Genomic DNA, 115343 nt, shown 5'->3' with positions numbered 1-115343 from the left:
GGCGCGGCCTAATTCGTTAAACGAACAGGCAACGGTGTTTAAAAAGGTCTCCGAGGCCACTGCACTGCCCGCCGACACTCAACTCATCGGTTATTGAAGGCATTCGGCAACAGGCTTGTGAAGGAAAAAGGCAGAAGGCAGAAGGCAGAATTCAAGAATTTTCTTTGTTTGGAGTTCAAACAAAAAAGTTCCTCTTCCTTCTTCCTGACCTCCGTTACATCCCGTACACTGCTTCGTTGCCGAACTTCCTTCTTCGTTCGATCGACCCTGCTACAATCCATTTAATCTCCCTTTAATTTTTGCAGTAGACCTCATGAGTGAAACCGTCCTAGAAGTTCGCAACCTGCGGGTTGAATTTCAATCTGCGGACGCAGGCAATGCGTCCGCAACAGTCAAAGCTGTTGACGGCATTTCCTTTGAGGTGAAGCGAGGGCGAACTCTGGGAATTGTGGGAGAATCGGGGTCAGGAAAATCGGTAACATCCCTGGCTGTAATGGGTTTGCTGTCGAGTTCGTCAACAAAAATTCAGGGCGAAATTTGGTTTTCTCCGACAACAGACGGCGCTAGCAATGGGCCGGTTAATCTGCTGGAAATGCCCGAGCGGGAAAAACAAACCTACCGGGGCAGCCAGATTGCAACGATTTTTCAAGAACCGATGAGTTCGCTGAATCCTGTTTATACGATCGGATTTCAACTCACAGAAGCCATTTGTCTGCACCAAAAGGTGTCTCAGACAGCAGCGCGGCGCAAAGCTGCTTCGCTGCTGCAAGAGGTGAAGCTGCTACCGGGCGACGAAGAACTCCGGCAAACCTGTTTGGCCCGGCGGCAAGAAGCTGTTCGGGAGGACGATCGCGATTTGATGCAGCTCATCAACGGCCAAAAACAAGCTATGCTCGATCGCTATCCCCACGAACTCTCCGGCGGTCAAATCCAGCGCGTGATGATTGCAATGGCCATTTCCTGCAATCCAATTTTATTAATTGCTGACGAACCAACAACCGCCTTAGACGTAACCGTGCAGGCAACAATCTTAGCTTTGCTGCGGGAGTTGCGGGACTCTAGAGGCATGGCAATGATTTTTATTACCCACGATTTGGGTGTCATTGCGGAAATTGGCGATACCGTGGCGGTGATGTACCGAGGCAAAATTGTTGAGTGTGGTGCGATCGAACAAATTTTCAGCAATCCCCAACATCCTTACACAAAAGGTCTGCTAGCTTGCCGCCCAACTCTCGATCGGCAAATGCGCCGCTTGCCGACGGTTTCCGATTTTATGGATGTCACCACAAATGCCAGCGGCGAATTGGTAATTGTCGAGAAAAATATCGATTTAGACGGCGACAGCAGCGGCGGACTTTCCGCTTTTGTCGCCGGAAAACCGCCCCGGCTGCCGAATATTTCCCAGCCTTTGCTAGCTGTTAATAACTTGCGAGTAGGTTTTCCCATGCAGGGAATGTTTGGCGAAACTAAAGGTTTGTTTATGGCGGTAAACGATATTTCTTTTGAGGTTTACCCTGGCGAAACTTTGGGTTTGGTGGGCGAATCCGGCTGCGGTAAATCAACTTTAGCGAGAGCTTTGTTGCAATTAATTCCGATCGCCAGCGGTCAAGTATTTTTTGAAGGTCAAGAAATTACTCCTCCTGCGAAAAGTAGTTCGGGATTGCAGTGGATGGCTAATTATCGAATCAAAAAAGAGTACGATCGCAAATTGCGGTGGCTACGACGCGACTTGCAAATTATCTTTCAAGACCCTTTTAGTTCTCTCGATCCGCGCCTGAGTGTTGGGGATGCGGTGATGGAACCGATGGTAATTCACAGCTTTGGTAAGAACCAGAAAGAACAACGCGATCGCGCGGCTTATTTGTTGGATAGAGTGGGTTTGAATCCCGATATTATGCGGCGCTACCCTCACGAGTTTTCTGGCGGACAGCGGCAGCGCATTTGTATTGCTAGAGCTTTGGCTTTGAATCCTAAGTTTATTATTTGCGATGAGTCGGTTTCCGCATTAGATGTGTCGGTGCAGGCGCAAGTTTTAAATTTGCTCAAGGAGTTGCAAACAGAGTTTGGACTGACTTATATTTTTATTTCTCACGATTTGAGCGTGGTTAAGTTTATGAGCGATCGCGCGATCGTCATGAACAAAGGTAAAATCGAGGAAATTGGCACAGCCGAGCGCATTTACCGCCAACCGCAACAAGCTTACACCAAGCAACTTATAGCTGCTATTCCCGCCGGGAATTTGGAACGAATTCGGCAACAGCAATTAGGGCGCGAAGCAGCAGACAAGAGTGCCAAATCTGCGATCGCGAGGTTTACCGCCGATTAAGGCAGATTAACACAGATTAACGCAGATTATTTCAATATCTGCCTGCGATTGGCAATTTTATCGGGAATTTCTCACCCGCGTACCTCGATAAGATTTGGTTCGTAGTGCGGACTCGCATTCCGCTTTCGTAGTGCGGACTCGCATTCCGCGCTACGAACCCTTTTTGTTTTGGTAATCGACCGGACATGATATCATTTAATAATGCGCTTCTAATTTACTGTAGATAATTAATTTTTGTGTCGGGACTAGCTATATTAGGCCAAATGTCCAATGACTGACAGCAATGTTTAGTGCATTATGAGAAATAAACCCTCTAAGCCTGTTGAAAAAAAGATATAAAATAGGTGCCTTAGCTATCAAAAATCACTAGCTAATTGCGTAAATATACTTAATTTGCTTGTTGGAATGCAGAGATTTAGGTAAAACTTACAATGCTAAAATTCGCAACTTTAAAATATTTTACACTATTTGAACATTTTTATTGTAAGTTCTCAATAGCAAATATTCCTCTTAATTTTGGAGTGAACAAATGACAGATTCAGTTCATATCAAAAAAACAAATAATAAATTGTTCCACTTTCTGCAAATGCAGTTGAGAGAAATCACGATCGCAGAAGTCAACAGAAAACAAAAGACCAAATCCAGAATGCTGTATAAACAAAACATCAGCTTAGGGGCGATCGCCCGCAGCAGCGCATTCTCAGTTTTGATAGTTGTACTGCTTGTACTAAATGGGTTGCTGGTAGCTGGCGGTGCCTGTGGTTTGTACGATCGCCCGATCGCCCTGGCATTTTTGGCAATAGCAAATATTGTCCTGCTGGCGGCAGCGGCGGCGGGATGGAAAGCCTCTGCTGCTAAGAAAAACGATCGCCGATCGGGCAAATCCGACGGTGGCGATCGCTTTTTTAGTCTCTCGCCAGATATGCTGTGCGTCATTGGTTTTGACGGTTATTTCAAACGCATCAACCCAGCAGCCGAAAAAATCCTCGGCTATTCCCCAGCCGAAATGGTTGGCCAACTCTTCATTGAATTCGTGCATCCAGACGATCGCGAAACTACTTTAAAACAAGCTGAAAGCATTGCTACGGGAAACAATACCGTTGGGTTTGAAAACCGCTGGCGGTGTCAAAATGGGTCTTACAAGTGGATAGCCTGGAATGCTAGCCCTTTCTGCGAGGAAGAATTGATGTATGCGATCGGTCGCGACGTTACCGATCGCCAACAAGTCCAAGAGTCGCTCCAGCAGAGCAATTCTATTTTGCGTTCCGTGATAGAAAGTACGCCGGATCTCATTTTTGTCAAGGATATTCAAGGCCGGTACGCGATCGCAAATTCTGCGGGAACTCAATTTTTAGGAAAACCGATCGAGGCAATTATAGGCAAAGACGATGCAGCATTATTTCCCGCTGAAATAGCCACTAAAATTATCGAAGAAGACCGCAGAGTGACTGCTACCGGACAATGTTTGACTTATGAAGAAGATATACCACAAAACGGGGCTGTGCGAACGTTTCTAACAGCGAAATACCCTTGGCGCGACTCTCAGGAAAATATTATCGGCCTAGTTGCCATATCTCGCGACATCAGCGATCGCAAAGAAATAGAAGCAGTGCTACTAGAGAAAAACATCCTATTTGAAAGCGTCATCGAAAGTACAGGCGACAGCATTTTTGTCAAAGATATTCAGGGCCGCCACCTATTGGTAAATTCTCAGGCAGCAGCCATTATTGGCTTGCCAAAATCGGAAATTATTGGCAAAAAAGATGCAGAATTATTTCCGCCGGAGATTACAGATATGCTGGTGGAAAATGACCGCCGGGTGCGGCAATCGGGGATTGACGAAACGATCGAGGAAGCAGGAAAAGATAGCGATGGTAACATCCTGACATTTCTTTCTACCAAAAGTCCTTTGCGCGATCGAGCCGCAAACATCATCGGTGTAGTCGGAGTTACTCGCAATATTAGCGATCGCAAACAAGCAGAAACAGCCCTGGAAGAAAGCGAGGAACGCTACCGCTGCTTAATTACAGCCACATCCCAAATTGCTTGGGATACCAAAGCAGCAGGCGAATTTGTCACCGAACAACCAGGATGGAGTGCATTCACAGGAGCGACTTACGACGAAATCAAAGGATGGAGGTGGCTCAATCATGTCCATCCAGACGACAGAGAACATACTGCAACGATTTGGTCTGATGCACTTGCCAACTGCACCTTATACCAAGTAGAACACCGCTTGCTGCGGCACGACGGCGAGTACAGGTACATGAGGGTGCGCGCTGTGCCCCTATTGAACGCAGACGGCAGCGTTCGCCAGTGGGTGGGAATACACTCGGATATTACAGAGAGCAAAATCATAGAACAAGAAATGCTGCAGCAAAAAGAATTTTTGGGCAGCATTTACGACGGCGTAGAATACAGTATTTTCGTAATAGATATCGGCGCAGATGGAGAGTTTCGCTACGCCGGTTGGAATCCAGCAGCCGACTTACTCGGCGGCATCAGCAGCGAATTCGGGCGCGGCAAAACTCCCCAAGAGCTTTTCGATCCAATTACCGCAAAAATGTTCCGGCAGAATTTGATCGAATGTCTGGAAAAAGGCAGCTCAATTTCCAGCGAATATCCCGTTAGTTTTGACCGTCAAGAAGTCTGGTTTATCACAACTCTGACTCCCCTGCGGGACGGATTGGGCAAAATTTATCGCGTTGTCGGCAGTTGCAGCGACATTACAGAACGCAAAAAAGCCGAAATCCAATTGCGCGAACAAGAAGAATTTTTAAACAGCATCTATAACGGCTCTAATCAACCTATTTTCGTAATAGATGTCGGCGCAGAAGGAGAGTTTCGCTACGCTGGCTGGAATGCTGCTGCAGAAGCGTCTACAGGTATTTTGAGTGCCGATTTCAAAGGCAAAACCCCAGAAGAAATTTTTCCCCCGCCAATAGCAGCAATTTTTCGACAAAGTTACGTAGATTGTTTGACAGCCGGCAGCTCGATTGCTTACGAAACCAGCGCCGAGTTGGAAGGCGCAGAACGCTGGTATATCGTCACTCTGACACCGCTGCGGGATGCCTATGGCAGCATCTACCGCATAATTGGTAATTCGATCGACATTACGGAGCGCAAACAAGCAGAAGCAGCCCTGCAAGAGAGCCAGCATTTTGTCGAGCGCATTGCTAATGCAACTCCAAATATTCTCTATGTTTACGATGATATCGAGCAGCGAAATGTCTACAGCAACCGCGAACTCGCTGGCACTCTAGGCTATAGCCTCGAAGAAGTTGCCACAATGGGCAGCAATCTGTGGCAGACCATTGTCCACCCTGAAGATTTAGCTCAATTTCCTGAATATTTGCACCAATTAGAACATACTCCCGACGGCGAGGTTGTTGAGTACGAATATCGGGTGCGCGACAAACAAAATAATTGGCACTGGTTCGTCAGCCGCGAAATTATATTTAGTAGAACCGAGTCGGGAAAAATCAAGCAGCGTCTCGGTGCTGCTACAGATGTGACAGAGCGCAAAAAAGCAGAACAAAGTTTAGCAGAACAATTGAAAATTTCTTTATTCACAGCAGATATTGGAATTTCTCTCACTCAAAACCAGAGTTTACCTGCAACTTTGCAAAAATGCACCGATGCAGTTGTGCGCCATTTGGATGCTGCGTTGGCTCGGATTTGGACGCTGAACGAACAGGAAAATGTCTTAGAAATGCAAGCAAGCGGGGGGATGTATACTCACATTGACGGCGCTCACAGCCGCATTGCTGTCGGCCAGTTCAAGATTGGTTTAATCGCCCGAGAGCGAAAACCTCACATCACTAATTCTGTGGAAACAGATCCCAGAGTCAGTGACAAAGAATGGGCGAAACGAGAAGGAATGATAGCTTTTGCTGGATATCCGCTAATTGTTGACAATCAGTTGCTGGGAGTAATCGTGATGTTTGCTCGCCATGAGTTGCAGGAATCAATACTAATTGCTTTAGCATCAAGTGTTGATGCGATCGCCTTGGGAATCAAGCGCAAACAAACAGAAATGGCTCTCGCCGCCCAAAAGCAAACTATGAGGACAATTATTGACAACGCTCCGATCTGGGTGTGGATGGCAAATCCTAGCGGGCGGATGTTATTAGTCAACAAAACTTTCTGCGAAGATGTGGCTGTATCCGAAGATCAATTTTTAGCAGCCTCTCACTATTCCGAAGTTTTGGGATTAGAAGCATCTGCTAACTGCATGGCATCTGACGCGCAAGCGTGGAGCCAAGATACTCCCTGTTATTCTGAAGAATTGCTCCTGTTGGCTGACGGCGAGTATCACCAGTTCGAGACAATTAAAACTCAAATCAAAGATGATTGTGGCAGGGCGATCGGCTTGATAGGTTTGGGTTTGGACGTTACAAAACAAAAAGAATCTCAAAGACGGTTGCAAGAGTCGGAAGCGAGATTTCGCAAATTAGCGGAGCAGGAAATATTGCTGAACCAACTAGCTAGCAACATCCGCCAATCTTTGAATTTAGATACTATTTTGGCAACAACTGTGCAGCAAATTCGCGACTTGCTGATGCTCGATCGCTGCGTGTTTATTTGGTATTTGCCAGATGGCGCTCCGCCTGTTTGGGACGTGCAATACGAAGCAAAAAATGCCGATTTATCTTCGCTCTTAGGTGCATTTCCTATTAGTGCAACTGGTTCTCAAGCCGAGCGAATTGCCAATTTAGAAATAATTCGGATCGATGATTTTGAGACTGTTCCCGATCTAGTAGAGCGGGATTTTTTCAGGTGTATAGGATTACAGTCTCTGCTGGAGATTCCCCTTCAGACATCTTCAGGTAAAATAGGGGCAATTTGCTGTAGCGCTTGTAGCGCTGTGCGGTGTTGGAGCGATGAGGAAGTGGAACTATTAGTGGCGGTGGGCAATCAATTGGCGATCGCCATTAATCAAGCGGAACTTTACACACAAAGCGTCGATTCAGCCCGGATAGCGCAAGAACAAACTACCCAACTAGAAGCAACTCTGTGCGAACTCCAGCAAGCTCAAACCCAACTCGTGCAAGCAGAAAAAATGTCGAGTCTCGGTCAGATGGTAGCAGGAATTGCCCACGAAATCAATAACCCGGTCAGCTTTATTTTCGGCAATCTTACCTACACCGAAGAATACACCGGAAGCCTGATGAAACTGTTGCAAATGTATCGAGATGAATACCCGCAACCTGGTCAAGTTATTCAGCAGGAAATAGAGGCTTTAGATCTGGATTTCTTGCTAGACGACTTGCCAAAAATGCTATCTTCGATGCAGGTAGGAGCAACTCGTATTCGGGATATCGTGCTGAGTTTGCGAAATTTCTCTCGTCTCGATGAATCTGACATGAAAAATGTTAACATTCACGAAGGCATCGACAGTACATTAATGATTTTAGAACACCGTCTGAAAGCTCAGCCCGATCGCCCAGCCATTCAACTCGTTAAAGAATACGGAGAATTGCCGCTGGTGGAGTGCTACGCCGGACTGTTGAATCAGGTATTTATGAATATTATCGCTAACGCGATCGATGCTTTACAACATCCGCCCAAAAATCCGGGAAGTATCCGCATTCGTACAGAGGTAGAAGGTAATTGCGTTGCGATTAGAATTGCTGACAACGGTTCAGGTATCGCCGATCAAATCAAGCAGCGGATATTCGACCCTTTCTATACTACAAAACCGATCGGTTCGGGAACGGGAATGGGTTTAGCAATTTCCCATTCAATTATTGTCGAAAAACACAAAGGTAAAATCAACTGTTTTTCGGCGATCGGGAAAGGTACTGAATTTGCGATCGAGATTCCGATTAAAAGGACAGAGAATTAAATTGGTTTGTCGGCAAAATTACTAAGGTGCGTCAGTTGGAAAACCCGATTTTTTGGTACTAACCTTAAAACTGACGCACCCTACAGGCTCCCAACAGATAAAAGTTATTTTACCATAAATTTGTCTGGTGCGTATTACCCACTCTCCAACTAAAATTGATATGATATTAAAAATCACAAATCAAAAATCAAAAATCAGATATGGCATTACCTCCCGGCAGTTTAGGTTTACCCCTAATTGGCGATACCCTCAACTTTTTGCAAGATTCCCAATTTGCCAAAAAACGCCACCAGCAGTACGGGCCCATTTTCAAAACTAGCATTTTCGGAGAGCCTACCGTGTTTGTGCGTGGCCAAGAGGCGAATTTGTTTGTTTTAAGCAATGACAACCAATATTTTGTTGTGAGTTTTCCTCCGAGCACGAAAGCGCTTTTAGGGCCGCTTTCCTTGTCGCTGCAAACGGGTGCTAACCACCAAAATCGGCGCAAGTTGCTGTACCAAGCGTTTCAGCCACGAGCTTTAGCCGGCTACATCGGCGCGATGGAAGATATCACTCAGCGCTATTTGGAAAAATGGGTCAAAATGGAAACCATGACTTGGTATCCTGAACTGAAAAATTATACTTTTGATGTGGCGGGTAAGTTGTTAGTAGGGATAGAAAAGGGTTCGGAAACGGCGCTAGGACATTATTTTGAAACTTGGTCTAAGGGTTTATTTTCGATTCCTTTAGATCTGCCTTGGACTCTGTTTGGCAAAGCGAAAAATAGCAGAAAGTTACTGTTAGCAGAACTGGAAAAGATTATTCGCGATCGCCAACAAGGAACCCCTAGCGGCAATGATGCTTTGAGTTTGCTGATTTCGGCTCGCGATGACGAGGGAAATAGTTTGAGTTTGGATGAGTTAAAAGATCAAGTGCTGTTGCTGTTGTTTGCGGGACACGAAACTTTAACTTCGGCGATCGCCTCTTTTTGTCTTCTCGTGGCTCAAAACCCCGATGTAATGGCAAAAGTGCGGGCCGAACAGCAGCAGTTCCCCGCAACTGAACCCCTAACATTGGAACAGCTCAAACAAATGACTTATTTAGAACAGGTTATGCGAGAAGTGCTGCGTTTAGTTCCACCGGCTGGAGGTGTTTTTCGGACAGTAATTAATGCTTGTGAGTTCGGCGGCTATGAAATTCCCAAGGGTTGGAGCGTGGTTTCTGGGATTACTCAAACCCATCAGGATAGTCAACTTTATCCTGAACCCGAGCGATTCGACCCCGATCGATTTAGCTCGGAGCGATCGGCTAAACCTTTCAGTTACGTGCCCTTTGGCGGCGGTTTGCGAGAATGTTTGGGCAAAGAATTTGCCCGATTAGAGATGAAGTTGTTTGCAGCAAAGATGGTTCGGGAGTACGAGTGGGATCTGTTACCGGATCAAGATTTGAATTTGATCACAATACCGATGCCTCATCCTCGCGACGGTTTGCGAGTGAAGTTTCGGCGGAACTATTCTTAAGAACAGGCAAGATGCCTGTTCCACAATCGGGTAAATTTTCTTGTGGGGCGTTGCTCCTAGCCCGCCCTGAAAGCCTTATTGGTAATGGTGCAAGATCTCAGTCTCAATCAACATCCAATTGCATCGGCCCCAAATACTTAGTTAAATAAGGCGAAAACACCTCATAAATCAGAGTCAATGGCTTTCCGTGATGCCAAAACAAATAATGTCGCCCCCAAAAAGGCCCCGATTGTTCAAAAGCAGACTCCAAAACCGCCGAATCGCCGAAATAAATGCCTTGTACGTCGCGATACAACTCTGTCCGCAGCCGCCCTAAACTAGCCCATATTGGCAAAGATTTATTTTCTAAATATTCATCTACGTGACTCGCTTCCCACCAAGAAGTCGCGTAGGCGAGGCGCTGTCGCGAAGCTGTCCGCAGCCACACTTGGCGGCGCAGGCGGGGCCCCGGAACCGCGACAATTTGCTGGGGCGCGCCGTCTGCATCGTCACCCACCAAGGACATATCGATTACGTCTACTTCTGTCCGTTCCCCTGTCAGCAGTTGCAGGTGACGGGTGGGGGAACCGTCGCCCAGGAGCAGTATTTGCCATGCCGGCGCTAGCTGAGTGTGGGGTAAACCCTTCTGTACAGCGTCTTCTGCTCCTTCCCAAAGGGGGTTAAGAGCGTGCCAGGTTTGGCTGTTTTTGGGTGTAAATGTTGCAGTCAAGGGTCTTTACAAAACTTAATTTTTTGTTTATTATAACGCTTCTGCAATTATCTCAAGTCAAATAGTTATAATAAACTTCGCGATCGCACTCCGACTCTCATAACCGGGTTTTGGACGAAAAAAACCCTTTTTAGCTACCAGTGCATATAGCGTTTCTCAGAAAGATGAGGTATGCTGAGTTATGCTACAACCCTTACAATAGCAAGCTTTTTATGTCAAAATTCGTACCTCACGAATGTGAGAAAGGCTATAATTCTTAAATACTTTTATTAGACTGATTTTAGTCTATTTTTCTACTGACAACAGACAACAGTTAACAGACAACAGTTAACAGACAACAGTTAACAGACAACAGTTAACAGTTAACAGTTAACAGACAACAGACAACTACCATATGTTACGAATAACCGAAATCAAACTTCCCTTAGATCATCCTGAAAGTGCGATCGCCAGCGCCATAGTCAAAAAGCTGCAAATTCTCCCCGAAGAATTGCTCAGCTATAGCATTTTTAAGCGCAGCTACGATGCTCGCAAAAAAGCAGAAATCCTCCTTGTCTATATTGTGGATGTAGAGGCAACACAGGAAAAACAACTTCTCCAACGCTTCAAAAAAGATCCTCATGTGATGGTAACACCAGACACGAGTTATCGCTATGTAGCGCAAGCCCCCAGCAATTTGACGATTCCCCGCCCCATTGTGATCGGTACGGGGCCCTGCGGTATCTTTGCAGGGCTGATGCTGGCACAAATGGGATTTCGCCCCATCCTTTTAGAACGCGGCAAAGCAGTGCGCGATCGCACAGTTGACACCTTTGGATTTTGGAAGAAAAAAATCGAATTTAACCCAGAATCTAACGCTCAGTTTGGCGAAGGTGGTGCGGGTACTTTTTCCGATGGAAAACTCTACAGCCAAGTTAAAGATACCCAGCATTACGGGCGCAAGGTGCTAACGGAACTCGTGAATGCGGGAGCTTCACCGGAAATTTTATATATTAATAAGCCGCATATTGGTACATTTAAGCTGGTGGGACTTGTCCAAAGTATGCGGGCAAAAATTGAATCGTTAGGCGGAGAATTTCGTTTTCAAACTCGTGTCGAAGATATCCACATCGAAAATGGCAAAGTGCAGGGAATTACCACAGCCAGCGGAGAATATATTGCGAGTAATCATATTGTTTTAGCGGTGGGACACAGCGCCCGCGATACTTTTGAAATGTTATTTTCGCGCGGTGTTTACATCGAGGCTAAACCTTTTTCTATTGGTTTTCGGGTGGAACATCCGCAGCAGTTGATCGATCGCTGTCGTTTTGGCGATCGCGCGGCCCACAAACTTTTAGGTGCCGCCGATTACAAACTGGTGCACCATTGCCAAAATGGCCGTTCTGTTTACAGTTTCTGTATGTGTCCCGGTGGTTTGGTAGTGGCGGCTGCATCGGAACCGGGGCGACTTGTCACTAACGGGATGAGTCAATATTCTCGCAATGAACGCAATGCTAACAGTGGGATTGTCGTGGGTATCACGCCGGAAGATTATCCCGGTCATCCCTTGGCGGGAATTGAGCTTCAACGTCGCCTAGAAGAACGGGCATTTGAGTTAGGAGGAGGTACTTACAACGCCCCTGGGCAGCTTGTGGGAGATTTTTTAGCGAATCGCCCTTCGATCGCCCTAGGAAGCGTGCAGCCTTCTTATACGCCGGGAGTTGTGATGACTGATTTGAGCGAAAGTTTGCCGGATTATGCGATCGCAGCCATCCGCGAAGCACTTCCGGCTTTTGACAAACAGATTAAAGGATTTGCGATGGATGATGCAGTTTTGACTGGGGTGGAAACGCGCACTTCTTCACCAATTCGGATTAAGCGCAAGGAGGATTATCAGAGTTTGAATACAGAAGGTCTTTATCCGGCTGGGGAGGGTGCGGGATATGCGGGTGGTATTCTGTCGGCGGGGATTGATGGGATTAAGGTGGCGGAGGCCGTTGCTTTGAGTATTTTGCAATCTTCAAATCACCAAATTTGACAGAATGTAGAGGAAAGTTTAACTGAGAACAATAAATCAATAAAACAGGTTCGTAGTGAGGACTTTAGTCCGCATAAAATCCGAGGACTAAAGTCCTCACTACTAATACCAATTTCCTCAAGTAGCGCTAGATATTACCCCCCCGCCCCCCGCGAGTTCGGGGGGGCTTCAGACTTCATCAGCACATCTTTAGAAAAATGGTATAACCTTAATAAAATTGGTTCGTAGTGAGGACTTCAGTCCGCATAACAACCGAGGACTAAAGTCCGAACGATCAAACCTTTTCAAACAGTAGCTAAGCGCGATCGAATTTCCGTATCCGTGTATTCCGGCGTCCAGCCGACTGTGGTGGTAAAATATCGCACAGCTTTAACTTTTCGGGCCGCAGTCAAATAAAACCAGTGTTCCGTATTCGCCGGTACGTTGATAAATTCTTCTGGCTGTACAGTGAGCTCGACTTGGCTGCCATCGGGCCGCACGAAGCCGAAAATGCCCTCGCCTGCTACGATATAACGCACTTCATCGTCAGCGTGAATGTGGCACTTGTCGAATTTGGACAGCAGAGTGTCGATATTGGGAATGTCTGGATGCAGTACGATTAAGTCGCGTTCTTGATAGCCTGCGGTTTCCTGGAGTTGTTGGAAGTAGCCGTCGAGGGCTTGCAGGATTTGCTCTTTTTCGGTGTCGCTAAGCGCATCTTTCGCTAACAAATTGTGAATTTCTGGACTCTCACCCACTGGCCAGCGGTTGAGTTGAATGTTTAAGGGAGCGAGTTCGCGGGTAATGTCGCTGAGTTGAGTGTAGGTTGTACCGTTTTCGTGTCGCAGGATAGCCATTTTTGCACGTTCCAATTTTCTGATAAACAGACACGGCGAAATACCTTTGTCGATCGCGCCTGCGGCTGAAAAACCATTTTAACTCTGATTTGCACAGACACCAACGGCCTGTTCCACAAGAGTTCAATTTTGTCGCGATAAGATTGATAAGTTAGGTGTCTGTCTCCACCGCCGGTGGTCAGGCATACTGATTTTATTCATGTAACTTTTACAACAACCATGCCTACTTATACTGGAATTTCTAGCGAAGCATTTCAGCATCCGCTCGATCGCCAAGCCGAGACAGCATTACGCAGCGTACCTGGATTTGACTTAATTGCCAGCAAATTTGTAGAATTTGTCTACGAACGACCGCAATTCGTTTACCTAATGGGAAATAGCATCCAAGTCGGCCCGCGCCAATATGCCAGCATTTATCACATTTTTCGGGAGTGCGTGCAGGACTTAGATATTTTTCCAGAACCCGGTTTGTTTGTTTCTCAAAATCCCGCCGTTAACAGCTATGCTCTCGGAAAAAATCAGCCCTACATAGTGTTAAACACAGGTCTTTTAGACTTGTTGGACGAGGCAGAAATCAAGGTAGTGCTGGCTCACGAGTTGGGACACATTAAATGCGGGCATCCAACTTTAAATCAAATGGCGATGTGGGCGATGAGCATTGCATCGACAATTGGTGAGATGACTTTTGGGCTGGGAAATATTGTCGGTAGCGGTTTAATTTTTGCTTTTTATGAGTGGCGGCGCAAGGCGGAATTGTCGGCGGATCGGGCGGCTTTGTTGGTGACGGATGATTTGAACGGGGTGATGAAGACGATGATGAAACTTGCGGGAGTTAGCAGTAAATATGCTGACCAATGCAGTTTGCAAGAGTTTATCCGCCAGTCTGACAATTATCAAGAACTCGATCGCGACAATCTCAATCAAGTGTATAAATTTTTACTTTACAACGGCGGCCAAGGTGTGATGCTGAGTCACCCTTTCCCGGTGGAACGTTTGCGGTATTTGCGAGATTGGGCGAGTTCGGAAGAATATCGCCAAATTAAGCTGGGAAACTACAAGCGGGCTGTGGCTGAGGGTGCGGTTGATGTGAAGTCCCAAACATCTAACAGTGAGACGGAGGCTTTGCGCCGTCAGATTGAAGAATTGCAGCGGGAGATCGATCGACAAAAATCTAACCAAAAATAACTTTAGTGTGTGCCGCAAGCACCTAGCGGCTATAATTAGCGCCTTCAACCACTGTTTGCGTAAGTCTGGGAAAATTTACCGGATTTGGGTGAGGGAGGAAAGTATAAGGAAGACAGGCTAGTGAGAGACTTACTCGCAACTGGCCTCCAATCTAAAAACTGTCCTCTCCTTTCTGAAATCTGTTTCTGAGGAGGTGTAGTTTAAATTAAGATCAGCTTATAACTCAACCGGGCTAAGAAAAAATGATTATTGATAAAGCCATGAATACTAACAAACCAACTTCTAATTTTTTCGGTAATGTGGGCAAAGTTGCGATCGCCCTAACTGTTCTGGCTGCTGGCATGGTATTTACAAATCCTCCGAGAGACAAATACCTAACTTATGCTTCCGGCGTGCTCGAAACCGAGTTTAAAAACACTGTGCGCAATGATTCTCGCGTACCCAAAGCTTTGAGTGGCGTTGCAGAGACTTTGCTGACTTCGCAGCGCGGATCGATCGAACACTTGCTCGACAATACAACGGAACGTCAGAACTTAGGCATTGTCAGCATTTACACAACTCAACTGGGCAAAAAAAGCTATCAAACAGTTGGAGCTTTTGGGAATTTTGTTACCCTGCCACCTAGTTCTGAAAATGCTCAAAAGTAGAGTCAAATTAAGTTCAATTGTAGAAACCGGGTTTTGGATAAAGCCCGGTTTTTACTTACGTAATTTTATGTAAGTCAATCTCAATAAATTCGGATACAGGCAGCACATATTTTTAATCAAGCCCGCTCTGAGACGCAAAATATTAAGTTTTATTAAAGATGAAAAGTTCTTGTGCCACTTAATATTAACATTGGTACTATAAAAGTTTATGTTTGACAAATAAGCAGATGGCAATGCAATTAAGTAAGGGTGAGAGATTTAATATCTCTAAAGAAGCGCCGGATTTAAAAAAAATGGCGATCGCCCTCGGTTGGCAGTTGACAGAGGCAGGAAAAAGCTACGAGATTGATGTCTCTGCGTTTATGCTAGGTGCTGACGGCAAAGTACCTAACGATAAATATTTGATATTTTACAATAATCTGCAATCCAGTGACGGTTCGGTACTGCAATCGATTCCTGAAAACAACAACCCAGGTAAAGAAAATAAGACTATTTACGGCGTTATCTTAGAAAAAGTTAATCCTGAAATTGTGGAAATAACTTTTGTTGTCACTATTCACGAAGCACAGAAAGTTAATGCAAATTTTAGCAATATCATAAATTCTTTTGTCAAGATTGTCAATTTGGATACGGGAATCGAACTTGTTCGGTATGAATTAAAAGAGAATTTTACGCGAGAAACTGCTATAGAATTTGGTCGTTTGTATAGAAAGAATGGAGAGTGGAGATTTCAGGCGGTAGGAGAAGGATATCAAGCTGGATTGCAGAGTTTTGTTGACAAGTATTGTAGCTGAAATAGCAATAACACTGCTTCAAAGCAGCGATGCCCAAATATCGCCGACAGATTCTGATAGCAGCAGCACAAAAACTCGCCGCAGGAAAAGAAGTAAAAGGTAAATTTCAGTTACGTTAGTTAATCGATGCCAAAATGTGCTGGTAAGCTTCGATGGTTTGTTGGGCGATCGCCTCCCAATTGTAGTGCTTTTTGGCATAAGCTTGCGCGTTCAAGCCCCGGCGCTGGCGTTCCTGTGGTGCCAGGAGTGCTGATTTGATCGTGGAGGCGATCGCCCCTACCTCCAGAGGCGCAACCCACCCAGCCTCTGCTTGCTGGATGTCGTCGGAGATGTGTACGCGATCGGAAATAGCAACAGGTACACCAGCCGCCATCGCTTCTGCTACAGCAATACCAAAGTTTTCATAATAGGAAGGCAACACAAATAAGTCTGCCTTTCTCAACACTTCCGCTTTTAAATCACCGCTAACAAAGCCAGTGATTATGGTAGATTTTCCTAAACTTAAACTTTGTATTTTTTGTTTAATTTTTGTTTCATAATCAGCATCTTGCGGATTGGAGCCTGCCAAAATAAAATGAAATATTATGCCATCTTCTAAAACACTTTCCAGTGCCGGGATAAGCAAATCTAATCCTTTTTTTGGTTCGATCCGCGACATAAATAATATGATTGGTATTTCAGAATTCCGCAATAGTTCAGGAGAAAAATCTGCCGTCACTCCCAATGGAATCACCAAATCTAGTGACAAAAAATCTTGTGGCACAGGCATCTTGCCTGTGCTATCCTGTGGCACAAAATCCTGTGGCACAGACATCTTGCCTGTGCTATCTTGTGGCACAAAATCCTGTGGCACAGGCATCTTGCCTGTGCTCTCCAAACCAAATCTTTCTGAAATTTTAGCTTCTTGTTTGCTAGTGAAATGAATTGCTGCCGCACCTGCCAAATTAGGGCGTTCTAAAAGTGCAGCATAAATCTGTTTCAAGCACTTTTTTTTCTGCAAATCTGCGGGATCAAGCATACCGCAGGGACGGATAATATACGGCAACTTATGATATCGGGCAATTGTAGCAGCGAAAGTAGTTACTGGCGAAAACAAAGCGTGAATGTGAGCGAGGTCAAATTGTTCGATATTTTCATTCAACCACTGTAATAAACTCAGGGAAAACTTATATCTACGAAACGGAAAACAGCGGAAATAAATAATCTGATAACCGTTTTGTTTGATTGGTTGATTTAATGGCACATCTAAGGGAGGTTGACCGATATCTCCATTAGAATCTGTGGTGATAATTGTGACATCAACGCCTTGGGAAGCTAGGGCGGCCGAAAGTTCCAATACCATTTGACTCGGGCCGCCGTAGACGAGGGAAATTGAGGGAATAATTTGGATAATTCGCATGATTACCACTTGTTATTAGTTGGGGTAGCTTGTTGTGTTATTATAGAAATAAGTGCAAGTTTTGCACCTTATACTAATTTAGGCGATCGGAGGCACTTTATGCTGATTGGATTCAGCGTAGGTAACTACAAATCTTTTAAAGAAACTGTCACCCTCAGCATGGTAGCTTCGTCAATTACTGAGGACGATCGAGAGCTTGACGAAAACAATCTCTTTGAAATTGAGCGTAGTAAATTAAAATTGCTTAAAAGTGCTGCTATTTATGGAGCCAATGCCAGTGGCAAAAGCAATCTTGTTGCTGCCCTGCGCTTTATGAAGTGGTTTGTCCTCAATTCATCCAAAGAAACGCAAGTTTCAGAGAAAATCGATATTGAAGCATTCAGGCTAAGTACGGAGACAGAAAAAGAGCCGTCTTTCTTTGAAATCGTTTTTCTACTAGAAGACAAAACTTTTAGGTACGGTTTTGAGGTGAACGCGCGGGAAGTTGTTTCTGAGTGGCTATTTCAAGCTGATGACAGTGAAGAAGAAATGCTTTTTGAACGGGATTTTGACAATTTTATATTAGATAATTTCCCGGAGGGGCAAGGCATTAGCGATAAAACCAGAAGTAATGCTTTATTTCTTTCTGTTGTTGCACAATTTAATGGCAAAACTTCTGGCCAAATTCTGCTGTGGTTCAGTAAAACTTTGCAATTGATATCAGGCTTGCAAGATACACAATACCGCAAGGAAACTTTAGAATCTTTTGAGAACGCTGGGCACAGACACGATATTGTTGAATTTATCAAAAAATTAGACTTAGGTATTTTAGATATTGTTCGGGTGAATACTTCCGTATTTTCTATTTATGATAATACAGCAAAATACGGGGGTTCCTATAGTAGTTTATACCCTTATTCGGAAATCAAAACCACGGTGTACACATCTCACCCCAAATATGATGCTGATGGTAAGCAAACTTCTATGGAACTATTCGATATGGAAAAGCATGAATCCGAGGGAACAAACAAACTATTTGCATTAGCAGGCATTCTACTGGATACTTTAAGAACAGGAAAATTTTTATTAATTGATGAACTTGATGCCAGACTTCATCCGCTGATTACTCGCGAATTAATCTGCTTATTCAATTCTAATGAGACTAATCCGCACAACGCACAGCTTATATTCACGACACACGACACAAACTTGCTCAGCAGCAAGACTTTTCGCAGGGATCAAATATGGTTTACGGAGAAGGACAATAAGGGGGCTACTGATTTGTACTCTTTGGTGGAGTATAAAGTAGGAAAAAATGCCTCATTTGAGCGCGATTACATTATTGGTAAGTATGGCGCTATCCCTTTTATTGGTAATTTTAAAGAACTTATAGGTGAACTTCATGGGTAAAAAAAGTTCGTCTGGAAGAAAGATTGATTACTATAACCGAAAAGTTAAAAGTAGAAAATGGTTTTTAATTGTGTGCGAAGGTGAGAAAACAGAACCCAACTATTTTAGAAGTTTTCCGGTAGACACAACGGTAATTAAGCTGGATATCAAGGGAGAAGGGAGAAACACGAGGAGTTTAGTAGAAAAAGCTATTGAGTTGAAAAATGACTCAGAATACGACGAAACAGACAGATTTTGGTGTGTGTTCGATCGCGATATTAACGGTAAAAATTCTCACGACGCGCAAAATTTTAATACAGCTATGACTCTTGCCAAAAATAACGGCTTTTATAATACTGGAATTTCTCGCACTAATTATCAAAATATGTTGACGAAGTTGCTCGGACACGAGTCTCAGAAAAACAGCGAGACGATTTATGAGGAACTCAAAAGCAAACAGCAGGATGCGATTAAACACGCAAAACGGCTTTTATTGGAATACGATCGCCCCAATCCTGAAAGTGATAATCCTTCAACAACAGTGCATCTGCTAGTCGAAGAACTTAACAGTTTTATTCCTGATTGATGAATGATTTTAGCACTACATACATCTGATTACCAAAAGACCTCACAAACCCGTTTTCTTGCGTGATTTCTCGTGACTCGTCGCAAAACTCGTAGGAACCCGGGTTTAGGGAAATTGAGGGAATAATTTGGATAATTCGCATGGAGGATCGTTTTTTACATCAACATACCAACATCTCCCATTACAAATTTAATTATCTGGAAAAGGCTGCCCGTTTAGCTGTTCAGCTTCCTCTCTCTTGGTTGCTGTAATTTGGGTATTGTGAGATATTTTCTTGGAAAATTCATACATTTCACTGGCTTTGGCTTCAGCAGCTTTCACAATTTCAAGAATTTCCAGCAGTACGCTTTCATCTGGTAATTGTTTCATGACAATACCTCTAATTTTTCAATTACTTTTTCGAGCATCATTTTAGATTCAGGAGCTATACGTAGCAAGGCTGCTAAATAATCTCCTGCTTTTTGAACATCTGCATCGGGAACACCAGCCATCAATATATTGCTCACAATGTTCTCTGCTTGTAAGCGAGTACCTATTACACAGAATTGAAAATTAGTTATCGAAGAAAAGTATTGCATCAGTATTTCATTTTCTGGAAAAAGAGACATTGCTGTTCTAAGTGCAAAAAGTCCCTGCGTTGCAAGGCTCTCGGTATCGTTTAGTACCTCGTAGAGCTGCTCAACCAAAGGTCGTATTTCGGAAGGAATAGACATTTGCAACAGTTGTGATTTGATACTTGGATTATACTGCTAAAAGTTACAACAATTCTTTGTAAAAGTCTAACAACTGCTCAGCTAAGGCTTGATTTGTATAATTGGTCATGGCTCTATGATAACCCCGATCGCCCAAATCAGCAGCAAACTCCGGCCGCTCCATCAATTTCTGCAAACAATCGCGCAAAACCGCTGCATTTCCCTCCGGGAAGACTAAGCCCGCATCGCCGATGACGTGGGGAATTTCCCCGCAGTCGGAACCGATAACCGGAATTTTACAGGCCATCGCTTCGATTAAAACGTGACCAAATTGTTCTTTCCAGCCCACAGTAGTCAAAGTTTTGAATTTATAGCTGGTTTGCGATGGTAATACCAAGCAGTTCATTAAATTAATGTAGGGGGGTATTGCTTCGTGGGAAACGCTTTCTATCCAGACTATTCGGTCGCTGATGCCCCATTCTATACATTTTTGTTCCAGGTGCGATCGCAATTTCCCTTGTCCTACTAACAGCCACTTCCAAGGGAGTTTTTTCAATCCCGCCAATGATTCAGCTAAAGTTAGTAGTCCTTTTTCTTCGACAAATCGCCCGACAAATCCTACCACAAAATCGGTCGGTTCAATGCCTAATTTTAGCAATAAATCAGCGTCTTTACCAGTGCGGCGAAACAAAGTTTCATCTACTCCGAGTTGCGGCATTACTGCCATCGCACCTGTGTAGCCCCGCTGCCTTAAAATTTTAGCTCCGTCTAGGTTGCCGACAATAATTCCGTCAGTGTGATTGAGATTGTAATTTTCTAAGACTGAAACGGGCCACTTCAATTTATAAGGCAGGTTCCACCAGGTAAATAATATATTTTTCGCTTGGAGTTTTAATAATTTATTGAGTATAATTAATTGGGTATAGGCTAGGGATTTTGAACCCTGTTCGACTTGGATAATCTGCGGCTGGAATTCCTGCAATAGTTTAATTATATCTGTGCCAAATGTTAGCAATCCTTGATTATTTTGACTAAAATTGGATATGGGAACTATTTTAAATGAGCCTTTTTGATAAAATTCGGTTTCAATAGTTTGATTTTGTACGCCTCCGGGTTTCCAGCGTCGCGGCACTACAATTGTTACTTCAATGCCTGGTTCTAGGTTGGCTAATATTTTAAATTTTTCCCTATTTATGTCAACTATATAGGTGTGGCTGGCAACCAAGATTCTCATTGTTCAGTCATTGGTAATTGGTAGTTGATAATTGTAATTATTTAAGGTTAATGTGATCTTGATGAGTGTAAATTTGTCCGTCGTTCCAGAGGGACTGAATTAATGTATTGATGGCGCTAATCAAGCCGAGGATATAAAAAGTAAGTCGAACAATAATTTTAATGGGCGATCGGCTTTTATGACAAGGTGGCTTCCCCAAAACGTGGCAGTCAAAGAGTTTGGCGAAAAATCGCAGGCATTCAAAGGTCGTTAAATTTTTCAATCCCATCAGAAAGTGGTTGTGATAAAATGTGACTTGATATGCGATCGATCGCGTGCTGACATCGTGACATCCGCCGCTCTCCTCCCCCAAATGAACTAAACAGGCATTGGGATCGTACCAAATTTTCATGCCAGTCGATCGCAATCTCAAACAAAAATCCGACTCCTCCCGCACCGCACTCCCTACAAACCGCTCATCAAACGTCAAACCCCACTCGGCAAAAACCTGCCTGCGAAACGACATATTACAGCCTCTAGCCGAGAGCACCTGCTGCGCTTTGACTGTATGCACCAAATCGATAAAATACCAAGCAATGCCCGCATCCATCGCTTCTGGGGGCAAAAAGTCGATCGCCAAATCACCTCCAGAAAAATCCAATTTCATTCTGTCAAATACCCTACCCGCCACACAACCCACATCCGGTTTTTCTAAATAGTTGGCAGCGTGAGCAGCTAAAAAACCATCCGGCAATTGTACATCATCATCAAGAAATAAAATAATCTCTCCAACTGCGCGTCGCACGGCATAATTTCTCGCCGCCGGCAAACTCGCCCAATTTACCCGAAACCACCGAATTTTTCCCGCATTTGCCAATTCCTCTAAATAAACTTGAGTTTCCGATTCGTGGGTACGAGTTTGATCGATTACCAACACTTCAAAATTCGGGTAATTTTGCCGAATCGTATCAGCCAATGTCTCTCGCAGGGGTTGCTCGCGATTGTAGGTAGGTATCACAACAGAAATCATCATTCGCAGTTGCCACTTTTGTTATTTCTCTAAACGCCAAAGCCACACATCGCCCGGTTTGTAAATTGGTATGATTTTATATTTTTGCACTTTTTCTAGTTCAAATTGCAATAGTTCGGTGCTTCGGTAGATAAATACATCGCTAAAACCATCCGGGATTTTGACTTGCTCTGGTTTAACTGCTAGTAAAAGCTGTGTTTGTGGCTTCAGTAAATAGCTGATAGACATTATTTTTCCGGTAAGGTTGTTGCCTCCGTGACTAATTAATAAAGGTTTTTGGGCTTGATTGACAATCGCTGCTACTTGGGGATTGTATTTAGTGCTAGAAGGATACTTGTTCCACCAAAGTTGTGATTGTGAGCTAACGGCACAAGAAACTATTTCACTTGATATTAGGGCTATTAAGCCGAGCTGCCACAGCTTTTGTTGTCGGGGATTGGTGGCGGCTACAATTTTAGCGGTAAACAGGTAAGCCACAGCTAGCTGAATTCCTAAAATATAGGGAACTAGATAGCGATCGGCGACGCCTCCTACTGCTATCAATACTATCGCTGTAATTGCGATGGCTGTCAGGACAAACAGCCAAACTCGCTTGGGAGTTGAGTAGCAAATGAAGTAGATTGAATATACGATCGACAACATTAATATAACTGCTACAATTAGTCTCGGTAAATCATTAATATTATTCGCACCTAATTTAATTATTCCGCCTGCCCAATGCGTGTCAACAAAATTACGGCAGGTGATAAGAATCAAAGATTTAAGTGAAGACATGACCGAGAGAGAAAGACGGGGCAAGCCTACTGTGGCAGCGATTTTGGGCGAGTTATAAACTAATACGAAAATCCAAGGTAAGAAAATGAGTGTTGCTGCCGCTGAAGCTAGTAAATAAGCTATTAATGTTTGGCTAACACGCCAATTTTCATTGATAATTACGTAGATACCGTGGGCTAATATTACTATAAAAAATAATAAACTACAATACAGTCCTAGCGTCAGGGCGATCGCATAAATAGACCAAACAGCCTTGCTCAATTTAGATTTTGATTTAAATGTGGCGGGAGTTTTTTGTAGGGCGATCGCCCGCAGCAGAATGGCATTCGACAGCAAGACAAGGACTGCAAACATCATGTACGGTCTTGCTTCTTGCGCGTACAAGACGTGAAACGGCGACACAGCGGTGATTGTCACAGCAACCCATCCCACAGAAGTAGATCGAAATAATTCCCAGCATAGCCAATAAATGCTGGGAAAAACTAGCAAACTAATCCAAGCGGAAAGACTTCTGACAGTCGCCACTTGCGGGCCGAACAACTGCACCCAGAATCTGGCTAATATAAAATACAGCGGCGGTAATTGAGGTTCTTCTGTAGCTAAACCTTTAACAGTATCCAACCAACTTTTTTCGGAATTTATTTGCTGATATTTTTGCTGCAAATCGGCGACGCTAATTATTTTTCCTTGAAAATCTTGCTGTACCATTTCCGTCCAGGTATAGCCAGAAATTCGCAGCGACGTGATAGATTCGTCGAAAGAGTAGACTTTGTGATCGAGGTTTGTAAATCTAAAAAATATCCCAGTTATTAATATGATAACAATTAAAAGTTTTAACGAAGTTCGATGCACCAGCCCATTTTGAATTGATTTGCTGTTCATAAAATCAAAAATGAGGAAATCAAGAAAGAAGGATTTAGTTGTTTAGTCTAGAGGGAATCAGGATGAGGGAATAAGAATGAAAAATTGGTTTCAATATTCCCTATATTTCTCTAGAGGATTCTTGCCATTTGTGTCAACTTAATCTCAAGCTTAATATTAGCCTAATGTTTATTGTCGAGGCCTAGATATCCCTGGAACCCCTTAATAAGGGGGGACAAGAATATTCTCAAAGTTCCCCGACTATCCGGGGAATTTAGGGGGATCAGGCCTCGGCGATAAACGAGAGATACAAAGGATTTCCGACTTAAGTTGACACGATGAAGGCTTCTTCCCTCTTCCTTCTTCCTTCTTCCTTCTTCCATCAAATAGCTATGTGTTTCTGAACAGCTAAGACTAAATTTTCAGTCCAGAAATTAGCCAATTCGGCGTTGGCAGCTTCCACCATAACTCGGATCAGGGGTTCAGTGCCAGAAGCGCGAACCAAAATCCGTCCCTGTTCTCCCATTGCAGTGTTAGCACGATCGATCGCCTTTTGCATGGGTTCGCACTCGTGCCATCTTAGCCGTTTTTCGCGATCGTCCACCCGCACATTTACCAGCAACTGCGGATAAGTTTGGAAACTGCCGCTGACCAATTGCGCTAAAGATTCCCCGGATTGGCGCACCAGCGAAGCTATATGCAAAGCTGTCAGCAAACCATCGCCACTGATACCGAAATGCGGACAAAGAATGTGCCCCGACTGTTCGCCGCCCAACATCGCACCCGTGCGCTGCATTTCAGCATGAACGTGCTGATCTCCCACGTTCGTTCTAGTTAGTTTGCCCCCCAATTCTTCCCAAGCTCGCTCAAAGCCGAGGTTAGCCATTACAGTAGAAATAATTAAATTATCCGGTAACTGTTCGGAGTCGCGCAACTGCCGGCCCCACAGATAAAGAATGTAATCGCCATCAATCGATCGACCTTTGTTGTCAACACCCAAAACTCGATCGGCATCACCGTCAAAAGCAAATCCCAAATCAGCATTGTGTTCCAAAACCGCCGCTTGCAAACTTTCGAGATGAGTAGAACCGCAGTTAACATTAATGCGAGATCCATCTGGAGAGTTGTGCAAACAGATCACATCCGCCCCCATTTGCTCGAACACCGCCGGCGCTAAACCCGCCGCCGCCCCCCAGGCCAAATCCAAAACCACCCGCATTCCCGACAAATTCATCTGTTGCAGCGAATCAGAGACAGAAGCAGCATAATCTTTCACCAACTCCTGGCGGTGGTAGTGTTGTCCCAAAGCAAAACTAGCAACCGGAACCTTAGCCCCCCGGATTCCCGCTTCGATTTGTTCCTGCAACTGCTGCGACAGCTTAGAGCCGTTTGAGCCAAAAAACTTAATCCCGTTATCTTCTGGGGGATTGTGAGAAGCCGAAATCATCACACCGCCGACAGAATCCGAAATGCTTGCCAGATAAGCAACGCAGGGAGTCGGACACAATCCCAAATTCCACACTTCCAAACCGGCGGCTGTCAAACCCGCTGACAGTGCCATTGCCAGCATATCGCTGGAATTCCTGCTGTCTTGCCCTAAAATAACCGGGCCCTGGTTGGGGGCATTTTGGCGCATAATTTGTCCAGCCCAGAAGCCAACTTGCAGGGCTAGGGGTGCATTCAGCAATTCTCCAACTTTCCCGCGAATGCCGTCTGTGCCAAAGAGTTTAGTATTTGGTAGGGAGAGGCTATTTCCCAACAGAATACTATCGCGTTTGGCTGGCTGTACTGAGTTAGCAGCCGGAAATTCGCTACCACGATGGCGCGAAGGTGTCTGAACCATATTCACTCCTTTAGGAATATTCACACTCACACTTTGCAACTTATGTTACAACTGAAAGTCTTTATTTTCAGCGTAAACTCGATTTATTTCGGGGATTGCTCAGTTCAGTTGACAATAAGACGGCGGTTGAAACCGCGTCTACACAAACGAAGTCCGCCTCCGCGGACTGAAGATAAGACGTACGGTTTCAACCGCCCCGTCTTCTTATCGGAACCGTATTGGGCTATAGAAGGTTAATGCTGTATTGCCGTACACTTTCTGGCGGCAAATTTCTAGGCCAGGTATCGGTTGTGCCGATCGCTCCGGGCTGTGTTCGATCGCGATTTCGCCGTGTGGTGCTAACATTTCTTGGCTGGCGATCGCATTTAACACAGGTTCGTACAAGTCGCTGGCGTAGGGCGGATCGAAGTAAATGCGATCGAACTGCTGTCCCGCTAGTGCCGTCAATTTTGCGATCGCGTCTCCCCGCAATATTTGGACTTCTTGAGAAGAATCTGCTATTTTTTCCCAGTTTTCGCGGATAATTGCACAAGCTTTCGCCGACTGTTCGATACCAGTAACACTTGCGGCTTGGCGACACAAAGCCTCTGCACCCATCGAACCACTGCCGGTACAAATGTCAAGCCATCTACAATCTGCGATCGTCCCCTGCCAAATATTAAATAAAGCCTCTCTGACTCGCGCCAGTGTCGGGCGAGTTGCCAGTCCCGGCAGAGTTTTGATTTGGCGGTTGCCGCAAATTCTCAGACTCATAAGTAGAAGGAAGAAGGAAGAAGGAAGAAGGAAGAAGGAAGAAGGAAGAAGGAAGAAGGAAGACGGAAGAAGACATCAAGCTTTTTAGCGATCCGTATTTTACGTTGAATTAGGTAGATTTACTATTTCAAAATTTAGAATTATGGATGAATTACTGGATATGGGTTTGGAGCAGATTTACAGTTGCATTTTTTTTCGATCATGGTATCCTTGAAAACTCTAAAAACCCGGTTCATACCACAAACCGGGTTTTGCACAAATCGCCTAAGCAGCTACCTTTGCCCTCACCAGACTGACAAAATTTGACAGCATTTGCAATCCCGTAGTCGAAGACTTTTCCGGGTGAAATTGCACAGCCATCAGATTGCCTTTAGCGATAGCCGCCGTCACATTTTGACTACCGTGAGTCACCATTGCCGATCGCACTTCCAAATCAACCGGATCAACATAATAAGAATGCACGAAATAAACCCAAGGTTCAGAGGGTAAACCTTCCCATAGTGGCAGATTCGGCTGAGCAAATTCCAATTGATTCCATCCCATGTGTGGAATTGTCAACCCCGGTTCCGAGCGAAACCTGCGTACTTTTCCCGCAATCACGCCCAATCCCGGTTCTACGCCTTCTTCGGAACTTTCAAACAGAATTTGCAAACCCAAACAAATGCCTAAAAAAGGTTTCCCCGACGCGATCGCACTTTTTATCGGTTCTATCAAATTGCGCGATCGTAAATTCTGCATTGCCGGGTCAAACGAACCCACTCCCGGCAAAACCACCGCATCCGCCTGCTCGATTATAGCCGGAGAATCCGTAATTTTTGGCACTGCACCCACATTTTCCAAGCCTTTACAGACCGAGTGCAGATTGCCCATGTCATAGTCTACTACTGCGATGACAGACATTGACTTACTTGCCTTATATGATCGATAGCGGTATTATTGCACAAAACGTCATCAGTAATTAGTAATTAGTAATTAGTCATTAGTCATTAGTCATTAGTCATTAGTCATTAGTGCTGTCCCCGCTCGCGTAGTCGAAGGGTCGAATGGTTATTTGTTACTTCCAATGCCCAATGCCCAATGCCCAATTCCCAATTCCCAATTCCCAATCATTTATGACAACCAAATTTTTATTAACATCATTTAATACTTGGCTTCCCCATCAGAAATCAAACTCTTCTGACGACTTATTAGCCAAGATTTCTCAAATTCAATCTTTGGCTGATTCCCTGACTTTTTTGAGGAAACTGCCCGTAGATTTTCAGTCAGCGCCCAATTTGGCGATCGCCCAAATCAACCAAATCCAACCCGACACCATTATCTGCTGCGGCATGGCAGAAAGCAGACAAAAATTAACCATAGAATCCTGCGCTTGCTGCGATACAGATATGCTGAAAACAGCAGTCAATCTCGAATCATTAATCGCTGATTTAGCAACCACAGAAATCAGTCACGAAGCCGGAAAATTTGTATGCGAAGCCCTATATTATGCGGTTTTAAAACACCTTGCAGATTCTCAACTTAGCACCAAATGTATTTTCGTACACGTACCAATTTTGACAGAAGAAAATGCCGACAAAATTATCGCCGATTTTTTATTAATTTTAACTCGCCTTTCTTAACAACTGACAACTGATAACTGACAACTGACAACTGCCAACTGCCAGTTACCAACTGCCAAGTCTTTAACCGCCGTAATTCCAACCAGTGGTTTCTAACTGCAACGGAGATCCCTCGCGGTGAACCCCTGCACCGATAACTTCTCCCACATAAACCGTGTGATCCCCGTGTTCCACAGCACCGACAACATTGCACTCGATGTAACCCAGAGAGTCCGAAATAATCGGACAGCCAGTTTCCGCCCCAGCATAAAATTCTACATCCTCAAATTTATTGCCAACGCGGCGCTGCGGCTTAAAGAATTTCTGGGCTAACTCTTTTTGTCCCTCTTCCAGAAAACTCAAAGCAAAGACACCGCTGGCTTTGATCATGGCGTGGGATTTGGAGTCTTGCTTGACGCAATTGACGACTAAGGGAGGGGTAAAGGAAGATTGCATCACCCAGCTAGCGGTGAAACCGTTGACTTCCTCCCCGTCTTTGACACCGCAGATGTACAATCCGTGAGGGATTTTGCGGAGGATGGTCTTTTTAGCTTGTTCGTCTAACACGGGCTTACCTGTCGATCGATAATTCTACACAGCCCAGTTTACCAATGTCCGGCTCACAAACCCAACTGTCTTAAGAGCGATCGGCAATATTACCTTTTTCTCTTCTTTCTCTAACTTCGCGCTTTTCGCGTCTTCGCGGTTCGTTAACTAAACATTTTTAAGCGAGAAGCTAGTAAATTTTAACTCACAACTCAACATTTAAAACTCTCAAACAACTCCGTGCTTCTTAAACCAATCTTGCATCCGTTTCCAAGCATCCTCAGCTTCTTTTTCCCGGTAACTGGGGCGATAGTCAGCGTTAAAACCGTGCGGCGTATCTGCATAAAGCACAATTTCGTAACCGCTGCTGCCTGTTTTGAGAACTTGCCGCATTTTCTCGACGGTATCGTTGGGAATTGACTCGTCTTTGTCGCCGTAAAGCCCCAATACAGGCACTTTCAAAGTTGCTGCAATGTCTATCGGATGTTTGGGAGTCAAAGCCGTAGAAGAGCCAACCAAACGCCCGTACCAAGCCACGCCAGCTTTGACTTTTGGGTTGTGGGCGGCATACATCCAAACAATTCGCCCTCCCCAGCAAAATCCGGTAATTCCCAACTTATCAATATTGCCCTTTCCTGACTTTTGCGCCCACTCTACGGTAGCATCTAAATCGGACATAACTTGAGCGTCGGGAACTTTGGAGACAACTGTACTAATAATTTCTTGAATGTCGGTGATTTTAGAAACATCACCTTGACGGGCAAACATTTCTGGGGCGATCGCTAAATAGCCCAATTTAGCAAAACGGCGGCAAATATCTTGAAGGTGGGCGTGAACTCCGAAGATTTCTTGAATTACTAAAATTACTGGAAAATTGCTCCCAGTAGCGGGCATTGCTCTGTAGGCTGGAATTGAGCCATCTTTTACCGGAATTTTTACCTCACCTGCAACTAAACCAGCAGCATCCGTATTGATAACGGCAGCCGCAATCGGATGAACTGCTAAGGCAAATCCGGCGGTTAATGCGGTGATAGTCATAAATTCTCTGCGAGTTAAATCTTTCATGGGTAATGGGTAATTGGTAATTAGTAATTGGTAATTGGTAATTGGTAATCGGGAATTAATCTTCCTTCTTCCCTCTTCCTTCTTCCTTCTTCCTTCTTCCTTCTTCCTTCGATCGGAAAAGCCGATCGTGCTCTGGATGGTACAAGCGCGATCGCCCTTGGGCCTCTTTACCCAACGCCGGACTAATTACATACATTGTCGTTCTGAACAAATTATATTCGCGGGTAGCCAATGCCATTTTGTCAAGAGGAACTAGGACAATTTTTTCATCCGGCCAGCCCAAACGATAACAAATCGCCACTGGTAAATCCGATGGGTAATGTTCCATCAACTGAGCTTGAGCTCGATCGACATGGCGCGCGCTCAAATACAGACACAAACTCGCTTGATGAGCCGCTAAACTCGCTAATTCTTCGCGTGTTGGTACTTCAGTGCGGCCGCTAATTCTGGTCAAAATAATTGTCTGCACAACTCCCGGAACTGTCAACTCAATTTTAAGTTTAGCTGCCGCAAGTTGGAAAGCACTAATTCCCGGAATTACCTCAAAAGCAATTCCCGCTTCAGCCAAAGCCTGCATTTGTTCACCGACTGCGCCGTAGAGACAGGGATCGCCGGAATGGAGACGAACGACGCTTTTGCCGGCGCGCACTCGCTCCACCATCAAAGGTACAATCTCTTCGAGAGTCTTATCCGCTGTTTGGTTCACTTCAGCATCCGCGCGCACTCCCTCCAAAATTTGCTCAGGGACTAGAGAATCGGCAAATAATATGACATCGGCCGCAGCCAGTAGTTTTTGAGCCTTAACAGTCAACAAATCCGGGTCTCCGGGGCCTGCACCTACAATGTATACCCCTGGAATTAGGGATGGAATCTCTGTCAAACTCATGGCTGCTAAAAAAGTTTGCTAAATTTACCGGCGCTTCCGGATGCACCTATTTTGGCTGGAAGTAAGGGATGGTAGATGCACCCTGGTTTGAACCCTAGAGACTAACCTCTCTGGGGTTTTTTATTGATCCTCTGGGGATTTGTGAGTGGAATTTGCCCGATCGCCCGTGGCTGATATCACATCTGGCAAAGGTCGATCGAGCAAATAAAGCCAAGCCAACCCACCCAATCCTAAAACAATCCCAGTCAAGCTTACCATTTGCGCCGTCCGCAGCGGCCCAAACATCAAACTATCAGTTCGCAACCCTTCAATCCAGACTCGACCGGAACTGTAAGCTGCGATGTAAACCAAAAACAAAGCACCAGTTTTTAAGCGAATTTTGCCCTGCAAATCGCGGAAAAATAAAGTTAGAAGCAACCCAAATACTGTCAAATTCCACAAAGATTCGTAGAGAAATGTGGGGTGGAAGTATTCAAAATTAGCGTAGCCGATCGGGCGGCTGTTTGGCGGAATATAGAGTTTCCAAGGCAAATCCGTAGGACTGCCAAAAGCTTCGGAGTTAAAGAAATTTCCCCAGCGTCCGATCGCCTGACCAAGAATTGCCGAAGGCGCTACTAAATCTGCTAATTGCCAAAAAGAAACTCGCTGGATTTTTGCAAAAATTAAAGCTGCGATCGTGCCGCCCAAAATCGCCCCGTGAATGGCAATTCCACCTTTCCAAATTGCAATAATATCTTCCGGTCTTTGGGCATATTGTGGCCACTCAAAAGCCACATAGTAAATTCGAGCGCAGGGAATAGCACCCAAAACCAACCAAATTGCTAAATCGCCCAACAATTCTGGGTTAACGCGGCGCTTTTCGGCCAAATATTGAGACAGACTGACTCCAATCAAGACGGCAGAAGCTATCAACAGCCCGTACCAACGGATAGCTACGGGGCCGAGTTGAAAGATAATCGGGCCTGGGGATGTAAATTGAAACCCTAGGGGTAGGGCGAGAATATTTAGCGCCATAGAAATTGCATTAATTGTGTTGGAAAGCTGTCAAATTTGCACACCCTTTAACAAACTACAGAGTTTATTTTAGGTGGCTGCGGTCATTTAGATGCAATATTTCGGGAATTTTGCCAAAATTTAACTTGGTTGCGGACAGATCGGACGTACGGTTGAAACCGCGTCTACACAAATGAGGACGTACGGTTGAAACCGCGTCTACACGAACGAAGTCCGAGCTCAGAGGGACTGAAGAAAGTAACGCAATTTTAACCGCCCGGTCTTCAACCCCTCTGAGATCGGGTTTTGTCTGTATAGACGCGGTTTCAACCGCCCGGTCTTCTGCATAAGTACCTTGAGGAGGATTCTCGGCAGTTTTGGTCGAGAAGTTTTAGTATATAGAGTGACAGTAAATTTTCTGATGACCTATGTCCCCTACTTCCGTTTCTCAGGTGTACTCTTCTGGTAATTCTAAGGGTGCGAATCAGTCTCGCAAGACTGCTGCTTTGTCTGTTGAGTCTGGTAAAATTCCGCCTTTGTTGGGCGCGAGTTTGGCTGAGTTAACGGAGTGGGTACAGCAGCAGGGACAACCGGCTTATCGCGGAAAGCAGTTGTACCAATGGATTTATGAGAGAGGCGCGCGATCGCTCTCCGATATTTCTGTATTCTCGAAACAGTGGCGCGAGACTGTTGCTAAAATCCCGATCGGGCGATCGACTATTCATTTGCGATCGGTCGCACCGGATGCCACAGTAAAGTATCTCCTAAAATTAGCAGACGGTCAAATTATTGAAACCGTCGGCATTCCCACCGACAAACGGCTGACAGTATGCGTTTCGGCGCAAGTTGGCTGCGCGATGGGCTGCGATTTTTGCGCTACGGGTAAAGGCGGTTTCAAGCGCAATTTAGAAGTAAACGAAATTGTCGATCAAGTCCTGACAGTACAGCAAGATTTCGGCCGCCGAGTCAGCCACATCGTATTTATGGGTATGGGCGAACCGCTGCTGAATTTCGATAACGTGGTAGCTGCTGTCAAGTGTTTGAATCAAGACGTAGGAATTGGACAGCGAAACATCACCATTTCCACAGTCGGAATCCGCAATCGCATCACCCAACTAGCCGAACATCAACTGCAAGTTACCCTCGCCGTCAGCCTCCACGCTTCCAATCAAAGATTGCGCGAAGAGTTGATTCCTAGCGCCCACCCTTATCCTTTGGGTGAGTTAATGGCAGAATGCCGCGAGTATGTGCGATCGACTGGACGCAGATTAAGCTTTGAATACGTGCTGTTAGCTAATGTAAATGACTTACCGGAACACGCAGCCGAGTTAGCAAGTCAGTTGCGCGGTTTTCAGTGTCACGTCAATCTAATTCCTTACAATCCGATTCAGGAAGCTGAATATCAGCGACCAACTCCCAATCGAATCAACAATTTTGTTACGGTTTTGAAGGAGAAGAAAATTGCAGTTAGTGTGCGGTATTCTCGCGGCTTAGAAGCCGATGCAGCCTGCGGACAATTGCGGGCTTCTGAGATTGAGAATTAGATTTTTCACCTCGAAAAATTCTCGTAGGGTGCGTCAGAGTGCGTGATTTTATTAAAAATCGACAAGCTACGATCTGACGCACCCTACTACGAGCTATATCGATCGGGAACAGTTGGTGTTGGACTTTGTATAATTTGGGATGAACAATTAGGGTAGAAGAAATAATTGACTATAATAAAATACGTCATTTTTGATCTAGATGATACACTTTGTGATTATCAGAAAGCTAAAAAAAACGCAATAAGTCTTGTTAATCGAGTTATTGAATTATCTGGGATAGATGTTAATCAATTCTGGAATAGTTATAGCTTGATAGAACCTAGGTTGTTCCGACAATTTATTAATGGAGTTATTTCAAGGGACGAGTATAGGTTGCGTCGCTATGCTGATGTTATACAAGGCGCTCACGAAAATCCTTTAGCGTTTTCTTCAGCACTGAATTCTATTTACATGAAAGAGGCTAATCACGCAATAACATTATTTGATGATGTGATTCCCTTACTAAAAACTTTAGAAGAAAAAGAAATTAATACTGCTATTTTTACAAATAGACCTTCGGACGGGCAAAGGGATAAAATCAAGGCATTAAAGCTAGCTCAATATATTAAGAAAATCTATATTAGTGAAGAAATTGGCCTTTGCAAACCTAGCTGTAAAGTTTTTGAATTTGTTATGAATGATTTAAATATAGAACCATCACAATTTTTAATGGTTGGTGACTCAATGGAAGATGATATTGAGGGAGCTGAGCAGTTGGGAATTAAAACAGTTTTAGTCGATAGAAAAGGCAAGTATTTTGACTATCAGGGCACAAAAAATTTTGATTTATCAAGTTTGAAAGAGATGCTTAAGTGTCAAAATCATGTTTAAAGAAAAACCAAAAATAAAACCAGGTTATATTAGGGAAAATTGCCGTATGATGCATCAGAGTGCGTGATTTTATCAAAAATCGACAAGCTACAATCTGACGCACCTTACTAGCTAAAATTTGTCGGATGATGCGGAGCGAGTGCGTTATTTTCTCAATCATCAAACAGCTACAATCTGACACACCCACTACTCTCTACAAGCGTTTAACCAGTATCCACCGCAACTCCAACGGCGGCGTTTCTTGCACTGAAAATAAATCGCGCCCGCTGGCCCAACTCACAAACCAAGGTGTCGGCGGCCACGCAGAATCAGCCAAATGTTTTTGTTCGTATTCAATCACCGATTCATCAGAAATAATTTCTAACGGTAAACCCTCGATTGCTGCTTGCAATTCTTGTCTGGTAATTAAATAAGACCAACACAATTCAGACATTTGTTTTGCCATCTCATCGGGTTCGTACCCATCGACGGCTAAGAAAGTGCTGAATAGTATAAAGCCGCCACTTAACACAGCATCGGACATTTTGCCGAGGAATAAGCGGACTTGTTCGGGATAGCGGAAGTGGGAGAGAACTTCGGTAGCAATCGCTAATTTGTACCGATAGGTTTTCATTCTCAATAAAGGATCTAAAACATCGCCTTGGGTGACATTTATCGGCAAATTTTCGGCGGTGGCTGCTGCTGATAGTTTTTCGGCAAATATGGGCGTTAGCTCGATCGCATCCACGGAATGTCCTAACCTTGCTAAAGGCAGACTATTGCGCCCTGGGCCCGCACCGACATCTAAAATAGCTGCTTTACCCGGTTCACCTAATTCGGCGGCAATGGCGATAACTTTGGCATCAGGATGGCTGCCAAATAAAGGTTCGGGACGAATATCCGGCCAGCTATGATATTTCTGGGCCATTGATTCGACTTCAATCTTGGTATTGAGAGTAATGCCGCCCGCTAAACCAGTTTGGGCATTGGCGGGAAAGTATGAGACTATGAGATTAGCGTGGGGGGAATTTTTGAATCCTTCTACTAAGGCGTTGGCGATTAATGTTCGCAAGTTTTCGGATTGAGCAGCGTCGAGGTTTTGTCCGAGGATATTTAGGAAGTCTGAGAGTAATTTAAAATAGTCGTCTAACATTGATGGCAAGCAAGGCAGATAAAATTCTCCCTTGATGCCGATGTTCTTTTTCAGCCTTTCTTTGAGTATTAATTTCAGGCGATTAGAATCAGTCAGCGGCGGGCCACTTTCGGGTGAGTCGCTGACGGGCAATTCGGGGACAGATGCAGCACTGGCAAGGTTTTTAGTCACAATGTTTTTGATGGGATTCGGCAATAAGTGCGATCGCGCCTAACATAATTTTATGCTCTTGCACCTGAATTCTCGCGTGCAGCGTTTCAGCCGTATCATCAGGCAATATCGGCACAGCAGCCTGCATTAAAATCGGCCCGCTGTCTACTTCCAAATGAGCGATGTGCACCGTACATCCGGTGATTTTCACCTTGGCGGCGAGTGCTTGTTCGACGGCGCGAATTCCTGGGAAACTCGGCAGCAAACTGGGGTGAATGTTAATAACTTTGTCTGGAAAAGCATCGAGCAAAACTTTGGTGACGATACGCATCCAACCTGCCATCACTACCCATTCTACATCATGAGATTGGAAAGTTTTAACAATTTTTGTATCTAATTCTTCGCGGCTTTTGCAATCGCGGTGATTGAGCATAATCGAGGGAATGCCGTATTTTTTAGCTCTGGCCGCGGCTTTCGCTTCGGGATTGTTGTAAATTAATACTGGGATTTCAACATTAAGTTGTCCCTTTTGGATGGCTTCGGCAATTACCTCGAAGTTGCTGCCGCTACCTGAAGCTAAAATTCCTAATTTTAAGGGCGGATGAGCCGGAGAGGTAGAAGGAAAGCTAATCTCAGGAGAAATCAGGCTAGGGAAGGAATTAGCAGATGCTTGATTAAGTGTCATAAGTAGAAGGAAGAAGGAAGAAGGAAGAAGGAAGAAGGAAGAAGGAAGAAGGAAGAAGGAAGAAGGAAGAAGACAGACATAGAAAGCTTTTTAGCGATCCGTATTTTACCTTGAATTAGGTGGATCAACTTAAATACTATCAAAAATAATCAATTAGATTCTACAACAACATTATTAAAAAACTCTTCCCTGAGAATCGAATAAATTTTGAGATCCCAATATCTACCCTTAACAAATAGCTGCTGTCGCAAAATCCCTTCCAATTGCATCCCCACCTTTTCCATCACCCTCGCCGAAGCAATATTGTTAACTTCACATCTACCCACAATTCGATTTAACAACATTTCCCGAAACCCGAATTCAATAATTGCATTGACAGCCTCGCTCATGTATCCTTCGCCCCAATATCTCCCAGAAAGTGCGTAGCCAATTTCCCCGCGGCTGTGCGTCATGCTCCATTCCACAAATCCGCAAGTACCGATCAATTTCTTCTCAGCTTTGTGGACAATTCCCCAATCTACAAGCTCTCGTTTTTTGTACATTTTTGTCAGAGACTTGAGAAAGTATTTAGTGTCTTCGATGGAGACATGAGTTGACCACATTGTGTATTCTGATACTTCGGGATTTGAGGCATACTCAAACATATCACTGGCATCGTTTAAGGTAATTTTTCGGAGCAGGAGCCTTTCAGTTTCTATAGTGGGTAAATTCGCCAATATATCGAGAAGATTCATTGTGAGATTGACCTATATTGTGATACCATTTAAAACTAAAAGCTAAAATTTATAAGCCAATGGTTCCGATGAAATCTGGGCGTTTTAACTGGTTGGACAATGAATCGATCGCAGCTTGGACATTTCTAGCCCCAGCTTTACTGTTTTTGGGTACTTTTTTGATTTTGCCGATCGCCTATTTATTCTACCTCAGCTTTACCAGCGGCAGCTTTACCCAGTCGGGAGTCCGTTTGATTGGTTTGAAGAACTACTCGCGCCTCATCACAAACCCGGATTTTTGGCAAATCCTCCAAAACACGATCTATTTTACTACCGCCACAGTCATTCCCAGTTTAGTCATTCCGTTGGGTTTGGCAGTTTTGCTAAATCGCTCGTTTGCTTGGCGCGGAGCTCTCCGCACTGCTTATTTTATCCCTTCGATTACCTCTTTGGTTGCTGTTGGCTTGGGTTGGCGGTGGTTGTTTCAAACCGATGGCCCGGTGAATGGTATGCTAAGTGCGATCGGCTTAAATCCAATTCCTTGGCTGAGTAGCACAGTTTGGGCAATGCCAGTCATAATCTTGCTCAGTGTTTGGAAACAATTAGGCTTTAATATGGTAGTATTTTTAGCAGGATTGCAAGCAATTCCGGTAAATCGTTACGAAGCAGCCGAATTGGATGGAGCTAATGCTTGGCAACAATTTTGGTACATCACTTTACCCGGTTTGCGGCCGACTTTAGTATTCGCTACGGTGACTACAGCTATTTTTACCCTGCGGAGTTTCGAGCAAGTTTACGTCATCACCGGCGGCGGCCCTTTGAACTCTACTAATTTGCTAGTTTATTATATTTACGAGCAAGCTTTTTCGCAATTTGATTTTGGCTATGCAGCCGCAGCCGCAACTTTTCTGATGGCTATAGCTTTGATATTAGTTTATGTTCAGCTAAAAGTTTGGGGCGAAGATTCTTAATTAGGTAGGGACACAGCTATTGGTGTCAAGTTAAGACTAAAATCCATCACAAATCTCGCTTTGATCTGAGTGTAGATCCCCCTAAATCCCCCTTAAAAAGGGGGACTTTGAAGCTCTTGTCCCCCCGTTGTTAAGGGGGACTTTGAAGCTCTTGTCCCCCCCTTTTCAAGGGGGGTTAGGGGGGATCGAGAGGCTCATGTTAAGCGACAAAATATTGGTAACTTTTGATATTAATGCAAATAATACGTTCCTAGTTGGCATAAAACATACTTCTGATAGAGAGCAAAAATATCAGCGATTTGTTATTGTACAAATGGTATAATTTAAATCATTCAAGCTATGCCAAAAATTATTCGCCATCGCGCCACAAAAATCTGTCTTCTGTGTCTTGCTTGCTTGTTAGCAATTACTATTTCGCCAATTTTTACGCCAGCTCAATCGACCAGTCAATTAGACTTTCGGATTACTCAATTAGAAGGTCAAATTGCTGAACTCCGGGGACAAATCTACAGTTTGCAGTCTCAAGGTTCTGGAGTGAACCGGCCTCAGTCTCCAAACCGCCCTGGTTCGGGCAGGACAAATTCTAGAATGCTTTCGGGAGACCCGCTGTTTGACAATTTAGCAACTTTGGCAATTGAAACTAAGCAGGATGTGCTCAAAATTAAAGAGCGGTTGTCTAAGTTAGAATCGTCGAGAAATCGCTAGTTATTAGTCAGAAGGAAGAGGGAAGAAAGAAGAGGGAAGAAGGAAGAGGGAAGAAGGAAGAAGGACGAGGAAGAATTATGAGGAAGAATTATGAGGAAGAATTATGAGGAAGAATGACGAGGGAAATAGTCAGAAGAAAAAGCGAAGAAGTAAAAAGGAAAAAGTCTCCCCCTCTCCCACTCTCCCCCTCTCCCACTCTCCCCCTCTCCCCCTCTCCCACTCTCCCCCTCTCCCCCTCTCCCACTCTCCCCCACTCTCCCCGTCTCCGACTTTGAGCTACCCAAAAGCAGGGTCTGCTAAAAGTCAACTTGCAGAACTATTCAATGATATGGAAGTAATAGGCTGCAACCAGAAAATTGATCGCTAACAGCCCCAAAAACCAGGCCGCGCGAAAGGTGTAAGGGAATTTGCCCGTTTTCATCACGGAGTCGGATTTTAATTGGTTCTTTGCTATCTCTGCCATGATTCAAGCTCCTAATTCATAAGTCACTGTATTCACAAATAGCAGAGAGCGTCGCACATGACACAATCCTTTAGTGTTATTTTTTGTAACTAGGAGTTTATACCGAGTTAAATAAAGATTGATTTCAATGGCTCTCTCCTGCGTGGTAGGAACTGCGGACGAGAGGCCCCGATCGCACGCGCTCAAACCCCATCTCCCTGGCGATCGACCCAAAACGGTCAAATTCGGCTGGTGTCCAGTATTTGCGTACTGGGAGGTGTTCTAGAGATGGTCTCATGTATTGACCGAGGGTGAGTCGATCGCACTTGGCATCCCGCAAATCAACCATCGCTTCGACAACCTCGGCCTCCGTTTCCCCGTGCCCCAACATCAAACCGGATTTGGTGGGAATGGTTGGGTCAAATTGCTTGACAATTCGCAAAACGTCGATCGAGCGATCGTACTTAGCCCCCCTCCGCACCGGCCCTTGCAACCGTCGCACCGTCTCAATATTGTGGTTGTAACAAGCCGGTTTCGCCTCCACCACCGTCCGAACCCGCTCTCGCTGCAACTGATCCAGGCCGGAATTCTCCCCATCTGAACTCCTCCCCATTCCCCCCCAGAAATCTGGCGTTAGTACCTCAACTTCAGTATCGGGGTTTAAGTGGCGGATTTGGGCGATCGTCAACGCAAACCAACCCGCGCCCCCATCCGGCAAATCGTCCCTCGCCACCGAAGTCAGCACGGCATAGCGCAAACCCAACAATTGCACCGCCTCGGCCACCTTCTGCGGTTCCTCCGGGTCGAGGGGCATCGGAGAATGACCCTTATCTACTTGACAAAAAGCACAAGCACGGGTGCAAGTCTGCCCCATTAACAAAAAAGTCGCCGTTTTTTGGGCGTAGCACTCCCCCCGGTTGGGACATCTGCCCTCCTCACAAATTGTGTGAATTTGCCGCTGTTTAATAATTTTCTGCACTTCGGAAAGTTCGCTGGCTTTGCCAATGGGCCTGCGCAACCACTCCGGCATCGCCTCGATTTCCCCCCGCATTTGAGCGGCAGTTGGTTTGACAGTAAGAGTTTGAGGAGTTTGGGGCGACATAAAATTAAGTGGCATTGAGTTAATATAGTCGATCGTATCCGAAATCAAAGTCCCTGAACTTGTAGCAGCCTCGCCATCAGAATCGCGCGCGAGGTGGCAGCAAAACTCAACTAGCGCAGAATTCTAGGTAGAATTCTCTTAGAGATATACTGAAGGTTGCAAATCACAAGACCACACGGTTCGCGGCTTTCCTCAGAGACTTCAGTCCTTCCTAGCAAAGCGACTCCGGGGACTTTAGTCCCGGTAGTCTGCGATCTATAATCTAGAGGCGACTAAGTAAATCTGTCTGCGTGACGAACTATCCTAGTACGGAGAAATTCCGGCCACTTAGTAAGCGCCTCAATGCGTTACACAAAAAGAGCGAGTAACAGCAGGATGGGGAGCGTACCGAACTAGCGAAAGTGATAGACCCAGAAAGCATTTGAAAAGGATAACGTAAGCGCGATTGCAGCATCGAAAGATAGTTGTTTTGAGCGAAAGCGAGGCACCTTGACAATGCCTTTGAATATTGGTTTCTGATCTATTCAAAAATCTCAGTGGCCCCGGCCCTGAGACCGTCAACACTCATTACTGAAGGAGTCAGTCGTGGCTGGTCAAAAAATCTTGGTAATCGATGACAGTAAAGTCATCCGCGTTCGAGTTCGAGAGATGTTGCCTCAGGGTAACTTTGAAGTTCTAGAAGCAAAAGACGGCGAAGAGGGACTCAAACTGATCCGTCAAGCCCGACCGAATCTAATTATGTTAGATTTTCTACTGCCCAAAGTCAGCGGTTGGGAAGTGTATCAAAAAGTGCAAGCCCATCCTGAGCTTTCCAAGATACCTTTGGTGATCATGTCGGGCCGCGAAGAAGAGGTGATGGAGAAAATTCCGAAACCCTTCGAGAAACATTTCTTTGCATTCATCGCTAAACCCTTTGAGAAGAAGCAGCTAACCGAGGCGATCAAATCGGCGATGGTACTGGCCAAAAAGAAACCAGTACCAGAAGCCCCTGGCGCTGCTGCACCCAGCTCTGGAGCGGGTGGCGCTGACATTCAGGCGATGACTCAGCAAATGGCGAAAATGCAAGCGGAAATTGATACACTCAAAAAACAAATGACTCAGGTGATTACGATCATCAAGCAGATGAAAGCAAAATAATTCTGCTGTCCTTTGTTTCTTGAAGGCACTTATGTAGAAGGCACTTATGTAGAAGGAAACTTCCACACAGTGCAACTTCTTATTAAGTATCAATGTGCTCGCTTGTACTTGTATCCGCTTTTTTTGCCAATTTTGTTGAGCGTGTGCGATCGCCAACAGCTTGCAATGAGTTTCTCAAAATTCTAGTGAGAAAATCAATTGAAAGTTGAAAATTAAACCAGGGAGGAAATCAATTATTAATCTTAATTCAGATTTTTAATTACAGAAAAAATTGGTTTAAAGCTTGAACCCTTGTAGGGAGAAATTAGAAGAAGACTATTCATTACTCCAATCCTCTTCCTTTTAGGTAGAGGTCGCCCTCAAGCTGTCAACTGTCAACTGTCAACTGTCAACTGAATGAACGTTCGTGCCACGCTCAACTATCAACTCCTCAGTCTCATTTTTTTGGTTAATGACTAACGACTATTCCGATTTTTTGCCTCAACTGCGTGCCTCAACTGAGCAATTGTTGAAAAGATTAGACTGCTTCGATCGAGCGCAGGTATTAGCGATCGGAGATTTGACCTTGGACGAGTTTCTTACCGGACAAGTAGAGCGAATTTCCCGCGAAGCACCTGTGTTGATTTTGCGCTACGAAAATACTCGGCAATTACCCGGAGGTGGCGCAAATGCTGTCTACAATTTAGCCAAACTGGGAGGCAAAGTCAAAGTTGCCGGTTTGGTAGGAAAAGACGACCAGGGAAAGGCTTTGTGCGGTATTTTTGAGGCGGCGGGAATTGATACGGGCGGGATTTTCATCGATTCGCAGCGTCCAACTGTCACCAAAACTCGAATTTCCGGGCACGCGCGACAGTCAGTGACTCAGCAAATTGTCCGAGTCGATCGCAAATCTGACGAGTTGCCGAATTTAGATTTGCAGTTGCAATTGGCAGACTACATCCGGCAGCAAATCCCGACAGTCGATGCGGTGGTTTGTTCTGACTACGGTGACGGAGTTTTGACTCGTTTGGCGATCGAATCAGCAGTAGTTCCCGGCAAAACAATCGTAGACGCTCAAACAGATTTGCAGCGATATTCTGGAGCGATGCTGTTTACTCCGAACTTGCCAGAAGCCGAGCAAGCAGTCGGATATGCGATCAAAAATCCTCAAACTTTAATGCAAGCAGGACGCGATTTATTGAACTTAACTCAAGCTCAAAAAATCCTGATTACTCGCGGCGAAGAAGGGATGAGTTTGTTTGAAAGGGTGAACGGCGAACCAATCAAAAATTCACCCCCTCCAACATCCACTTGTGAAAACGGGGAATTTGCCATTCAAAGCTGGGATATTCCCCCTTTTAACAAGACTGATGTATTCGACGTAACCGGTGCTGGAGATACAGTCGTAGCGGCAATGACTTTAGCTTTGTGCGTCGGTGCATCCGGTTGGGAAGCGGCAGTTTTGGGCAATTTAGCTGCTAGTATTGTCGTGCGTCAATTCGGTACGGCGACGACGACTGCGGAGGAAATGAAAGAAGCTTTGAAAACGATGGTTGACGAGTAGTCAGTTGTTATTGGTAATTGGTAATTGGTCATTGGTTATTGGTTATTGTTGACTGTTGACTGTTGTTACCAATCACCAATGCCCAATGCCCAATGCCCAATGCCCAATGCCCAATGACTACTGACTACTGACTACTGACTACTTACTCTTCTTCAAAATTTGTCCTTTGTCATCAATCGTCAAACCAGTATTTGGAAAATCGCTCTTTGTCAAACGGCGAATCAACCCCACACTCCTAAAATCTTGATCCACAGACGGAATACCTTGCTTGTCAAGTTCCACGGGGATAATCTTACCAGAAACAAAATCCCCTTGCGGAGTCATTTTCACATCCAAAATCAGAGATTGACCGAGTTCGGCCGCTGTGGACAAAGTGCGATAACCCATAAAATTGCCCAGGGAATAAGCAATCAATTTGCCTTTGTAAAGTTCCATAGCTCTGGTAACGTGCGGGCCATGTCCTAAAATTAAATCTGCTCCCGCATCAATCATCGTTCGCGAAAACAAAACCATATTTCCCCGGTTTTCTCCGTAAAAAAACTCGTTTTTATTTTTGACATTCAGAGCTCCAGTTCCTTCAGCTCCCGCATGAACGGATATCACTACAATATCGGCGTTTTGCTTCGCTTTTTTGACAAGTTCTGCCCCCGCTTGCAGTTCCAGCAAGGAATTGTGAACTTCGCCGTAGTTGCTGAAACCGATAAAAGCAACATTTACGCCTTTGACATTTTGATAAACAATTTGGTTCCTTTTACCAACTGCTTTCATGCCGTTGCTGTCGATGTTTTTAATCGTGTCCTTAAATCCCTGCTCGTTAAAATCGTAAGAGTGATTGTTGGCAATATTCAAAATATCAAAACCAACATCTTTGAAGATTTTGGCATAACTCGGAGGAGTCCGAAAGGCAAACAGCATTCGTCCGCTGACTCCTTTGGAACTGTAAGGGTAATCGGTCATCGTGCTTTCAAAATTGCCAAACAAAATGTCGGCTCCTTGAAGGTACGGTTTTACCGATTCAAATAGACGCTCCTTATTTTGTGGCAGTTTGTTGTAAGGAAAATTGGTGCCGGGGATCATGTCGCCAACTGCTTTGATGCTGACAGTTGCGGGCAGATTGGCAGGTATTTTTGCTGCCTGGGATGGCGATTTGGGAGCGGGTTTGGCTGATGCTGACGCTGGGATTGATTCCTTGCGGGATGGCTTGGCCGCGCTTACTTTTTGTACCGCAGGCTTTGAGGTAACAGGGTTAATCGTAGCGGTGGTTGAGGATTTATTGAATTGAGAACCGAGTACAAAGCCTGCTATCGGTATGAAAATCAGGCTGAGAGTACCGACTGACAGCCAAGATTTTTTATTTTTAGGACTGGCTAAATCTGGCCGCCGTGATACCTTTTGTTGGCGTTGTTTTTTGGGTTGGGGAGTTGGGATTCTATCTGGAGGCTGTGATACCTTTTGTTGGCGTTGTTTTTTGGGTTGGGGAGTTGGGATTCTATAGGATGTGCGGGGGGATTTTTCTGGTATTTGAATGGGTGGGGTTGTGATCTTTTGAGGTGTTTCTAGCTTTGGTAAGGCTACAGGAATTGGGGCAGTGGCTACACTGGCGACACCTACAGCAATTTTGACAGGGGCTACAGTTGCGGGTGCTGCTACACTCACTGGTGCGGCTACGGTTAGGCGTGCACTAGCCAAGCGTTTTTTTAATTCTACTGTCTGAGTCCAAGCGGGCAATTGTTGGCCTTCTTTCCGCCCGTAAACGGTTACTCCGTAAATGTTTTTTGGTTGCAACCGCTGCAACCCCTTGACTGCGACTCGGAGACAGGCTTCTTCTGCGGGCAATTGTTCTGCTTCCAGCAGCAGGTGCAGGGTTTCATTTTCCAAGCTGCCTTTAGCTGTGACGCCGAAGGTTTCGAGTGCTTGGCCGATCAGAAATGCGATCGCCCTTGGGTCGCCTTCTTTTGCTAAATTTAAGATATCTTGTTGGCTCACAAATGCCTCTACTCTCACACGATAAATTTAGCTCGATCTTATATCAGATTTGGCGAAACATGATTAAATGGCGATCGATTTAACTTAAGTATGTAAATACAAATAAACATAGTGAAAATATTCAGTTTAGCAGGTCAAAATACACTCAAAAACCAGATTTCTCGTTGCCACTGCCAATCCCCCTTGTCCGAGTACCCGTTAAAATTAAGACAAAAGCGGCGCAGCAGCGACTAAACAGTTAAACTCACAGGTGATGGCACGCAGTGAGCAGCGAGCAACAATCGCCAGCCTCGCAGCGTCTGCATAGCAGGTAGGGGAGGATTCGCTGGCAATCAACTTTCAAAGATGCCCCTGCTTTATGCGCAGCCGCCGTTATTGACGCAATTGTGTTAATGAGATCCGGCTCGCTGCCACCTCAAACCAGAATTTTTTGCGAGAAAGCGTGGTATTTGTGAGTTAGTTGGGCGCATAGCAGCTAGGATCGAGCTAACTCAAGGTTACACTAAAGCTCGTCATGCGGCGTTGCCTCTCAAAACCCCGATTGAGTCTTATGGCGCACTACCGCTCCACTGTATGTTTGTTCACCTGCATTGCCTGTCTGGGCGCTGCCTTCAGTCCAAGTGCGGACGGAAGGCAACAGATTGTCAATGCTTCCTACCAGGTTGTTTCTCAAGAAATTGCTCAGGCGGACTCTCCCCCGGACTCTAGTCAGGACTCCAATCCCCAAAAACCCTCTCCAGCGCCCAATAAAAACAAATCTAAGCCGTCCCAACCGCCAAAATCCAATTCCAAAATCCCAAAACCAATTTCCAAGATAATTGTCATTTTGTCGCACCAGCGGGGATTGTTAGTGTTGGGTTTGGCCGCAGTTGTCGTCACGGCAGCGGCAGTATTTATCATGCTGAAATTGGTTAGCAGTGGCGAGTCAAATAATTCTAATCGAAGACGGGTTCGAGGCGATCGCCAAAACCAAAGAAACCCTCGATTCACCAATCCCGATGCTCAGCAGACAAACTTGCGGGAAACACGAGAGCAACAGGTTTCTTCTGGGGGACTAAAACCGCTACCAGCATTGCCCTACCCTGTGAATTTCCCCAAGGGCTACAATGTCGAAAACACTGATCTGCCTTTACCGTTTATCCTAGAATCTGGGGAACTAGAATCGGAGGATGCGGGGGTAGAGGGCGATCGAATTAATTCCGACACTTGGCCCTTGGAAACTCAGAATAACGGCTACAGCGACACAGGTTTCAATATTCCCGAAACAGCTAATCGAGCCGATTCGCTAGCGAGTCGGAAGAAAGATATTTCCCATCCAGAAACAGATGGCAGACCTAAAGTTGATATTATTGAAGCACTGATTGAAGATTTGCAGCACTTAAATCCGGCAAAAAGGCGCAAAGCAATTTGGGAACTCGGCCAGCAGGGAGATTCCAGAGCAGTTGAGCCGTTGCTGGATTTACTAGGAAATTCTGACTCTAAGCAGTACAGTTTAATTCTGGCAAGTCTTTCGGAAATTGGCATTCGCACGCTCAAACCCATGAATAATGCCTGGTCAATTTCCTTGCAAAATGAAAACCCGGAAGTGCGGAAAAATGCGATTCGCGATTTGACACGGATTTACGAATTGGTGAATCAAATCAGTTACTTGTTGCACCGTGCGACGGATGATCCAGATGCAGAAGTTCAGGAGACTGCTCGCTGGGCTATTAATCAGTTGAATCGCATTCATCCGCGCTCTGGGAGGGATGATTAGTTATTGGGAATTGGGTAATTGGGCATTGGGAATTGGGCATTGGGAATTGGGAATTGGGCATTGGGCATTGGTCATTGGTCATTGGTCATCGGAAAATTATGATAACGTTTTATTGTGATTACTAATTACGAGTGTGGACGCTTGCACTGCAATCGGAAAATTATTATATCGATCGACGAAAACTTTATGATTATTGATAATATGCTAAAATAAGTGACTAATGACTAATGACTAATAACGAATGACTAATAACTCTTTAAAATTATTGTTCCTATCAACTTCTGTCGGTCAACTCGGTTCTGGGTTGGGTGGCGGAGTTGAACTTACAGTGCTCAACACTGCTAAAGAATTGCAGCGTCGAGGCCATAAAATCACAGTGGTAGCACCGACAGGTTCAGTTTTAGAATCAATTCCAGTCGTCGGAATCACGGGCGATTTGCAAGTAACGGCCCAAACACAAGATTACCACGATCCGATTGTGATGCCGGCCGATTCTGTGCTGGCGAATATGTGGGAATATGCTCGCCATGTTCAGGATGAATGGGATCTGATTGTTAACTTTGCCTACGATTGGCTGCCATTTTATTTAACACCATTTTTTAATACTCCGATCGCACATTTTATCAGTATGGGCTCACTTTCGCGATCGCTCGATCGCATCGCCGGACAAATCGCCACCAAATTTCCGGGTACGCTGGGAGTTTGCACCCTTACCCAAGCCCAAACCTTTGCCTTTGGTAGCGAGTGTCAGTTAGTGGGAAGCGGTGGCATCGATTTATCGCTGTACGAATTTTGCAGCCAACCGGAACCAAAATTAGCTTGGCTAGGCCGCATCGCCCCGGAAAAAGGCTTAGAAGATGCAGTGGCGGCCGCGAAAATTACAGGCATTCCCCTGAAAATTATGGGCAAAATGCAGGATGAGGATTATTGGCAAAGAATTTGTGCAGATTACCCGGATGCTCCGGTAGAATATTTAGGCTTTCTGACAACAACCAAAATGCAAGAGCAAGTCCGTCAGTGCCGAGCATTGTTGATGACGCCGCGCTGGGTGGAAGCTTTTGGAAATGTCGCGATCGAGGCTTTAGCGTGCGGTGTGCCCGTGATTTCCTATGAGCGCGGGGGCCCGGCGGAAATTGTTCGAGACGGGCTGACGGGCTTTTTAGTGGAGCCTGACAGTGTAAATGGGTTGGTAAGTGCGATCGACCGTTTAGACAAAATTGACCGCAGCGCTTGCCGGCGACAAGCAGAGGTAGAATACAACTTAGAAGCTGCCGGCGATCTTTTTGAAAGCTGGTTCAAATCTATTCTAAAATTGAGTTAAATAAACTCTTAATCAACCACAACAAAAGACCAGAAAAAAAACTATGGCAACTGAACGTTTAGTGCTTTTATCGAGCAGAGAAGTGGAAAAAATGCGTCAAGCTGGCCGCTTAGCAGCTCAGCTTCTGCTGCATCTCGAACCAATGATCAAACCAGGTGTCAGCACTCTGGCAATTAACGACGAAGCCGAACGTTGGACTTTAGCGCACGGCGCAACAAGTGCTCCGCTAGGTTATAAAGGATTTCCGAAATCTCTGTGCGCTAGTGTCAATGAAGTTGTCTGTCACGGCATCCCGAATGCGAAACAAATTCTCAGAAAAGGTGACATTATTAACATTGATGTAACGCCTTTAGTTGATGGCTATCATGGCGATACTTCTAAGACTTTCTTTGTTGGAGAACCTTCACCTATAGCTAAAAGGTTAGTTGAAGTAACTGAAGAATGTCTGAGAAGAGGAATTGCAGAAGTTAAGCCTGGTGCTCGTACTGGAGACATCGGTGCAGCGATTCAAGAATATGCGGAAGCCCAGGGTTTTTCTGTAGTGCGAAATTTTGCGGGACACGGCGTGCATCGCGTTTTTCACACTGAACCAGAAATTTTGCACTACGGCAAGCGGGGGACGGGAAAGAAGCTCAGACAAGGCATGGTTTTTACGATCGAGCCGATGATTAATGAGGGTACTTGGGATGTAGAAATTTTGGCCGATGGTTGGACTGCTATCACTAAGGATAAAAAGCTTTCGGCTCAATTTGAACACACTCTGGCTGTGACTGATTCTGGGGTGGAAATTTTGACTTTGCCATAGGTGTGAAAGGTAGCAATTTGTAGGGGCGGGTTCACCCGAATTTCAAATGAAACCCCAGAGTCCAAAAACCCGCCCTCCCCATCGCAGAATTCCCAAAAATTGCCAGGTAATCGGAGTTGGTTGGTTGGGTGGGGGCGAGTTTATAAATACTCTGGATGTGAATTACAGATTGTTGGTGAACTCGCCCCTACAGAATTGGTTCAAATTAATCAGAATTGATAGGACACCATTTTTACTAATTTTGGCTAAAGAGAAGTGTGGGATTTTTTTACATTAGCCCTGTTTGTCAGGTGCGTCGCTGTGAGATTGTCTGTATTTAGCTAGGGATTTTTATCAAGCCACGCACCCTACATCCGTTACATCCGCTACAAAATCTGTTGCCGAACTTCCTTCGATAATAACTAACATGAAATGGCTGCAACCGGGAGATTTGCTGCGCGTGATTGCACCTAGTGGCGCGCTTCGAGAATTGACTAATTTTGAACGCGGTTTGGAAATTTGGAAATCCCGCGGCTATCGCATTGAATTAACACCGGGTTTTGCCGATCGCACTGGCTACTTGGCCGGCTCCGACGAAAACAGAGTCCTACAGCTTGCAGATGCCCTCAGTGACCCGGATTGTCGCGGTATTCTGTGTGCTAGAGGCGGTTTCGGTAGCACTAGACTTTTGGAAAAAGGCAAAGTGGGAGATTGGGCAAATTCCGGGTTTCCTACTCCCGATTCCCATGCGCCGAAATGGTTAATCGGCTTTTCTGACATTACTGCTTTGCTGTGGAATGACGATAAATTAGGCATTTGGGGCGTTCATGGGCCGATGCTGACAACTTTGGGCGCGGAACCGGATTGGTCTGTCGATCGACTTTTTGACTATATCGAAGGCCGTCCCTTACAATCTTTGCAAGGTAAGGGATGGGCTGGTTGCAAGGCTGCGGGGCGGCTGTTTCCGGCGAATCTGACGGTGGCTACTCATTTGCTCGGAACCCCGTATCAACCGGATTTGACGGGTGTTATTCTCGCATTTGAGGATGTTTCCGAGGCTCCTTACAGGGTCGATCGGATGCTGACTCAGTGGCGGATGGCCGGGGCTTTTGCGGGGGTGCGGGGGATTGCTTTGGGGCGCTTCAGTCGCTGCGAGATTGACCCGAAGATTCCTACTTTTAGCATAGAAGAAGTTTTGCGCGATCGGCTTTTAAACCTAAATATTCCGATTGTCTCGGATTTGCCATTTGGCCACGAAGGGGTTAACGCTGCTTTACCGATGGGAATTGAGGCGAGTATCGACGGTGAATCGGGATTGCTGATTTGTGGGGATACATCGCAACTTTAAAAGCTGCATCAACGTCTATAAGTTTGTAGGGTGCGTCATGGGAAAAATTATTAGTCTGCGGTTAAAAAAATCAGCCCTGACGCACCCCAAAATAACGAAAGTTGAGACTAATGGTTGAGACGGTGGGCAGAAATTACATTTAAAATGGATTGTGTATGCAAATGTCCGCGACAAGAATGCAAAAAAATTTTATAACTTTCCAGAGGTTGACATGAAAAAACACAACTTGTTAAACAGTATTGCTGCCGCTGTGCTAGTTACAGGATTGGCACTTACGGCGATTCCATCAAATGCAGTTGCTGAACAGATACAAAATAACGATCGCATAAATGGAGTAATCCGCCGCACTTCCCCGATTTACCGTTTCAGAAATATGTGGACACCGGGAAATCCGACGGAAGAATTGCGGGGTCAAGAATATACTTTCAGCGCGCGGGAAGGCGACAACATTGAAGTTTTTTTAGATACAGATAGAAGTCGCGGTTTTACTCCCGTGATGGTACTATTTTACGGAAACAACAAACAAGTCGCTTTTACGCAAGACCGTTCTTTTAACTATCAAATTCCCCGCAGCGGTGATTACAAGCTTTTGGTGTTGGCGAAAGATGCTGCGAGGGGCGGTAACTACACGGTGGAAGTTGCGGGAATTGATGGTGGCGACAGACGGACTAGCAATAGGCGCGATGACAGAAACGACAGGGGCCGAGACAGCCGTGGCTATGATGGAGAACGGATTTTGCGGGATGATTTTGGCTTGAACCCGATCGACTGTCGCCTCAGACGTACTATGGTAAGAGTAAAATTTGATGATGCCGACAGGGACGGGACGTATTGTGCTGTACCGACTCGCCAGTATCCGCAGGGAGACTATTATTACAATTCGCGGACTAGGAATTTAGATTCGGCGAGGAATGATGATGGTAGATTCGATCGCTCTAATGATGATAGCAGGTTCGATCCAAGTCGAGATCAATGTCGCGTATCTGTAGGCGGAGTGTGTGTGACTAGGTAATTTCGTTTGTTTCGTTGGGGCGGGTTTTACAAACCATCAATGAGTCAAACCAACCATCTCAAAAACCCGCCCCAAACACCGCGACTATGGAAGTATTTTCACAAAAACCCGGTTTCTGACTACTCATACGTTCAGGATTATTGGTATATTAATAATATTAATGATGTGGCAAAATCTATGAGTGTTAAAGAACTTGAAACAGCAATTATGAACTTGTCAGTTAAGGAACTATCCGAACTAACGGCTTGGCTGATAGAGTATCACCAACAAGTCTGGGATCGGCAAATTGAAGACGATGTTGATCTGTAAATCCTGTGTCTACTACAAACTCGATAGATAAGTCTGGACGATTTGGGAAACGAAATTGCACAGCAACAGTGGGGTGTCCGTCATTTACAATACCATAAATCACTTGCTAACACGCTCCATAACACCGCCTAGGGAAGCCGCAACATTGTATCCGATTCGGATACCAAAAAGCCTAGGGTTTGGATGCTTTTTGCTGAGGTTCCGCGCTGCTTGCAAGCCATTTTTGTCAACTTCATACTCACCTGTCTCAATGTCGATAATCACCATTTTACCAATATTGTTTTCTGACTCTACTTTTTCACGGATGGTGCTTTCATAAAGTTGCTTCGCAAGCTTTCCGACTTCTTCGTGACTTAATAGGATTGTTTGCATAAATAACTTCCTAGCACTACTTTGCCTTCTAGAACTTTCTTCATTATATCTTAAGGATGGGTAGATAAAAGAAAAAGGCGGCTGACAGCCACCTTTTTTGTTGTTTCTATTCAATTAGTTTACCCAGCCAGTGGGGAGTTAACCTCTGGGATACCACAAGCGCTGCAAAATATTAGTTTCCATTCAATTAGTTTCCATACAAAACAGATCCCGCAATTGCTTTCCTTCGGATCGCTACGCTAACGGGCCTCGCAATGACAGACAATAGCTGGTGCCGATCGACTAAGCTACATCTTGGAGAGCCGATCGCGAATTGTTCGGAGATTTTTTGACAACGCTCATGCTGCCGTCGGTTTCCAGCACGACTGCTTCGATTTCTTCGATCGACGCGCAGCCCGTCCCCCGAATCGCCGCCCGAATTTCCGATTCACTCACGCGCTGCTGCCGCATCGCCACAGGCAGAAATTGGCCTTGGTTGAGCAGCATAGTAGGTTCGGCTTTGATCAGATTTTTTACCCACTTTACCCGCACGGCAAGCCACGTGACGATGAATTGCAGCCCGATGAGTAAGCCGAGGGCGACAACGCCCTCGACGAGCGAAACGTCTTTTGACATGACGATAGTCGCCAGCGTCGAACCGAGCGCGATGGTAACGATGAAATCGAAGGCATTCCACTTCGACAGAGTTCGCTTGCCGGAGACTCGCAGCAAAAAAATCAGCACGACGTAAGCGGAAACGCCGATCGTCAAAATCCGAATCAATTCAAACCAATTGTCAAAAAACATATTTTTATTTTGCCGTCCTGATTTTGGGCGCTTTGCTGCTGCAAAGAGTGCTAGATGCTTTGTCTGCTTGATGTCGGCGTCGCGCATTCTGTTAGTTTCGATTGTCATTGTAACAGAAGGGTCGAGGTGAAAATTCATTCCTTAGCAATAGTTTCAGCTATTAAGGATGCCTTGACCAAAGCACAGGGGATTTAAGCCCCCACCTTTAGGTGGATTGTTTTTAGACAGGGGATTTAAGCCCAGCCTAAAAACTTCACTGTCAACTGTCAACTGTCAACTGTCAACTGTTAACGTGCCAGAAGGTTGCTATCGAACTCAGGCGATTGCCTCATCTCCCTCCCCGCCGACAGATGAATTTTTTGTCAAAAAGGACGATCGCACAATGGTAAGCTACCAAAGGCATTGAAATATCTAAGTCAGAGAAAAGTTAAAATGTCGGTATTAAACGAAGTTCCCTTACTGTTGCGGGCAGCCCGCGGCGAAACCCTAGACCGCCCGCCCGTGTGGATGATGCGCCAAGCCGGTCGCTACATGAAGGCCTATCGAGATTTGCGAGAAAAGTATCCCTCCTTTCGCGAACGTTCCGAAATACCCGAAGTTGCGATCGAAGTTTCCCTTCAGCCGTGGCGCGCGTTTCAACCCGACGGCGTAATTCTGTTTTCCGATATCGTCACCCCAATGCCCGGTTTGGGCATCGACATGGACATCGCCGAAGGCAAAGGCCCGATTATCCACGAACCCATCCGCACTCAAGAGCAAATCGACAACCTGCAACCGCTGAACCCGGAAGAAAGCTTGCCGTTTATCAAAACAATTCTCCAATCCCTGCGCGCGGAAGTAGGCAACAAATCCACGGTGCTCGGTTTTGTCGGCGCGCCCTGGACGCTGGCGGCCTATGCCGTTGAGGGTAAAGGTTCTAAGTATTATGCCATCATCAAAAACATGGCATTTTCCGATCCAACTTTACTGCATCAGTTGCTGTCAAAATTCGCCGATGCGATCGCAGTTTATATGCGCTATCAAATCGACTGCGGCGCGCAAGTAGTCCAAATGTTCGACTCCTGGGCCGGCCAAATGTCCCCGCAGGACTACGAAACATTCGCTTTACCATACCAAAAACAGGTATTTGAGCAAGTCAAAAAAACCCATCCCGACACCCCGCTAATTCTCTTAGTCAGCGGTAGTGGCGGCCTCCTCGAACGCATGACAAAATCCGGCGCGGATATCATCAGCGTCGATTGGACGGTTGATATGGCCGACGCCCGCCGACGTTTGGGCCCCAACATGAACGTTCAGGGAAATCTCGATCCCGGCGTGTTGTTTGGTTCTCAAGCGTTTATTCGCGATCGAATTCTTGATACAATTCGCAAAGCGGGCCCGCGCGGACACATCCTCAATTTAGGACACGGCGTATTACCGGGAACCCCCGAAGACAACGTGCGTTTCTTCTTTGAAACCGCCAAACAAGCCGACAAATTGCTCGCAGTTACTGCTTAAATTGCGATTTGATTGCGATATTTGTAGGGACACGGCATTGCCGTCTCCCTACCGTCGAAACAACACACAATATTTGTAGGGACACGGCATTGCCGTCTCCTTCCGTGCCAACAACACATAATATTTGTGGACAAAACACACAATATTTGTAGGGACACGGCATTGCCGTCTCCTTCCGTGCCAACAACACACAATATTTGTGGACAAAACACACAATATTTGTAAGAAAGAGGACACGGCAGTGCCGTTTCCCTACCGTGGAAAGAGGACACGGCAGTGCCGTTTCCCTACCATAAAAAACGCTCATTTCTCCCCTCTTCCCCTCCGGCAAAATGAACCCCAAAAAAATTTTTGTGACGGGTGCAAGTGGCTGTATCGGTCACTACATGGCCGAAACCTTGATTCAACAGACAAACCACGAACTTTACCTATTAGTTCGCAACCCCGATAAGCTAAAATTTGACTGGAAAGCCCGCCCCGGCATCAATATTATAGAAGGCGACATGAAAGATATCGATCGCCATGCCGAACTTCTGCAAACAATAGACGTAGCAATTTTAGCCGCCACAGCTTGGGGAGGAACCCAAGAAGTTTTTGATGTCAACGTCACCAAAACCCTGCGCCTAATTCAACTACTTTCGCCCCAGACTTGCCAACAAGTAATATACTTTTCAACAGCCAGCATCCTCGGTAGAGACAACAACTTGCTCAAAGAAGCCGGGGAACTGGGAACAGATTATGTTCGATCCAAATACGATTGCATGACGCAATTATCGACCTTGACAAATGTGCCTCCGATTACCGCACTTTACCCAACCTTAGTATTGGGAGGAGATGCAGAAAAACCCGTTTCTCACCTATCATCCGGTTTGCCACTTGTCGCCAAATGGATAGGTTTGATTCGCTGGTTTAAGGCAGATGGCAGCTTTCACTTCATCCACGGCGCAGATATTGCCACAGTCGTTAATTACTTAGTAGAACATCCCCCAGCTTCTGAGGAGACGCGACATTTTGTGCTAGGAAATCCGGCGATTACCGCGAACCAAGTTGTCGAACAAGCTTGCAAATATTTGCATAAAAAGATTTTTTTTCGGATCACTCTGTCAGCTTGGCTAGCCGATTTCTTTATCTGGCTGTTCCGAATTCAGATGGCTGCTTGGGACAGATTTTGTATTAGCTACCGCCATTTTACCTATCAAAATCTTGTCAATCCCGAAAGCGTTGGACTGCCGAGTTATTGCGCCACAGTTGCTGATATGTTAAGAACTAGCGGGATTCCCGATAAAAATGCAAAGTAGCGCGTACACTCCGCACCAATAATCGGACGATGCTCAAAGCCCATCCCACAAGAAAGATTGTGGGACGTTGCTCAGAGCATCGTCCCTAATTATTTTTGTAATTCAAGTCTACTGTTTCAAATTCTTTTTTGCCTGATTCCCATGCTGTTTAAATGCGATTATCGTCAATCAACTATGAAATACGATAAGATATCAGCATTTGCGGGCTTTGACAAGAGACTGCAAATTTATTAAATTGCGCCGATTATCTTCGTGTTAGGGGGTATCGCCCCTCGCCGGATAGTCGATCGCGCGCCAGATCGTAATTTTAGCCTTAAAATTAAGTCTTGAGAGTCGATCGAACTCTCACGCCCCGCCAGCCCGATCGCAAGTTGTTTACTGATGTGAGGTTTAACATAATATGCGAGTTCTTCTAGTTTACCCCCTGTTCCCGAAAACATTTTGGTCTTACGAGAAAATCCTAGAATTAGTCGATCGCCAAGTGCTGCTTCCACCGCTGGGTTTGGTAACAGTAGCAGCTATTCTACCCCAAGAATGGGAATTTAAGTTAGTCGATCGTAACATCCGACAAATCACCGAAGCAGAATGGGAATGGGCAGAGCTCGTTATTCTGTCCGCAATGATTGTCCAAAAAGAAGACTTGCTAGACATCATCCGCGAAGCCAAACGGCGCGGTAAATCCGTAGCCTGCGGCGGCCCTTATCCAACCTCCGTACCCGAAGAACCCCAAGCAGCGGGCATCGATTACCTGATTCTCGACGAAGGCGAAATCACCCTACCCATGTTCGTCGAAGCAATCGGGCGCGGTGAAAAAAGTGGAATATATCGATCGGACGGCGTAAAACCCGATGTTACCACAACCCCGGTTCCCCGCTTCGACTTGCTCGAATTAGACTGCTACGATTCGATGTCAATTCAATTTTCGCGAGGTTGTCCCTTCCAGTGCGAATTCTGCGATATCATCGTCCTCTACGGTCGCAAACCCCGCACCAAAAACCCCGAACAATTAATCGCAGAACTAGACTGTCTCTACAACCTAGGTTGGCGGCGCGGCGTGTTCATGGTAGACGACAACTTTATCGGCAACAAACGCAATGTCAAACTGTTGCTAAAAGAGTTAGAAGTTTGGCAAATAGAACACAAATTCCCCTTCAACTTCAACACAGAAGCATCCATCGATTTAGCGGAAGACCAAGAATTGATGGATATGATGGTGAAGTGTCATTTCAATGCAGTCTTCCTGGGAATTGAAACCCCCGACGAAGAAAGCCTGCAAATGACCAAGAAATTCCAAAACACCCGCAATTCTCTGATAGAATCCGTAGAATTAATTGCCAAATCCGGCTTGCGAGTCATGGCTGGATTCATCATCGGATTCGACGGCGAAAAAGCAGGTGCAGGCCAACGCATTGTCAACTTCGCCGAAGCAGCAGCAATTCCGAGTACAACCTTTGGAATGTTGCAAGCTTTGCCTCATACTGCATTGTCCCACAGACTAGCAAAAGAAGGCAGATTGCGCGACAAATCCGGCAACCTGAATCAGACTACATTGATGAACTTCATTCCCACGCGGCCACTAGAAGATATCGCCAGGGAATATGTCCAAGCATTTTCTGATGTGTACGATGCTGAGAAATACTTAGACCGCACCTACCGCCACTTCTTGATGTTGGGTGCACCTACAGCAGATATACCTTCAAGAATCCCCAGTTGGATCGACTTGCGAGCACTGCTAACTGTAGTTTGGCGACAAGGAGTCAAGCGTTCAACTCGGTGGAAGTTCTGGCATCATTTGTTCAGCATTATCAGACGCAATCCGGCGGTTTGGGATCACTATTTAACAGTGTGCGCTCACAACGAGCACTTCCTAGAATACCGTCAAATTGTGCGGGATGAAATCGAAGAACAATTAGCCGAGTTTTTAGCTGACGAAGCTCAACAAGCGCAGCAAAAAGCGCTGATAGCTTCTATTGCCGAAAAACAAGTGCAAGTAGTTTAAGATTCGATAATTAAACCGAATACCCAAATACCGACTTTTTCAAGAAATTAGGTATTTGGGTATTCTTTTTTGTTGGTAGGCTTACTGATAAAAAAATCACCTTATTCATCACCAAACCCGCTGAATTGGATAAGCATCAAAAGCTTCATCACGACTAATCAAAACCAGCGAATGATTCATCGTCTGTGCTACTAAAATCCGATCAAAAGGATCTCGGTGATGCAGAGAAAGACCCGTGTAAATCTCAGTATCTTCAAATGTAATTGGTAGAATTTGAGCGTTAATGTATTGCAATTCTTTAGGAATGTCTTCAAATGGTCGATTCAGTTGAAGTTTACCGACATTAATTTTAATCGAAATTTCCCAAAGGCTGGCAATACTAAAATACAAATTTGTTTTAGTATCAATCGCTTCTTTCGCTTTACTACCTAGATTGGAATCGCCAAGTAAGTACCACAGAAAAGCATGAGTATCTAAAAGGAATTCCATGTTACATATATTCCTTTAAATCTTCCAGCGGTTGATCGAAATCATCAGACATAACGATTTGACCAGCCCAACTACCATAACCATGAGGTTGTTCAAGTTGTTCTGGAGATGATTCAGTTTTTGCGTGTTTCTCAAGTAAATATTTTGCATAATGCAAAATCTCTTGTTTTAGAGATTCTGGCATCTTGACGACTGTTTGAAAAATCTGTAGATCGATAGTCATGGTTTATGTGAAAATTTTACTATGGGATATTCACTCATCATACTGTAATTTATGATATCATAGAATCCAAAACATATTGACTCGAATTGTATGACCACAATAACTACAATAACAACAGCATCCCAACTAGCAGATTACTATATTTGGTTTGCCAATGACGTAGGCTCCTACCTCAGCAACCACAAGCTACAAAAACTATTGTTTTATGCCCAAGCATGGTATCTAGCCTTTGAAGATAAACCACTTTTTGATGAAGATTTTGAAGCCTGGGTGCACGGGCCGACTATCCCGGCTTTATTTTACGAATACAAAGAAGAATTTGGGTTTAAGCCAATTCTCAAAGAAGTCGAAAAACCAGAGCTTCCAGAAGACGTACAAGAGTTTTTGGACGAGTTATCCGATGAGTATTTCTTTTGCGACGCCTATGAGTTGGAATTGATGGTGCGTCGCGAAGACCCTTGGATTAAAGCGAGAGGTAACTTGCCAAGAGATGAACCCTCTCATGCTATTATTTCTAAGGAATCAATGAAAAAATTTTACAAAACCCGTGTCATCGAAGAAACCTAAAAAGGCAGATATACGCCGCCAGCCATCCTTATCTAGTATCAAACGTCAAGATGTAAAAATACCGGAAGGAGTTAGTTTTTCTTTCAGATATTATCAGGATGACAAAGATAAATTTTCACTAGCTGGCCGAGATTCTAGATATCTAGCGTCTCTTTTGAGAAGGTTACGGGATTTATCACAATTGAACTCTCAAGAAATCATTAATAATCAGAGTAAAAGCCTGCGCTGTCATGGCATAGCATGGCAAGATACAACTGAGCCTAATGGTTTTGGGATTCCCAATGAAGCTATGCTAGTAAATATCCCCTACCAGTTTCAAATATCTGCTAATGAATACGGTAGGGTGCATGGATTTTTTAGTGAAAATATTTTTTATATTGTTTGGCTAGACCCAGACCACAATCTTTATAGTTGAACTTATTATAAATCTTGGCGTAGTCAATCAAAAAACGCAGATGATATTGCGTTCATCTGCGTTCATCTGCGTTCATCTGCGGTTTAATTAAACCCTTTTAAACTCAAGCCACTACCTTATCTACAGGCTTGACTTGAGTCAGGAATTCGTGCAGTTTTTCACCTTCAATCACCTCAGTTTCCAACAGTTGCGAGGTAATTGTTTCCAACAATTCCCGATTAGCTTTCAGAATATCCAAAGCTTGTGTGTGCGCGGTTTCCACAATTTCTTTGACTTCTTGGTCGATCGCCTCAGCAGTTTGGGCACTGACAGCGCGGCGGGCATTTCCCATACCATCGCCGAGGAAAGATTGTTGAGAGCGATCGTAAGCTAGAGGCCCCAAAACCTTACTCATACCGTAAGTTGTCACCATTCTCTCGGCTAAATCTGTCGCCTTTTGCAAGTCGTTAGAAGCGCCGGTGGTGATGCTACCGAAGACCACTTCTTCAGCCGATCGCCCTCCTAGCAGTGTAGCAATCTGACCGCGCAACTCCGACTCATCCAACAAGAAACGGTCTTCAGTCGGTAACTGCAACGTGTAACCCAATGCAGCCATACCGCGCGGCACGATCGAGATTTTCGCCACTTCGCCACCGCCCGTCATCAAAGCCCCAACCATCGCGTGTCCGACTTCGTGGTAAGCCACAATCTTTTTCTCTTTTTCGTTGAGCACTCGGCTCTTCTTTTCCAAGCCAGCCACAACGCGCTCAAACGCCTCTAAAAAGTCTTCCTGTGCCACAGCGAGGCGCTTGTTACGCGCCGCTAGCAAGGCAGCTTCATTGACCAAATTTGCCAAATCTGCGCCCGAAAAACCGGGGGTGCGAGTGGCGATCGCCTTCAAATCAATATCCGGGCCCAACTTCACCGTTTGAGAGTGAATGTTCAAAATTGCTTCGCGGCCAGATAAATCCGGGCGATCGACCAAAACTTGGCGATCGAAACGACCAGGACGCAACAAAGCAGCATCCAAACTTTCCGGGCGGTTAGTTGCAGCCAGCACAATTACCGTAGTATTGCCCGCAGCAAAACCGTCCATTTCAGTTAACAATTGATTCAGAGTTTGTTCGCGTTCGTCATTACCGCCGTACATACCGCCGGTGCTGCGAGATTTGCCGATCGCATCCAACTCATCAATGAAAATAATACAAGGAGCCTGTTTTTTCGCCTGCTCGAATAAATCTCTAACTCTCGCAGAACCGACACCTACAAACAGTTCCACAAACTCCGAACCGGAGATGCTAAAAAACGGTACGCCCGCTTCACCAGCCACCGCCTTTGCTAACAGAGTTTTCCCAGTTCCCGGAGGCCCGACTAACAGCACGCCCTTCGGAATTCGCGCGCCAATTGCCGTAAATTTGTCGGGAGTTTTCAGGAATTCCACAACTTCGACTAATTCAGTTTTAGCCTCTTCTACTCCTGCTACGTCAGCAAAAGTAATCTTCGCTGATTCGCCTTCGACGTAGACCTTAGCCTTACTTTTGCCGATCGACAGCGCACCCTGCGGCCCGCCACCCTGCCTGTTCATGAAAAATTGAAATATTGCCACAAAAATCAGCGGCGGAATCACCCAGCTCAAAACACTGCCGATCCAGCCATTTTTAGAAGGGGGAGTTGCCGCAAATTCAACGCCTTTTTCTTGCAAAAGTTTAGGCAGATCCAGGTCAAAAATTGGCGTAGTTGACAGCACTTGACCGGGTGTGTCGCCTTCGCCTTTGAGTTGGTAGCGAATTTCATTTTGCCCTACCGAAGCTCTCACCACATCTTGTTCTTGAACCTGATGCACGAACAAGCTGTAAGGTACTTGCGGAATTTGTGGCCCGAATAAATTGGGCAAAAAGATGTTTGCTAGCACAAACAAACTTGATAGCAATAACAAGACATTGCTAATTAGCCGAAAACGAGGGGGTTGGGGCTGGTCTTTAATTGCCATTGATAACTGTCGTCCTTTAATTTAAACCAGTTTTATTCATCTATTTTGTCATTAAATACGCACGCGGTGTCAAGCGGATTTCCTCACTCGGTTAGTTCGGTTAACCGATTTTAAATTTGAGATTTTAGGTTTGAGACTAATATTTTAAATTAATTTTTAAGATTTTAGACTTGATATTTTTGAGGGTTGGCGATTGGTTGAGGAACTTTTTTCGCTCTTGTGAAAGTGGGTTTGATGAAAATCTGTCGATCGTTCCGAGAGTCCGACAGGGGTTGAAAACCCCTGTCTCATAGCTAAAGTCCTCTTTAAGAGGACTTTAGAAATTCGTCGTTTAAATTTAGTCTTAACTTTCAAAAATAGGTGTTGCTGATTTACGGTATGAAAGGCTAAATATGCAATTCATAAAAACCAGTGTCTACAAAGCTTCTGGATTTTGAAATTATTTATTTCATACCCTGATTTTCTCGTTGATTTTATTTAAGAAGAAGCTTTTTGCTGAAAATTCACAATCTGAAACTGTCTCGCTTGAGGCAGTTTCAGGAGAGGGGGGGTAGTTGAGCAATTACCAATTTTTTAATCTTTAATGGTTGAGCGCGGATCGATCGCAGGTTTGCGAGCCACTAAACGGATTTGATTTTGCTTCACCACTACTGTCACCAGCGGTAGGGAACGCTTAGCAGGGCCTTTAATAACTCGACCTTGAGCGTCGAACTGAGAACCATGACAGGGACATTCAAAGCGCGATCGCTCTGTTTTCCACTCCACAGTACACCCTAAATGCGTACACACAGGATTAATACCATATTCCGCAATCTTCGGCCCCTCATTAATCACCAAATAAGCAACTTTTGGCAATCCTTTCACCAGTACAGGAATCCCCGCTTTTGCGTTAGGAAGGAATGCAGAAACCTCAATAGGTTTTTCCTCACTATCTTCTGCCCTTACTCCCGGCAGATAATTTTCACACTGGGAATTGTAGGGAAATGCAGAACAAAGGTTTTCTAAGTCAACTTTTTCTTCGCTTTGTCCCGCTGTGGGAAAAAGTAACCCAATAGCAAGGCTTCCCGCTGTCCCAGTCACCATATATTGCAAGAATTGTCGCCGATTTCTGACCATAGTGTGAGCCTTCTGCCTTGGCTGTGAATAAGTCAAACTTCTTAAGGCTTTTTTACCTTAATTTGTGTAATCATAGCACTCTGCTAACCATCAGTGCTATACATTTTAGACATTGAGAGCCAGGTAATTTTTCTGGCTCTTCTAGAGTAGTTATGACAAATTAATAACAAAAAAGAGTTAGTAAGCAAAGTAATTTTAAAATTTAATTAACTAAAGTTCTTTTATGAAGCTTGACTTAAGGGGTATTTTATGGTATTAATATTTTAATTTTGAACTATAAAAACAAATTTTTAAGAAAATGCCATCTAACTCACTGCTTCATTTTATGGCGTTGCTTAATCAGGGTATGAAATAAATAATTTTAAAATCCAGAAGCTTTGTAGATGCTGGTTTTTATGAATTACATATTTAGCCTTTCATACCGTAAATCAGCAACGCCAAATACATTAAAAATGCGAGGGCTGGCTCGCAATCAGCTTACAGAGGGTGTAAAAAACTGTCCGAAGCATTGAGAATCAACTGTCGGATTTAACCGAATCCGAGCTATGAGACAGGAGTTTAAGCCCCTACCAAACTAACAAACTACGGGTTGAATTTCCTTTAATTATCGAAGATAAAACCATTATTTTCAACCTTCCAATTGTCCGATCGCCCTTATTCAGCGCCATCCCTTGTCCGACTTTGCAATCAGCAACTAACCGCCTGACACATTCTTAGCAAACTCTTCGCGTCCAGACACCAAATTAGCTGGAACGCCGTTAGGGTAATTTTGCGCGATTAAAGCTTGCAACTTTTGAACTCGATTTTCAGGATTCGGGTGAGAGCTCAAAAACTCCGGCGGCGCTTCGCCATTCCTAGCAGCACCGAGAATTTGCATCACCTCAACAATACCTTTAGGATCGTAACCCGCCTCCGTCATAAACCGAAAACCGAGCCGATCGCTCTCAAGTTCATCTGCTCTACCGTAGCGCAAACCCACAACTTGATTGACAGCTTGAGCAATTAATGCAGCCTGTTGTCCGTTACCGCGATCGTCGCTAGCAGCCACTCCAACCGCCGTCACCAAAGACCTGCCAAGTTGCTGTTTTGCAAGGTGTTCCGCAGCGTGTCGTCCCACAACGTGACCGCTCTCGTGCCCCAGTACAGCGGCCAATTGAGCCTCAGAATTCAAGCGCCGCAGCAGTCCGGCGGTAATAAAAACTTGTCCCCCTGGGAGAGCAAAAGCATTAACAGTTTTGGGGTCTCGCAGCAGGTGGAATTCAAACGGATAACCCGCTTTTTTCGCCTCCGAACCGTTGACAACTTTTTCTCCTACTCTCTCGACATACTGCTGAAGTGTTTGGCTAGGATAAAGCCCGCCGTATTGAGCCGCCATTTTGTCTCGCGCCTCCAATCCCAAAACTACCTCTTGGCGGGGAGAAAGCTGCACTCGCTGTTTCTCTCCAGTTACGGGATTTTGTACGTTACTGGTAAAATAGGTGATTGCCCCAAAAAATGCCATTAATAAGCCGATCCCGAATCGGAATAAAAATCTATTCACAGTCGTTTACCTAAAAAGTTTAGCCAGTACCCTACCAGACTAACAGCTATCTCCACATCTGTCTGAAGTATTAATAATGGAAAGTTGTTAGAGATTTTTTTGGATAATTTGCGAACCAGGCTTTTTTTTGAACGAACCGCGAAGACGCAGTACGCGAAGCGGCGCGTAAGCGTTAGGACACTAACAAAGAGAAGAAGACAAGAAGAGAAGAACGTTATAGTTGTGAATGGTTCGTTAATAGTTACTTAATGGTTATTAGTTCAGCATCGTTTGAAGATAATCTAGCTCTTTTTTTCCTTCTTCCTTCTTCCTTCTTCCTTCTTCCTTCTTCCCTCTTCCTTCTTCCTTCTTCCTTCTTCCTTCTTCCTTCTTTCTTCTTCCTTCTTCCTTCTTTCTTCGCACGCAATATGTTTCAGACTACCCGCCGCCGCCTTGCTATTTGGTACACTGCTGTTACTGCTGTGTTGTTACTTGTATTTGCGACTGGTTTCTATTTCTACGTTCGCAATACTTTGATCGATCGCATTGACGACACTCTTAATCACGTGGCGGAAATAGTTGAGCGCACTCTCGTGATCGAACCGCTAACTTCCCCGACTGCGGGAAATAAAACTAAGTCGCAAGTGAACATTAAAGCTAGTTTTCGAGATAGCAGTGATGCTGTGGAAGATGACCACATTGATTTAGAATGGTTCAGTCCTACGGGCGAGTTGCTGTGGTCTACTTTGTCGGAACCGCTGAATATTCCGATCAACGCTAAGCGCACTGGCGAAACCGTTTGGGTAATTAACAATAAGTTGCAGTCCGATCAAAACAATTCTCTCAGACAAGTGACGCAGCGTGTGGAAATCGGTCGCCAAGTTTTGGGATATTTGCGAGTCAGTCATCCTTGGTTTGAAGTGACAAAACCGATTCGACAATTAATTCTCGATTTGATTTTGGGGGCTGGTTTAACTCTAATTTGTGTGGCGGCTATTGGTTGGCTGTTGTCGGGATTGGCGATCGCACCTGTCCGAGAATCCTACAGTCGTCTTAAACAGTTTACCGCCGATGCTTCCCACGAACTCAGAAATCCGATCGCCACTATTCAACTTAACGTCCAAGTCGCTTTGGCGGAACCGGATATCGAACCGCAGCAACACCAACAGCTACAGGTTATCGAACGCCTGACGCGCCGTTTGGGGCGGTTGGTTGACGATTTGCTGTTTTTGGCCAGACAAGACAGCGGAATCGTGCAGCAGCAGTGGGTTGATGTACCTCTGGATGCTTTGTTGATGGAGGTAATTGAAGAACAACTGGCGATCGCCCTTACCCAAAATCTCTCTCTTTGTTTGGAAATAGTCGATCGACCAAACGCTGATGATAACTTTACCGTCTTGGGCGACTGGGATCAACTAGCGCGACTGTTTACCAATCTTGTCAGCAACGCCGTGCAGTACACACCATCGGGTGGCGAAATTCAAGTACAATTGCAGCTTGCAGCTAAAAACAAAAGAAATGCGTCCGCACTCAATTCTGCACTGCAAATCAAAGTCACAGACACCGGCATGGGGATTTCCCCGGAAGCATTACCGCATTTGTTCGATCGATTTTACCGCGCCGATCCCGCCCGCACCCACCGCAGCGCCGCCGGTTCCGGTTTAGGATTAGCTATCTCCAAAGCCATTGTCGAAAATCATCGCGGCCAAATCCGCATTGACAGCCAAGTCGATCGAGGAACCGTTGTTACCGTCACCATCCCCGCCCACAAATCAGCAGAAATTCGCCTCTAAATCTCTCTCTTCCCCTCTTCCTCTGCGTGCTCTGCGGTACATCCAAAAAATCTATCCCTCAAACCCTTATTCTTTCTACCTCACGCCCAAACCCAGCTATTAAAATTCATTTCCGGTATAGATTACCATGCTATTTGTTAGAAAATCTCGATCGAACTTGTGAGGAGTTATTTATGTTTCGCCACCATCCACCGTTCAAAAAAATCAGCTTGTTAGCCGCCACCTGCGGGGGTTTACTCGTCAGTCTCGCGACACTTTCCCAAGCAGGCGGCCCCCCGCCCCAACACGGAAAACCCGTTTCCCAACCCGAAACCATGCCCGCTGGAAAGCCCGTCAGCGAACCGATGCCTACTGTAAGTCCCAGCCCCAACGGGATGCCCTCAAAACCGACAACAGACGCGCCTCCGCGCTTCCCGCTGCCGAGTGCGCGAGTTTCTCCAGCAGAGGGCATGGTAGTAATTAAACTGGTGAATACCACCAATGCTCTCATCAATTATCAAATCGTAGGTGTGACTCCACCGCGCACTCTCGGCGAACAATCGGAAATTGTACTCAAAAACATCAAAGTACCAATCACCCTCACTTACCAGCGTCCAGACGGCGGATTGCTACTGGTTCGCCCGCAAGCCACGGCGATGCAGGGAATGTTGCAAGTCAGTTTTGGCGCAACAACTGACTTGGGCGCCGATACTAAATCGCTGGAAATTCAGGAGGATGGGCGAGTATTTTTGAATTAGATAAGGTCTTTTTGAATTAGATAAGACGGCGGGTGAAACCGCCGATTCTTATCTAATCCGAAGAATCTTCCTGATTAAAAGGCAAATCCTGATTAACTAAATCAATTTCCTCCTGTTCCCTTTCATTAATTTGACCAATATAAGACTTAAGAATTTGCGCCAGACGGTTGTTGTAAAATCTGTGCAAACTGTAGTTAGGCATCGCTGGAAAACCGCGCCGTTTTTTGTGCCGCCCACCCGCACCCGGATCGAAGGTTTGGATGCCGCGATCGATCGCCCATTCGATCGGTGTATAGTAACAAGCATCGAAGTGCAAACAGTCAATTTCCTGCAAACTGCCCCAATAACGCCCGTAAAGTCGATCGCCCTTATACAAACAAAAAGACATACCCACAGGCTGTCTGTCATCTTCCTTATCGTAGGCGGCGACAAACAAAACGCGATCGCGATAATTGTGGTGCAACTGTTCAAAAAATTGCTTAGTCAGATACTTGCTACCCCACCAACCAAATTTATCGCAAGTATTCTCATAAAAAGCATACATTTGACCAAACATCGCTTGGGGAATGTCATCACCCGTCAGAGTTTTCAGCAACAAACCAGCTTTATCAACAGCCTTGCGTTCGCGTTTGATATTCCGGCGCTGGTTAGCATTAAAAGCGCCTAAATAACCATCAAAATTTTGATATCCTTGATTTTGCCAGATATAGCTGTGGTGCATCCAAGTGCTGAAACCGTGGTTTTCCATGCGCTGCCGCCATGCCGGATCGACATACAGGAAATTGCAACCGGAGATATTATGGCGATCGCAAAAATGGTCGATCGCGCTTACCATTACTCCCGTTAACTCATCCTCATCTTCCCCCGGCGCAATCAAAAACCGATAGCCTTCAGCCGGAGTAAACGGTGTCATTCCCATCAACTTCGGATAATATTGTACACCCAAACGCTGAGCTAAATCCGCCCACTGATTGTCAAACACAAATTCGCCGTAGCTGTGGCTTTTGACATAAAGCGGTGCACAAGCAATCAACTGTTTGTCACGCCAGACTGTCAAGTGATGTGGTAGCCAACCGTTTTTACCTGTCGCGCTACCGGAGATTTCGAGATTGTTTAGCCAATCCCATTCCATAAAAGGAGTTTTTAGGGGCATCGCCAAGGCATCCCACGACACTTGCGGGATTTCGCCTATTTTGCTAATCCAGGCTACAGAATATTGTTGAGTTTTTGGCTGTTGCAGCATAGGGAGATTTGTGCGTAGAGCGATCGAACTTTATTTAAGTTAATACAATCTCTCCTGCTTGTGTAATTATTGGCCACAGGCAAGATGCCTGTGCCACTTCTCTTGTGGGGTGGGCTTCTAGCCCGCCACAGGCAAGATGCCTGTGCCACTTCTGTTGTGGGGTGGGCTTCTAGCCCGCCCCAACTCTATAATGCAAAAACACCTCTTGTCCCACCTGTTTAACCGCCAAAAGCTCTAATTTCGGAGCCACATCCGCCAAAAAACCCTTTCCCTCAACCGGAGTTGGCGCATCCACTCCGCCCAAAATTAACGGGCACACCGTCAGCCAAAGTTCGTCAACCAAGCCCGCAGCGACCACAGACGCTACCAGTTTTCCCCCGCCCAGAATTGCCAAGCGTTTGATACCCAAGCTGGCTAGCTGTTGAAACGCATCAATCCAATCAATTTCTCCATCCGTTGTTTTAGCATGGATAGTGCGATCGAACATCGAAGGAAGAAGGAAGAAGGAAGAAGGAAGAAGGAAAGAGGAAGAAGGAATAAGCGAATTACTTGGAGTTTGACTCTCCCCCTCTCCCCCTCTCCCCCTCTCCCCCTCTTCCCCTTCCGCAGTCAGCAGCCAGCGAGGCACCGGTTGCTGGAAAAATCGCAAATTCGGGTCAAATTGGTGCGATCGCGAACACACGATTTGCACGGGTTGTGGCGGCTTTCCTGCGAGTTCCCGCTGTTTGAGCAATTCCGGCGAAATCACTCGCATTGTCGTTCCATAAGCCTGTAAAGTGCCGTTGCCGAACAAAACGGCATCGTTTGCTGCGACTTGTTGTTCGAGGTGGGCTTTGTCGTTGGCTGAACCGAATCTCGCGGGCGATCGCACTTTATCTGCAATCTTACCGTCGGCACTGATCGCGAGTATGACTGTGGCGTAAGGTCGATCGATCTTATCTATCATTAATTTATGGAACTTTCGCACAACATCATAACGGAAAAAGAGGACAGGGCAGTGCCGTTTCCCTACCCCAAAAAGTTGTAGGGTAGCGGGGCGTAAGCCATCCCCTTTCCCATCCTCTGGCAGTTAGGGAAAATTGACAAAATTTGATATTTCTGCTACGATAGTCTAAAATTAATCACAATTAAAGCTCAACGATAAACGTATGGAAGCTGTAATTGAAAGCATTGTAGATAAGCTGCGTTATTTAGGCAAACCGCAGCTAGAAGTAGTTCTTAATTTTGTTGATTTCCTAACTTGGCAGTCAGCGCCCGGTCAGTCATCAAAGGTAAGTGATTCTGATGCAGAAATTAGCGATCGCGATTTTGAAATACTTTTAGATGAACTCGCTGATGATTTTATTAAAAGTCTGGGAGGTAATGTGCCAGTGCTATCAGATTTTGCTATAAGTCGTGAAGGTATCTACGAGGAGCATCCTTAGCAATGTTATGCCTTGTAGATACGAATATTCTGCTGCGGTTTTCCGATCGCTCTCATCCTTTATATCCTGTAATCCGCAATGCTGTAAAAAAATTGCGACAGGATGGATATAAACTGCAAGTAGCCTCACAAAACTGCGTTGAATTTTGGAACGTTGTTACTCGCCCGATCGAGAAAAATGGCTTTGGGTTGACTCCTGCTGATGCCGAGCTCAAGTTACGCCGGATCGAGCGTCTTTTTCCTTTGTTTCCAGACTCGCATTTAATTTACTCCGAATGGCGCAGGTTAGTTGTTACCTACAGAGTTTCGGGAGTTCAGGTGCATGATGCTCGTCTTGTGGCTATTATGAAAGCAAACGGTGCAGCACACATTTTGACGCTAAATGTTAAGGATTTTACTCGCTACGCCAATGAAGGAATTGTGCCGATCGATCCGAATACTATTTCTTAACAATAAAACTCGATCGCCCATTGCCCCAGAAACCGGGTTTTTACCGAAATACTTCCCTACAACCCACAGATTCGGGCAAAAACCCGGTTTCTTTGGTTGAAACCGCCGGGATTTATTTTTTAAGGTAAATAACCCAAGGTAAATAATACGATATTTTCTAATTGTACCAGTATCTCTGGATTAAGTTCACCAATTTTATTTCGCAATCTTGTTTTATCCAACACTCGCATTTGATGGCACAATGCAACAGAATCTTGAGTCAATCCTCCTTCACCGCCGGGAATCAAAATGCAGGAAGGAAGAGATGCGCGGCGCAGATTAGCTGTGAGAGGAATACTGATAACAGTAGTCGTGTACCTCGAAATAGTATCGTTCTGAAAAACAATTGTAGGACGTACACCAGCCTGTTCGGAACCTTGTGTGGGATCGAAGTTGGCAATCCAGATTTCACCTCGTCTGATTGTCATGCCAAATCCTCATGTTTGAGAAGTTCTGCATATTCGCTGATTCCAAGTTCTGCAAGTTGTCGGTCTTCTTCGGCAAATTCGCTGTAGAGTGCAGCTAAGTTGGTTTCATCGATCGCAGGAATAGTCACTAATCTGGCACGAAATTTCAGGAAGGCAATAAATTCAAATACTTGTTGGAGTTGTTCTCGATCGAGCTTTTCTAAGTCTTGTTGGATTAACTCTTTCATGACAGTCATTTTTGTTGTCAAGTTTTCTGTATTATAGCCCGATCGCCCGATCAATCCATCAACCCAAAACCCCGGCGGTTGAAACCGCGGAGTTTACGGGCACACAAACAAAACCCGCCTCCGCGGGTTGAAGATTTCACCCGATGATTTTCAATCTCCGAATACCCTCTTCGTCCGCGGAGGCGGACATTGTTTGTGTAGACGCGGTTTCCAACCGCCGGGTTTCTAACCACCCAACAACAACTCCTGAAACCGCACATCGCCGCGAATCCCATCAAAATCGCACCCTGAAGAGACGGCGGTTGAAACCGCGTCTACACAGACAAAACCCACCTCCGTGGGTTGAAGATAATTTTTCTTAGTCCACGGAGGTGGACTTCGTTTGTGTAGCCGCGGTTTCAACCGCCGGGTTCTAATGATATCAACTCTCAAATCAATTTCCCAGCATCATCGCCCAAATCCCTCATTCCCTCCAAACGCAGGAAATGCACCCGGCCCGATCGATCGCCGGCTACAACTGTCACTCCATCAGGCCCAAAAGCACAGCAATCAAACTCACATTCTCCGCTGAAACTAGCAACCTCTTTACCTGTGAGCAAATCCCAGATTTTCAGGGTATGATCCCATGAAGCGGAAATCGCTGTTTTACCGTCGGGTGCGATCGCCACTGCAAATACCTCAGACCTATGACCCGTGAGAGTTTTCAGTTCCCTGCCTGTCTCGGTGTCCCAAATTTTCAGGGTTTCAGATGAAGCGGAAATCGCTGTTTTACCGTCGGGTGCGATCGCCACTGCACTTACCGAGTTACTATGACCCGTGAGAGTTTTCAGTTCCCTGCCTGTCTCGGTGTCCCAGATTTTCAGGGTAAAATCATCGGATGCGGAAATCGCTGTTTTACCGTCGGGTGCGATCGCCACTGCTGTTACCCGGGAACTATGACCCGTGAGAGTTTTCAGTTCCCTGCCTGTCTCGGTGTCCCAGATTTTCAGGGTTTTATCCCATGAACCGGAAATTGCTGTTTTACCGTCGGGTACGATCGCCACTGCATTTACCCCGGAACTATGACCCGTGAGAGTTTTCAGTTCCCTGCCTGTCTCGGTGTCCCAGATTTTCAGGGTTTTATCCGAGGATGCGGAAATCGCTGTGAGGCCGTCGGGTGCGATCGCCACTGCATTTACAAAGGAAGTATGACCGACAAGCGTCCGCAGCGCACCCTCATTTGCCCTTTCCAGATTAGGCTTCAAAGGCCACAGGCAGGAACTATTTCTCGACTGCTTAGCTTGTTTCACGACCCCCTGAATTTCAGGTGTTTCAAAATCCACCAACCGACTCCACAATTGCCCTGCAAACTGCGTTTTATCCTTCTCCAAAACGTGCGCCGACTTACGAATTGCCCCTTGAATCAATCTCAGAGTTTGACTTTGCTCCTCCGACAGCAACACATCAGAATTTCTCGCCAAATCGTAATCATCAATTAGCGCTTGTACCCCCAAAAATTCCAGTTTCATCTCAATAAAACCGAAATCCGTCAACCAAGCACAATAACGGTCAACCTTCCCCCGTTTCGCAAATCTCTTGGGTTGGTATTTCAACAACAAATCTCGATCTTCCTGACACTGCTGCGCCAACCACAAACCTAATTCGCTCATAGCGGCGATCCTCCTGTAGAGTTATCGCTAATGTCATCGTTAATATCTTCCAGTGTTATTCCCGCCGACTGCACAGTTTCATCCGCTTCGAGAAACTGCCGAAAACTGTTGTGATAGATAGTGTATCGAGTTTCCTTCCCTACTTTCTCCTGTCGCAAAAACGAATTCCATTTTCCGAGCACCTGCTGTACTTTCATCACATTTTTCTCGCGGGCAGATTTAGCCAACCAGCGACAAGAAACAGGTTCCTCTGCTTGCGACAGGAAATAGATAATCCTAACCTTCAATTCCAGCAGAGGATCGTCTTCCCTGTCCATCATCTGTCCCCAGTGTTTTTGATAATATTCCTCCAAACCCACTGGCAAATCATTCAAATTCACATCATTGTAAGTACCGCCTTCAATTTCATCCAGAATGTAGCGGAGATATATAAATTTCTTTTCGCTTTTCTCGGCTACCGCCGTCACAAACTGTTCCCGCTGCAAATTTCGAGCTTTAATCCAATCCTGAATTAACTGGCTTTTCTCCGTGCGTTTTGCCAGAAAAGCCTTGACATCTTCCAGATTTTTTGCATCGTAGTCCATCAAATCAAAAACTGTCTTGTTAGCTGTCGGCATTGGCAGAAATTTCGGCCGCTTGGAAACAATAAAATAAACGTTATCCGGCAAATCATTAGGCAAATACAAAACATTGCTGCCACTACTTTGAAAGCTCAAATCCACTTCATCCAGCGCATCCACCACAAAAATTACCTTTTTATCCCTGCTAGAATTAGCGCTAACTTCCTTCAGCAAAGTGCCTAGAAAGTTGCCATTTTTCAGGGCATTTTCCGGCATTCGCGGATATTTATGTTTAAGGTGAAAACCCTCAATTAACTGAGTGCAAGCATTTTCCAAAAAAGTTTCAGCGCTGACAATCCCGTCCGGTTGCGAATTGAAATGAGTAACGCAGCGGCGCTTCAACATCACCACACAAGCAGCCATAATCGCGCTTTTCCCAACACCCGGTTCCGCCTCCAAAACAAAATAGCCTTTCTGCTTTGTCCTCAGAAACTCGTTAATTGCTTCAAACACAAATTTCCGACCAGTAAAGTCTTTAATTCTGTCCTGAATAATCGTCTCTGACTTAACAGGAATCGGCAAACTCGGCGCAGCAGGATCAATATATCTTTCCAGCAATGCCCGAATCTGCGCCAAATCGTCGCGGATTTCAACTTCGATAGATCCCAATTTCGCCATTACTTGACAAATCTGCTGCCGAGTTGCTACCCCCTCCAACTTGTCCAGAATCTCCCCATTTTGCAGCCCCAAATCCTTGAGATCCGCCAAAGCAATTTGGTGCAGATTCAACAGCATCGCCGCAAACTTTTCTCCACCCTGGACCGCATCCCGTTTCAGCACTTCCCGGTAAGCCCTCGGAAAAGTTTCGTACAGTCTTTGCGCCACAAATTCCACGATTTCTGCATCAAAGGATTTCCCCTCACTGGCCGCGAATTCCCCGATGAATTTTGCCCAATCTTCCGGTGTCAATCCCGTAACTCGATCGAACTCCGCAGCATCCGCCGAAAAAATCAGAGTCAATTGTTCTTCGGAAATATTTAAACCCCTTGACAAATCGGCCCCTTGTCTGTTAATATTCAGCCAATATTCAGGAGTTTTTTCGGCTAATTGATCTAAATCCCTGGCCGACGAATTTTTACTAAGGGCTAGTGCGGTAAACTCAGGTGACTTAGTAGCAATATTTTTCAAAATATAGCCGATCGCCTCACCAGCAGCCTTACTCAAATCATGATTATCAAGAATATTCGGATTTTTTGCCAACTTTTCGGCCATACGATCTCCCAAATCGTTAGCCGCAATATTCCCCGCAATACCGCCGGCAATCGTTGCTAAAATAGCAATGCCCCCAACGACGGGATTAGCCATCACACCCAATGCTGCTGTCACACCCGGATTGGCGATCGCGCTAGCAATCATTGGCGCAACACCCATCACCGCACTGCATCCAAGAACCCTAACTTTAGTATTAGCTAAATCAACTAACGACATAATTTAAATATTCCCCGCACTTTGCAATAGTTTAGCGCGGCCAGATAATTAAATACAACGTAGTCACAGACTGCTGTTTACCGCCGAGCGTCGATCCCCCCTAGCCCCCCTTAAAAAGGGTGGGACAGGATTCCGATCAAAGTCCCCCTTGCTTTCGGGGGATTTAGGGGGATCTGGCCTTAGCAACCAACGAGAGATACAAAAAAGGTTCTAGGCTGAAGTTGACAACCAACTGACCGCGCCCGCTCTCCTATTTGTAAACTTTTCTATCAACCCGATCGCACAGCTTGTATTTAACGGATAATGTCAGATCATTTATTTTTGTCCTCCAGCGATCGCCCTCAAAACAACTTTACTTTTCTTTACAAACAGCAACGAAAACACGGCGCAGAAAACAATAATTTCGTTACAGACTTTAAATGCGACGCGCGATCGACTAAAGTAAAAAAAATGGCTTTATCCGTTTATTCATCGCAAAGGAAACAAAGCTCATGGTTCAACGCGGTTCGACAGTCCGGATTCTCCGCAAAGAATCCTACTGGTATCAAGAAGTGGGCACCGTTGCTACGGTAGACCAAAGCGGCATTAAATACCCAGTTATCGTTCGCTTTAACGCCGTAAATTATGCAGGCGTCAACACCAACAACTTCGCCCAAAGCGAAGTAGTCGAAGTTGCAGCCCCCAAAGCAAAAGCCAAAACAGCGACTCCAGCAGCTTCCGGCGGCAAGCAAACCACCATCGATCCGAAAACCCGCAAAACCGGCGGCGGCGGAGCCCCCAACCAGCCGAAAACTTCGGCAGACAGCAAACCAGGTGCCGAAGTGCCCGGCAGCGTCGAAGGTGCACCGAATCAAGGAACAGAACAGCGCTAATTGTGCCAGAACTGCCAGAAGTTGAAACTATTTGCCGGGGTTTGAATCAACTTACCCTCGATCGCGAAATATTGGGCGGAGACGTGCTGTTAAATAGCTCGATCGCCCGCTCAATCTCTGCGACCGATTTTTTGACAAAACTCAAAGGAAAGTCGATCGCATCTTGGTACAGGCGTGGCAAATACCTTCTGGCAGAACTATCGCAAGGGAGAGGGGGAGACGGGGAGAGGGGGAGACGGGGAGAGGGGGAGAGTGGGGGAGGGACAGAATTCCTAACTCAAACTCCTAGTTCTTCCCTTGTGCCTTCTTCCTTCTCCCTTCTGCCTTCAAAAGCCGGCTGGTTGGGCGTGCACCTGCGGATGACCGGACAATTATTGTGGGTAAACGAATCCGAACCACTGCCAAAACACGCGCGAGTCCGGCTATATTTTGAGGGAAACCAAGAATTGCGGTTTGTAGACCAGCGCACCTTCGGACAAATGTGGTACGTGCCCGCAGAAACCGAAGTTTCTAGCACAGTCACCGGCCTGAAACTCCTAGGCCCGGAACCATTTTCCGACGAATTTACCACAGAATATTTAGCCCGCAAGCTACACCGACGGGCGCGACCAATTAAAACAGCTTTGCTAGACCAGACACTGGTAGCGGGTTTGGGCAATATTTATGCAGACGAAACTTTGTTTTTGTCGGGAGTAATGCCGACAACTCTGTGCGCGGATTTGACAAGAGAGCAAATCGATCGCATCCATTCAGCTATCATTCAAGTTCTACAAAAGGCGATCGCCTCCGGCGGCACAACTTTCAGCAATTTTCTCAACGTCCAAGGTGTGAACGGCAACTACGGCGGCGTCGCTTGGGTATACAATCGCGCTGGTCAACCCTGCCGCACTTGCTCTACAACCATCGAAAAGATCAAATTAGCAGGGCGATCGACTCATTACTGCCCCGCCTGTCAGAAATAAGCAGTTCGGCAACAGATTATGTAGCGGATTTAACGAATATACAAAATCCCAGCTTCCGACTCTTGAGTCTGCGGAGGCAGACTTCGTTTGACAAGGATCGGTTTCAACCGCCGACTCAATCAACCGCCGACTCTTCCGACTCTTGAGTCTGCGGAGGCAGACTTCGTTTGACAAGGATCGGTTTCAACCGCCGACTCAATCAACCGCCGACTTTTTTAACTGGTATTAAAGCCAAATCAGCATTAAAATTTGTATACTTTTACAAATTAAGAAGAGCAAGTCATGGCAATCAAAAAAGGTAGCATAGTCCGCGCAATTCGCGAAAAATTGGAAAACAGCCTAGAAGCCCAAGCCAGTGATCAGCGCTTTTCCTCCTATCTATTTGAAACAAAAGGCGAAGTGATGGATGTTCGCGGCGAGTACGCCTTCGTCAAATTCGGCAAAGTCCCCACCCCCAATATTTGGCTGCGCGTAGACCAACTCGAAGATTTTAACTAACTCACTGAAACAAAACATCAGTGTTCTTGATCTAAGGTAGGGTGTGCACCGCGCACCTTACCCTAATTAAGCTCATTCTTAAAATCTCAAGTCTCAAATCCCAAATCTAAAATCGAATGAATTCCCCTTCAAATTATCCATCAACCCGCGTCTCAATTATCGGTGCAGGCAAAGTCGGTAGCACCTTAGCCCAACGAATTGCCGAGAAAAATCTAGCAGATGTAGTATTGCTAGATATTGTCGAAGGTTGGCCGCAGGGAATTGCTTTGGACTTGATGCAAGCTAGGGGGGTCGAACGCCACGATCGCCAAATCGTCGGTACAAACGATTATACAGATACCGCTAACTCAAATATCATCGTAATTGCCGCCGGCATCCCCCGCAAACCCGGTATCAATCGCGAAGATTTAATTAAAATCAATGCTCGAATTGTTACCGAAGCTGCAAAAAGTGCGATCGCCCATTCCCCCGAAGCCATTTTAATCGTAGTCACAAATCCCCTAGATATCATGACTTATTTAGCGTGGGAAGCTACGGGTTTACCAAAACACCGAGTCATGGGTATGGCGGGAATTCTAGATTCATCCCGTTTTCAAACTTTTATTGCAATGGAGTTGGGCGTTTCCATTGCTGAAGTCAATGCAACTGTCCTCGGTTCCCACGGCGATTTAATGGTTCCTTTGCCCCGCTATTCCACTGTCAACGGTATTCCCATCGCTCAACTGATGGATGCTGGGGCGATCGATCGCATTGTACAACGCACACGCCACGGTGGCGCAGAAATTGTCGGATTGATGAAGACTGGTAGTGCTTATTTTGCACCCGCATCTTCTACCTGTTTGATGGTAGAATCAATTGTATTAAATCAATCGCGACTCTTGCCTTGCTCAGTCTATTTGGACGGTCAATATGGCGTGAAAGATCTATTTTTAGGTGTTCCCTGCCGCTTGGGATATCAGGGAGTCGAACAGGTGGTCGAACTCGAACTCAGTGATACGGAAAAAGCTGCGTTTATCGAATCTGGCAAAGTGGTTTCCCAAAATATTGACGAAGCAAAGGCGATACTGAAAACTGCCCGTTAAGTCAACAAAAAACCGCTGATAGCCCATGTCACACTTTGTGAGGTGCGCCGGCTTTTTAATTATATCGCTTACACAGAAGACTCAAGAAACCGGATTTTTACCAAAATTAAGGGTTTTTGGTTAGCATTTTGGTAAAAAATCCGGTTTCTGGCAACCTATATAAGTCCTCAATTACCAATCATCAAAAATCCAAGCGCACCTCATTTTTCGCTCGAAAGGCTCTATCTAATTTTCAACTGATCTAAATTTAAACAAATTTTAATAAAAGGACTCCCAACCGGATATTCGATCGCAAAACTAAGGATAACATCGATCGAGTTTGCGATAATCAGAAAAAGGTGACAATTGCAACCACAGGGGAGGAAAAAAATGTCAAACTTAGTCAGGACTTTGGGCCCACTCCCGCCATGAAACCGGGTTTCTCGTTTCCAGTTTCCCAGCTTCCCAGACTTAATTACGTTAAGAAACCGGGTTTATGCGTAAGTTGGGCGAGTACAATTCTCAATTATTGACAATTTATGACGCAGCCAATCACCGATCGCCCGTTTTTACCGTAAATATACTGAGTTAAGATACTCGATTGACCTCCAAATCTAGAAAAAATAGGGATATGCAGGACGAGTAGCTGCTAAGTGCTAGCAGAAGCAGCAGAATTTGTCCTTTGCCTTGTTGATTTACCAGGCTCGACTTGCAGAGCGCTATGGGGATGCTATGTATAGCAACCGCCACATCGGTGAGGACATAAATAACTTCATGAATAGAGGCGATACCCGTACTGTATCAATGGTTTGATTCCCGTTATGCAACTGTCAACTGTCCACTGTCAACTGTCAACTGCTATACCTCGATACCAAACCGCAAAAAAACTAAAAAAATAACATTATGTTTCATGAATACCTTTACCAAGAAGTAACCAACCTGCGCGAAAAGCTAGCTCACCTAGAAAGAGAAACGCAATCTCAAACCTGGTTCAAAAAGCTGCAAGCGCTGATGGGAGTGATTGGCAAAATTCGCGAATCCCTAGACTTAGAAACAATATTCAAAATCACAGCTACCGAAGTCCGGCAACTCCTAAATGCCGATCGAGTCGCCGTCTACCGCTTCCTTCCCGAATCCGAGTGGAACGACGGCGAAGTAGTCTCCGAAGACGTGCTGCCCCAATACAGCCCATCCCTGGGCGCAAAAGTTCATGACCACTGCTTCGGCGAGCAATTTGCCGCCAACTACGCCAAAGGATACGTTCAAGCAGTCAGCGACATCTACACAGCCCGGTTGAGTCCCTGTCACCTCAAAATCCTCAAGCGATTTCAAATCAGAGCAAACTTAGTCGTACCCCTACTGCAAGGGCAACATTTGTGGGGATTGCTTTGCATTCACCAGTGCGGCGAACCCCGCGATTGGCAGGAAGACGAAATCGAATTTGCCAGACAAGTAGGCGACCATTTAGCAGTCGCAATTTCTCAGGCCGAATTGCACTGGCAAACCCAGAGGCAATTAGCAGAAATCAAATCGGCGCAGCAGAAACTCCGCGACAGCGAGCGAAAATATCACCAAATTCTCGATTCGATCGCCGATATGGTATTAGTCAAAGGCCCCAAATCCCAAATCGTCTGGGCAAATCAAGCCTTCCGCGACTATTACGGCATGAGTCAAGAGGAAGTGCAAGGGCTCGTAGACGCACCTTTCGCCGAACCTGACCACACTCTCCAGTACATTAAAGATGACACCTTCGTATTTGAAACCGGACAAACCCTGCAAATTGCCGAAGAACCGGTGACGCGCTACGACGGAAAAGTGCGGTTGTTCAGCACCGTCAAAACACCAATCCGCAATCAAGACGGCAAAATCACCATGACTGTCGGCGTCTCCCGCGACATGACGGAACGCAAAGCCGCAGAAGAAGCCGTCAAAGCCAGCGAAACCAAATACCGCAGTCTGGTAGAAACTTCCCAAGACATGATTTGGTCTGTCGATGCGACTGGACACTACACCTTCGTCAACCCAGCAGTTAGGTATATCTACGGTTACGAACCAGCAGAAATGCTCGATCGACCGTTCTCCGATTTTGTGACACCAGAACAAGCCGAGAAAGATTTAGCTGTTTTCGCCCGCCTGTTTGCGGGAGAATCAATTTTCCAGTACGAAACTACCCAAATTGCCAAAGACGGCAGCATGAAACATTTGATGTTCAATGCCATCCCCCTGTACGACGAAACCGGAAACTTCCTCGGCACCACCGGTACAGCTACCGACATTACCGATCGCAAGCGCGCCGAAGCAGCATTGCAACACGCCAACGCCGAACTAGAACGCAGAGTTGAAGCCCGCACCGCCGAACTGCGCCAGACTTTTAGCGCCCTCACCGCCAGCGAAGCCAAGTTGCGAACGATCGCAGCCACCATCCCCGGAGCCCTGTTCCAATTTTCTAGCCGCGATGGAGAGTGGAAAGTTGACTACACCAGCGATGGCATCGAAGATATCAGCGGCATCACAGCCGCAGAAATGATGCGAGACATCACCTCCTTCATTTCCCGCGTCCACCCCGAAGACATGGAAAGCTACATCGCTTCCGTCACCGAAGCCGTTAAAAACTTCTCTCCCTGGCACTACGAAGGGCGGTTAGTCAAGCCAAACGGCGAAATTCGCTGGTGGCAGGGCGACTCCATGCCCACCCGCAGCGAGAACGGCGAAATCGTATTTTGCGGCGTCGCGCTCGACATCACCGATCGCAAAGTTGCCGAAACCGCCATCCGCGACAGCCAGCGGCAGCTCAAAGAAGCCCAGAGACTCGCCCACGTCGGTAATTGGGAATTCAACCCAACCACGGAAACCGTCACTTGGTCGGAAGAACTCTTCCGCATCTTCGGACTCGAACCGGCTGCGGCTGCGCCCAGCGTAGAGCAGCAACTCTCTTGGTGTCATCCAGAAGATTTGGAATTGTGGCAAACGCAAGTACAGCAGAGCATTGAATTCGGCATTCCCTACGATTTTGATCACCGGTTTTATCGTCCCGATGGCACATTACGGTACATCAATGCTTTGGGTCAAGCTGAAACCGATGCCAATGGCAAGGTGGTAAAATTGTTCGGCACGGCGCTCGACATTACCGATCGCAAAGCCGCCGAAGCAGCCCTGCGGCAAGCAGCAACCGAGTTGGAAGACAGAGTGAGCGATCGCACCGCCGAACTTTCTCAAGCAGTCACTCAGTTAGAACAAGAAATTGGCGATCGCAAACAGGCAGAAGCAGCCCTGCAAGTTTCCGAGCAAAACCTGCGAACCATATTTAACAATGTCTACGACGCTATCTTCATTCAAGACTTAGAAGGTAACATTCTCGATGTCAACGATCGAATGTTAGAAATGTACGGAGTTAGTCGGGAAGAAGCCATTAAATTATCAATTACCAAGGACTATTCAAGCGACGAAAATCCTATTCAACTAATGAGAGAACTTTGGGAGAAAGTATTATCAGGCGAAAGCACTCGTATCGAATGGAAATCTCGGCGACCCAATGATCGTTCCACCTTTGATGCAGAAATTGCCGTGTCAAGAATTTATCTCAACGGCAATCTCAGCGTCATTGCCAACGTGCGAGATATTAGCGATCGCAAAGCGGCGGAAGCAGAACTGCAACAGGCTCAAAATTTTATGGAATCAGTGCTCAACACCATACCCGTAGGAGTATTTGGCAAAGAAGCAGAAGAGTTGCGATTTGTACTGTGGAACCCGGCGGCCCAAGAGTTGCTTGGTTTCAGTGCAGCAGAAGTTATGGGCAAAAATAATTACGATTGTTTCCCAACAGAACAAGCCGACTTGTTCACCGCCAAAGACCGGGAAGCGCTCGCCAGCGGGCAAATTGTAGACATTCCCGAAGAACTGATTCAAACAAGAGAAGGCGAGACTCGCATATTTCATACGAAGAAAACCGCAATACTCGATGCTGATGGCACACCGCAATACCTATTAGCTGTCACCGAAGACATTACCGATCGCAAACTAGCAGAAATTGCCTTGAAGCAATCTGCATCCCAACTCAAACAGCAAGCAGATCGAGAAAAATTGCTCAACATTCTCACCGCCCAAATCCGCAATTCCCTCGACTTCGACAGCATCGTTACAGTCGCAGTTGAGGAAATTCGCGCTTTCATGCAGATCGATTGCTGCAATTTTGCCTGGTACCGCGACGACGGAGACCAGCCTTACTGGGAAATTATTAAAGAATCTCGCCGGGCCCAACTTCCCGATTTAACAGGTCGCTATCAAGCTTCCGATTTCGGTCTGATTGGACAACAAATCTTGCAGATGGAAATGCTGCGGATTGATGATGTCGAAACAGTCGCAGATCCTGTGTGGAAAGAAACCGTGAGAGCAATGGGCTACCAATCGCTATTAATCATTCCCATGCAGGCACTTTCCGGGGTAGTGAGTGCAATTAGCTGCTGCAACAGCCGTTCTGTGAGGCCTTGGAGCGACAGCGAAGTCGAATTGTTGCAAGGGATTACAGTTCAATTGGCGATCGCCATCAACCAAGCCGAACTTTACACCCAAACTCGCAATAAAGCTCACGAATTAGAGCAAACATTACAGCAATTAACCAACACTCAATCGCAGTTAATTCAAAGCGAAAAAATGTCATCTCTCGGTCAACTCGTCGCAGGAGTTGCCCACGAAATCAACAACCCAGTTAACTTTATTTACGGCAATCTCACCCATGCCAACGACTATACTCAAGACTTGCTTAACTTGCTCGAACTTTACGAAAACCACTATCCTGTTCCTGTTGCAGAGATTCAAAATGAAATAGAAAATATTGAACTAGAATTTCTGAGGGAAGACTTGCCAAAGTTGCTTGTTTCGATGAAAGTCGGTGCCGATCGCATTCAACAAATCGTTGCTTCTCTCCGCACCTTCTCCCGCATGGATGAAGCGGAAATGAAAGCAGTAAATATTCATGACGGCATAGATAGCACTCTGATGATTTTGCAGCATCGCTTCAAAGCTAAACACAATCATCCAGAAATTGAGGTGATTAAAGAATACGCTCAACTGCCCTTAGTAGAATGTTATGCCGGACAGTTAAATCAAGTATTTATGAACATCTTGAGCAATGCTTTGGATGCTTTGGAAGAACGGGATCTGCGCCGTTCTGCTGAGGAAATGCGGCAACAGCCCAGCAACATCCGCATCCGCACTGAAATATCGCCAGCCGGCAAGGTAATCATTCGGATTACTGACAACGGGCCGGGAATACCGGAGACTGTCGGCACTCGGCTTTTTGACCCGTTTTTTACCACTAAACCTGTGGGTAAAGGCACTGGGATGGGCTTGTCGATTAGCTATCAAATTGTTACAGACAGACACAACGGGTCGCTCAAATGCACTTCTTCGCCGGGACAGGGTGCAGAATTTGCGATCGAGATTCCGCTGAAAACTAATTGCTAATGGGCATTGGGCATGGGGAATTGGTTATTTGTTATTTGTTATATAGCAACCGCTTTGGCGGTTATGGCATAAACTGGAAGTAGTCCCTCATCCTGCTGTGCGATCGCAAAACCCATCCCCAAACCCTACAGAAACCCGGAAAAAATGGCTACCCTCGCTTTCAGAAAAATAACCGTTCCGTTGAGTACAAAGTCGCAGGTTGGAAGCTTTCAGAAAATAAGAAGCACATCACGTTTACAAATAAGTTTAAACTAGGAAAGCTTAAGCTGATTGCATTGAGAGATCGGATAAGCAAGTCGTCTCTATGAACCAAGAACCCCCTCGCCTTTAGGCATGGAGACTGTCAACCGATCTCATGGATATCAAACCCAAGCCGAGATGGTAAAACTATGGGAATGAGAGAAAGCGCGATTCCCTACGGGATAGCTTCGCCGCGCGTACCCTCTCACGGGCGTTGAAAAAAATTAGCTTTACTCAAAGAAAACCGCTAGCCTTTCAGGGATGCCATAAAACCTTAAATCTTTTGAAACACTAAGAACCTATATTGAACTAATTCCTTCATCAAACACTTTTGCAGAGCATCCCCACCTACTAAAGCCTTAATATATAGAGAAAATTCCATAAAAGGCTTCAGAAAAATAACATATAAACTAATTAGAATATCTCGACTTCTTCGCAATTTCAAATTAGGTGTCAAATCAATATTTTCAATCAATTTATAGCCATATTTGCTAGCAATATCTTCCGCTGATTTTGTACTCATTAAAGAACCTAAAACCCACCCTTTGCGGAAAAATTCAATCAACTTTTTTTCTGATGAGTCAGCAGGTAAATTATCCGTCAGGAAGTCATCACAGATAATCAAGAATCCGTTTTTATTCATTTTATTGCTTATTTCCCTAAAAAAAGCATGGCTATCAGTAGCATGAACGAATGCTTCAACGGAATAAGCCAAATCCATCAAAGGAATATCTCGATCTAAATTTTGAAAATCTCCTTTAGAAATAAGGCAATCGCTTTTAAGATTTAATCTCTTGTTAATTTTCTTAGATATTTCAACTTGTGCCGAACTAATAGTTATTCCATAATAACAGGCTTTTGAATAGGACTGAGCGAGATAAAAAAGACTACCTCCTACTCCACATCCTAAATCAATGATAGATTCTGGTTGATGTTTCTGAATAATATCCAGGATTAAACTATTGACAAAGTTAAAGGCATCTTCAGCAGTTGCAACTCCATTCCCCCATACCTCCCGATGTATGCCGTAAGTTTCATAATGATCGTATTTTAGAAATCGGCTGGTGTTGCGATCGTAGTATTTTTCTACTTCAATATTCATATAGCATTTTCCAAGCTAGTGAGGTACAATTAGAGAACAATTCGCCAACTCTAAGTAAATAAAGATGAAAGCCTATTCTGTTCACCAAAGAATTCGGACTCCTTAAAAAAAATCTTCCCGCAATTGCTTTATAGACTATCAAGTGTAAGCAGGGAACGTGCATAGACATCACCGGAGATGGCGTTGACAGACAGGCTTTTGAGTTGAGCGATCATTTCCTGAGAATTAAGCCAGTTAGCTGATGGAAATCGATACGATTCACCAAACTTAGCTGGTTTCCAGTTAAACTCATAAGGTCCCAAATGGTTCAATCGTTCAATGCAGCCCAGAGCAAGGTTTATTGCACTCGGAGTGTATTCAAACGAAAGGGCACGAATAGGTTGCGACAAGCCACGCAGAACTTCGAGCTCGTTACCCTCAACATCAATCTTGCAAAAAGCGGGCTTACCATACTGGGCGATCAGGCTATCAAGGGTTGTTACCGAAACAGAAAGCGTTGTATCCCAGCGCACATGAGCGAAAGAGTCAATCTGTTGAACAGCTTGCATCCAATCACGGGAGAGGGTGGTTACGGTTGGGGTACGTTGGCTCACCAACAAGGTTTCGGTTCCACGAACTGCGCCAACAGCCTGTTCGACAAGGGTAATGTGGGGATGATGACCGTACCAGCTTTTTAAAAGGTGCATACAGTGAGGTTGAGGCTCGATTCCGACAACGCGGGCATCAAGACGAGACAAAGCAAGAAGATGATTGCCAACATGGGCACCGATGTCAAAACAAAGATCGCCTGGTTGGACAAACAGTGAATAAAAGCGGGATAACTGACGGATGCGAAAGGGGATACCGTAGTACATCAATAATGAGTGAAGAATACCTAGCTGCTGCCGGAAAGATGACATATTAATTGTTTCCTGCTAATGATTCAGTAGTTTTAGTCATCGATCAATTATATAATCTGAGTCAATACCTTCGCCAATTTTTTAGAACGCCCGCAGATAAGGGTTTCTGACTATGGGTTTAAAGCCCAATTCAAAAGCCTAAATCCCTCACATTCAAAGGAATTTAGCTTTTTTGCGATCCTTAATCCTCTAATTTTGGCGCAGGTATTGCTAAGTAATTGAGTAACCGTTCAAAAAACATCAAAATTAAGCAATCTTATTTTGGGGTAAAGACTAAACCATAACCATCATTATTTGGTGATGGTAGTGTCATATCTGTAGTTTTTGAGGAAGAATCTCACCCTGTTAACGAAACAAGACTGCTTGATTCCATTTCGTAGGAGCGTTAGGAGCTGGGATGTTATGAGGTCTCTGACTCAGGGTAATCCGTTGTATTTGGTTTGCGTTACATAGTCATACTCTGATAGAGAAGGTTGTCGGGGCGGTGCAAGAATTTGTGTCAGCCTTGACGGGAGTGACACTTATGGTAAAAATGAACAGGGTTCCCAATAACAGCAGTTTTAGTGCTTTTTTGAAGAACCTAGTATTCATACAAGCAAGAGTATAACCTCCTAGTTAATGTAGCCAACATATATTTTCTTTAACAGTTGACGTTAAAATCGTAATAAATTGTAATGTTGCAATTTACTACGATTTATTACGATCTTTTTAAAATAGGATTGAATACATACTCAACTTGCTCATGGTAAACTTAGAGCAGCAACGGTTGGGTTTTTGCGAGCCGCATGGTAAAAAATAATGGATGAATCAAGACAAATTACTAAAAGTACAGTTGAAGAAACTGTAGCGATCGCTAAACTGCCCAGCGAATTTGGCACATTCAAAATTTACGGTTATCGTAATGCTTTGGACAATTCCGAAGATGTAGCAATCGTCAAGGGAGAACCAGCCGATTTCGATCACCCTGTAATGGTAAGAATACACTCGGAATGCTTAACGGGGGACGCATTGGGTTCTCTGCGTTGTGATTGTCGAATGCAGTTACACGCAGCCCTGAGAATAATTGAGAATGCAGGTCAGGGCGTGGTACTTTATTTAGCACAAGAGGGAAGAGGGATTGGTCTATTGAATAAAGTGAAAGCCTATTCTTTGCAAGATTTGGGACTGGATACAGTAGAAGCAAATGAACGTCTGGGATTCTCTGCTGACCTCCGGGAATACAGCATGGCGGCGCAAATTCTCAATAATTTAGGGGTAAGCAAAATTCGCTTGATTACCAATAATCCTCGCAAAATTGCTGGTTTACAAAGCTATGGTATTGAGATAGTTGACCGGATTCCCTTAGAAATTGAACCCAATGACTACAGTTCCAATTATTTGAATACTAAACTAAATAAACTCGGTCATTTATTCAAGGTTAAACATCGAAAATCTTTAGCAGTAAAGCAGTTTCACATTGACGACAATCTAGAACATATTTGGTCGGCATTGTTAGAATGCAAAGAAGTTATCAATAACGAAATTCCCGAAATACAAGAATATTGGGCTTTTGTAGGTAATCGAGAAAACTCCTGGACTTTCCAGAAATTTGGTAGCGAACAAATACCAAAGTTTGACAATAGTGATTTCCTAATTCTGATTGATTTTAGTCAAAAATCAAATTTTGTTAATCAACTGCTTTCTCAAGTCAAATTTGCCATTGTCTTCAAAATTGGTTCTCCCTTAAAGACTGATTTTATAAAAAATGTCCAGTATTTAAAAGGAGAAGGAATCAATAAGGGATGGCAGACTTTCTCCTTGTATCTGCGAATATTAGTTGCTCAAAGAGAAGCTCGCTTAGAAAAACGTCCGTTTCTGATGGCTCACTTAGCACAGACTCTTGACGGTAAAATTGCCGCAGTTAATGGGGACTCTCGATGGATTAGCAACGAGGCTAATTTGAAACACGCGCATCGTTTGCGAAGTCTGCATGATGCTGTAATGGTTGGTGCAGCGACGGCAAGTCTTGACAACCCTAAGTTAACAGTACGGTTAGTAACTGGCAAGAATCCAATTCCGGTGATTATTGAGGGACAAAAAGATTTGAATTTCGATGATTTGCAAATGATCGCTATCCATGAAAAAACCATTGTGTTGTACCCTCAAGGAAAGCAGCGTCAAAAACTACCAGAAGCAATCAAAGAGAAGATTTTGGCTATTCCTATTTCCCCTGGCAAAGATGCTGAAGAAAAGCCAGTTTTATATCCTGCCGATATTTTAAAAGTTTTATATGAAAACGGCATTTCCAGTATTTTTTTGGAAGGTGGAGGACAAACCGTATCCTATTTCTTACAAACTGATTCCATTAATCTACTGCACCTCCATTTTGCTCCGTTGCTTTTGGGTTCTGGAAGATCGAGTTTTACCCTTCCGGTTGTTGATTCTATTGGGGAAGGAGTGCGCTTTCAAATGAAGCACTTCGATCTTGAAGGGGAAATTCTGATGGAACTTTTGCCTAATCATAAAGATGTCTAAAAATTCTCAAATTTATGGATATTGGGTCGTCTCTCCTAGTCAAGGTGAAATTAGAGAAACCCCCGTGATGCAACTCTCCAAAGATGCTTTATCTCTGGAAACACTCTGTACTGGGATTAGTCCGGGTACGGAGAGGTTGGTAGGTATGGGAAAAGTGCCTGAAGAGTGCTGGGAGAAGATGCGCTGTTTGTATATGGAAGGTAGTTTTGCCTTTCCTTTAAAGTACGGTTACAGTCTTGTTGGTCAAGCTAATACAGGTAGTGAAAGGGGTAAACGATTCTTTGTCATGCACCCCCACCAATCAAGGGTTGTGGTGGCACACTCAGATGCTTTAGAATTGCCTGACTGGTTGCCTAGCCAGCGAGCAACTTTAATCCCAAATATGGAAACAGCTTTAAATGCTGTCTGGGATGCTAAAGTGAGTCAGAGCGATCGCATACTGATTGTTGGTGGAGGAATTATTGGTATTCTCACTAGCTTTGTCCTTAGCAAAGAGTATGGCATTCAGCCCGACTTTTTGGAACTGGATGGGCAGAGAATTCAATACCTAAAACAACTACCTTGGTTGCAAAATTCCCGTTTAGCTACTGATTGTCTGGAGGGGAATTACAATATTGTTTTCCATACCAGTTCTTCCTCTTCTGGACTGCAAAGTGCAATTGATGCCCTGGCTTTTGAAGGTCGCTGTATTGAACTAAGTTGGTATGGAACACAATCGGTTTCCTTGCAATTAGGGGGTTCTTTTCATTACCAACGCAAACAAATTATCGCTTCTCAAGTTTCGGCGATCGCCAAACCGAAGCGATCGCTAATTGATTATCGTCAAAGGAAAGAACAAGTCTTAGGTTTGCTCGCAGATTCCACCTTGGATATTCTGCTTCAACCCGTGATTTCTTTTCCAGAGTTGCCAAATTTCATGTCGTTGTTATATCAACGTCAAGCCCATCCAGTGTCACCGTTAGTTGAGTATTAAAATCATGTTTTCTGTTGCAGTAAAAGACCACGTTATGATTGCCCACAGCTTCCAAGGTGAAATTTTTGGGCCCGCCCAAAAGCTACACGGAGCTACCTATATCGTCACTGCTCAATTTAAAATAGCCAAGTTGGATGAAGATGGTTTGGTGATTGATATTGGTAAGGCGATCGCCATTCTCCAAGAAATTCTCGCCCCCTTAAATTACCAAAATCTAGATGATTTAGTCGAATTCAAGGGCATAAATACAACAACAGAATACATGGCCTATTATATCCACCAGCAAATCAGCAAAAAAGTCAGTCCATTTTTCCAAGGTATTCTCAACATCATGCTGGAGGAAAGTCATATTGCCTGGGGAAGTTACGAAGCACAGGTATGAACCAAGCTAAGATCCATTTTATTCAGCCTCAACTGAGTCACATATCAGGAGGATCAATTTACAATTTAGAAATTGTCAAACGTCTAGAGCAGTCAGCCAGAGGCAAGGGATTTTTTCATAGTTTAAATAGCCCTGTAACTGAGCTATTTGAGTATTTTAATACTTTGCCTGATAGCTGCATTTTTATACTTGACGGACTCTACTTAGCAAATTCTGAATTCAAAGCCTCTCTACAGCAATTTCTTCCCTATACACAGCGAACTTACCTGATGCTCCACTATCTTGAATCGATGAATACCTACTACTCATCTCAAGAAAAAGAAGCACTTTGGAATGGTGAGAAGCAATGGCTAAAAGCTATGCAGGGAATTATTATTCCCAGCTTTCAACTGCGAGATTATCTCTCTAATCATGGTGTAGAAAACCATAAGATTGCTGTAGCATTTCCTGGCATCGCCAAGGCTCAAGAGGATCGTTTATCTAAACCAAAAAAAAATGACTTAAATCGCCCGATCAAATTAATTGCTGTCGGTACTATTTGTCAGCGCAAAGGACAGCTTGAATTAGTGCAAATGTTGACTCAGATCAAGATTAAAAATTTTATTTTGCACTTGGTGGGTGATTATGAACAGGAATCTAGCTACACTCAGCAAATTGTTTCCTTAATCAAGGTTGCATCAATGGAAGATTCCATAATTTTACACGGTGGCATTCCGCAACAAACTCTTTTTAATTTGTTGCCTGAATGCGCTCTTTATCTCTCCTCTTCTACCTATGAAACTTACTCTATGGCCACCGCCGAAGCAGTGGTTCACGGACTACCGATATTAGCTTATGCAACCGGAGCAATTGGTGACTGGATTGAGAACAATGTTAATGGGATACTTATAGAGTTAGGTAAGCAGGAGCAATTTTCTTGGTGGCTCAGAAGATTGCTGACACATGATACTGAACTTAATCAGTTACAAAAAAAGGCTTTGCATCGCTCCGCCAATCTATCTTTTAAATCTTGGGATAAAACTTATCAAGATTTTTTGCTGGCATTTACAAATGGTATATAATGACGCTAGAGACTCATACATCCCAGTTGAATTTTCTATCAAGAAATAGTTCCAGCGCTTGATTATAAGGTTGGTAAAATTCAGAAAGCATTTGAGCAACTTTTTTAGAAGGTTCCTCTTTTAAAGCCAGATTAAATTTTTTGCTCAAAATAGTGCCATAATTATAACTGGATAATTCCAGAAATAATCCAATTTTGTCCATTATTTTTTGAGCGTTTTCAGGTTTTTTTAGAGATTCATTATGCAAGATCAATATCCGATCTTTACCAAATACTTTCGTCCATTGGCTTATTTGATTAATGTACATTCCCGGAAACACAAATTCTCCTCTTCCACCTTCCCTTATTTTTTGAATTTCATCTCTAACTTCTTCTGCAAAAGTGCGGATATTAAACCCAAGATTTCGGCCTTCCGCTTGGAATCGCACAAACATTTGATAATGGGAATATGCTCTTTCTGTGGGGTTTCTCAAGATGACAATCAGCTTGATATCTGGCAACAACCGCTTGAGCAGATGAGGATTAGCTTCACACAGGTAATTAGCGCTAGCTTCTCCAGTGATATATTGCTTTCCTTCTTCTCTTTTGATCTGGACATTTTCAAAATAAACAATGCCCACTTCGTTCAATTCTGGCCATTCAAAACTTATGTCACCTTGAAAATCAATACTGGGGAAAAGTTTAAGGTATTCAGGAAAATGAGTTAATACGAATGATTCGGGCTTCGAGAAAAACTGAGGTTCTTTTAATTGGCACGGAAGTACATTAGGATGAGAGATTAGATACCTATACAGAGACGAAGTTCCACACTTCCGTTCTCCAATAATAATGAAAGTAGGTTTAAAAATGTTATAATTAAGCATCTGAGATTATTTTTTTTGCAGGAACTCTAATGACTGACAATGCGATGACTAAAAATCAGCAATTAGCCCAATGGCTAGAACTGCGTATTCCTTATGATACTATAGCCCGTAACCCTGTTGTTGAAGCAAGCTGTCAGCAATACTTAAAAAAACACAAACACCTGAGAATTGTTGATTTGGGGGCTGGTACAGGTGCTAACTGTCGTTACTATCTGAGCAAATTTTCCCAAGATCAGGAGTGGTTTCTGGTTGAACAAAATCAAGAACTCTTGGAAATTGCTTTTGCTAGTTTAGCATCTTGGGCAGTCAAAAATGGATATGATTCAAAATATCAGTCTTTAAGATTAAACTTGGAAAACCAAGTCCATAAAATTACTATTCAGGGAATCGTTGGTTCTATTTTAGAATTAGAAAATCTCATAAATTTAGAAACGATCAACTTGGTTGTTGCTAATGCCGTTTTCGATCTATTTAGCAAACAACAATTTCAGATTTTCCTCAAATATCTCAATAAGTACCAATTGCCCATTCTGACTACTCTTAATTATACGGGTATGAATTTTACTCCTCAAACCGATGAGGATGCGGGGTTTATTAAATACTACGATCGGCATATGCAGCGCCCTCAAGACTTCGGCAGAGGCATGGGATCTGACTGCGGTGCTTTTATGTGGGAAGCAATGCAGGGGATTGGGATGAAGGGGTTGCAGGGAGAAAGTCCCTGGGAAATCAGTGGTAGCGATCGCATTTTTCTTCAGTTACTTTTAGGGTTTATGGAAGCATCGATTCCAGAAATTCTTGAAGAAGAAACTTTACAACAAAAGTTCAAAAGCTGGTTGAGTCAAAAACAACAAATGATTGCTCAAAAGCAACTAAGTTGTAATGTCGCGCATCAAGACTTTTGGGGTTACTGGGAATAAGTGAAGTTTTTGATTAAAAATAAAAAATAATACAGAAGTCAGAATCAATCAGACTCCCATTGATTCTGACTCCCGATATAGCAACCGCTTTGGCGGTTATGACATAGACTGGAAGTAGTCCCTCATCCTGCTGTGCGATCGCAAAACCCATACCAAAACCCTACGGTTACGACCTCGGCTGCTATGGTCATCCAAGCCATCAAGCTTTATGGCTTGAAAAAAAGTGAAGCCAGTAAATTGTTCAATGATTGTGTACCTTATTTGTTATTTCTTCCTCTTCTTTTTGAGAACTTACAACTGCCAACTACCAATTTCCAACTGACTACTGAGAAATATGTCTTTTAAGAATTTCAGTTATCGCGTTACTGTCCAAAGGTTTAGAAAACCAATATCCCTGAGCTAATTCGCAGCCTAGTTCCCGAAGCTGTGCTAACTGTTCGGCTGTCTCAATGCCTTCGGCGATCGCATTTAATCCCAAATTGTGAGCCAAAGTCACGATCGCCCGCACAATCTGCAAAGGCTGACCCCCGCTGTCACCGTTTTCCACAGCCCCCAACCGACTCACAAAAGATCGATCGATCTTCAGCGTATCCAGCGGAAAGCGGTGCAAATAACTCAAAGACGAATAGCCAGTACCGAAATCGTCGATCGACAATCGAATATTTCTATCTTTTAATTGGGCGAGCACAATATTGGCCTTCATCACATTTTCCACGATCGCACTTTCAGTAATCTCCAATTTTAAACAGCTCGGATCGCAGCCAGTTTCTGCCAAAATTTCATCTATATATTCGATTAAATTCGGCATACCTAACTGTTTCGGAGAAAGATTGACGCTCATTGTTAATTGCGAAGGGTCAATAATTGGTAACTGGTAATTGGGAATTGGTGATTGATGATTTGTCACAGATAATTGATGATTTGTCACAGATAATTGATAATCTGTCACAAATAATTGATGATTTGTCACAGATAATTGATGATTTGTCACAAATAATTGATGATTTGTCACAGATAATTTTTTCCCTCTTCCCTCTTCCCTCTTCCCTCTTCCTTCTTCCTTCTTCCTTCTTCCTTCTTCCATCAACATTTCTTGCCAAATCCGCAATTGCTGACAAGCTTCCCGCAACACCCAGGCTCCCAGAGGCACGATCAAACCTGTTTCTTCAGCTACAGGGATAAAAGTAGACGGCGGAACTAGACCCCGAACCGGGTGCTGCCAGCGCACCAAAGCCTCAAAACCCTCGATCGCACCGCTGGCGATCGAAATAATCGGTTGGTAGTGCACAATAAAGTGCGAACATTGATCCTTGCTCTCTCCTAATTCCTCCTTGCCCAAAATAGCCAACCGCAGGTCATTTTCTAACTGCAACAGCGACATAGTTTGGTCGTGCATCGCCAAATTAAAGACTTCGTGGCGGGCCTTACCCAAAGCTTTAGCGCGGTACATAGCGATGTCAGCATCGCGTAGGAATTCTTCTGGGTGAGTGTACGAATTCGATTCGCCACTGGCTGTGACTTCGCCTTGACTGAAAACAATGCCAATGCTAGCCGTGGTAAATACTTCGTGCCCTTCGAGATGAAACGGCTTCGTCAGTTCTTTTTGTATCTTTTTAGCTGCTTCGGTGGCGTCGCTGAGGCTCTGAATGTGGTCTAGCAGGATGGTGAATTCGTCTCCCCCCAACCGCGCGACGGTATCAGAAGCCCGCACGCAGGTTAGCAGCCGATCCGCGAGGGCGACTAGCAGTTTGTCTCCTAGAATGTGTCCTAAAGAATCATTAACTACTTTGAAGCGGTCTAAATCTAGGAAAAGTAAACCAAATTTATAATCGGAGGACTGATTGGATCGGCGGATGGCTTGTCCTAGCCTGTCGATGAACAAAACGCGGTTGGGTAAACCCGTCAGCGCGTCATGAAAAGCGCCGTGTAGCAGTTGCCTTTCTACTCGCTTGCGCTCGGTGACATCTCTGATAATAATTTGGGCGGCGGCTAAGCCTTGATAAGTAGCAGGGATGCCGGCAACTTCAACGTCGATTATTTCTCCGTCAATCCGCATTAGTTTTTCTTCGGCAAGCTCGATCGGCTGATTTTCTTCCTCGACTTGCCTGATGCGCTCTCTGGCTTTTTCGACATAGTTTGGATGAACGAAATTCAATATTGGAAAGCCGATGAGCTCTGCCGGAGAGATGCCACCGAGGAGTTTAGCGCCGGCGGCATTGATGTAGGCAATTTTCCCTTGAATGTAAACGGCGATCGCTTCGGGAGATAGTTCTACTAAACGGCGATACCGTTCTTCACTTTCTTGGAGAGATACTATCAACTCGCAGCGCTCTTTTTCGGCTTGCTGGCGTTCGATTTCCATTTGGTGAACCACCAGAATTTTACCGATGCTTTGAGCCATCAATTCTATGATTTCTATTTCCTGGTACTCAAAATTTTTTGTTTTGATTTCTCGCGAACTAAAACTCAAAGTCCCGTAAATTTTATTGTTAACAAATATCGGCGTTCCGATGTAAGATTCCGAATGGCATTTTTGATAAGCTGGATGTTCGCGTATCTCCATATCTGCTCCTATATGAGAATACGAAACTGTTTTTTTTAGTTTAATCACCGGAGCGCAGTAAGTATCGCTGAGGTGCAATTCTAAGCCTGGTACAAAGTATCCTAAATCTGCTTTCGCTGCCCGCACAATAAAAGTTTCATCCTGAACTTCAGCCATGATGCCAATAGAAAGTCCAAACATTAAACAGCCTGCTGTTAGATAATCGGCAACCAGTTCTTCAAAATTTTGATAATGATAAGTTGTAATCCGGTGCAAGTGTTTGAGATTGGCACCGAACGTGGCTAAGTCTTGGGACTTTAAAAATAATTCTTCTTCCGAACGCTGGCGGTCGGTGACATCTGTTTGCACTCCAATAAAGTGAGTCAAGTGTCGTCGCGAGTTGTATACCGGAGCAATAGAAAGTTCGTTCCAAAAAGGTGTTCCGTCTTTGCGAAAGTTACGCAAGATAACTTGGCATTCTTTGCCTTCTTCAATAGCATTGCGTAGATCTTTAACTTCTTCGGGGTAATTAGTATTTTCTCCCTGTAAAAAACGGCAATTTTTTCCAACTAATTCGTCTCTGCTATAACCCGTGATCCGCTCAAAACTAGGATTGACATAAATAATTGGATTATCTGCAACTGTGGCATCGGCGATCGCAATACCGTTGCTGGTACTCTCGATCGCCCGTTCCATCATTTGTAAGCGCTCTTGCGATCGAATGCGCTCGATCGCCGCAGCTAACAGATTGGCGATCGCTTCTACAAAATAAACGTCATCTTGACTGAAAACCCGCTCTTGCTTGCTGTGAACTCCCAAAATGCCCCAGACCGGCGACTCAGCAGTTTTCACTGGTTCTGCTTGTCCCCAGTTCCTTTTCTCCTGTCCCCGATTGCCGGGAACGATCACAGTAACGCCACTGACAGCCCGGTGGTTGTGCAGCAGTGGCGAGTCGCTAAAGCGCGTTTCCACACGCAAATCTGCGACAATCGTCGGTTGACCCATTAGCAAGGTGTAACCTGCTTGCGATCGACTAGAAGCGGTGACAGTAGCGCTACCAACAAGGTCGGGCTGCCAGCCCACCCCCGATCGCAGCAGAAAAGCATGGCCAGAAGGCAACAGTTCCAAAAACTGGCAATACTCGACATCTAGGGTTTGGGCAATTAACACCCCAGCTTTGTCCATCAGTGCGGACAAATCTGTTTCTGCCAGGGCCTGCTGCCCCAAGTAAGCGACGGCCGCTTGCTGGCGAGCCCGCAAGTGGATTGATGTGAGCAATTCCTGCTCCTTGGCGGCGATTAGCTTGCGCTCGGTAATGTCACAGAACACCGACAAAACAGTTTTTTCCGACAGCAATGTCAAATACCGCATCGATACAGTTGCCCAAAACAGCGTCCCGTCAGCTTTTTTGAGGCGGACTTCTTTCTCGCGGACGTGTCCGTTGCAGGCGAGATCCTCCAGCATTTCCTGGCGCTCAGCAGGCTGGTTGTAGAGGATGGATACTTTTTGGTGGTCGATCGACTGGAAGGCTTTAAGCCCGAAAGCCTGACGGCATAAATCGTTGCTATAAAGAATTATGCCGTCAGGCAGACTGCTGACGATCATGGGCATGGGCATCGAATTGGCGATCGTCAGCAGTAACTCTTTGGTTCCTTGCAACTCTTCGTACAAGTCCGGCTTGGCTGCACAGCCCTGACTGTCTTCAGGAATAAAACTTTCCATTTTTGAATTGATCCATTGAGCGGATAACTTTTTTACACTTGTGGTGAGTGAGGATTTCAGATGCAGAGGACGATCGATCGACCGCCACCACATTAATCTTAACCAGAACAATGCAACTCAGCCCCCCAAAACTGATCGGCTGGAGTTTTAGCTGCGCCCCAGATGGAGATCGCATCTGTCTTTGGGATGAAAGTCTACAGTTTCTCAAGTTGCGTTAAATTTTCATGTATAGCGGGGCACTTTGCCAAATGTGCAACGCCAGCCCCTACTCTAAAAAGTAATGTCATCTGCCAACAACTACCCAAAACTATCCGAGGAGAGAGGAGAAATGCTTGAATCTTACCGCCAACAGGCTGCCGAAAGAGCCGCATTGGGAATTCCACCGCTGCCGCTAGACGCCCAGCAAACCTCAGAACTCTGCGAGTTGCTGAAAAATCCGCCACCGGGAGAAGAAGAAGCCTTAATCGAATTATTGCGCGATCGCGTGCCACCTGGAGTAGACCAAGCAGCCTACGTCAAAGCTGGTTTTTTAACCGGCATTGCTAAAGGCGAAATCCACAGCCCCCTAATTGCTCCCAAATGGGCAGTTTATCTGCTAGGGACAATGATGGGCGGTTACAACGTCCAATCTTTAATCGATTTGCTCAATCCCACTGCCGAAATCGCGATTCCCGCCACCGCAGCCCGCGCCTTGAGCAAAACCCTATTAGTATTTGACGCCTTCCACGACATTCTCGCCCTGTCGGATACCAATCCCTACGCCAAGCAGGTAGTCGATTCTTGGGCTGATGCCGAGTGGTTTACCAGCCGCCCCGAACTAGCCGAAGCCATTACCGTTACAGTCTTCAAAGTCCCCGGAGAAACCAATACCGATGACTTGTCTCCTGCACCTCATGCTACCACGCGGCCAGACATTCCCCTACACGCTTTGGTGATGCTCGAAAGCAAGATGCCCGGAGCTCTGGAAACGATCGCCCAATTGAAAGAAAAAGGCCATCCCGTAGCCTACGTCGGCGATGTTGTCGGCACCGGTTCCTCGCGGAAATCGGCGATTAACTCCGTGCTGTGGCACATTGGTAACGATATTCCGTTTGTACCCAACAAGCGCAACGGCGGTTATATTCTAGGAAGTGCGATCGCCCCGATTTTCTTCAATACCGCTGAAGATTCCGGCGCATTGCCGATCGAATGCGATGTCGCCAAAATGGAAACCGGCATGGTAATCACCATCCATCCCTACAAAGGAGAAATCACCAACGAAGCCGGAGAAATCATTTCCACCTTCACCCTCAAACCCGACACAATCCTCGACGAAGTTCGCGCCGGCGGCCGCATTCCGCTATTAATCGGACGCACTTTAACCGACAAAATTCGCGAAGCTTTAGGAGTAGGAATTAGCCAAATTTTTACCCGTCCAACTATTCCCGCCGATACCGGAAAAGGCTTCACCTTAGCTCAAAAGATGGTAGGGAAAGCTTGCGGTTTGTCCGGGGTTCGTCCGGGTACATCTTGCGAACCAGTCATGACCACAGTCGGTTCGCAAGACACCACCGGGCCAATGACTCGCGACGAATTGAAAGAACTGGCTTGTCTGGGATTTAGCGCTGATTTGGTGATTCAAAGTTTCTGCCATACCGCCGCCTATCCAAAACCAGTTGATGTCAAAACTCACCACGAATTACCAGATTTCATGTCACAACGGGCGGGCATAGCTTTGCGTCCTGGAGATGGGATTATTCACTCTTGGCTAAACCGGATGTTATTGCCGGATACAGTGGGAACTGGTGGCGATTCTCATACTCGTTTTCCGTTAGGAATTTCTTTTCCTGCGGGTTCGGGATTGGTGGCATTTGCTGCCGCCTTGGGCGTGATGCCTTTGGATATGCCGGAATCGGTCTTAGTCAGATTTAAAGGTGAATTGCAGCCGGGAGTAACGCTTAGAGATGTGGTGAATGCAATTCCCTATGTAGCGATTCAAAGAGGTTTGCTGACAGTCTCGAAACAGAATAAGAAAAACGTCTTTTCTGGGCGGATTATGGAGATTGAAGGTTTGCCCGATTTGAAGGTCGAGCAGGCTTTTGAATTGACCGATGCCTCGGCGGAGCGTTCTTGCGCCGGATGCACGATTAAATTGAGTGTGGAGACTGTTTCTGAGTACATTCGTTCTAATGTCGCGCTGCTGAAAAATATGGTAGCGCGGGGCTATGAAGATGCGCGGACGATGATGCGCCGGGTGGCGAAGATGGAGGAATGGTTGGCTAATCCGGTGTTGCTAGAAGCGGATGCTGATGCGGAGTATGTGGAAATCATCGAAATTGATTTGAACGAGATTACAGAACCGATTGTGGCTGCACCGAATGACCCGGATAATGTGAAGCTGTTGAGTGCGGTTGCGGGCGATCGGGTTGACGAGGTATTTGTCGGTTCTTGCATGACAAATATCGGCCACTACCGCGCCACTGCGAAGGTATTGGAAGGTTCAGGGGAAGTGAAAACTCGCCTATGGATTTGTCCGCCAACTCGGATGGACGAACAGCAACTAAAAGAAGAAGGTTATTACAGCATTTTTGGAGCCGCTGGAGCGCGCACGGAAATGCCGGGATGCAGTCTTTGCATGGGCAATCAAGCGCGTGTCAAAGATGCCACAACGGTGTTTTCAACTTCGACTCGCAACTTCAACAACCGGATGGGCAAAGATGCACAAGTTTATCTCGGTTCGGCAGAATTAGCAGCAGTTTGTTCGCTGTTGGGTCGCATTCCCACAGTCGAAGAATACATGGAGATTGTGTCGAAGAGAATCGATCCTTTTGCTAGCGATTTGTATCGCTATTTGAATTTCGATCAAATTGCTGGTTTTGAGGATGAAGGGCGAGTGATTGCTTTGGAAGATATGCCGCGCATTGAGGATATTTTGGGAATTCCTGAAGGTGTGTTGAGCAAGTAATTCAAGGGCGGGCAATTGCCCGCCTTTTGTTTACAATAAAAGTAGAGTGGGTTTCACCAACTGAATTTGTAGGGTGCGCAACAAGTTATACGAAAGTTGGTTTGACGGTATCAAGACGATGAAACGCAGGTAAATCAGTAGACTTGTGGCAAAAGTCGAAAGTATCTTGAAATTATCTGCGTTTATCTCCGTTTATCTGCCTTATATCTGCGGTTTTCGTATTAATCAAAGATTTATGCAAGAAGTCTAGTGATATCCGGCGCTGCTCAAAGTCAACCGGTGCGCAGTGCACACCCTACAAACTACTAAGTTTATAAATCGATCGCAATTCATATAAATCCGAGAAAGGAGAAAAGTGATTATGTCTGAACAAGCTTTAATCAGTGAAAGTCCAGCGACAACAACTTCAGCGCCAGAAACTCGCATTGGCAATGAAATTGTAGAGTTTCTCAGTGTAATTCAGCAAACTCCGAGAGCATATTGGCCGAATTTGCTTCAGATGATGCGGTTATTTCTGGAAACTGTGACAGTTAAGCCAATAACTCCCGATACTTCGACAAAAGCTATAGCCGAAATTAAGACAATCGATCCCCTACAGCAGCACGAAGCTCTGAGCAAGCTGCTACAGTCTTGGGTAGACGATGGAGATGAACAGGAACAAACAGAAACCGCTGAAGTTCTCCGCAAGGCACTAGAAGAAAACCCCGTGCATATATAGTCCATGAGCAAAATAGTGTTGTTAGATTCTGGGCTTTTAGGAATTGTCACAAATCCCAAAGCCGCCTCTCCTTTATATCAAGAAGGTAAACTCTGGCTGCAATCTTTGCTGCTAAAAGGTTACATTGTAATGCTTCCTGAAATTGCTGACTATGAGGTGAGGCGTGAATTAATTCGTGCAGGTAAGCTGGCAAGTATTAAACGACTTGATGAACTGAAAGCGGAAATTCCATACCGTCCTTTGACTTCGGAGGTAATGCTTTTAGCTGCTCAGTTGTGGGCGGATGCACGAAGCAGAGGAAGGCCAACGGCAGATCCCCATGCACTTGATGGGAATGTGATTCTGGCGGCTCAAGCAATATTGGAAGCAAATCAGGGAAATGAAGTGGTAATTGCTACAACAAATGTGAAGCATTTGTCTCAGTTTGTGGATGCTCGTGAATGGCTATCGATCTGATGAAGCTGGATTATCAGATAAAAAATTCACCAAAAGCCCGTTAGCGAAGCCCTCGAAGAGGATCGCACTTACAGACTTACCCTCTCCCTGATATACTTTCAAATATAAATATTTTTACAGACACCGTTAGCGAGATCAACAGCATGGTGGAAACAGTGGACACAACAGAAAAAACGGACGATCGCACGCAAGCTCGGTTTTGGGGTAAAGTTACAGTCATAGACGCGGGCGATCGTTACAAGATCAATCGCATCGAAGTCAAACCGGGACACCACATCCGCACCCAAATGCACTATCACCGCAGCGAGCACTGGGTTGTCGTCTCCGGTACCGCTAAAGTTATCTGCGATGACAAAGAGACAATTCTCATGCAGAAACAATCAACCTATGTTCCCATGAATACCGCTCACCGCGTGGAAAACCCCGGCGTGATTCCTCTGGTGATGATTGAAATCCAAAATGGCGAATACCTTGGCGATGATGATATTATCCGTTTCCCCCAAGATGCCGCTGACGAAGATTGATCGGGCAGCTTAACGGAAAATTAAAATTACACGCAATTAAAATTATAGGGGCAATTTAGGAAATTGCCCCTACACGATGATATTAAGGTTGTTAAACACGATAGTCAAATATAGCAATTGGCGATCGTCCTACGGCAAAGCAGCGTTTTTCAAATCTACATTTGCCATATTGGCATCTTTTAAATTAGCACCAGTCAAGTCCGAACCGTTCAAATTTGCACCGTTCAAATTTGCACCAGTCAAATTTGCATCCCGCAAGTTAACCCCCATCACGTCTATTCCCGACAAACTGCCACCCATGAGGCGGGTATTAGCTAAATTCGCTACAGACTGGCGAGCATTTTTCAGGTTCGCACCAGCCAAATTAGCACTTTCTAAATTAGCGCCGACTAAATTAGCGCTGGTGAGGTTGGTATTTTTCAAACTGGCAATTACTAAACCAGCCAGACTCAGGTTAGCGCGAGTCAAATCAGCACCCTCCAAATTTGCCCCGTGCATTCTAGCCCCAATTAGGCTCGCACCTGGCAATTTAGCTTGTGTCAGATTTACTTCGTTCAGTTTGGCTTCGTTGAGGTTAGCACCGCTCAAATTTGCACCGCTCAAGTTTGCACCGCTCAAATTCGCGCCGCTGAGATCCCTACCAGAAAGCTGCGCTCCTGTCAAGTCACAGCCGCTACAATTATTAGTTTCTAATAGTTGCTTGACTTGTGATACGTTTTCTGCTTTGACTCCAGAAGCAAAACCGATCGCAATTAGCAGCCCTGTAGTTGTTAAAATTCCAAATTTCATATACTCACCCTCAGCGATATCTCTCTCTCTAATACTATCCAACATTTTTAGAGAGAGTTGGGTGATCGGTCTCTTCGATAAACTGTGACAATCATCACCCTGTTGTGCACAAAAGATGGTATGATTTTGGACGTTTCAACTCTTAACAATTATTGTAAACAATTATTGCTTTTTCAGGAACCAAAAGGGAAAGGATTGCGTCGGCTCTAGGCGGGCACCCGTGATATTGTTCTGAGCAAAAGTATAGTCCTTATCCTGCCAAAGAGGGATGAAAGGTACATCTCTACCTAGTATGTCCTGAATTTCGCCAAACAAAGCTTTCCGGGTTTCGGGGTTTGGTTCTTTGCGTTGCTTGTCGATCAGTTGATTTACCCGATCGCTATAATAAAACGAACCCTGACCCTGGCTCGCACCCTTTTCGCACCCGGTGGCCTCCGAACCCGTCGCACAATCCAAAAACGGCTGAATGTAATTGTCGGCGTCAAAAAAGTCGGCAGACCAATCCACTAACACCGCAGGATAAATCCCCTTCTCTATATTCTGGAATAAAGTCGGAGATTCAACACTGTTAATTTCTACCCGCATTATCCCGTCCATTTTCTGTTTAGCTAACGCCTCGATCATACTCGCCACTAAAGTTCGTTTTGTGGAACCAGTAGGATGCCAAATTTGCAGAATAAACGGATTCGCGGCCGAATATCCCGCTTTTGTTAACAATTCCTTCGCTTTTGTGGTGTTGGCGTCGCCGTACAGTTCTTTAAACACCGGTTTTTGAACGTCGAAGCTTGTGGGAATCAGACTGTACAGCGGCTGCCCTTGTCCCCCCAGTATGCGATCGGTAATCAGGGGCCGATCCATCACTGCTGCGATCGCCTGTCTCACTTCTAACTTGTCCAGCGGTTTAGACTTCATATTCAGCGTCATATAACTAACCGTACTGCTTTCCCCCGCGATTTCCTGCCATTTCCCTTTTTTTGCTCCCTCGTCCAAGCTGCGAAATTGATCGGCATCCAGAGATAAATAAGCTACATCGATCGCAGCAGTCTGAAAAGTATTGAACAAATTTGAAGAAGTCGAAAGCAGCAAAATGTCAATACCTTGATTAACTGGTTTTTCCCCCCAATACTTGTCAAACACGTCAAACTTGAGAGAATCGCTACCGTACTTCGCCAACTTGTAGCGTCCAGTTCCCACAAATGTATCGGGTTTAAATTTACCATCCCCAATCTCATAAGCTTTCGGAGAAACTGCACAAATACCGGCAAATGTCAACAGGGCTGGAAAAGCAGCAAAAGGCTTTTTGAGTTGAAAAGTTAATTCGTATTCGCCCGTCGCTTTCACCGATGCTACTGCATCACCCAACAAGAAAGACGGACGGCCGCCATTTTTGATAAACCGCTGCAAGGAAAATTCCATTGCTGCGGCGTTAAACGGTGTGTCGTCGTGGAAAATCACGCCTTGACGCAAGGGAATTGTATATGTCAATCCGTCTGCGCTAACTTTTGGCATTGCTGTCGCTAAGCCGGGGATTAACTCAGTAGTTCCCGACTTGTAAGTGTAGAGAGTATCGCCCAAATTGCGCAGCAGTTGTCCTGAGATAACTTCGTAAGCGTCGGCGGGGTCGATCGTCCGCAATTTCAAGGTTGTGCCGATCGTAACGCGGTTATTAACATTGTCGCCGCTCGCATTCACAGATCGATTGGCCCGCTGTCCGCAGCTTGCAGTCAACAAGCAGCACAGACAGAACAGAGCGATAACTTTAATTACTGAAGGTTTTATAGATATTCTCGGCTGCCGCTTGTTGATTCTCATCGTCTTTTATTGACACTCCAAAGTAGTTATTATATTATCAGGACTTACGCACTTTTAGAGGAGAAACCGGGTTTCTTGGTAAATACTCTGTCGCCAAACCGATCGCAGCAGCACCCGATCGCTTCCGCTTGCATCGGAATCATATTTTTTTGAGTAGAAGTCCGAGGAAGGCGATCGCGCGATCGATCTAATTCAGATGTAAGCGGATATGACTAATGACTACTGACTACTGACTACTGACTACTGACTACTGACTAAATTCCCTTGAGGAGCGATCGCCAATCCCGACAGCGTTTCAGGTAAATACGAGCTACCCCATCGTTCGGATTTGTCCGCAAACACTCTTCAAACAATTTTCCCGCTGATCGGAACTCCTGGCGCTCGCACAGTAACATCGCTTCATGATATACGGGCAAATTTTCTAGCTTTGCCGATCGCATTTCCAGCGGATCGGCATCAAATACCTCATAGACTATCACATACTGAGATTTTCCTTTTACCTGTACTTTATCCACAATCCGAATAGCATAATCAGCCGGATTTCGCAACCGTTCCAAAGTCTGCTGAGAAATTAACAGAGGTACGCCATAATCTTTGGTCAATCCTTCAATCCGAGATGCCAAATTAACAGCATCACTAATCACAGTGCTGTCCATTCGGCTTTTGCCACCGACTGTCCCCAGCATCAAAGAACCCGAATTGATGCCAATGCCAATTTTTATCGGGATGTAGCCGACACTTTGACGGTGTTCGTTGTAATCAGTCAGGATGTCTAGCATCGCAATACCCGCTTTCACTGCATCATCTGCGCAGTCGCTAAACAGAGCCATAATCGCATCGCCAATGTATTTATCAATAAACCCGTGATTGCTAGTAATAGCCGGCTCCATCCGCGACAGGTAAGCATTGATAAAATTAAAATTTTCTTGCGGTGTCATAGTTTCCGAAAGCATCGTGAAGTCGCGGATGTCCGCAAACAGCACCGACATTACCTCCTGCACTTGGTCGCCTAAATTGACATCGATAATACTTTCATATCCCAACAAATTCAGAAATTGATGTGGCACAAATCGCCCGTAGGCATCAGTTAAGTCTGATTCAGCATCCAGGGATTTTTCCAGATTTTGATTGAGTTCAAATAATTTATTAATAAATTTATGGCGATCGGCTTCAGCTTGTTTGCGTTCCGTGATATCTTGAAAAACTGCGATCGCAAAAGCAACTTTGCCAGCGTCATCAAAAATTGGTGTTCCCCAACCCTCAATGGGAACTTTTTTGTCGGGTTGATGAACTTCCATATCATCAGTCGTTGTGCTCTCACCGCTCAAAGCTCGGACGAGTGGCAAATTCTGGGAAGGGTAAATAATATCAGTTCCCGCGATATAAATTTGATAAACTTCTGACAAATTATCAACTAAATTTAACGGTACAACCCCTTGACCAAGTAACTGCTTTCCGGCGTGATTGACGTAGTAAGGTTTGCCTTCAAAATCGAGTACAGCCACACCTACCGGAATCGCTTCGAGAAATTGAGCCAGCTTGACTTCACCTTCTCGCACCGCCTCCAATGCCCGATCGCGCAACTCACTTTCCACCGTATCGGAATGTTCAGCAGTATTTTCCAGCAAAATTTCCAGATCCGCTTTTTCCTCCTTCAAGTCTTCCACTTGCTGGCGCAATCTTTCTATTTCTAAAAGTAGCTGTTCTCTAGATGGTTGTTCTTCCAGCATAACTCGAAAATTTGCGCATCGACTAACAGAAAATTGCTCAACAGCCCGTACCCTAAAAGTCATTGTGTGTCTATAGTAATTCCAACTGCAAAGCAGGCATCAAGCGCTGCAAATTCTTCAAAGATTTACCTTGCCAAGCTATACGTTGAGAGCCTTTTACCGCCATTGTTATCCCGGCTTTTTTGCGCACCTCGATAATAAACTTCGACAGCATATTGATGCCAGAACTGTTCAAAAATTCTAACTGCTGCAAATTGAGGGTAATTTTCGCCTGTTCCACGTCGGCTACCTCGCCCAGCAACTGCACTATCGGCGCGTAGTCTTCGGCCCCGCTCAGCCTTAGAGAGCCAACAAAACTCACAGTTGCCGTTGCCGGATCGTAACAGATCTCGTAATCTTCCGTTTTAATTTCCATTGTCAGCAAAAAAGTTCCTTAGATATGATCGATCGCCCACTCTTACCTATACTCTTAATTGCACCATAGTTGTCACCGTAATTACTTCCGGGTCTTTTTGCACGGTCTGGAACTTCCAGCCCATTTTGGCGGTATAATCGCTGAGCATCGTCAGCAAGCCCAATCCAGAATCAGTAGAGCTCTCGTCAGCAGCATTTTTTTCCAATTGCTCAATGTACAGCTCGCTCGGATCCGAGGCTAGCAACTGCCGAATGTAACCCTGAAACTGATCCACAGCTTGGGGAGAGATGCTGTTAGCAACTGAGAAAATCAGTCCGTCGCTCTTTAATTGTAGTTTAATGTCGATCGGGTACTCCGAGGTTTCATCATTAAACTTCATCGCATTCTCTAATAACTCGTTAGCAATGTAGCTCACAGCGCTTTTTATTTCAGCTTGTCTGTCAATTGTCGAGGGGTCGTCTTCGTTTCCAGGGAAAAAAGTCGTCAAGTAGTCAGCCAGAAAATCCGCCGACAAACCGTTGTTCCGCCACCGCTGCTTGAGGGGAATCGAACTCGGAGAAAATCCAATTATTAAGTATTCCTGGCTGGGAGTCGGCTCGATGAAATCGCCGAAAGTTTGAATCATGTCCATGACCAACTACCAATTATGAATTACCAATTACCAATTACTCTAGCTTCATTCCTAGCAACTTGAGTTAGCTATTTTTGTTTAAGTACCAGCAAAGTGATGTCATCAAAAACTTTTTGTTCGCCAATGTGCGATCGCACGTCGTCAATTACAGCGTGCCTGATTTCTGTTGCCGTTCGCTGCCAATTAATCTGTATTACCTCTATTAACTTCTCTAAACTATAAAGCACTTTATCCATATTTTCAGCCTCCGTAATCCCATCAGTATACAGCACTACGATATCTCCTGAATGCAACTGTACAATTGTTTCAGCAACAAATTCAGCAATATTTGCATCCAGCCCGATCGGGAAACCCAAATCGATCGTATCAAACCGCTCCACAGAACCGTTACACCGCACGACAATCATTTCTTCGTGCTGGCCGCTCAACTTCAGCATTCCCTGCTCATAGTCTAGCAAAGCAAGGCTGGCATTTTTGTCGCATTTCATCCGCTGCACATTATCATAAATTGCACTGTTAATAGCACTTAAAAATCTTACCGGATCTGGTTCATTGTAGGCGAGCAAAGTTCGGACTGCCGTTTGAACCATAATCATTAAAACGCCACTCTCCAATCCATGTCCCGTCACATCGCCAATGCCAATTTTTACTCTACCTTCGTGCTGTAGTACATCGTAATAGTCGCCGCCTACTTCATCAGCAGACTCCATGAATCCCGCAATATCTAATCCCACAACTTCGTTGAGTTCTCGGTCTTTCGGTAGCAGCATCTGCTGAATCTTGCGAGTGACATCTAGTTCGGCACTCATCCGTACATTTTCGGCTTTTAGGCGATCGTTGAGAACACTAATTTCTTGGTTTGCACCAACCAAAGCATCGGCAATCTTGTTAAATGAACTTACAACTTGTCCGAGCTCATCTCTGTTATCCAAAATAATCTTGTAACCTACATTGCCATTTGCCATCTTTTTTGAGGCTTCGTCAAGCACAAATACTGTTTGCATAACTGACCTATAAAAAGATACAAATAGATAAATAACCATTGCTAAAATTATTGACACAAAAATCAAAATTATCTGTTTTTTTGCGACAAAATTATCAATGCGTTTTTGCAGAAGAAAATCTAATTCATTGAGATTTTCGTCCCACAGTTGAAAACTTGAAGCAATAACTCGATCGCTGCCATCTAGATAGACATAATATTCTACTAAGGCTGTGGGATAAATCAGTTTATCAAGTTGCCCAGTTAGTTGCTCTATTCTGGAGTTAAATCTTGTCAAATGCTCGCTTAATTTAGGTCGGAGATTCCCCTGACGATTATTTTTAAATCCAACTTCCATATTGATTGCTAAATCTTTATTGAGTTCTCTCAATTTTCCAGAAAAAGTAATCAGTTGCGCTCTTTCTTCAGATGTCGCATCCGAGCGTAAGCTATTTTTGCGAGAAATTAGCCTAATTTCTGACAAGAGTTTTTGCATTTCTGGAATCTTCAGCAAAGTGGCATCCATCAAATAATAGGTATCTAAATCAGGGTCTAATATTAGATTGGAAGTATCGCCGACATGAGCGCTCAACTTATTAATATTTGCGGCTAATTTATGATAGACAAAATCGTAAGTTTCTAAACTCCACTGACTGCGACGAAGTTTAAAATTTTGCCAATCTTGATAAGTGGCATTGAATTTTTGAGTAGAAAATAAAATTTTTCCTAACTGGCGATCAATCTTTGCCAAGGATTGAAAGTTGGCGTCTATCTTAGCTTCTAAATTTCCGCTGGGATCTGGCTTGCTAAAATTGGGATTTAAACCCTGATAATTTAACTGTTGAAGTTTCGGTATATATTCCCTCAATTGGCGCAGCGAGCGCAGGTATTGATTACCGTAGATTTCTTTTTGGGCAAAATCAACCCTGCTGTTGATTTCGGAAATCAACAGGTACATCACCAAGGTTAACGGAATCGCAAATAAAAAACCAATTAAGGTAAATTTTTGAGGATAGCTCAGTCGATTCATTAAATGGATTCCCAGGGATTTTTTGTTCATAATCAATACATTTAAACAAAATTGTACTAAAAAAGTAACGAGCGCTACTAAAGTATTTTGGGAATCGCACTTGAAAACCAGAATGCTACAATTAATCAGCGATAGCTGGCTTAATTTGTAATGCGTTCCCATCCTGTTGCAACAGATTGTGCGGCATCCCTTTGATATCGGCGGCTCAGCTCGCCTCCCACAGTCTAAAACAGCTTCTTGTGTTTTGGAAAGATGAATAGTCATTTGTAGTGAGATTCTGGCCCAAAATCCGATTATTTTCAGAATATTTACTTATGCCTAAGTTTTTCTCGATACCGCGAGACTAAAAGTAAAAATTAAGTAATAGCTGGGTAGTGCAAGTTTCCACAAAATACAAGTGCCGGCAGCGAGTATAAAATACTTGTGCTGCACGACTGGCGTCAACTGGGCTCTGCACAAAGGAACCAACAACACCAGCAACAGTGTCTAAATAAGTATCTGGAGTTGAGTGATCGGGAGCGATCGCAAGAGTGTAAAGTGAGAAAGAGGGCTTATGATGAAACCAATCTCCGAAAATAACTCTAAAAACAGTCAAAACCGAGGTAAAAAGCAGCCAAATCCTTTAATCTTGGCTTTAGTGCTCACAGGAATTCTCGCATGGGAAATGTATCCGGTGCTAATACACACCGCTGCGGCTAACGCGGGTGGTCTAAAACATTCCCTCGCCCAGTTGGAAAAGCAAGAGAATCCAACGGCGGTGTTAAAAAACATTAGCTATTCTGGATTGGCACTAAATAGTTTAATTTCCGAACCGGGCAATTTGGCCGAGGGTACGCGCCAAAATCCCCCGAACCAATTGCCCGCAACCTTAGCAGCAGCAGTTCGCCAAGACTTGTCACGCCAAACTGGGATTGCTGCTGACAAGTTGAAAGTAACTGAATCGAGCCGGCAAAGTTGGCCGAATACTTGTTTGGGAATCGTAAAAGCTGATGAAATTTGCGGCCAAATGATTGTCGAAGGTTGGCGGGTTGTGATTTCTGATGGTCGCCAAACTTGGGTTTACCGCACTAATGCTAGGGGAAATGTGTTGCGTTTGGAAAAGAAAGCAGGTTAGGAAAATCTTAGCCGGTTCCACAAAAAGATGGGACGTACGGTTGAAACCGCGCCTACAAAAACGAAGTCCGCCTCCGCGGACTGAAGAAAATAACGTAATTTCAATTGCCGACTCTTCTTCAACCCGCGCACCATCCGGGTTTTGTTTGTGTAGAAGCGGTTTCAACCGCCCGGTCTTCTGAAGAAAATAACGTAATTTTAATTGCTCTTCTTCAACCCGCGCACCATCCGGGTTTTGTTTCTGTAGACGCGGTTTCAACCGCCGTCTTATCTTGGGAGTTTGTTTCTTTCAATAATCCCACCGCCCAACAGTACATCTCCGTCATACCAAACAGCGGCTTGTCCGGGGGTAATGCTCAACTGTGGTTCGTCAAAAATCACCTTGACCCTTGTACTACTGGCTTTTTCGTCTGCTTGTGAGGATTCTACAGGAATAATTGTAGCGGGGACGGGTTGCGATCGATAACGAATCTGTACAGAAGCCCGAATCGGAGCCGTCGGTTGAGCGACAGAAACCCAATTTACCCGATCGACATTACACTCAGATTCTACCGCCAACTGGCGATCGCCCACAATCACCCGATTAGCACCAGCATCAAGTTCAATCACATATAGCGGTTCCGGTGCAGCGATGCCGAGTCCCTTCCGCTGACCAATGGTGTAGTGGTGCACGCCATCATGCTGTCCGAGCACCCGCCCGGCCTTATCTACAATGTCACCCTTTTGCGGCGCAATGTACTTATCCAGAAAAGCCCGCATCGAACCGTTACTTTCCACCAAGCACAAATCCTGACTTTCCGGCTTATCAGCGGTTGTCAAGCCAAATTCCGTCGCAATTCTGCGAGTTTCAGTCTTGGTAATTTCCCCCAAAGGAAACTCCGTACCCGCGAGTAAATCCTGTGTTAAATCATACAAAAAATAAGATTGATCTTTGGCTGGGTCGATCGCCCGTAGCAACTGATAGCGACCCGTAGCAGTATCATAGGTAATGCGAGCGTAGTGTCCCGTCGCAATCTTTTCAATACCGAGTTCTTCGTGAGCATACTTGAGCATCGGCCCAAACTTCACAGTTTTATTGCACTGCGAACAAGGCAAAGGCGTAACTCCTGCACTGTAACCGTCCACCAAAAAATCGACAATACTTGCCTTAAAGACTTCACGGCTATCAACAATGTGGTGGGGAACGCCCAAATCTTCGCAAAGTTTAGCGGCATCGACCATTCCCTCAGAGCAGCACTGACCTTTGCCTTTCATCAGCCACAACGTTAAACCCACCACTTCATAGCCCTGATGGTGTAAAATTGCGGCTGCTGCGGAACTATCGACCCCGCCGGAGAGGCCTACAACAATCTTGTTCATGATACGGAGAGAATTTGCTATTTTACTGTTACTTTGTGCGATCGAGCTAATCGATCATACCACAAATGTACTACAAAATGGTACTGCTGCTGTTAGCTGAAATTTTAACACTAATTAAGTAAAGCCACCTAATTAAACGTAAAATACCGATCGCTCAAAGGCTTACTGTGTATCTCTTACTTCTTCATTCTACTTCTTCCTTCTTCTTCCTTCTTTCTTCTTCCTTCTTTTCACCCTGAGCGAAGCCGAAGGGCCTTCTTCCCTCTTCCTTCTTCCCTCTTCCTTCTTCCCTCTTCCTTCTTCCCTCTTCCTTCTTCCTTCTTCCTTCTTCCTTCTTCCCTCTTCCTTCTTCTTATGATTATTCAAAAATTTGTTGTCACCGCCGACCAAATGCGGCAAATAGAAGCGAGAATATTTGCTGCTGGAATGCCAGTCGCAGCTTTAATGGAAAAAGTCGCCGGATTGATTGCTAAACGCATTCAGGCGCTGTTGAAGGAAGAGCGAAGTTCGGCAACGAGCAATGTACGGGATTTAACGGATTTAACCAATAGGAGGAAAAAGGGAGAAGGGCAAAAAATTGTTAATTTTCAATTGCCAGTTATCGGCGTATTGGTTGGGCCGGGACATAACGGCGGTGATGCTTTGGTTGTGGCTCGCGAATTGCACTTTCAAGGATTTTCCGTAGTTATTTACTGCCCGTTTTCTAAGCTTAAAGAACTCACCAAAAGTCATGCTGATTATGCGCATTCTTTAAATATTCCCTTTGTTGACAAAGTTGAATCACTAAAAAACTGCGATTTGCTCGTAGATGGTTTATTTGGCTTTGGATTGGAACGAGAAATTACTAATCCCACCGCCGCAGCTATTGACGAAATAAATAATTTAAACATACCCATTTTTAGTATAGACATTCCATCGGGAATTCATACAGATACCGGAGCAGTTTTGGGGACTGCAATCAGAGCAAAACATACATTGTGTTTGGGATTGTGGAAAATGGCATTTCTGCAAGACAAAGCGTTAGAATATATCGGCAGTTCGGAATTAATTGATTTTGATATTCCCGTCCCAGATATTGCAGCAATATTGGGCGATTCGCCATCAATCCAACGCATTATTAAAGCATCGGCAATTCAGCATTTGCCATTGCCCCGATCGCCAATTTCGTACAAATACACTAACGGTCATTTACTAATTATTGCAGGTTCTGGTCGGTACAGCGGAGCGGCAATTTTGTCAGCATTGGGAGCAAGGGCTAGCGGTGTGGGAATGCTGTCAATTGCTGTTCCTGAGTCGATTAAACCGATGTTGAGCAGTCAGTTGCCAGAAGCTTTAGTTATCGGGTGTCCTGAAACCCCAAATGGTTCAATTAGCGAGTTGCCGATAGCGATCGATTTGGGTGTCTATGATGCGATCGCAGTAGGGCCTGGTCTGACATTGGAAGCCGCGATCGCTGTAGAATCTGTACTGGAGTGCGATCGACCTTTAGTTATAGATGCCGACGGTTTAAATATTCTCGCTCAACTCGGCACAGTCCCGATTTTGTCGGAACGCTCAGCACTGACAATTATCACACCTCATCCGGGCGAATTTAAGCGTTTGTTTCCCGAATTAGCGGACGAAATGGGCGAGGATCGAATTGCCGCAACTCAAGCAGCGGCTGAGCTTTGCGGTGCAGTGGTATTGCTCAAAGGAGCTAAAGTTTGCATCAGTTGGAGCGATCGGGGCGATTCCCTAGGGGATAGCTGCGCCGCGCGTACCATCACCTATATCAATCCAGAAAGCACCCCAGCCCTCGCTAGAGGCGGCAGCGGCGATGTTCTGACTGGTTTGTTGGGGGGACTGTTGGCAAGTGCGATCGCCCGCAAATCCCCCCCCGAATCAGTTGCTGCAACAGCAGTTTGGTGGCACGCCAAAGCCGGAATCATGGCTGCCAAAGAACGGACAGAATTAGGAGTAGATGCCTTTACATTGACACAGTATTTAATTCCTACATTACGAGAATTTTGAGGGCGATCGTCCTACTCGCTGCCATAAATTCGTATCGCACACCGGGATCACTTGGCTTTGCCTAATGCCCTAATTATCCTTGATAGGAATGTTGTGCACCGGAAGGGCGATCGCAAATTCTGTGCCCATTCCCGGCGCTGAAACACATTCTAAACTTCCCCCGTGTTTTTTTGTGACTATATCGTGGCAAATTGGCAGTCCCAATCCGGTTCCTTTACCTTCAGCTTTAGTTGTAAAGAATGGCGTAAACAATTTTTGTTTGATGTCTTTTGACATTCCAAGTCCATTGTCAGCTATCCGAATCTTTACTGTACGATTTATCAGTTTTTCGCTGCTGTTTTCCGCAGAGGTCGAAATTGTAATTATATTGGGATTGCTCTCAATCTGTTTGTAGGTTTTACCAAAATTAGATTCTTCCAAAGCATCGATCGCATTAGCGATCAAATTCATAAATACCTGATTCAATTGCCCCGGATAGCATTCTATATTAGGCAATTCCCCGTAGTTTTTGATGACTTGAATCGTGGGGCGATGGCTATTGGCTTTGAGTCGGTGCGACAAAATCATTAATGTGGTATCAATTCCTTCATGAATATTTGCTGGTTTTTTCTCAATCCCGTCGCTACGCGAGTAATTTCGTAAAGATTGCATGATGTCGCGGATGCGATCTGTTCCCAATCTCATCGAGTCAATCATCTTCGGCAAATCTTCAACTAAATATTCTAATTCAATCGCTTCTATTTCATCTAAAACTTGTTGACCCGGATCAGGAAAGTTGTCTTGATAAACCTGGACTAAACTTATCAAATCGCTAACATAGTCTTTGGCATGATGCAAGTTGCCAGAAATAAAACTAACGGGATTATTCACTTCGTGGGCAACTCCAGCAACCAGTTGTCCGAGTTGCGATATTTTTTCAGTTTGAACTAATTGTGCTTGAGTTTGTTGGAGTTGAATGAGTATTGCTTCTAAATCTTCAGCTTTTTGTCTCAATTGAGCTTCCGATGTTTGCACAGCTTTTTCGGCACGTTTGCGATCGCTAATATCGCGATTAATTACCAGGGCGTGGGGTTGCGCATCGTACTCAAAAAAGTTTGCTTTTACCTCAACATCGCACAGCGTACCATCTTTTCTCTGTATGACTGCTTGACAGCTAAATTCTTGGCGTCTTCTTATAGTTTGTTGCCATTCGGCGAATAAATGCAGATACTCTGGGAGAATGTAATCTGGCGGAGTTAAACGCAGTAATTCCTCCTGAGAATAGCCATAAATTTGACAGAGTGCGGGGTTAGCTGCGATGAATTTACCGGTATCCAATTCCATCAGCGAAAGTCCGTCTACTACTGTCTCAAATATGCTGCGGTATTGTTGTTCTTTTTGGATGAGTTCGACTTGGAACTGTTGCAGGTTTTCGAGAGATTCAGTCAACTGGCGGGATTTGTGTTGTTCGCGGGCGTAGAGGCGGGCGTTTTCAATGGCGATCGCCGCTTGCGTCGTTAACAGTTGCAACAGTTCTAGCCGATCGCGCGTAAATGCTCCAATCGCCATATTATTCTCTAAATACACAATGCCAATCAACTTAGTTTGATACAAAATCGGCGCGCATAAAATCGATTTGGGTTGGCAATTCTGAATGTAAGTATCCGCTTGGTAAATTTTTTCTTGACTTGCATCGCTCAATACCAGCGGTTGCTGAGTTATCCCAACATACTTGATTATAGAAATAGCAACATCCGAGCTATTTTCAACCAGCATTGACTCCTGAAATGTGGCTGATGTCATGCGGTTAGTATCCGAGACTTCAACAAACAGTTGCCCGTCTCTTTCTAAAAGAATACAACCTTTTTGCGCGCCAGCGTTTTCTAAGATAATGTGCAGCAGTTTCTTCAACAATTTTTCTAAGACAATTTCACTATAAATTGCCTCAGATGCTTTGATTACTGTTGCTAAATCTAAGACATTAGCATGACTAGATGTACTCGCGGTTACAGTTGCAGCAATTCGCAACTCAACAGCTTCAGGAAATAAATTGGCATAATATTGTTCGAGTTGACGGACTTTCGCTGTAGCGCCCCACTGGAGATAGCAAACTCTGGCATCGTTGAGGTAATTTTTGACGAAAATAAGCCGATTTTGAGAGAAATAAAATCGGGCAGCTAATTCATTAACGAGTGCGGCATCTTGAATGAAGCCGTTTTCTATTGCGAGGGCGATCGCACTATCGTAGCATTCTGCCGCCTCATACTTTTGTCCCGACAACCGCGCCACTTCGGCCCGGATGGCTAAATACTTGTGCTGGTAATTTGCAGGACAGTTTTTCGCAAATTCTCGAAGTTCTTCCAGACTCAGGTTAAGCTGTTCTAGGTAGATTTGGCGATTCTCGCCCTCGCTGGCATTTGTACAAGCAGCAGCCAGGGCTATAGCCCGGTGGAAGCAAAAAACCGGACTCAGGAAAATCCCCGCAACACCAGGCAAGAATTTAGCACCAATATTGGCATATTCTAATGCTCGATCGACCTCGCCAAACCAATTCGCCACGGTTAGTTTGTAGATATAAACCACACAAGAGGTCATCAAATCTGCCGAGGCTTCAGCAAATTCTAATAGCGACTCTTCGTCGATGAAAGTTGGGGGATTTTCTGCACTCTCGGCAGCACGAGTAAGCCGAGCAATTGCCGATTTATTTAGCATAAAAAATGCTAGCATATTGCGGTCAATTTTTTGCAAAACAGGTATAAATTCCTCAATAACAGCGGTGGTTTTTTGCAGCGTTTCATTGCCGTAAAAGCTGAACCAAAGACAATTAATCGCAGCATATCCCGACCACTGATAAGCACCTGTCTCTAAACCGCTATTAAAAGCTTTGACGATAAAAACCTTGGACTCATCAATATGTTTGATGTAGTGCAAACAAGCCCCCCACAGCAAGAAAATATAAGCACTTAACTCTTTAGCATCCCAGCGTTCGTAGAGAGTTAAACCCAGTTCTCCTGCTGCCAAACCAGCCTCAATTTCGCCATATTTAACAATCAAAGTAAAGGCATACACAATGTAGCCAAAGGCGGAAATCCGGCAGTTACCATGTTCGATTGTCGCCTGCACAAACTTCATCGCGCACAAAAATTGAGCGTTGGGACTGGTAAAGTAAGCAATGGGGTAAAGTTCTTTCAAAATCCGGTGGGCGGCGAGTTGCAGCGGATCGGTGAGTGTCGGTAAATCGGCTAAATTGGCGATCGAGCCCCCAATCATCTCCTTCGTCTTCGCCAATTCCCTAAGCAAATACCCATCATCCGGGTCAGCTTCAAACTCAATTCCCAACAATTGCAGCGTTTCGATACCTAACTGATAAGCCGCAGGCAAATCATTTTTCATCCGCAAACAAGTCATTTTCAACTCATTAATCCGACACAGTTCTCAATACTTCTCGGTTAAGGTCTAAGCGGTACTGAGAATAGAAAAATGAAGCTCCTGGCGCTGAGTACCAGTACCTCT

At 45.1% G+C, this 115343-nt stretch carries 98 protein-coding genes and 1 pseudogene (1 of these 99 running past the window's edge); 50 read left to right on the top strand and 49 right to left on the bottom strand.

All coding sequences use genetic code 11. From position 1 onward, the window contains the following. The 4 genes from QUB66_RS05065 to QUB66_RS05050 all read left to right on the top strand — a co-directional run. Positions 1 to 97, top strand: partial view of a hypothetical protein gene (locus tag QUB66_RS05065; protein WP_265233315.1) — the 3' end only. Its footprint begins 413 nt before the window's first position; the window shows 97 of its 510 coding nt (coding positions 414-510); its start codon lies off the left edge, out of view; the stop codon is at positions 95 to 97. 216 nt (positions 98 to 313) lie between these two features. Then, entirely contained in the window at positions 314 to 2326 is a 2013-nt protein-coding gene (locus tag QUB66_RS05060) for an ABC transporter ATP-binding protein (protein WP_332966638.1), read from the top strand. Between the two features lie 529 nt (positions 2327 to 2855). Further along, complete coding sequence (locus QUB66_RS05055; protein WP_332966639.1) at positions 2856 to 8174, top strand: PAS domain S-box protein; 5319 nt, start codon at positions 2856 to 2858, stop codon at positions 8172 to 8174. Between the two features lie 200 nt (positions 8175 to 8374). Next, positions 8375 to 9673, top strand: coding sequence for a cytochrome P450 (locus tag QUB66_RS05050; protein WP_265233312.1), 1299 nt, complete (start codon positions 8375 to 8377; stop codon positions 9671 to 9673). A gap of 103 nt (positions 9674 to 9776) precedes the next feature. Here QUB66_RS05050 and QUB66_RS05045 read toward each other — a convergent pair whose 3' ends face one another. Next, positions 9777 to 10382: a chorismate lyase gene (locus QUB66_RS05045; protein WP_332966641.1), complete on the bottom strand. Its 606-nt coding sequence runs from the start codon at positions 10380 to 10382 to the stop codon at positions 9777 to 9779. A gap of 394 nt (positions 10383 to 10776) precedes the next feature. On the opposite strand from QUB66_RS05045, the gene QUB66_RS05040 reads away from it, so the two are divergent. Then, positions 10777 to 12399 carry an NAD(P)/FAD-dependent oxidoreductase gene (locus QUB66_RS05040; protein ID WP_332966643.1) on the top strand — a complete coding sequence of 541 codons (1623 nt, stop codon included), beginning with the start codon at positions 10777 to 10779 and terminating at the stop codon, positions 12397 to 12399. Positions 12400 to 12683: 284 nt separating this feature from the next. Here QUB66_RS05040 and QUB66_RS05035 read toward each other — a convergent pair whose 3' ends face one another. Next, a complete protein-coding gene (locus QUB66_RS05035; RefSeq protein WP_332966644.1) occupies positions 12684 to 13235 on the bottom strand; it encodes a 1,2-dihydroxy-3-keto-5-methylthiopentene dioxygenase in 552 nt (183 codons plus the stop codon). 219 nt (positions 13236 to 13454) lie between these two features. Between QUB66_RS05035 and QUB66_RS05030 the strand changes: the two genes are divergently transcribed. The 3 genes from QUB66_RS05030 (at position 13455) to QUB66_RS05020 (ending at position 15861) form a co-directional block, all read left to right on the top strand. Next, a complete protein-coding gene (locus QUB66_RS05030) occupies positions 13455 to 14420 on the top strand; it encodes a M48 family metallopeptidase (protein WP_265233308.1) in 966 nt (321 codons plus the stop codon). 242 nt (positions 14421 to 14662) lie between these two features. Then, on the top strand, positions 14663 to 15067 hold the full coding sequence (locus tag QUB66_RS05025) for a DUF4359 domain-containing protein (protein WP_265233307.1): 405 nt from the start codon (positions 14663 to 14665) through the stop codon (positions 15065 to 15067). A gap of 233 nt (positions 15068 to 15300) precedes the next feature. Then, a complete protein-coding gene (locus tag QUB66_RS05020) occupies positions 15301 to 15861 on the top strand; it encodes a TerD family protein (RefSeq protein ID WP_265233306.1) in 561 nt (186 codons plus the stop codon). Between the two features lie 115 nt (positions 15862 to 15976). Here QUB66_RS05020 and hpsP read toward each other — a convergent pair whose 3' ends face one another. Then, positions 15977 to 17260, bottom strand: a complete 1284-nt coding sequence (hpsP, locus tag QUB66_RS05015) for a hormogonium polysaccharide biosynthesis glycosyltransferase HpsP (RefSeq protein ID WP_265233305.1) — start codon at positions 17258 to 17260, stop codon at positions 15977 to 15979. A gap of 99 nt (positions 17261 to 17359) precedes the next feature. On the opposite strand from hpsP, the gene QUB66_RS05010 reads away from it, so the two are divergent. Continuing rightward, a complete protein-coding gene (locus tag QUB66_RS05010; RefSeq protein ID WP_332971209.1) occupies positions 17360 to 18649 on the top strand; it encodes an AAA family ATPase in 1290 nt (429 codons plus the stop codon). Next, the gene (locus QUB66_RS05005; RefSeq protein WP_332966650.1) at positions 18642 to 19214 is read left to right on the top strand and encodes an RloB family protein; all 573 of its coding nucleotides are present in this window, start codon (positions 18642 to 18644) and stop codon (positions 19212 to 19214) included. Before QUB66_RS05010 ends, QUB66_RS05005 begins: the two co-directional genes overlap by 8 nt. Before the next feature lie 189 nt (positions 19215 to 19403). Here QUB66_RS05005 and QUB66_RS05000 read toward each other — a convergent pair whose 3' ends face one another. The 7 genes from QUB66_RS05000 to rsmD form a co-directional block, all read right to left on the bottom strand. Continuing rightward, positions 19404 to 19583, bottom strand: a complete 180-nt coding sequence (locus QUB66_RS05000) for a hypothetical protein (protein ID WP_265233302.1) — start codon at positions 19581 to 19583, stop codon at positions 19404 to 19406. Then, positions 19580 to 19927 carry a hypothetical protein gene (locus tag QUB66_RS04995; protein ID WP_265233301.1) on the bottom strand — a complete coding sequence of 116 codons (348 nt, stop codon included), beginning with the start codon at positions 19925 to 19927 and terminating at the stop codon, positions 19580 to 19582. The genes QUB66_RS05000 and QUB66_RS04995 overlap by 4 nt, the downstream gene beginning before the upstream one ends. Before the next feature lie 43 nt (positions 19928 to 19970). Continuing rightward, on the bottom strand, positions 19971 to 21140 hold the full coding sequence (hpsO, locus tag QUB66_RS04990; RefSeq protein WP_332966652.1) for a hormogonium polysaccharide biosynthesis glycosyltransferase HpsO: 1170 nt from the start codon (positions 21138 to 21140) through the stop codon (positions 19971 to 19973). Between the two features lie 37 nt (positions 21141 to 21177). After that, positions 21178 to 22152 carry a hormogonium polysaccharide biosynthesis glycosyltransferase HpsN gene (hpsN, locus tag QUB66_RS04985; RefSeq protein ID WP_265233299.1) on the bottom strand — a complete coding sequence of 325 codons (975 nt, stop codon included), beginning with the start codon at positions 22150 to 22152 and terminating at the stop codon, positions 21178 to 21180. Between the two features lie 18 nt (positions 22153 to 22170). Next, the gene (locus QUB66_RS04980; protein WP_332966654.1) at positions 22171 to 23805 is read right to left on the bottom strand and encodes a glycosyltransferase family 39 protein; all 1635 of its coding nucleotides are present in this window, start codon (positions 23803 to 23805) and stop codon (positions 22171 to 22173) included. A gap of 361 nt (positions 23806 to 24166) precedes the next feature. Next, positions 24167 to 25627 (bottom strand): phosphoglucosamine mutase, encoded by a 1461-nt coding sequence (gene glmM, locus QUB66_RS04975; protein WP_265233421.1) that lies wholly within the window; start codon positions 25625 to 25627, stop codon positions 24167 to 24169. 204 nt (positions 25628 to 25831) lie between these two features. Further along, positions 25832 to 26332 carry a 16S rRNA (guanine(966)-N(2))-methyltransferase RsmD gene (gene rsmD, locus QUB66_RS04970; protein WP_332971210.1) on the bottom strand — a complete coding sequence of 167 codons (501 nt, stop codon included), beginning with the start codon at positions 26330 to 26332 and terminating at the stop codon, positions 25832 to 25834. Here rsmD and QUB66_RS04965 point away from each other — a divergent pair. Beyond that, positions 26244 to 26468 carry a hypothetical protein gene (locus tag QUB66_RS04965; RefSeq protein ID WP_265233428.1) on the top strand — a complete coding sequence of 75 codons (225 nt, stop codon included), beginning with the start codon at positions 26244 to 26246 and terminating at the stop codon, positions 26466 to 26468. The genes rsmD and QUB66_RS04965 overlap by 89 nt on opposite strands. Before the next feature lie 176 nt (positions 26469 to 26644). Here QUB66_RS04965 and hisH read toward each other — a convergent pair whose 3' ends face one another. Continuing rightward, positions 26645 to 27280 (bottom strand): imidazole glycerol phosphate synthase subunit HisH, encoded by a 636-nt coding sequence (gene hisH / locus QUB66_RS04960; RefSeq protein WP_265233297.1) that lies wholly within the window; start codon positions 27278 to 27280, stop codon positions 26645 to 26647. Positions 27281 to 27492: 212 nt separating this feature from the next. On the opposite strand from hisH, the gene QUB66_RS04955 reads away from it, so the two are divergent. Continuing rightward, positions 27493 to 27999, top strand: coding sequence for a pyroglutamyl-peptidase I family protein (locus tag QUB66_RS04955; RefSeq protein ID WP_265233296.1), 507 nt, complete (start codon positions 27493 to 27495; stop codon positions 27997 to 27999). 63 nt (positions 28000 to 28062) lie between these two features. On the opposite strand, the gene QUB66_RS04950 is transcribed toward QUB66_RS04955, so the two are convergent. The 4 genes from QUB66_RS04950 to lgt form a co-directional block, all read right to left on the bottom strand. Beyond that, positions 28063 to 28545, bottom strand: a complete 483-nt coding sequence (locus tag QUB66_RS04950) for a flavin reductase family protein (RefSeq protein WP_265233295.1) — start codon at positions 28543 to 28545, stop codon at positions 28063 to 28065. Positions 28546 to 28752: 207 nt separating this feature from the next. Beyond that, positions 28753 to 29562: a dienelactone hydrolase family protein gene (locus QUB66_RS04945; RefSeq protein ID WP_332966655.1), complete on the bottom strand. Its 810-nt coding sequence runs from the start codon at positions 29560 to 29562 to the stop codon at positions 28753 to 28755. Between the two features lie 82 nt (positions 29563 to 29644). Then, positions 29645 to 30475, bottom strand: coding sequence for a precorrin-4 C(11)-methyltransferase (cobM, locus tag QUB66_RS04940; RefSeq protein ID WP_332966656.1), 831 nt, complete (start codon positions 30473 to 30475; stop codon positions 29645 to 29647). Between the two features lie 120 nt (positions 30476 to 30595). Continuing rightward, positions 30596 to 31489 (bottom strand): prolipoprotein diacylglyceryl transferase, encoded by an 894-nt coding sequence (gene lgt, locus QUB66_RS04935; protein ID WP_332966657.1) that lies wholly within the window; start codon positions 31487 to 31489, stop codon positions 30596 to 30598. Positions 31490 to 31896: 407 nt separating this feature from the next. On the opposite strand from lgt, the gene rlmN reads away from it, so the two are divergent. Both rlmN and QUB66_RS04925 read left to right on the top strand, forming a co-directional pair. Then, complete coding sequence (gene rlmN / locus QUB66_RS04930; RefSeq protein ID WP_332966658.1) at positions 31897 to 33012, top strand: 23S rRNA (adenine(2503)-C(2))-methyltransferase RlmN; 1116 nt, start codon at positions 31897 to 31899, stop codon at positions 33010 to 33012. 165 nt (positions 33013 to 33177) lie between these two features. Further along, on the top strand, positions 33178 to 33882 hold the full coding sequence (locus QUB66_RS04925; RefSeq protein ID WP_332966659.1) for an HAD family hydrolase: 705 nt from the start codon (positions 33178 to 33180) through the stop codon (positions 33880 to 33882). A gap of 193 nt (positions 33883 to 34075) precedes the next feature. Here the strand turns inward: QUB66_RS04925 and QUB66_RS04920 are convergent, their stop codons facing one another. The 3 genes from QUB66_RS04920 to QUB66_RS04910 all read right to left on the bottom strand — a co-directional run bounded on the left by QUB66_RS04920 (position 34076) and on the right by QUB66_RS04910 (position 36583). After that, complete coding sequence (locus QUB66_RS04920; RefSeq protein WP_332966660.1) at positions 34076 to 35185, bottom strand: class I SAM-dependent methyltransferase; 1110 nt, start codon at positions 35183 to 35185, stop codon at positions 34076 to 34078. Continuing rightward, on the bottom strand, positions 35178 to 35849 hold the full coding sequence (gene purN / locus QUB66_RS04915; protein WP_332966661.1) for a phosphoribosylglycinamide formyltransferase: 672 nt from the start codon (positions 35847 to 35849) through the stop codon (positions 35178 to 35180). The genes QUB66_RS04920 and purN overlap by 8 nt, the downstream gene beginning before the upstream one ends. 149 nt (positions 35850 to 35998) lie before the next feature. Continuing rightward, positions 35999 to 36583 carry a GNAT family N-acetyltransferase gene (locus tag QUB66_RS04910; protein ID WP_265233287.1) on the bottom strand — a complete coding sequence of 195 codons (585 nt, stop codon included), beginning with the start codon at positions 36581 to 36583 and terminating at the stop codon, positions 35999 to 36001. A gap of 59 nt (positions 36584 to 36642) precedes the next feature. Between QUB66_RS04910 and QUB66_RS04905 the strand changes: the two genes are divergently transcribed. After that, entirely contained in the window at positions 36643 to 37533 is an 891-nt protein-coding gene (locus tag QUB66_RS04905; protein WP_332966662.1) for a carbohydrate ABC transporter permease, read from the top strand. Between the two features lie 339 nt (positions 37534 to 37872). After that, positions 37873 to 38238 (top strand): hypothetical protein, encoded by a 366-nt coding sequence (locus QUB66_RS04900; RefSeq protein ID WP_332966663.1) that lies wholly within the window; start codon positions 37873 to 37875, stop codon positions 38236 to 38238. Between the two features lie 316 nt (positions 38239 to 38554). Here QUB66_RS04900 and psaX read toward each other — a convergent pair whose 3' ends face one another. Together psaX and lipA are read right to left on the bottom strand one after the other, a co-directional pair. After that, positions 38555 to 38659, bottom strand: a complete 105-nt coding sequence (gene psaX / locus QUB66_RS04895; RefSeq protein WP_321161646.1) for a photosystem I protein PsaX — start codon at positions 38657 to 38659, stop codon at positions 38555 to 38557. Between the two features lie 166 nt (positions 38660 to 38825). Beyond that, entirely contained in the window at positions 38826 to 39782 is a 957-nt protein-coding gene (gene lipA / locus QUB66_RS04890) for a lipoyl synthase (protein ID WP_265238827.1), read from the bottom strand. A gap of 585 nt (positions 39783 to 40367) precedes the next feature. On the opposite strand from lipA, the gene QUB66_RS04885 reads away from it, so the two are divergent. Together QUB66_RS04885 and QUB66_RS04880 are read left to right on the top strand one after the other, a co-directional pair. Next, positions 40368 to 40919, top strand: coding sequence for a response regulator (locus QUB66_RS04885; RefSeq protein WP_265238823.1), 552 nt, complete (start codon positions 40368 to 40370; stop codon positions 40917 to 40919). 451 nt (positions 40920 to 41370) lie between these two features. Then, positions 41371 to 42462, top strand: coding sequence for a bifunctional heptose 7-phosphate kinase/heptose 1-phosphate adenyltransferase (locus QUB66_RS04880; RefSeq protein WP_265238822.1), 1092 nt, complete (start codon positions 41371 to 41373; stop codon positions 42460 to 42462). Positions 42463 to 42600: 138 nt separating this feature from the next. Here the strand turns inward: QUB66_RS04880 and QUB66_RS04875 are convergent, their stop codons facing one another. Beyond that, the gene (locus QUB66_RS04875) at positions 42601 to 44448 is read right to left on the bottom strand and encodes a CapA family protein (RefSeq protein ID WP_332966664.1); all 1848 of its coding nucleotides are present in this window, start codon (positions 44446 to 44448) and stop codon (positions 42601 to 42603) included. Between the two features lie 708 nt (positions 44449 to 45156). After that, the gene (locus QUB66_RS04870) at positions 45157 to 45348 is read right to left on the bottom strand and encodes a hypothetical protein (protein WP_265238820.1); all 192 of its coding nucleotides are present in this window, start codon (positions 45346 to 45348) and stop codon (positions 45157 to 45159) included. Between QUB66_RS04870 and QUB66_RS04865 the strand changes: the two genes are divergently transcribed. The 6 genes from QUB66_RS04865 to QUB66_RS04840 all read left to right on the top strand — a co-directional run bounded on the left by QUB66_RS04865 (position 45347) and on the right by QUB66_RS04840 (position 50978). Further along, on the top strand, positions 45347 to 46204 hold the full coding sequence (locus tag QUB66_RS04865; protein WP_265238819.1) for a HEAT repeat domain-containing protein: 858 nt from the start codon (positions 45347 to 45349) through the stop codon (positions 46202 to 46204). The genes QUB66_RS04870 and QUB66_RS04865 overlap by 2 nt on opposite strands. Before the next feature lie 241 nt (positions 46205 to 46445). Then, positions 46446 to 47525, top strand: coding sequence for a glycosyltransferase family 4 protein (locus QUB66_RS04860; RefSeq protein WP_332966665.1), 1080 nt, complete (start codon positions 46446 to 46448; stop codon positions 47523 to 47525). Between the two features lie 43 nt (positions 47526 to 47568). Then, positions 47569 to 48330, top strand: coding sequence for a type I methionyl aminopeptidase (gene map, locus QUB66_RS04855; protein WP_265238817.1), 762 nt, complete (start codon positions 47569 to 47571; stop codon positions 48328 to 48330). A 397-nt stretch (positions 48331 to 48727) separates the two neighbouring features. Then, on the top strand, positions 48728 to 49657 hold the full coding sequence (locus QUB66_RS04850; protein WP_332966704.1) for a S66 peptidase family protein: 930 nt from the start codon (positions 48728 to 48730) through the stop codon (positions 49655 to 49657). 211 nt (positions 49658 to 49868) lie between these two features. Continuing rightward, positions 49869 to 50669 (top strand): hypothetical protein, encoded by an 801-nt coding sequence (locus QUB66_RS04845; RefSeq protein WP_265238816.1) that lies wholly within the window; start codon positions 49869 to 49871, stop codon positions 50667 to 50669. Between the two features lie 39 nt (positions 50670 to 50708). After that, the gene (locus QUB66_RS04840; RefSeq protein WP_332966666.1) at positions 50709 to 50978 is read left to right on the top strand and encodes a hypothetical protein; all 270 of its coding nucleotides are present in this window, start codon (positions 50709 to 50711) and stop codon (positions 50976 to 50978) included. A gap of 99 nt (positions 50979 to 51077) precedes the next feature. On the opposite strand, the gene QUB66_RS04835 is transcribed toward QUB66_RS04840, so the two are convergent. Together QUB66_RS04835 and QUB66_RS04830 are read right to left on the bottom strand one after the other, a co-directional pair. Next, positions 51078 to 51350 carry a hypothetical protein gene (locus tag QUB66_RS04835; protein WP_332966705.1) on the bottom strand — a complete coding sequence of 91 codons (273 nt, stop codon included), beginning with the start codon at positions 51348 to 51350 and terminating at the stop codon, positions 51078 to 51080. A 282-nt stretch (positions 51351 to 51632) separates the two neighbouring features. Beyond that, positions 51633 to 52244 carry a DUF421 domain-containing protein gene (locus tag QUB66_RS04830; RefSeq protein WP_332971208.1) on the bottom strand — a complete coding sequence of 204 codons (612 nt, stop codon included), beginning with the start codon at positions 52242 to 52244 and terminating at the stop codon, positions 51633 to 51635. Between the two features lie 324 nt (positions 52245 to 52568). On the opposite strand from QUB66_RS04830, the gene hemE reads away from it, so the two are divergent. The 3 genes from hemE (at position 52569) to QUB66_RS04815 (ending at position 56930) form a co-directional block, all read left to right on the top strand. Continuing rightward, positions 52569 to 53633: a uroporphyrinogen decarboxylase gene (hemE, locus tag QUB66_RS04825; RefSeq protein WP_332966668.1), complete on the top strand. Its 1065-nt coding sequence runs from the start codon at positions 52569 to 52571 to the stop codon at positions 53631 to 53633. 332 nt (positions 53634 to 53965) lie between these two features. Continuing rightward, complete coding sequence (locus QUB66_RS04820; RefSeq protein WP_332966669.1) at positions 53966 to 54931, top strand: NAD-dependent epimerase/dehydratase family protein; 966 nt, start codon at positions 53966 to 53968, stop codon at positions 54929 to 54931. Positions 54932 to 55331: 400 nt separating this feature from the next. Further along, entirely contained in the window at positions 55332 to 56930 is a 1599-nt protein-coding gene (locus QUB66_RS04815) for a B12-binding domain-containing radical SAM protein (protein ID WP_265238811.1), read from the top strand. A gap of 108 nt (positions 56931 to 57038) precedes the next feature. Here the strand turns inward: QUB66_RS04815 and QUB66_RS04810 are convergent, their stop codons facing one another. Further along, entirely contained in the window at positions 57039 to 57419 is a 381-nt protein-coding gene (locus QUB66_RS04810; protein ID WP_332966670.1) for a type II toxin-antitoxin system VapC family toxin, read from the bottom strand. Between the two features lies 1 nt (position 57420). Continuing rightward, the gene (gene vapB / locus QUB66_RS04805; protein ID WP_265238809.1) at positions 57421 to 57642 is read right to left on the bottom strand and encodes a type II toxin-antitoxin system VapB family antitoxin; all 222 of its coding nucleotides are present in this window, start codon (positions 57640 to 57642) and stop codon (positions 57421 to 57423) included. A 90-nt stretch (positions 57643 to 57732) separates the two neighbouring features. On the opposite strand from vapB, the gene QUB66_RS04800 reads away from it, so the two are divergent. Both QUB66_RS04800 and QUB66_RS04795 read left to right on the top strand, forming a co-directional pair. Further along, positions 57733 to 58209 (top strand): Panacea domain-containing protein, encoded by a 477-nt coding sequence (locus QUB66_RS04800; RefSeq protein ID WP_265238808.1) that lies wholly within the window; start codon positions 57733 to 57735, stop codon positions 58207 to 58209. Further along, complete coding sequence (locus QUB66_RS04795) at positions 58190 to 58624, top strand: hypothetical protein (RefSeq protein ID WP_265238807.1); 435 nt, start codon at positions 58190 to 58192, stop codon at positions 58622 to 58624. Before QUB66_RS04800 ends, QUB66_RS04795 begins: the two co-directional genes overlap by 20 nt. 103 nt (positions 58625 to 58727) lie before the next feature. On the opposite strand, the gene ftsH4 is transcribed toward QUB66_RS04795, so the two are convergent. From ftsH4 to QUB66_RS04775, 4 genes are all read right to left on the bottom strand, one after another. Beyond that, entirely contained in the window at positions 58728 to 60593 is a 1866-nt protein-coding gene (gene ftsH4, locus QUB66_RS04790) for an ATP-dependent zinc metalloprotease FtsH4 (protein WP_265238806.1), read from the bottom strand. 573 nt (positions 60594 to 61166) lie between these two features. Beyond that, positions 61167 to 61709, bottom strand: a complete 543-nt coding sequence (locus tag QUB66_RS04785; RefSeq protein ID WP_265238805.1) for a Rieske 2Fe-2S domain-containing protein — start codon at positions 61707 to 61709, stop codon at positions 61167 to 61169. A gap of 694 nt (positions 61710 to 62403) precedes the next feature. Beyond that, the gene (locus tag QUB66_RS04780) at positions 62404 to 63249 is read right to left on the bottom strand and encodes a M48 family metalloprotease (RefSeq protein ID WP_265238804.1); all 846 of its coding nucleotides are present in this window, start codon (positions 63247 to 63249) and stop codon (positions 62404 to 62406) included. Between the two features lie 241 nt (positions 63250 to 63490). Further along, positions 63491 to 63655 (bottom strand): hypothetical protein, encoded by a 165-nt coding sequence (locus QUB66_RS04775; protein ID WP_332966671.1) that lies wholly within the window; start codon positions 63653 to 63655, stop codon positions 63491 to 63493. 1 nt (position 63656) lies between these two features. Between QUB66_RS04775 and QUB66_RS04770 the strand changes: the two genes are divergently transcribed. Then, the gene (locus QUB66_RS04770) at positions 63657 to 65021 is read left to right on the top strand and encodes a sensor histidine kinase (protein WP_332966672.1); all 1365 of its coding nucleotides are present in this window, start codon (positions 63657 to 63659) and stop codon (positions 65019 to 65021) included. Positions 65022 to 65194: 173 nt separating this feature from the next. Next, positions 65195 to 65758 carry a hypothetical protein gene (locus QUB66_RS04765; protein WP_332966673.1) on the top strand — a complete coding sequence of 188 codons (564 nt, stop codon included), beginning with the start codon at positions 65195 to 65197 and terminating at the stop codon, positions 65756 to 65758. 52 nt (positions 65759 to 65810) lie between these two features. Here the strand turns inward: QUB66_RS04765 and QUB66_RS04760 are convergent, their stop codons facing one another. Next, entirely contained in the window at positions 65811 to 67001 is a 1191-nt protein-coding gene (locus QUB66_RS04760; protein WP_332966674.1) for a GNAT family N-acetyltransferase, read from the bottom strand. 169 nt (positions 67002 to 67170) lie between these two features. Next, the gene (locus QUB66_RS04755) at positions 67171 to 67947 is read right to left on the bottom strand and encodes a RibD family protein (RefSeq protein ID WP_332966675.1); all 777 of its coding nucleotides are present in this window, start codon (positions 67945 to 67947) and stop codon (positions 67171 to 67173) included. Positions 67948 to 68149: 202 nt separating this feature from the next. Between QUB66_RS04755 and QUB66_RS04750 the strand changes: the two genes are divergently transcribed. Together QUB66_RS04750 and QUB66_RS04745 are read left to right on the top strand one after the other, a co-directional pair. Beyond that, on the top strand, positions 68150 to 68425 hold the full coding sequence (locus QUB66_RS04750) for a hypothetical protein (RefSeq protein WP_332966676.1): 276 nt from the start codon (positions 68150 to 68152) through the stop codon (positions 68423 to 68425). A 2-nt stretch (positions 68426 to 68427) separates the two neighbouring features. Next, positions 68428 to 68874: a type II toxin-antitoxin system VapC family toxin gene (locus QUB66_RS04745; RefSeq protein WP_332966677.1), complete on the top strand. Its 447-nt coding sequence runs from the start codon at positions 68428 to 68430 to the stop codon at positions 68872 to 68874. 119 nt (positions 68875 to 68993) lie between these two features. Here the strand turns inward: QUB66_RS04745 and QUB66_RS04740 are convergent, their stop codons facing one another. The 4 genes from QUB66_RS04740 to QUB66_RS04725 all read right to left on the bottom strand — a co-directional run bounded on the left by QUB66_RS04740 (position 68994) and on the right by QUB66_RS04725 (position 73265). Next, a complete protein-coding gene (locus tag QUB66_RS04740) occupies positions 68994 to 69341 on the bottom strand; it encodes a type II toxin-antitoxin system PemK/MazF family toxin (RefSeq protein WP_332966678.1) in 348 nt (115 codons plus the stop codon). Continuing rightward, positions 69338 to 69577 carry a hypothetical protein gene (locus QUB66_RS04735; RefSeq protein WP_332971207.1) on the bottom strand — a complete coding sequence of 80 codons (240 nt, stop codon included), beginning with the start codon at positions 69575 to 69577 and terminating at the stop codon, positions 69338 to 69340. The genes QUB66_RS04740 and QUB66_RS04735 overlap by 4 nt, the downstream gene beginning before the upstream one ends. A gap of 419 nt (positions 69578 to 69996) precedes the next feature. Further along, a complete protein-coding gene (locus QUB66_RS04730) occupies positions 69997 to 71217 on the bottom strand; it encodes a beta-propeller domain-containing protein (RefSeq protein WP_332971206.1) in 1221 nt (406 codons plus the stop codon). Further along, positions 71214 to 73265, bottom strand: coding sequence for an ATP-binding protein (locus QUB66_RS04725; protein ID WP_332966681.1), 2052 nt, complete (start codon positions 73263 to 73265; stop codon positions 71214 to 71216). Before QUB66_RS04725 ends, QUB66_RS04730 begins: the two co-directional genes overlap by 4 nt. A 491-nt stretch (positions 73266 to 73756) precedes the next feature. Between QUB66_RS04725 and QUB66_RS04720 the strand changes: the two genes are divergently transcribed. The 5 genes from QUB66_RS04720 to QUB66_RS04700 all read left to right on the top strand — a co-directional run bounded on the left by QUB66_RS04720 (position 73757) and on the right by QUB66_RS04700 (position 82121). Next, positions 73757 to 74137: a photosystem I reaction center subunit IV gene (locus tag QUB66_RS04720; RefSeq protein ID WP_265239408.1), complete on the top strand. Its 381-nt coding sequence runs from the start codon at positions 73757 to 73759 to the stop codon at positions 74135 to 74137. Positions 74138 to 74139: 2 nt separating this feature from the next. Then, positions 74140 to 75099 carry a DNA-formamidopyrimidine glycosylase gene (locus QUB66_RS04715; RefSeq protein WP_332966682.1) on the top strand — a complete coding sequence of 320 codons (960 nt, stop codon included), beginning with the start codon at positions 74140 to 74142 and terminating at the stop codon, positions 75097 to 75099. Positions 75100 to 75381: 282 nt separating this feature from the next. Continuing rightward, positions 75382 to 75597, top strand: coding sequence for an NAD(P)H-quinone oxidoreductase subunit O (locus QUB66_RS04710; RefSeq protein WP_265239411.1), 216 nt, complete (start codon positions 75382 to 75384; stop codon positions 75595 to 75597). 116 nt (positions 75598 to 75713) lie between these two features. After that, positions 75714 to 76679: a malate dehydrogenase gene (mdh, locus tag QUB66_RS04705; RefSeq protein ID WP_332966683.1), complete on the top strand. Its 966-nt coding sequence runs from the start codon at positions 75714 to 75716 to the stop codon at positions 76677 to 76679. Positions 76680 to 77561: 882 nt separating this feature from the next. Beyond that, positions 77562 to 82121, top strand: a complete 4560-nt coding sequence (locus tag QUB66_RS04700; RefSeq protein ID WP_332966684.1) for a PAS domain S-box protein — start codon at positions 77562 to 77564, stop codon at positions 82119 to 82121. A 514-nt stretch (positions 82122 to 82635) separates the two neighbouring features. On the opposite strand, the gene QUB66_RS04695 is transcribed toward QUB66_RS04700, so the two are convergent. Further along, positions 82636 to 83463 (bottom strand): SAM-dependent methyltransferase, encoded by an 828-nt coding sequence (locus QUB66_RS04695; RefSeq protein WP_332966685.1) that lies wholly within the window; start codon positions 83461 to 83463, stop codon positions 82636 to 82638. A 128-nt stretch (positions 83464 to 83591) separates the two neighbouring features. Beyond that, complete coding sequence (locus QUB66_RS04690) at positions 83592 to 84362, bottom strand: FkbM family methyltransferase (protein WP_332966686.1); 771 nt, start codon at positions 84360 to 84362, stop codon at positions 83592 to 83594. An 846-nt stretch (positions 84363 to 85208) separates the two neighbouring features. On the opposite strand from QUB66_RS04690, the pseudogene ribA reads away from it, so the two are divergent. The 5 genes and pseudogenes from ribA to QUB66_RS04665 all read left to right on the top strand — a co-directional run. Then, positions 85209 to 85808 (top strand): annotated as a pseudogene (gene ribA / locus QUB66_RS04685) (GTP cyclohydrolase II); the annotation flags it as partial. 411 nt (positions 85809 to 86219) lie between these two features. After that, a complete protein-coding gene (locus tag QUB66_RS04680) occupies positions 86220 to 86876 on the top strand; it encodes a RibD family protein (protein ID WP_332966706.1) in 657 nt (218 codons plus the stop codon). Further along, entirely contained in the window at positions 86869 to 87849 is a 981-nt protein-coding gene (locus QUB66_RS04675) for a zinc-dependent alcohol dehydrogenase (protein ID WP_332966687.1), read from the top strand. The genes QUB66_RS04680 and QUB66_RS04675 overlap by 8 nt, the downstream gene beginning before the upstream one ends. A gap of 4 nt (positions 87850 to 87853) precedes the next feature. Next, on the top strand, positions 87854 to 88231 hold the full coding sequence (locus tag QUB66_RS04670) for a 6-pyruvoyl trahydropterin synthase family protein (RefSeq protein WP_332966688.1): 378 nt from the start codon (positions 87854 to 87856) through the stop codon (positions 88229 to 88231). Next, positions 88228 to 89292, top strand: coding sequence for a glycosyltransferase family 4 protein (locus QUB66_RS04665; protein ID WP_332966689.1), 1065 nt, complete (start codon positions 88228 to 88230; stop codon positions 89290 to 89292). Before QUB66_RS04670 ends, QUB66_RS04665 begins: the two co-directional genes overlap by 4 nt. A gap of 13 nt (positions 89293 to 89305) precedes the next feature. Here the strand turns inward: QUB66_RS04665 and QUB66_RS04660 are convergent, their stop codons facing one another. Next, positions 89306 to 90154, bottom strand: coding sequence for a sulfotransferase domain-containing protein (locus QUB66_RS04660; RefSeq protein WP_332966690.1), 849 nt, complete (start codon positions 90152 to 90154; stop codon positions 89306 to 89308). Between the two features lie 29 nt (positions 90155 to 90183). Between QUB66_RS04660 and QUB66_RS04655 the strand changes: the two genes are divergently transcribed. After that, complete coding sequence (locus tag QUB66_RS04655) at positions 90184 to 91074, top strand: SAM-dependent methyltransferase (protein WP_332966691.1); 891 nt, start codon at positions 90184 to 90186, stop codon at positions 91072 to 91074. 322 nt (positions 91075 to 91396) lie between these two features. Here the strand turns inward: QUB66_RS04655 and QUB66_RS04650 are convergent, their stop codons facing one another. Next, positions 91397 to 95338, bottom strand: coding sequence for an EAL domain-containing protein (locus tag QUB66_RS04650; RefSeq protein WP_332966692.1), 3942 nt, complete (start codon positions 95336 to 95338; stop codon positions 91397 to 91399). 328 nt (positions 95339 to 95666) lie between these two features. Here QUB66_RS04650 and acnB point away from each other — a divergent pair, with 328 nt between their 5' ends. From acnB to QUB66_RS04630, 4 genes are all read left to right on the top strand, one after another. Then, on the top strand, positions 95667 to 98282 hold the full coding sequence (acnB, locus tag QUB66_RS04645) for a bifunctional aconitate hydratase 2/2-methylisocitrate dehydratase (RefSeq protein ID WP_332966693.1): 2616 nt from the start codon (positions 95667 to 95669) through the stop codon (positions 98280 to 98282). A 361-nt stretch (positions 98283 to 98643) separates the two neighbouring features. Further along, positions 98644 to 99000, top strand: coding sequence for a hypothetical protein (locus QUB66_RS04640; protein ID WP_332966694.1), 357 nt, complete (start codon positions 98644 to 98646; stop codon positions 98998 to 99000). Positions 99001 to 99003: 3 nt separating this feature from the next. Next, positions 99004 to 99456: a nucleic acid-binding protein gene (locus QUB66_RS04635; protein ID WP_332966695.1), complete on the top strand. Its 453-nt coding sequence runs from the start codon at positions 99004 to 99006 to the stop codon at positions 99454 to 99456. Positions 99457 to 99599: 143 nt separating this feature from the next. Further along, positions 99600 to 99980, top strand: coding sequence for a cupin domain-containing protein (locus QUB66_RS04630; RefSeq protein WP_375339817.1), 381 nt, complete (start codon positions 99600 to 99602; stop codon positions 99978 to 99980). 129 nt (positions 99981 to 100109) lie between these two features. Here QUB66_RS04630 and QUB66_RS04625 read toward each other — a convergent pair whose 3' ends face one another. The 6 genes from QUB66_RS04625 to QUB66_RS04600 form a co-directional block, all read right to left on the bottom strand. Then, positions 100110 to 100769: a pentapeptide repeat-containing protein gene (locus QUB66_RS04625; RefSeq protein WP_332966696.1), complete on the bottom strand. Its 660-nt coding sequence runs from the start codon at positions 100767 to 100769 to the stop codon at positions 100110 to 100112. 162 nt (positions 100770 to 100931) lie between these two features. Beyond that, the gene (locus QUB66_RS04620; RefSeq protein ID WP_332966697.1) at positions 100932 to 102581 is read right to left on the bottom strand and encodes an ABC transporter substrate-binding protein; all 1650 of its coding nucleotides are present in this window, start codon (positions 102579 to 102581) and stop codon (positions 100932 to 100934) included. A 254-nt stretch (positions 102582 to 102835) separates the two neighbouring features. Beyond that, complete coding sequence (locus tag QUB66_RS04615) at positions 102836 to 104311, bottom strand: adenylate/guanylate cyclase domain-containing protein (RefSeq protein WP_265237514.1); 1476 nt, start codon at positions 104309 to 104311, stop codon at positions 102836 to 102838. A 70-nt stretch (positions 104312 to 104381) separates the two neighbouring features. Further along, entirely contained in the window at positions 104382 to 104726 is a 345-nt protein-coding gene (locus QUB66_RS04610) for a slr1659 superfamily regulator (protein ID WP_265237513.1), read from the bottom strand. 46 nt (positions 104727 to 104772) lie between these two features. After that, positions 104773 to 105351, bottom strand: a complete 579-nt coding sequence (locus QUB66_RS04605) for a DUF6272 family protein (RefSeq protein ID WP_265237527.1) — start codon at positions 105349 to 105351, stop codon at positions 104773 to 104775. A gap of 74 nt (positions 105352 to 105425) precedes the next feature. After that, positions 105426 to 107369 carry a PP2C family protein-serine/threonine phosphatase gene (locus QUB66_RS04600; protein ID WP_332966698.1) on the bottom strand — a complete coding sequence of 648 codons (1944 nt, stop codon included), beginning with the start codon at positions 107367 to 107369 and terminating at the stop codon, positions 105426 to 105428. Positions 107370 to 107922: 553 nt separating this feature from the next. Between QUB66_RS04600 and QUB66_RS04595 the strand changes: the two genes are divergently transcribed. Beyond that, the gene (locus QUB66_RS04595; protein ID WP_265237511.1) at positions 107923 to 108483 is read left to right on the top strand and encodes a hypothetical protein; all 561 of its coding nucleotides are present in this window, start codon (positions 107923 to 107925) and stop codon (positions 108481 to 108483) included. Positions 108484 to 108749: 266 nt separating this feature from the next. On the opposite strand, the gene mnmA is transcribed toward QUB66_RS04595, so the two are convergent. Both mnmA and QUB66_RS04585 read right to left on the bottom strand, forming a co-directional pair. Further along, a complete protein-coding gene (mnmA, locus tag QUB66_RS04590; protein WP_332966699.1) occupies positions 108750 to 109841 on the bottom strand; it encodes a tRNA 2-thiouridine(34) synthase MnmA in 1092 nt (363 codons plus the stop codon). Between the two features lie 189 nt (positions 109842 to 110030). After that, positions 110031 to 110207 carry a hypothetical protein gene (locus QUB66_RS04585; protein WP_265237508.1) on the bottom strand — a complete coding sequence of 59 codons (177 nt, stop codon included), beginning with the start codon at positions 110205 to 110207 and terminating at the stop codon, positions 110031 to 110033. Between QUB66_RS04585 and QUB66_RS04580 the strand changes: the two genes are divergently transcribed. Continuing rightward, positions 110196 to 111851, top strand: a complete 1656-nt coding sequence (locus QUB66_RS04580) for an NAD(P)H-hydrate dehydratase (RefSeq protein WP_265237506.1) — start codon at positions 110196 to 110198, stop codon at positions 111849 to 111851. The genes QUB66_RS04585 and QUB66_RS04580 overlap by 12 nt on opposite strands. A 69-nt stretch (positions 111852 to 111920) precedes the next feature. Here QUB66_RS04580 and QUB66_RS04575 read toward each other — a convergent pair whose 3' ends face one another. Then, entirely contained in the window at positions 111921 to 115238 is a 3318-nt protein-coding gene (locus QUB66_RS04575) for an ATP-binding protein (protein ID WP_332966700.1), read from the bottom strand. Between the last annotated feature and the right edge of the window lie 105 nt (positions 115239 to 115343).

This window comes from Microcoleus sp. A2-C3 (assembly GCF_036706065.1).
Lineage (GTDB): Bacteria > Cyanobacteriota > Cyanobacteriia > Cyanobacteriales > Microcoleaceae > Microcoleus.
Note: the sequence above shows the minus strand (reverse complement) of the source record. Positions and strands in the feature narration are given on the sequence as shown.

Bases quoted from the DNA above. Each gene is read 5' to 3' on its own strand.
- ftsH4 (WP_265238806.1), bottom strand. From the start codon at position 60,593: ATGGCAATTAAAGACCAGCCCCAACCCCCTCGTTTTCGGCTAATTAGC.
- QUB66_RS04640 (WP_332966694.1), top strand. From the start codon at position 98,644: ATGTCTGAACAAGCTTTAATCAGTGAAAGTCCAGCGACAACAACTTCA.
- acnB (WP_332966693.1), top strand. From the start codon at position 95,667: ATGCTTGAATCTTACCGCCAACAGGCTGCCGAAAGAGCCGCATTGGGA.
- QUB66_RS04575 (WP_332966700.1), bottom strand. From the start codon at position 115,238: ATGACTTGTTTGCGGATGAAAAATGATTTGCCTGCGGCTTATCAGTTA.
- QUB66_RS04710 (WP_265239411.1), top strand. From the start codon at position 75,382: ATGGCAATCAAAAAAGGTAGCATAGTCCGCGCAATTCGCGAAAAATTG.
- QUB66_RS04680 (WP_332966706.1), top strand. From the start codon at position 86,220: ATGGCTCACTTAGCACAGACTCTTGACGGTAAAATTGCCGCAGTTAAT.
- QUB66_RS05030 (WP_265233308.1), top strand. From the start codon at position 13,455: ATGCCTACTTATACTGGAATTTCTAGCGAAGCATTTCAGCATCCGCTC.
- QUB66_RS04840 (WP_332966666.1), top strand. From the start codon at position 50,709: ATGAGTCAAACCAACCATCTCAAAAACCCGCCCCAAACACCGCGACTA.
- QUB66_RS04810 (WP_332966670.1), bottom strand. From the start codon at position 57,419: ATGGAATTCCTTTTAGATACTCATGCTTTTCTGTGGTACTTACTTGGC.
- QUB66_RS04765 (WP_332966673.1), top strand. From the start codon at position 65,195: ATGTTTCGCCACCATCCACCGTTCAAAAAAATCAGCTTGTTAGCCGCC.
- QUB66_RS04650 (WP_332966692.1), bottom strand. From the start codon at position 95,338: ATGGAAAGTTTTATTCCTGAAGACAGTCAGGGCTGTGCAGCCAAGCCG.
- QUB66_RS04695 (WP_332966685.1), bottom strand. From the start codon at position 83,463: ATGAATATTGAAGTAGAAAAATACTACGATCGCAACACCAGCCGATTT.
- QUB66_RS05050 (WP_265233312.1), top strand. From the start codon at position 8,375: ATGGCATTACCTCCCGGCAGTTTAGGTTTACCCCTAATTGGCGATACC.
- QUB66_RS04740 (WP_332966678.1), bottom strand. From the start codon at position 69,341: ATGACAATCAGACGAGGTGAAATCTGGATTGCCAACTTCGATCCCACA.
- QUB66_RS04770 (WP_332966672.1), top strand. From the start codon at position 63,657: ATGTTTCAGACTACCCGCCGCCGCCTTGCTATTTGGTACACTGCTGTT.
- QUB66_RS04830 (WP_332971208.1), bottom strand. From the start codon at position 52,244: ATGACAATCGAAACTAACAGAATGCGCGACGCCGACATCAAGCAGACA.
- mnmA (WP_332966699.1), bottom strand. From the start codon at position 109,841: ATGAACAAGATTGTTGTAGGCCTCTCCGGCGGGGTCGATAGTTCCGCA.
- QUB66_RS04980 (WP_332966654.1), bottom strand. From the start codon at position 23,805: ATGAACAGCAAATCAATTCAAAATGGGCTGGTGCATCGAACTTCGTTA.
- QUB66_RS04615 (WP_265237514.1), bottom strand. From the start codon at position 104,311: ATGCTGGAAGAACAACCATCTAGAGAACAGCTACTTTTAGAAATAGAA.
- QUB66_RS04660 (WP_332966690.1), bottom strand. From the start codon at position 90,154: ATGCTTAATTATAACATTTTTAAACCTACTTTCATTATTATTGGAGAA.
- QUB66_RS04815 (WP_265238811.1), top strand. From the start codon at position 55,332: ATGCGAGTTCTTCTAGTTTACCCCCTGTTCCCGAAAACATTTTGGTCT.
- QUB66_RS05040 (WP_332966643.1), top strand. From the start codon at position 10,777: ATGTTACGAATAACCGAAATCAAACTTCCCTTAGATCATCCTGAAAGT.
- QUB66_RS04945 (WP_332966655.1), bottom strand. From the start codon at position 29,562: ATGACTATCACCGCATTAACCGCCGGATTTGCCTTAGCAGTTCATCCG.
- QUB66_RS04600 (WP_332966698.1), bottom strand. From the start codon at position 107,369: ATGAATCGACTGAGCTATCCTCAAAAATTTACCTTAATTGGTTTTTTA.
- map (WP_265238817.1), top strand. From the start codon at position 47,569: ATGGCAACTGAACGTTTAGTGCTTTTATCGAGCAGAGAAGTGGAAAAA.
- QUB66_RS04785 (WP_265238805.1), bottom strand. From the start codon at position 61,709: ATGGTCAGAAATCGGCGACAATTCTTGCAATATATGGTGACTGGGACA.
- QUB66_RS04965 (WP_265233428.1), top strand. From the start codon at position 26,244: ATGTCAAGCCATCTACAATCTGCGATCGTCCCCTGCCAAATATTAAAT.
- QUB66_RS04955 (WP_265233296.1), top strand. From the start codon at position 27,493: ATGACAACCAAATTTTTATTAACATCATTTAATACTTGGCTTCCCCAT.
- QUB66_RS04675 (WP_332966687.1), top strand. From the start codon at position 86,869: ATGTCTAAAAATTCTCAAATTTATGGATATTGGGTCGTCTCTCCTAGT.
- QUB66_RS04750 (WP_332966676.1), top strand. From the start codon at position 68,150: ATGGAAGCTGTAATTGAAAGCATTGTAGATAAGCTGCGTTATTTAGGC.
- hpsP (WP_265233305.1), bottom strand. From the start codon at position 17,260: ATGCGAATTATCCAAATTATTCCCTCAATTTCCCTCGTCTACGGCGGC.
- rlmN (WP_332966658.1), top strand. From the start codon at position 31,897: ATGTCCCCTACTTCCGTTTCTCAGGTGTACTCTTCTGGTAATTCTAAG.
- hpsO (WP_332966652.1), bottom strand. From the start codon at position 21,140: ATGAGAATCTTGGTTGCCAGCCACACCTATATAGTTGACATAAATAGG.
- QUB66_RS04595 (WP_265237511.1), top strand. From the start codon at position 107,923: ATGATGAAACCAATCTCCGAAAATAACTCTAAAAACAGTCAAAACCGA.
- QUB66_RS05010 (WP_332971209.1), top strand. From the start codon at position 17,360: ATGCTGATTGGATTCAGCGTAGGTAACTACAAATCTTTTAAAGAAACT.
- QUB66_RS04820 (WP_332966669.1), top strand. From the start codon at position 53,966: ATGAACCCCAAAAAAATTTTTGTGACGGGTGCAAGTGGCTGTATCGGT.
- QUB66_RS04620 (WP_332966697.1), bottom strand. From the start codon at position 102,581: ATGAGAATCAACAAGCGGCAGCCGAGAATATCTATAAAACCTTCAGTA.
- QUB66_RS04605 (WP_265237527.1), bottom strand. From the start codon at position 105,351: ATGATTCAAACTTTCGGCGATTTCATCGAGCCGACTCCCAGCCAGGAA.
- QUB66_RS04635 (WP_332966695.1), top strand. From the start codon at position 99,004: ATGAGCAAAATAGTGTTGTTAGATTCTGGGCTTTTAGGAATTGTCACA.
- QUB66_RS04670 (WP_332966688.1), top strand. From the start codon at position 87,854: ATGTTTTCTGTTGCAGTAAAAGACCACGTTATGATTGCCCACAGCTTC.
- QUB66_RS04800 (WP_265238808.1), top strand. From the start codon at position 57,733: ATGACCACAATAACTACAATAACAACAGCATCCCAACTAGCAGATTAC.
- QUB66_RS04735 (WP_332971207.1), bottom strand. From the start codon at position 69,577: ATGACTGTCATGAAAGAGTTAATCCAACAAGACTTAGAAAAGCTCGAT.
- psaX (WP_321161646.1), bottom strand. From the start codon at position 38,659: ATGAAAACGGGCAAATTCCCTTACACCTTTCGCGCGGCCTGGTTTTTG.
- hpsN (WP_265233299.1), bottom strand. From the start codon at position 22,152: ATGATGATTTCTGTTGTGATACCTACCTACAATCGCGAGCAACCCCTG.
- QUB66_RS04880 (WP_265238822.1), top strand. From the start codon at position 41,371: ATGACTAACGACTATTCCGATTTTTTGCCTCAACTGCGTGCCTCAACT.
- lgt (WP_332966657.1), bottom strand. From the start codon at position 31,489: ATGGCGCTAAATATTCTCGCCCTACCCCTAGGGTTTCAATTTACATCC.
- QUB66_RS04610 (WP_265237513.1), bottom strand. From the start codon at position 104,726: ATGGAAATTAAAACGGAAGATTACGAGATCTGTTACGATCCGGCAACG.
- vapB (WP_265238809.1), bottom strand. From the start codon at position 57,642: ATGACTATCGATCTACAGATTTTTCAAACAGTCGTCAAGATGCCAGAA.
- QUB66_RS04730 (WP_332971206.1), bottom strand. From the start codon at position 71,217: ATGAGCGAATTAGGTTTGTGGTTGGCGCAGCAGTGTCAGGAAGATCGA.
- purN (WP_332966661.1), bottom strand. From the start codon at position 35,849: ATGACACTTAATCAAGCATCTGCTAATTCCTTCCCTAGCCTGATTTCT.
- mdh (WP_332966683.1), top strand. From the start codon at position 75,714: ATGAATTCCCCTTCAAATTATCCATCAACCCGCGTCTCAATTATCGGT.
- QUB66_RS05055 (WP_332966639.1), top strand. From the start codon at position 2,856: ATGACAGATTCAGTTCATATCAAAAAAACAAATAATAAATTGTTCCAC.
- QUB66_RS04720 (WP_265239408.1), top strand. From the start codon at position 73,757: ATGGTTCAACGCGGTTCGACAGTCCGGATTCTCCGCAAAGAATCCTAC.
- QUB66_RS05025 (WP_265233307.1), top strand. From the start codon at position 14,663: ATGATTATTGATAAAGCCATGAATACTAACAAACCAACTTCTAATTTT.
- glmM (WP_265233421.1), bottom strand. From the start codon at position 25,627: ATGGTTCAGACACCTTCGCGCCATCGTGGTAGCGAATTTCCGGCTGCT.
- QUB66_RS04580 (WP_265237506.1), top strand. From the start codon at position 110,196: ATGATTATTCAAAAATTTGTTGTCACCGCCGACCAAATGCGGCAAATA.
- hisH (WP_265233297.1), bottom strand. From the start codon at position 27,280: ATGTCTGTCATCGCAGTAGTAGACTATGACATGGGCAATCTGCACTCG.
- QUB66_RS04905 (WP_332966662.1), top strand. From the start codon at position 36,643: ATGGTTCCGATGAAATCTGGGCGTTTTAACTGGTTGGACAATGAATCG.
- QUB66_RS04995 (WP_265233301.1), bottom strand. From the start codon at position 19,927: ATGTCTATTCCTTCCGAAATACGACCTTTGGTTGAGCAGCTCTACGAG.
- QUB66_RS04690 (WP_332966686.1), bottom strand. From the start codon at position 84,362: ATGTCATCTTTCCGGCAGCAGCTAGGTATTCTTCACTCATTATTGATG.
- QUB66_RS05000 (WP_265233302.1), bottom strand. From the start codon at position 19,583: ATGAAACAATTACCAGATGAAAGCGTACTGCTGGAAATTCTTGAAATT.
- QUB66_RS04665 (WP_332966689.1), top strand. From the start codon at position 88,228: ATGAACCAAGCTAAGATCCATTTTATTCAGCCTCAACTGAGTCACATA.
- QUB66_RS04630 (WP_375339817.1), top strand. From the start codon at position 99,600: ATGGTGGAAACAGTGGACACAACAGAAAAAACGGACGATCGCACGCAA.
- QUB66_RS04860 (WP_332966665.1), top strand. From the start codon at position 46,446: ATGACTAATAACTCTTTAAAATTATTGTTCCTATCAACTTCTGTCGGT.
- QUB66_RS05020 (WP_265233306.1), top strand. From the start codon at position 15,301: ATGCAATTAAGTAAGGGTGAGAGATTTAATATCTCTAAAGAAGCGCCG.
- QUB66_RS04910 (WP_265233287.1), bottom strand. From the start codon at position 36,583: ATGAATCTTCTCGATATATTGGCGAATTTACCCACTATAGAAACTGAA.
- QUB66_RS04755 (WP_332966675.1), bottom strand. From the start codon at position 67,947: ATGATAGATAAGATCGATCGACCTTACGCCACAGTCATACTCGCGATC.
- QUB66_RS04845 (WP_265238816.1), top strand. From the start codon at position 49,869: ATGAAAAAACACAACTTGTTAAACAGTATTGCTGCCGCTGTGCTAGTT.
- QUB66_RS05060 (WP_332966638.1), top strand. From the start codon at position 314: ATGAGTGAAACCGTCCTAGAAGTTCGCAACCTGCGGGTTGAATTTCAA.
- QUB66_RS04870 (WP_265238820.1), bottom strand. From the start codon at position 45,348: ATGATAAATACTGCCGCTGCCGTGACGACAACTGCGGCCAAACCCAAC.
- cobM (WP_332966656.1), bottom strand. From the start codon at position 30,475: ATGAGTTTGACAGAGATTCCATCCCTAATTCCAGGGGTATACATTGTA.
- hemE (WP_332966668.1), top strand. From the start codon at position 52,569: ATGTCGGTATTAAACGAAGTTCCCTTACTGTTGCGGGCAGCCCGCGGC.
- QUB66_RS04900 (WP_332966663.1), top strand. From the start codon at position 37,873: ATGCCAAAAATTATTCGCCATCGCGCCACAAAAATCTGTCTTCTGTGT.
- QUB66_RS05005 (WP_332966650.1), top strand. From the start codon at position 18,642: ATGGGTAAAAAAAGTTCGTCTGGAAGAAAGATTGATTACTATAACCGA.
- QUB66_RS04655 (WP_332966691.1), top strand. From the start codon at position 90,184: ATGACTGACAATGCGATGACTAAAAATCAGCAATTAGCCCAATGGCTA.
- QUB66_RS04725 (WP_332966681.1), bottom strand. From the start codon at position 73,265: ATGTCGTTAGTTGATTTAGCTAATACTAAAGTTAGGGTTCTTGGATGC.
- QUB66_RS04745 (WP_332966677.1), top strand. From the start codon at position 68,428: ATGTTATGCCTTGTAGATACGAATATTCTGCTGCGGTTTTCCGATCGC.
- QUB66_RS04865 (WP_265238819.1), top strand. From the start codon at position 45,347: ATGCTGAAATTGGTTAGCAGTGGCGAGTCAAATAATTCTAATCGAAGA.
- QUB66_RS05035 (WP_332966644.1), bottom strand. From the start codon at position 13,235: ATGGCTATCCTGCGACACGAAAACGGTACAACCTACACTCAACTCAGC.
- QUB66_RS04760 (WP_332966674.1), bottom strand. From the start codon at position 67,001: ATGCTGCAACAGCCAAAAACTCAACAATATTCTGTAGCCTGGATTAGC.
- QUB66_RS04700 (WP_332966684.1), top strand. From the start codon at position 77,562: ATGTTTCATGAATACCTTTACCAAGAAGTAACCAACCTGCGCGAAAAG.
- lipA (WP_265238827.1), bottom strand. From the start codon at position 39,782: ATGTCGCCCCAAACTCCTCAAACTCTTACTGTCAAACCAACTGCCGCT.
- QUB66_RS04625 (WP_332966696.1), bottom strand. From the start codon at position 100,769: ATGAAATTTGGAATTTTAACAACTACAGGGCTGCTAATTGCGATCGGT.
- QUB66_RS04835 (WP_332966705.1), bottom strand. From the start codon at position 51,350: ATGCAAACAATCCTATTAAGTCACGAAGAAGTCGGAAAGCTTGCGAAG.